This window comes from Streptomyces sp. Tue6028, from assembly GCF_002300165.1.
GTDB lineage: Bacteria > Actinomycetota > Actinomycetes > Streptomycetales > Streptomycetaceae > Streptomyces > Streptomyces siamensis.
This window is the reverse complement of record NZ_MLCE01000015.1, coordinates 173,015-256,582: the sequence shown is the minus strand read 5'-3', so window position 1 is coordinate 256,582 and position 83,568 is coordinate 173,015. Positions and strand designations below refer to the sequence as shown.

The following is an 83,568-nucleotide window of genomic DNA, read 5'->3' as shown; positions in this document are numbered from 1 at the left end:
AGCCCCAGCAGCCCCACTCTCAAGCCCCTGGCGCTCAGCCGGCGTCCCCCTACGCCCAGCCGGCGTCCCCGTACGCCCACCCCCAGGCCCCCGGCGCCCAGCCCCCGAACCCGTACGCCCAGCCCCAGACGCCCCAGACGCCCCAGACGCCCCAGACGCCCCAGACACCCCAGGTCCCCCAGCCCCCTGGCGCCCAGCCCCCGCAGGTCTGAGCCGGGCGGGGCCTCACCGCCAGCCCCGGGCGGGGCCTCACCGTCGGCCCCGGCCCCGAGTGAGAGCAAAGTTCCCTTCCGGTCACTCATGGCCACAGGCCGGAAACGCGTCCTCCCTACCTTCGGTTGTCATCCCCAGGACGACACGCGCACTGCACCGGAACCGTGGAGGCGTCATGACAGCCCCTAATACAGCCCCCGCACCAAGCAGGGGAGGCCGTTGGATCGAGGAATGGGATCCGGAGGACGAGGCCTTCTGGCAGGAGAAGGGCGAGAAGATCGCCCGGCGGAACCTCGTCTTCTCGGTGCTCTCCGAGCACATCGGCTTCTCGATCTGGACCATGTGGTCGGTGCTCGTCCTGTTCATGGGACCGGAGTACGGGCTCACCCCCGCGGACAAGTTCCTGCTCACGTCCGTGGTGACGCTGGTCGGAGCGGCCGTGCGCGTGCCGTACACCTTCGCGGTGGCGATCTTCGGCGGCCGGAACTGGACGATCGTCTCGGCGAGCCTGCTCCTCGTGCCGACCGTCGCCGCGTTCACGGTGATGAAGCCGGGGACGTCCTTCGACACCTTCCTGCTCGTGGGTCTGCTCGCCGGCATCGGCGGCGGCAACTTCGCCTCCAGCATGACCAACATCAACGCCTTCTTCCCGCTGCGGAAGAAGGGCTGGGCGCTCGGCCTCAACGCGGGCGGCGGCAACATCGGTGTGCCCGTCATCCAGCTGGTGGCGCTCGCCATCATCGGGGCGAGCGGCGGGCCGCGCATGCTCCTCGGGATCTACATCCCGCTCATCCTGGTGGCCGCGGTGCTCGCCGCCGTCTTCATGGACAACATCGCCTCCGTCAAGAACGACACCGGCGCGGCCAAGGACGCCGCACGCGACGGGCACACCTGGATCATGTCCTTCCTGTACGTCGGGACGTTCGGGTCGTTCATCGGCTACAGCTTCGCCTTCGGCCAGGTGCTGACCAACCAGTTCGGCCGCACGCCCCTCCAGGCGGCGTACCTCACCTTCATCGGCCCGCTGCTCGGCTCGCTGATCCGGCCCGTCGGCGGGTGGCTCGCCGACCGCTACGGCGGTGCCCGGATCACGCTGTGGAACTTCGTGGGCATGGCCGCGGCGACCGCCGTCCTCGTCGTCGCCAGCATGCAGAAGTCGCTCCCGCTGTTCGTCGCGGTGTTCGTCGTACTCTTCGTGCTCAGCGGGCTCGGCAACGGATCGACGTACAAGATGATCCCCGGCATCTTCCAGGCGAAGGCCCTCGCCCTGGGACTGAGCGCGGAGGAGGCCGCCGCGCACGGGCGGCGACTGTCCGGCGCGTCCATGGGACTCATCGGCGCGGTGGGCGCGCTCGGCGGCGTCGGCATCAACCTCGCCTTCCGGCAGTCCTTCCTCTCCTACGGCTCCGGCACCGGCGCCTTCGTCACCTTCCTCGCCTTCTACGCGGTGTGCTTCGCGGTCACCTGGGCCGTATACCTTCGCCGCCCGGCCGCCGCCGGGGCACCGACCACGGCCACCACGGAGGCGAAGCCCCAGCTCAGCTACGCCGAGGTCTGACGTAACACGCCCGACATCAAGCTGATCCGAGCCTGTCACGGCACGTTGACAGGCTCGGATCCGTCACACGCGGACGGCAGCGGGCCGCCGCGGACGAGAACGGGCCGCCGGGACGACGGCACCGGGCAGGACACCCCCCGCACGACGACTCGACGAGCGCGAGACGAGAGCCATGTACGACGAACAGCAGCGACCGGACAACGGTCCCCTCGCCGGATTCACCGTGGGCGTGACCGCCGCGCGCCGGGCCGACGAGCTCAGCGCGCTGCTCCAGCGCCGCGGTGCCTCGGTGGTGCACGCGCCCGCCCTGCGGATCGTGCCGCTCGCCGACGACAGCGAACTGCTCGCCGCCACCAAGGAACTGCTCGACCAGGCGCCCGACGTCGTCGTGGCCACCACGGCCATCGGCTTCCGGGGCTGGGTCGAGGCCGCCGACGGATGGGGTCTCGGCGAGGACCTGCTGGGCAGACTGCGCGGAGTGGAACTGCTCGCCCGCGGCCCCAAGGTGAAGGGCGCGATCAGGGCCCAGGGCCTGACCGAGGAGTGGTCCCCGTCGTCCGAGTCCATGGCCGAGGTGCTGGACCGGCTGCTGGAGGAGGGGGTCGAGGGACGGCGCATCGCCATCCAGCTGCACGGTGAGCCGCTGCCCGGATTCGTGGAGTCGCTGCGCGCCGCGGGCGCGGAGGTCGTCGGCGTCCCGGTCTACCGGTGGCTGCCGCCGGAGGATCTCGGACCGGTCGACCGGCTGCTGGACGCGGCCGTCACCCGCGGTCTGGACGCGCTCACGTTCACCAGCGCGCCGGCCGCCGCCTCCCTGCTGACGAGGGCGGAGGACCGGGGGCTGCTGCCCGAACTCCTCGACGCGCTGGGCCACGACGTGCTGCCCGCCTGCGTGGGGCCCGTCACCGCGCTGCCGCTGCAGGCCCGCGGCATCGACACCGTCCAGCCCGAGCGCTTCCGGCTCGGCCCCCTCGTCCAGCTGCTGTGCCAGGAACTCCCGGCGCGCGCACGGGCGTTGCCCATCGCCGGGCACCGGGTGGAGATCCGCGGGCACGCGGTGATGGTGGACGGCACGCTGCGGCCCGTGCCGCCCGCCGGGATGTCGCTGCTGCGGGCGCTGTCGCGGCGGCCCGGCTGGGTGGTGGCCCGGGCCGAGCTGCTGCGCGCGCTGCCGGGCGCCGGGCGGGACGAGCACGCCGTCGAGACGGCGATGGCCCGGCTGCGTACCGCGCTCGGCGCTCCCAAGCTCATCCAGACGGTGGTCAAGCGCGGCTACCGGCTCGCGCTCGACCCGGTCGCGGACTCCAAGTACGCGGACGTGTGAGACCTGCGGCACAGGAAGAGGGCGCGGGCGAGGAAGGCGAGCGCGAGCGTCGACAGCACCGCCCGTACGGTGTTCCACGCGACCCAGGTGTCCTCGAACTTCTCCCGGACGGCGGCCGGATCGCCGATCTTCGCCGGGTCGCCGGCGTTCGCCAGGTCGTCGTTGAGCGGGATGTTCACGGCGACGGTGACCAGGAAGGCCAGTCCGTAGGCGAGGAGGGCGGCGAGCACCCAGCGGCGCGCGCCGCCTTCCGTGCCGCGCAACTGCCACGCGGAGATCGCCGCGAGCACCGGCGCGCCCAGGAAGCTCACGAAGAACACCGGGTTCTGGATCACGTCGTTGATGTTCTGCATGACCTCGATGAAGACGCGGTCGTCGCTGCGCGCCAGCGACGGCATGATGTCGCAGGCGAAGATGTAGAAGACCCCGGCGATCAGGCCCATCGCGACCGTGGCCGCACCCAGTACACCCCCGGCGGAGCTGTGCCGCCCTGTGCTGTTGTCCGTCATGTCCCTCAGTCAACCGGCGCCGCGGAACAGGTGACATGGCCCAGGCGCGCGGCGGCATAAGCGGGCGTCCAGCCCGTGCCGGTGCCGGGTCCGGCGCGGGCCGGGGGAGCCGGCGCCGTGTGGACGCGGTAAGGGAGCGGTACTGAGTCTTCCGGCCGGGCGCGCGGGCATGCACTGTAGGGGGTACGACCCTCACCGGCCCCTCACGGCGGTAACCCCAAGGCGGTGACAGGCACATGGCATCGGGCATGGCCACGGCCTCGTACGAGCTGCGGTTCGACTCCGGGCGGATCTGCCTGGACCTGACGGCGACCACCCATCCCGAGGAACGGCTCGACTCGGCCGCCCGGCTGCGCGCCTGGATCGCCGCCTCCGAGCTGGTCCCCGCGGGAACCCCGCTGGGCTCGGCCGACGCGGCGTGGCTCCTCGCCTTCAGGGAACTGCGCGGACACGTCGCCCGGTTGGTGCGCGGAGAACTGGACGGCCGGCCGGCCGACGCGGCACTCGCCCGCGTCAACGCGGCCGCCCTCGCCGCTCCGCCCGCCCCCTGGGCGGTACGCGCGGACGACGGTTCGCTGCACCGCAGGCTGCACGCCCCGCCCGGCTGCGCCGAACTGCTCTCCGTCGTCGCCCGGGACGCCCTCGACCTGGTCACGGATCCGACGGCGCGGGCGAGTCTGCGGCAGTGCGAGGGCGACAACTGCCCGATCGTCTACCTCGACACCTCGCGGGGCCGGCGTCGGCGCTGGTGTTCCAGCGAGGTGTGCGGAAACCGCGAGCGGGTGGCCCGGCACCGGCGCCGGGCGGCGCTCGCCCGCGCCTGAGCGGAGGCCCGCGCCGGGTTTCGTCGCGCGGGGTGCCCGTGACCTCGCCGTACGCGACGACGGCCCCCGGCGTGCGGCAGTTCCGGACGTCCGGGCCGGTGTGATCCTGCCCACTCCGCCGCCGGGCGGCCCTTCCGGCCGCGGACCGGAGTGCGGCCGGCAGGTGACCCGTACGTGACCCCCCGACCGCAACCAGTTTTCAGAAAGCCCTTCAACTCCCTTTTCAAACCCCGATCAAGAAATATGTGCGGCCACTTTGAACACACGCACGCCAGTGCACGTACCCGGGGATGAGCGACCGACTGGGGGAACCCCCGGACACCGGAGGTAGGCGTGCGCAAGGATTCCGCCGTGGCTGATGAACGAAGGCCAAGGGCCCGACATCGCATGTCCCAGTCCTCGTCGACCGAACCCGACGAGGAGCTGATGCGTGCGCTGTACCGGGAACACGCGGGGCCCCTGCTGGCGTATGTCCTGCGGCTGGTCGCCGGAGACCGCCAGCGCGCCGAGGACGTCGTACAGGAAACGCTCATCCGTGCCTGGAAGAACGCCGGTCAGCTCAATCGAGCAACCGGTTCGGTACGCCCCTGGCTGGTGACGGTCGCCCGGCGCATCGTCATCGACGGCCACCGGAGCCGGCAGGCCCGGCCTCAGGAGGTCGACCCGTCGCCGCTGGAGGTCATCCCCGCGGAGGACGAGATCGACAAGGCGTTGTGGCTGATGACACTGTCGGACGCGTTGGACGACCTGACCCCTGCTCACAGGGAAGTTCTGGTCGAAACTTACTTCAAAGGGCGTACGGTCAATGAGGCGGCCGAAACCCTCGGCATCCCCAGTGGCACCGTGCGCTCCCGGGTCTTCTACGCCCTGCGCTCGATGAAGCTGGCGCTGGAGGAGCGGGGGGTGACGGCATGAACACATACGGGGGATACGGAACGGGTGGTCCAGGAGCCATGCAGGGTCCAAGGGGACAGCAAGGCCCCGGCGACATTCACGAGACCGTAGGCGCCTACGCCCTCGGCATCCTCGACGACGCCGAGGCGACCGCCTTCGAGGCGCACCTCGCCACCTGCGAGTGGTGCGCCCAGCAGCTCGACGAGCTGGCCGGGATGGAGCCGATGCTCGCCGCGCTCGCGGACCTGCCCGCCTCCCAGGGCAGCCCTGCCATCGCCGAGTCCCTGTCCGCGCGCCCGAGCCCACGGCTCGCTGAGCGGCTGGTCGACGAGGTGTCCGAGCGGCGCGCCAAGAAGCGCCGGCGCGGCATGTACCTGGTGGCGGCGGCCGCGGCGCTGATCATCGGCGGCCCGCTGACCGTCATGGCGGTCAACGGCGGCAGCGACACCGGGACGAACATGCCCCAGGCGCACGCCACCAGCCCCGCCAAGGCGGCCTTCGAGGTCATGACCGACAAGAAGGAGGCCACGGACCCGAAGACCCAGGTCAACGCCGTGGTCGCGGTCGAGAAGAAGGACTGGGGCACCCACGCCGTCCTCCAGCTCAAGAACGTCACGGGCCCGCTCAAGTGCTCCCTGATCGCCGTCGGCAAGAACGGCGAGCGCGAGACGGTCACCTCCTGGGCGGTCCCGAAGTGGGGCTACGGCATCACGAACGCGAAGACCGAAGAGGCGAAGAACCCGCTCTACGTGCACGGCGGTGCGGCCTTCTCGCCCAACCAGATCGATCACTTCGAGGTCATGACGTTCGACGGGAAGCGCCTCGTGGAGGTGGCCGCCTGAGCGAACCCCGGGCGCGCACGTAGCCTGCCGGGGTCCCCTTCGCGTACGGTTGACGGCTGCCCAGCACGTCAGAAGGGGGCCCGGTGGCCGCTCAGGCTCAGCAGGAAACCGCGCTCGGCTCGGTCCACGAACCCGTAGGGGACTCCACGCAGGAGGACCCCCTACGGGACGATTCCGTACGGGACCGGGAGATCAGCGTCGAACAGGAACATCTGGACCGGGTGTACCGGCGCCTCGAGGAGAAGATCGACGAGGCGGAGTTCCTGATGAACGACGCCGCCCAGCGCGGGCAGGTCGGTACGCCGGGCGCGCTCGCCGAGCGGGACGCCCAGGTGTTCCGGGCGGGTGTCCACCTCAACCGCCTGAACAACGAGTTCGAGGACTTCCTCTTCGGCCGGATCGACCTGTTGCTCGGCAAGGACGGCAAGAAGGGCCCGGACGGCGCGTACACCGCGGTCGAGCCTGCCGAGGGCGCGGTCCGCGAGGACGCGACCGGGCAGTACGCCGACATCGCGGAGACGCTGCACATCGGCCGGATCGGCGTCCTCGACGCGGAGTACGCGCCGCTGGTCATCGACTGGCGGGCGCCCGCCGCGGCCCCCTTCTACCGCTCCACCCCGGTCGACCCGGGCCGTGTCGTGCGCCGCCGGGTCATCCGCTCCAAGGGCCGCAAGGTCCTCGGGGTCGAGGACGACCTGATGCGCCCGGAGCTGAAGGCTTCTCTCGACGGCCGTGAGCTCCCGGTGATCGGCGACGGCGCGCTGATGGCCGCGCTCGGCCAGGCCCGCAGCCACACCATGCGGGACATCGTGGCGTCGATCCAGGCCGAGCAGGACCTGGTGATCAGGGCGCCCGCCGCCTCGGTGACGTACGTCGAGGGCGGTCCGGGCACCGGCAAGACGGCGGTGGCCCTGCACCGGGCCGCGTACCTCCTCTACCAGGACCGCCGCCGCTACGCGGGCGGCATCCTGATCGTCTCTCCGACCCCTTTGCTGGTCGCCTACACCGAGGGCGTCCTGCCCTCCCTCGGCGAGGAGGGCCAGGTCGCCATCCGCGCCATCGGCTCGCTGGTCGACGGCGCGGAGGCAACCCTGTACGACTCCCCGGCGGTGGCCCGGGCCAAGGGCTCGTACCGGATGCTGAAGGTGCTGCGGAAGGCGGCGCGGGGCGCGCTGGAGCCGGCGCCCGCCCAGGGCGGACGGTCCGGCCCGGCCGGCCGTTTCGCGCGAGGCGGCGCCGAGGACGCGGGCGGCACCGGGCAGCTCGCCTTCGGCGAGGAGCCCGGGACGCGGGACGACGCGGCGACGGCACCCACCCGCCTGCGGGTCGTCGCCTTCGGCCGTCGGCTGGAGCTGGAGGCCGCGGAACTGGACCGCATCCGGCGCAACGCGCTGGGCGGGACCGCGCCCGTCAACCTGCTGCGCCCGCGCGCCCGCAAGCTGCTGCTCGACGCGCTGTGGGCGCACTCGGGGGCCGGGTCCCGGCACACGGACCCGGAGCTGGCCGCCGAGCTGAGGTCGTCGTTCGACGAGGACATCATGTCCGAGGACTCCTTCGTCTCCTTCCTGGACGCCTGGTGGCCGGAGCTGACGCCCCGGGGCGTGCTGGCCGCCATGGCCGACGAGCGGCGGCTCGGGCGCTGGGCGCGGCGCATCCTGAACCCCGGCGAGGTGCGCCGGGTGGCCCGCTCGCTGAAGCGGGACGGGCTGTCCGTGCACGACGTGGCGATGCTGGACGAGCTGAACGCGATCCTCGGCACCCCGGCCCGGCCCAGGAAGCGGCGCGAGCTCGATCCGCTCGACCAGCTCACCGGTCTGGAGGAGCTGATGCCGGTGCGCGAGGAGTCGCAGCGCGAGCGCGCCGAGCGGCTCGCCCAGGAGCGGACCGAGTACGCGCACGTCATCGTCGACGAGGCGCAGGACCTCACGCCGATGCAGTGGCGGATGGTGGGCAGGCGGGGCCGGCACGCCACCTGGACCGTGGTCGGCGACCCGGCCCAGTCCTCCTGGTCCGACCCCGACGAGGCCGCCGAGGCGCGCGACGAGGCCCTCGGAACCCGCCCCAGGCGTCGTTTCACCCTCACCGTGAACTACCGCAACCCCGCCGAGATCGCCGAGCTCGCGGCCAAGGTCCTCACCCTGGCCATGCCCGGCTCGCAGTCCCCCTCGGCGGTCCGCTCCACCGGTGTGGAGCCGCGCTTCGCGGTCGTGGAGGAATCACTCGCCCGGACGGTGCGTGCCGAGGCCGCACGGCTGCTCGACCGCGTCGACGGCACCGTGGGAGTGGTCGTCGCGATGAACCGGCGCGAGGAGGCGGCCCGCTGGCTCGCCGGTCTAGGCGACCGCGTGGTCGCTCTCGGCAGCCTGGAGGCGAAGGGACTGGAGTACGACGCGACGGTCGTCGTCTCGCCCGCGGAGATCGCCGACGAGTCGCCGGCCGGCCTGCGTGTGCTGTATGTCGCGCTCACCCGTGCGACCCAGCAGCTGACGCTCGTGTCGGGCGAGCGGGACGAGCCGGACGCGGACGGGGTGCCGGACCTGCTGCGTGACTGAGCCCACGGGACCCCGTATGAACTTCCGGCGCGGGAATGGCCTTACGGGATCTGTTTGTTAGCCTTGGTGTGGCACCGGCCCGATCCAAGCCCCCGGGCCCAACCTTCGTCGCTACGAGCGACCACTTGCCGCGAGGCGAGCATGGCGGGTCGGTGTCACTGAACGGAGCACGACCGAAGAGGCCCACGTCATCCAGTGACGTGGGTCTCTTTGCTGTGCCCGTAACTTCTCGTATGGTGGAAACAAGTTTCCGAAAGCGTGCGGCAGGTCGCGAACAAAACGTTCGCAATCCGGGGCGGCTACCGCGTACTCGACGGTAGGTGCGACGATCGGACGGCATGACGCGACCCGGCAAGGCCGCGCAGTACACGCAGTACACGGTGAAAGCAGAGGAAGTCGGCCATGGCAACGGCGCCCAGCGTCTCCTACTCGATGACGGTCCGGCTGGAGGTGCCCGCGAGCGGAACCGCGGTCTCCCAGCTCACCACGGCCGTGGAGTCCTCCGGAGGCTCGGTGACCGGCCTCGACGTCACCGCCTCGGGGCACGAGAAGCTCCGGATCGACGTCACCATCGCGGCGACGTCCACCGGCCACGCCGACGAGATCGTCGAGAAGCTCCGCGGCATCGAGGGCGTCACCCTCGGCAAGGTCTCCGACCGTACGTTCCTCATGCACCTCGGCGGCAAGATCGAGATGCAGTCCAAGCACCCCATCCGCAACCGTGACGACCTCTCCATGGTCTACACGCCGGGTGTGGCCCGCGTCTGCATGGCGATCGCCGAGAACCCCGAGGACGCCCGCCGCCTCACCATCAAGCGCAATTCCGTTGCGGTCGTGACGGACGGCTCCGCCGTGCTCGGTCTCGGCAACATCGGTCCCAAGGCCGCGCTGCCCGTCATGGAGGGCAAGGCGGCCCTCTTCAAGCGGTTCGCCGGCATCGACGCCTGGCCGCTGTGCCTCGACACCCAGGACACCGACGCGATCGTCGAGATCGTGAAGGCGATCGCCCCCGGCTTCGCGGGCATCAACCTGGAGGACATCTCCGCGCCGCGCTGCTTCGAGATCGAGGCCCGGCTGCGCGAGGCCCTCGACATCCCGGTCTTCCACGACGACCAGCACGGCACCGCCATCGTCGTCCTCGCCGCCCTGACCAACGCACTTCGCGTGGCGGGCAAGGCGATCGGCGACATCCGCGTCGTCATGTCCGGCGCCGGCGCGGCCGGTACGGCCATCCTCAAACTGCTGCTCGCCGCCGGTGTGAAGAACGCCGTCGTCGCCGACATCCACGGCGTCGTGCACGCGGACCGCACCGACCTGGTGGACGCCGCCACGGACTCGCCGCTGCGCTGGATCGCCGACAACACCAACCCCGAAGGCCTCACCGGCACGTTGAAGGAAGCCGTCCGCGGCGCCGACGTCTTCATCGGCGTCTCGGCCCCGAACGTGCTCGACGGCGACGACGTGGCCGCCATGGCGGACAACGCCATCGTGTTCGCGCTCGCGAACCCCGACCCCGAGGTCGACCCGGCAATCGCCCGCCAGACGGCGGCAGTTGTCGCCACGGGACGCTCCGACTTCCCCAACCAGATCAACAACGTCCTGGTGTTCCCGGGCGTCTTCCGCGGACTCCTCGACGCCCAGTCGCGTACCGTCAACACGGAGATGATGCTGGCCGCCGCGACCGCCCTCGCGGACGTGGTGACCGAGGACGAGCTCAACCCGAACTACATCATCCCCAGCGTCTTCAACGACAAGGTCGCGGGAGCGGTCGCCGGAGCGGTGCGCAACGCCGCGAAGGCGGCGGGCACGGCGCCCGTCGCCGAGTAGACGCCCGGCACCCCGCGACCGGGTCCGCGCCCGGTGTTCCGGGGGCTGTGACGATAGCCACGGCCCGCCTCACACCGGCGCGTCGCGGGACGCCGGGCTTGTGGGCGCCCCCTAAGGTGGCGGCCAGGTTCAGGCCTCGCAGGCCTTTTCGTGTGACTCCCAAGGGTGTTCGTGTGACTCCCAGGGGTGCCGGATTGGCTTTCCCGCCGCAGGTGGGGGCAGGATGCGTCTTCGGGCGCGAGGGTCTGGCCACGGACCCGGGTGCGGGGACCGAACGAGGACCCTGGCAGCATCGGCTTAGACGTGCCCGACATGCGGCTCCGCCGCGTGGCACGCCTCAATGGCAAGAAGAACACGGGAGTAAGAACATGAACCGCAGTGAGCTGGTGGCCGCGCTGGCCGACCGCGCCGAGGTGACTCGCAAGGACGCCGACGCCGTTCTGGCCGCGTTCGCCGAGACCGTCGGCGAGATCGTCGCCAAGGGCGACGAGAAGGTCACCATCCCCGGCTTCCTGACCTTCGAGCGCACCCACCGTGCCGCTCGCACCGCGCGCAACCCGCAGACCGGCGACCCGATCCAGATCCCGGCCGGCTACAGCGTGAAGGTCTCCGCGGGCAGCAAGCTCAAGGAAGCCGCCAAGGGCAAGTAAGCCCGCTTGTACGTCCTGTACGCCACGGGACGCGTACGAGGCGCAGCAACGCCAATGGGGCGGCCCCCCTTTCACCGGGGGCCGCCCCATTGGCGTACGTACGACGGTGACTAGCCGAGCGCCTTGCCCGGCAGCTCCACCTTCGCGCCGAGCTCGACGAGCTTCTCCATGAAGTTCTCGTAGCCGCGGTTGATCAGGTCGATGCCGTGCACCCGGGAGGTGCCCTGCGCCGCCAGCGCCGCGATGAGGTACGAGAAGCCGCCGCGCAGGTCGGGGATGACCAGGTCGGCGCCCTGGAGCCGGGTCGGGCCCGAAACGACGGCCGAGTGCAGGAAGTTGCGCTGGCCGAAACGGCAGTTCGAGCCGCCGAGGCACTCGCGGTAGAGCTGGATGTGCGCGCCCATCTGGTTGAGCGCGGACGTGAATCCGAGACGGGACTCGTAGACCGTCTCGTGGATGATGGACAGGCCGGTCGCCTGCGTCAGGGCGACGACCAGCGGCTGCTGCCAGTCGGTCTGGAAGCCCGGGTGGACGTCCGTCTCCAGCGCGATCGACTTGAGCTGGCTGCCCGGGTGCCAGAAGCGGATGCCCTCGTCGTCGATCTCGAACGCGCCACCCACCTTGCGGTAGGTGTTCAGGAAGGTCATCATCGAGCGCTGCTGGGCGCCGCGGACGTAGATGTTGCCCTCGGTCGCCAGTGCCGCGGAGGCCCACGAGGCGGCCTCCAGGCGGTCCGGGAGGGCCGCGTGGGTGTAGCCGCCGAGGCTGTCGACACCGGTGATGCGGATGGTCCGGTCGGTGTCCATCGCGATGATCGCGCCCATCTTCTGCAGTACGCAGATGAGGTCCTCGATCTCCGGCTCCACGGCCGCGTTGGACAGCTCGGTGACGCCCTCCGCGAGCACCGCGGTCAGCAGCACCTGCTCGGTCGCGCCCACGGACGGATACGGCAGCTGGATCTTGGTGCCGCGCAGCCGCTGCGGAGCCTCCAGGTACTGGCCGTCCGCGCGCTTCTCGATCCGCGCGCCGAACTGCCGCAGCACCTCGAAGTGGAAGTCGATCGGACGGCCGCCGATGTCGCAGCCGCCGAGGCCCGGGATGAAGGCGTGACCCAGCCGGTGCAGCAGCGGGCCGCAGAACAGGATCGGGATGCGCGAGGAACCGGCGTGGGCATCGATGTCGGCGACGTTGGCGCTCTCGACGTGAGACGGGTCGAGCACCAGCTCGCCCGGCTCCTCTCCCGGACGGACCGTCACACCGTGCAGCTGGAGCAGCCCGCGTACGACTCGCACGTCGCGGATGTCGGGAACATTGCGCAGCCGGCTCGGCGCGCTGCCCAGGAGGGCGGCGACCATGGCCTTGGGTACGAGGTTCTTCGCACCGCGGACACGGATCTCGCCCTCGAGCGGGGTTCCGCCGTGGACAAGCAGGACATCGTCATTGACGGTCATGTATCTCGCGTTCCGATGAGTTGGGCAGGTGTGAGCGGTCGGCAGGCCCGTCGTGCAGGAGCCGAGAGGCTAGGGTAATCGCCGCCCACCCCCCCTCAGAAAGCCCAAGGACCACTCAGATCCGTCATAGCTTTGCCACAACACGAACCGTTCCGAATCGGGCACACGGGGTCACCGGAACCGGCGTGCGCGGGGGGCGCTCCTCTGCGCCCTGAGCTGCATTCACTCCCTTACGGGCATTGGCTCCCCATGTGGAGGGAAGATGCGGGATCATGTCTGGCATGACCGAGGTGTCCTCGCTCACAGGGCGGCTGCTCGTGGCCACGCCCGCCCTGGCGGACCCGAACTTCGACCGCGCGGTGGTGCTGCTCCTCGACCACGACGAGGAGGGCTCGCTCGGTGTCGTCCTCAACCGGCCCACCCCCGTGGACGTCGGCGACATCCTGGAGGCGTGGGCCGACCTGGCCGGCGAGCCCGGTGTCGTCTTCCAGGGCGGACCGGTGTCGCTGGACTCGGCCCTCGGCGTGGCGGTGATCCCGGGCGGCGCGGCCGGCGAGCGTGCCCCCCTGGGCTGGCGGCGCGTGCACGGCGCGATCGGTCTGGTGGACCTGGAGGCCCCGCCCGAGCTGCTCGCCTCGGCCCTCGGCTCGCTGCGCATCTTCGCGGGATACGCGGGCTGGGGTCCCGGCCAGTTGGAGGACGAACTCGTCGAGGGCGCCTGGTACGTGGTCGAGTCGGAGCCGGGCGACGTCTCCTCCCCGTCGCCGGAGCGCCTGTGGCGCGAGGTCCTGCGGCGCCAGCGCAACGAGCTCGCGATGGTCGCGACGTACCCGGACGACCCTTCGCTCAACTGATGCCCGTGCGCTTCAGTACCCTTGCACTCATGAGCACTCTTGAGCCTGAGACCCAGCCCCAGCGAGGCACGGGGACGGGGACCCTCGTGGAGCCGACGCCGCAGGTGTCGCACGGCGACGGGGACCACGAGCGCTTCGCCCACTACGTCCAGAAGGACAAGATCATGGCGAGCGCCCTCGACGGCACGCCCGTCGTGGCCCTCTGCGGCAAGGTGTGGGTCCCGGGCCGTGACCCGAAGAAGTACCCCGTGTGCCCCATGTGCAAGGAGATCTACGAGTCCATGGGCGCCGGCGGCGACAAGGGCAAGGACGGCGACAAGAAGTAGCACCGCCGCGCCCCCGGGCGCGGCAGGTCGCGGGCTGAGCAAGGCCGCGGCGCCCCGAGACGGGGTGTCGCGGCTTTGTCGTGCCCGGGATCGGGGCGCCGCGGCGCGGTGACGCCCGCCCCGGGGCCGGGAGGCGTCCACGGTCCGGTGGAGCCGAGGAGTCCGGTGTGCGACGGCCGGAGAAGGGGAGACCCCGCGGGCGACGGCCGGGAAGACGAGCCCCTGCGCGCGACGACTGGGGAGGGCGAGCCCCCTGCGCGCGCGACGGCCGCGGGGAAGGGCCCCGGCGCGTCGCGGCGGGGCGAGGTCGTGGCGCGTGGCGCGAGGGAGGAGCCCGGCATGCGCCGGCCCGGCGCGCGACAGCGGGGAGGGGCCCGGCGCGCGGTGTCCGCGCGCCCCGGTGGCGGGCCGGCGTTGCACGGAGTGCGTCCCGTGGTCACAGAGTGGTTGAGACCTCTTGTGGGCATGTTCATGTACTCCATAGCCTCCGTGTGTTGTGCAGAGCGAAACCGTCATTGCGCATGTTGCAACGCACCCCCATCGGAGGATGCTCGTGAAGCTCTCTGTCCGAACGGCCGCCGCTGTCGCGGCCCTTGCCGTCGCCACCGCCTGCGCCCCCCAGACCTCGGGCGGCTCCTCCTCCGGCAAGGACGAGAAGACGGGCACCCTGCGCGTCTGGCTCTTCCAGGAGGTCGACAACGCGCCGAAGCAGAAGGTCGTCGACGCGGCTGTCGCCGCCTTCAAGAAGACTCACAAGGGCACCGAGGTCACCGTCGAGTACATCCCCGTGGAGACCCGCGCCCAGCGCGTCAAGGCCGCCTTCAACGACCCGAAGAGCGCCCCCGACGTCATCGAGTACGGCAACACGGACACGGCCGGATACGTGAAGGACGGCGGACTCGCCGACATCACGAAGGAGTTCAACGGCTGGAGCGAGGCCAAGGACACCGACCCGACCGCCCGGCAGTCCGTGACGGTCGACGGGAAGATCTACGGCGCCCCGTACTTCGTCGGCGTCCGCGCCCTCTACTACCGCACCGACGTCCTCAAGGACCTCGACCTCGAAGTCCCGAAGACGCAGGACGAGTTGGCCGAGACCGCCCGGAAGATCCATGCGGCCAGGCCCGACCTGTACGGTCTCGCGGTCGGCGGCGCCTACACCTACGGCGCCATGCCGTTCATCTGGTCCCGCGGCGGTGAACTCGCCGAGGGCAAGGGCGGCTCGTACTCCTCCACCATCGACAGCGCACAGGCCCAGAAGGGCATCAAGGCCTACACCTCGCTGTTCGGCTCCGCGAACTGTCCCGCCGCCAAGTGCGCGGGCATGGGCGGCAACGACACGGTGACCGCCTTCGCCTCGGGCAAGGCGGGCATGGCCATCGGCGGCGACTTCAGCCATGCGGCGATCGAGGCCGGGAAGGTCAAGGGCAAGTACGCGGTCGTGCCGCTGCCCGGAGTGAAGCCCGGCTCGGTGGCGCCCGCCTTCGCCGGCGGCAACAACATCGGCGTACTGAAGAGCACCTCGCACCGCACGCTGGCGGTGGACCTGATGAAGCAGCTGGCGTCCAAGAAGACCCAGGGCGCACTCTTCGAGGCGATGGGCTTCCTGCCCACCTACACCGACGTGCGGCAGCAGGTCGCGACCGAGGAACCCTTCGTCGAGCCCTTCGTCAAGACGCTCGCCTCGGGCGCCAAGTTCGTGCCGGCCTCGCCCGCCTGGGCGCAGATCGATGCCTCGCTCGTCCTGCCGACGATGTTCCAGGAGGTCATCAGCGGCAAGAAGGACGTGGCCGCCGCCTCGAAGGACGCGGCCGAGAAGATGAACGACGCCTTCAGCTCCGTGGGCTGATCCGATGACGCACGACGCACTCGCCGAGCGGGCCGCGCGCGCCCCGGTCACCAAGGCGGCCCCGCGCCGTCCCGGGCGCCGGGGCGGCCCGCCCGCCCGGTCCCGGCGCACGGGCAGCCGTTGGACCCCCTGGCTCTACCTCGTCCCCGCCCTCGCCGTCCTCGGCGGCCTGCTGGTCTACCCGATCTACCAGCTCGGCCTGATCTCGTTCCTGGAGTACACCCAGGCGCAGGTCAGCGGCGGTGAGCCGACCACGTTCCAGGGGTTCGGCAACTACGCGACGCTCTTCGCCGACGACCAGTTCTGGCAGGTGCTCCTCGCGACCGTGCTGTTCGCGGCGGCCTGCGTGCTGGCGACGCTGGCCGCCGGCTGCGCGCTCGCGGTGCTGCTGACCCGGGTGCGGGCGGTGCCGCGGCTGGCGCTGATGCTGGCCGCGCTCGGCGCCTGGGCGACGCCGGCCGTCACGGGCTCCACGGTCTGGCTGTTCCTCTTCGACCCCGACTTCGGCCCCGTCAACCGGGTCCTCGGGTTCGGCGACCACTCGTGGACGTACGGACGGCTCAGCGCCTTCGCGCTCGTACTGCTCGAAGTGGTCTGGTGCTCCTTCCCGTTCGTGATGGTCACCGTGTACGCGGGCATCCGCGCGGTGCCGGGCGAGGTGCTGGAGGCCGCCGCCCTGGACGGCGCCTCGCAGTGGCGGATCTGGCGCTCGGTGCTGGCGCCGATGCTCCGGCCGATCCTCGTCGTCGTCACCATCCAGTCGGTCATCTGGGACTTCAAGGTCTTCACGCAGATCTACGTGATGACGAACGGCGGCGGCATCGCGGGCCAGAACCTGGTCCTGAACGTGTACGCCTACCAGAAGGCGTTCGCCGCCTCGCAGTACAGCCTCGGCTCCGCGATCGGCGTGGTCATGCTGGTGCTGCTGCTGGCGGTCACGCTGGTGTACCTGCGGCTGCTGCGCAGGCAGGGGGAGGAACTGTGAGCATTCTGCGCGGAGTCGTCCGCCGTCCCCGCCGACCGTGGAGGCTCGCCGCCGAGGCGTCCGCACTGCTGATCGCCGTCGTGGTCGCCTTCCCCCTCTACTGGATGGTGCTCAGCGCCTTCAAACCGGCCGGGGAGATCGAGTCCACCGAGCCGCGGCCCTGGACGCTTTCGCCTTCGCTGGATTCCTTCCGGCGCGTCCTCGGACAGCAGGAATTCGGCCGCTACTTCCTCAACAGTCTTGTCGTGGCGGGAACCGTCGTCATCGTCTCGGCGCTCGTGGCGTTTCTCGCGGCGACGGCCGTGACGCGATTCCGCTTCCGGTTCCGGACCACCCTGTTGATCATGTTCCTGGTCGCGCAGATGGTGCCCGTCGAGGCCCTGACGATCCCCCTCTTCTTCCTCATGCGGGACCTCGGCCAGCTGAACACGCTGGGCTCGCTGATCCTGCCGCACATCGCCTTCTCGCTGCCCTTCGCCATCTGGATGCTGCGCGGTTTCGTAAAGGCCGTGCCCGAGGCGCTGGAGGAGGCCGCCTACATCGACGGGGCGAGCCGCGCGCGATTCCTCTGGCGGATTCTGTTCCCCCTGGTCTTCCCGGGCCTGGTGGCCACGAGCGTCTTTTCCTTCATCTCGGCCTGGAACGACTTCCTGTTCGCCAAGTCCTTCATCATCAGCGACACCTCGCAGTCGACTCTGCCGATGGCGCTTCTCGTGTTCTACAAGCCGGACGAGCCGGACTGGGGCGGCGTCATGGCCGCTTCCACGGTGATGACGATTCCGGTACTGATCTTCTTCGTACTCGTACAACGACGACTCGTCTCCGGACTCGGCGGAGCGGTGAAGGACTGACTGACGTGAGTGATGTGATCCCGGCGCCCCGCGCCGTCGACGAATCCGTGCCCGGCGAGGTCCGCCTCGACGCCGACACCACGCTGTGGGCCGCGCCCGGCACGGGCACCGCCGAACGCTGGCTGCGCTCCACGCTCGGCGCGGCACTCGGCCTGGGCCTGCCACCAGGGCCGCAGGACGCCCGCAACGCCGTACGGCTGGTCCTCGACGACGCCCTGGAGCCGGAGGCCTACCGGCTCCGCGCCGTCGCCGGGGAGGGCGTGGAGATCCGTGGCGGCGACGCGGCCGGCGTCTTCTGGGGGGCCCAGACGCTGCGTCAGCTCCTCGGCCCCGACGCCTTCCGCCGCGCCCCCGTCCGGCCGGGCACGACGTACGCCCTCGCTCAGCAGGTGATCGAGGACGCGCCCCGATTCCCCTGGCGCGGCGTCATGCTCGACGTCTCCCGCCACTTCCTGCCCAAGGACGCGGTGCTGCGCCATCTCGATCTGATGGCCGCCCACAAACTCAACGTCTTCCACTTCCACCTCACCGACGACCAGGGGTGGCGTGTTCAGATCAAGAAGTACCCGAGGCTGACCGAGGTCGGGTCCTGGCGGGCGCGCACGAAATTCGGTCACCGCGCCTCACCGCTGTGGGACGAGAAGCCGCACGGAGGCTTCTACACGCAGGACGACATCCGCGAGATCGTGGCGTACGCGGCCGAGCGGCATATCGCCGTCGTCCCCGAAATCGACGTCCCGGGCCACTCGCAGGCGGCCATCGCCGCGTATCCGGAACTCGGCAACACCGACGTCGTCGACACGGCCTCCCTGAGCGTCTGGGACAACTGGGGTGTCTCCGAAAACGTACTCGCCCCCACCGACAACACCCTGCGCTTCTACGAGGGGGTGTTCGAGGAACTCCTCGACCTGTTCCCGGCGGACCCCGCGCGCTTCCCGCGGTTCTCCGAGTTCTTCCACATCGGCGGGGACGAGTGCCCCAAGGACCAGTGGCGGCAATCCCCGGCGGTCCAGGCCCGCATCAAGGAACTCGGGCTCGCGGACGAGGACGCGTTGCAGTCCTGGTTCGTCCGGCACTTCGACAACTGGCTCTCCGCGCGCGGGCGTCGGCTCATCGGCTGGGACGAGATCCTGGAGGGCGGCCTCGCCGACGGCGCCGCCGTCTCCTCGTGGCGCGGCTACGAGGGCGGCGTCACGGCCGCCCGCGCCGGCCACGACGTCGTCATGTGCCCCGAGCAGCACGTGTACCTGGACTACCGTCAGGACGGCGGCGAGGACGAGCCGGTGCCCATCGCCTACGTCCGCACCCTGGAGGACGTCTACCGCTTCGAACCGGTGCCGGCGGGGCTCACGCCCGAGCAGGAACGCCATGTGCTGGGCACTCAGGCGAACGTGTGGACCGAGGTGATGGAGGACCGGGCACGCGTCGACTACCAGACGTTCCCGCGGCTCGCGGCCTTCGCCGAGGTCGCCTGGAGCGCCCTGCCCGCCCCCGCCGCACGGGACTTCGCCGCCTTCGAGCGGCGGATGGCCGCCCACTACGGGCGGCTCGACGCCCTGGGAGTGGCCTACCGCCCGCCCACCGGACCGCTGCCGTGGCAGAAGCGACCGGGTGTGCTCGGACGTCCGATCGAGGGGGCGCCCCCAAACGTGTGAGGTGACTCCCCACCGGTGTGTCACACGACGTTCACCCCGGCACCGCCGTCTCACGAGGAAAAAGGCCCCCAAGGATCACCGAAGAGTGGCAATTCGCGCTCATTCGCGATGCCGTACGAAAACGGACCATCTCGCTGGTGAGGGGGGCGAATGCCTCCTAGCGGACCCCCGCGTCGAGGTCCGGGGAAGATGTGCCAGAGTTGCCACGTCCGCCCTGTCAGCACGTACCGTACGGCAGCACAGGTGGGACCAGGTGGGGCAGCGGGAAGGGGCAGCCGGTTTGACCACGCACGCACCGCAGGCGGCGCAGGCCGTGACGCTGCCCGCCTCGCTGGACGAGGCGGTCGCGGCTCTGGCCGCCATGCCCGCCGCCGTCCCCGTCGCCGGCGGCACCGACCTCATGGCCGCCGTCAACTCCGGACAGCTGCGGCCCGCCGCGCTCGTCGGTCTCGGCCGGATCAGCGAGATCCGCGGCTGGCAGTACCAGGACGGCCACGCGCTGCTCGGCGCCGGCCTCACCCACGCCCGCATGGGGCGCCCCGACTTCGCGGCGCTCATCCCGGCGCTGGCCGCCGCCGCGCGCGCGGCCGGACCGCCGCAGATCCGCAACGCCGGCACCCTCGGCGGCAACATCGCGAGCGCCGCCCCGACCGGCGACGCGCTGCCCGTGCTGGCCGCCCTGGAGGCCACGCTGATCGTCGCGGGCCAGGGCGGAGCCCGCCGCGAGATCCCCGTCTCGCACCTGCTGGCCGGCATGGAGATGCTCCGCGGCGGCGAGCTCATCGGCTACGTGCGCGTGCCGCTGCTGCACGCCCCGCAGGTCTTCCTCAAGGCCACCGGACGCACCGGGCCCGGCCGTGCCGTCGCCTCGGTGGCACTCGTCCTCGACCCGGCGCGACGCGGCGTGCGGTGCGCGGTCGGGGCCATAGCGCCGATGCCGCTGCGCCCCCTGGACGCCGAGGCGTGGGTCGCTCAGCTGATCGACTGGGACAACAGCCGCTCGATCGTGCCCGAGGCGCTTCACGCGTTCGGCGAGTACGTCGCCGCGGCCTGCATCCCGGATCCGGGGCCCGCCGAGGACGGCTCCCCGGGGCAGCTTCCGCCCGCCGTACTGCACCTGCGGCGCACCGTCGCCGCGCTGGCCCGACGAGCACTGGGGAGGGCGCTGTCGTGACCGACGACCAGCACGGAGAGGGCACCCCGCAGAGCGGGGGCCGCTGGGACCCGCTGCCCCAGGGCGACTACGACGACGGGGCCACCGCCTTCGTCAAGCTCCCCGAAGGGGGCATCGAAGCCCTCCTCGCCGAACGGGAGAGCCCGCTCGCGGCCCCCGGCCACGGCTACGTGCCCCCGCAGATCAGCGTGCAGCCCGCGACCCCGGACGCCACCGACCCGGCCGCCACCGGGACCTGGAACGTGCCGCCCGGGTCCACGGACTGGCCGGAGCCGGGCACCGGGGCCCAGGAGGCCCCGGACGACCGGTTCTCGTACCAGCCGCCCGCCACCGGACAGTGGGACTTCAGCGAGGCCGCCCAGGAGGGCGCCGCCCCCGGCCACGACGTGACCGGTCAGTGGTCCATCCCCGTCGCCGGAGGCGACCTCCCGGACGAATCGGGCGAGTTCACCACGTCGGCGCTCGTCGAGCAGTGGGGCGGGAACCCGCCCGCCACCCTCCCCGGCGGCGCCGCCGCACCCTGGGCGTCCGAAGCCATCGGCCAGGCGTGGACCGCCGAGCCGCCGCAGGGGCCCGCTGGGGGCCCCGGGGGCACCTCGACGCACCCGCACCCGCACGCGCCCGCCCCGGACGCCCAGGAGCCCGCCGGGCCCGCGCACGAGGCCCCTGAGGAGACCGGCACGGCCGACCCCGCCGGGCCGGTCGAGCACGCGCCGGACCGGGCGCACGAGGCCGCCGCGGCCCCCGACGCCACCCGGACCGGTACACCCGCCCCCGAGGCGGACACCGAGACCGGTTCGGCCCACGACGCGGAGGCCGCCGCCGCACCCTCGAACGACGAACACCCCCTCGCCTCGTACGTCCTGAGCGTCAACGGCGCGGACCGCCCCGTCACCGACGCCTGGATCGGCGAGTCGCTGCTCTACGTCCTGCGCGAACGCCTCGGCCTCGCCGGCGCCAAGGACGGCTGCTCGCAGGGCGAGTGCGGCGCCTGCAACGTCCAGGTCGACGGCCGGCTCGTCGCCTCCTGCCTGGTGCCCGCCGTCACCGCGGCGGGCAGCGAGGTGCGCACCGTCGAGGGCCTGGCCGCCGACGGACAGCCCTCCGACGTGCAGCGCGCGCTGGCCAGGTGCGGTGCCGTGCAGTGCGGCTTCTGCGTGCCGGGCATGGCGATGACCCTGCACGACCTGCTGGAGGGCAACCCCGCGCCGACCGAGCTGGAGACCCGTCAGGCACTGTGCGGCAACCTCTGCCGCTGTTCCGGCTACCGCGGTGTCCTGGACGCCGTCCGCGAGGTCGTCGCCGAACGCGAGACGCACTCCGCCACCGATGCCACGCCGGACGTCGACGAGGCGCGCATCCCGCACCAGGCGGGCCCCGGAGCGGGCGGTGTCAACCCGGCGGCCTACGAAGCGGGCTCCTTCGAGGACACTTCTCCGTACGACCCCCAGGCGCCGCATGAGCAGCCGTACGGCCAGGACGGAGGCCAGGCGTGAGCAACGAAACCGCCACCGAGACACCGGCGGTGCCCGACACGGGCCCCGAGCCCCTGCCGCACGGGATCGGCGTCTCGCTGCCCGCCGCGGACGCCCGCGCCAAGACCGAAGGCACCTTCCCGTACGCCGCGGACCTGTGGGCCGAGGGCCTGCTGTGGGCCGCCGTGCTCAGGTCGCCGCACCCCCACGCGCGCATCGTGTCCATCGACACCAGCCACGCGCGCGAGATGCCCGGCGTACGCGCGGTCGTCACCCACGAGGACGTGCCCGGCAACCCGCTGCACGGCCGCGGCAGAGCCGACCGCCCGGTGTTCGCCTCCGAGGTCGTCCGCCACCACGGCGAGCCCATCGCGGCCGTCGCCGCCGACCACCCCGACACCGCCCGCATGGCCGCCGCCGCCGTCATCGTCGAGTACGAGGTGCTCGACGCGGTGACCGACCCGGAGCTCGCCTTCGAGGCCGAACCCCTGCACCCCGACGGCAACCTGATCCGCCACATCCCGCTGCGCCACGGCGACCCGGACGCGGTCGGCGAGATCGTCGTCGAGGGCCAGTACCGCATCGGCCGCCAGGACCCGGCACCCATCGGCGCGGAAGCCGGCCTCGCCGTGCCCCGCCCCGACGGCGGCGTCGAGCTCTACCTCGCCTCCACCGACCCGCACACCGACCGCGACACCGCCGCCGCCTGCTACGGCCTGGAACCCGAACGCGTGAAGGTCGTCGTCACGGGCGTCCCCGGCGCCACCGCCGACCGGGAGGACCAGGGCTTCCAGCTGCCCCTCGGCCTGCTCGCGCTGAAGACCGGCTGCCCGGTCAAACTCACCGCTACGCGCGAGGAGTCCTTCCTCGGCCATGCCCACCGGCACCCCACGCTGCTGCGCTACCGGCACCACGCCGACGCCGAGGGCAAGCTGGTGAAGGTCGAGGCGCAGATCCTGCTCGACGCCGGCGCCTACTCCGACAGCTCCGCCGAGTCGCTGGCCGCCGCCGTAGCCTTCGCCTGCGGCCCCTACGTCGTCCCGAACGCCTTCATCGAGGGCTGGGCGGTACGCACCAACAACCCGCCCTCCGGCCATGTGCGCGGCGAGGGCGCCATGCAGGTGTGCGCCGCCTACGAGGCGCAGATGGACAAGCTGGCCAAGAAGCTCGGCGTCGACCCGGCCGAACTGCGCCTGCGCAACGCCATGGCCACGGGCGACGTGCTCCCGACCGGACAGACGGTGACGTGCCCGGCCCCGGTCGCCGAACTGCTCCAGGCCGTACGGGACCACCCGCTCCCCGCGCTCCCCAAGGACACACCCGAGGACGAGTGGCTGCTGCCCGGCGGGCCCGAGGGCGCGGGCGAGCCCGGCGCCGTGCGCCGCGGCGTCGGATACGGCCTCGGCATGGTCCACATGCTCGGCGCCGAGGGCGCCGACGAGGTCTCGACGGCCACCGTGAAGGTCCACGACGGCGTCGCCACGGTGCTGTGCGCGGCCGTGGAGACCGGCCAGGGCTTCACCACGCTGGCCCGGCAGATCGTCCAGGAGACGCTCGGCATCGACGAGGTGCACGTCGCGCCCGTCGACACCGACCAGCCGCCGGCCGGCGCGAGCTGCCGAGGCCGCCACACCTGGGTGTCCGGCGGAGCCGTGGAGCGCGCGGCCAAGATGGTCCGCACCCAGCTGCTCCAGCCCCTGGCGCACAAGTTCGGGATGTCGACCGAACTGCTCCAGATCACCGACGGCAAGATCACCTCGTACGACGGGGTGCTGTCCACCACGGTCACCGAGGCGATGGACGGCAAGGAGCTGTGGGCGACCGCGCAGTGCCGCCCGCACCCCACCGAGCCGCTCGACGAGGCCGGTCAGGGCGACGCCTTCGTGGGCCTGGCCTTCTGCGCGATCCGCGCGGTCGTGGACGTCGACATCGAGCTCGGCTCCGTACGGGTCGTGGAACTGGCGCTCGCCCAGGACGTCGGCCGGGTGCTCAACCCGGCGCAGCTCGCCGCCCGCATCGAGGCGGGCGTCACCCAGGGTGTCGGCGCCGCGCTGACGGAGAACCTGCGCACGGCCCGCGGCCTCGTCCGCCATCCCGACCTGACCGGCTACTCCCTTCCCACCGCCCTGGACGCCCCCGACATCCACATCGTCAAGCTCGTCGAGGAGCGCGACGTCGTCGCCCCCTTCGGCGCCAAGGCGGTCAGCGCGGTGCCGGTCGTGACGTCCCCGGCGGCGGTCGCCTCCGCCGTACGGGCGGCGACGGGCCGTCCCGTCAACCGCCTGCCGATCCGCCCGCAGGCGGCCGTGGTGACGGGCGCGTGAGCGCGCCCGGGCCGACGGCGGGCGAGCCCGCGCAGGCCCCCGGGAACGGGGAGCCGCGCTACGAACCCGCGCCCGGCGTCGGGAAACTGGCCCTCTGGGTGCTGGTGTTCGTCCTGGCCGCCGTGGTCGTCGTCGCGGGCGGCGTGTACTTCGGCTGAGCGGCGGACCGCCGGTCCGCTTGGGCCGTGGGCGGCTCGTTCCCGGGAGTTTCCGGCGTTGTCAGTGCCGCGGCGTATGGTTCTCGGACATGGGGAACCGCCGCGGGACGCGGAGCTGTTCCCCACAGGGGGAAGCACGATGCGTTCACATGCGCGGGGGAGCCATGAGCACGACTGACACCGGCGTCGGCGGTGCGATCACATTGACGGACGACGAGCTGGACCCGTACGTCACGCACACGGGGACGCGGCACCTGCTGACCGGCCCCGGACTGCCCCACGACGGCGCGCTGCTGGCGTTCGGCGCACTGCGCGAGCACGGCCTGCGGCGGCTGACGGATCTCGCGGGCGACGCCGACAGACTCGCCGGGGAGCTCCGGGACCAGGTCGTCGTGGGAGCCCTGCGCAGCCTGGACCGGGACCTTGAGTCCATCGTGCTCGACGGCACGACCGGGGAGATCTCCACGACGTACCTCGGCCGCCGCCCCGCCCCCATGGACCTGACCCCGCTGGCACCCTCCCTGGAGGCCCTGCTGCGCTTCGCCGCGGTCACGGAGGAACTGTCCTCGCCCCGCGGCCGGTCCGTCCCCAGGACCGCCTTCGACCTCGAGACGAGCCCGGCGGCACGTGCCCCGTCCCGTGGGCGGTTCGGCAAGGGAACCGCCGCGACCGAACTCGCGCCGCCGCGTGGCGGATCCGGAGCAGTCACGGCTGAACTCACGTCGTCCCGCGGCCAGTTCGACTTCGGAGCAGCAGCGACCGAACTCGCCTCGTCCCGCTGGCGGTTCGGCCCCAAGGCGGTCACGGAGGCCTCGGAGCGGCTCAGCGCCGTCTTCGCCGAGGCCGCGGGGGACCGGGTGCCGCCGTTCTGGCGGATGGCCGCGCTGATCCGCCCGCTCACCAGGATCGCGGGCCCCGGCGACGGACTCGTCCTCGACCTGCCGAAGCGGCTGCTGGACGAGGAGTTCGGCACCGGTGGGATCATGCGCTTCGAGGACGTCGACTTCCCGTCCGCGCTCACCCACGAGCCGACCCGCCGCTTCCTGCGCGAGACCGGGCTGCCCGAGGACGGCTTCCTCTTCCAGCTCGACACGGAGGTGCCGCTGCCGGCCCTCACCGAGTACTACGCCGACGAGCGCCCCGGCGAGTTCTCCGCCGACGAACTCCCCGCCACCGCCGACCGTCTGATACGCCTCGGCCACCTGGTGGAGGACATCAGCCTCGTGGTGGACGGCGGCACGGGCGCGGTCCTCGCCTGGAGCGAGCCGGACCTCACCCTCCGCCCGCTCAACGCCGACATCTCCACCCTCGCCTTCACGCTCTGGCTGCTGCACCGCGAGAAGGCCCTCGACGCGGCCCACGACCTCAGCGACACCTACGAGCAGCTCGCCGCCACGATGTCCCAGACCCTCGCCACGGTCGACCCCGTCGCCTGCGACCCGACCCCGACCCTGCCCGGCGACGACGGCCGCCGCTACTGGCCGGAGGCCTTCGACGACCAGGCCGGGGGCGTGCTGTACGCGTGAGGTCCGAGGACGTGGACCTTGACTACAGTCCTCGTCAGTCCTCGGTACCGAAGGAACATCCGTACGTGCCGTTGTCGTAGGTCATTCGTTCCGTCAGGAGTTCGTCGCACTTCGGGCAGACAGGGAGGTCGGGAGGATTGACACGCAGAATTGCGGCGTTCTTCAGCGCGAAAACCGATAGCACCGCGTCCTTGCCGTGTTCTTTGATGCCCTGCTGCAGGAACTCGAAAGCGCCGTAGACCTGACCGCACTCGCACTGGATGCGGTTGCACCGAAACGTGCCGATGTCCTTGACGCCGAGGTCCGAAGCAATCTTGTCCCTCTCCGCGCTCGATACCGTCCTGATGCCGGTCTTCTTGACCCGGTCGGGCGTCCAGTACCAGGCCCTGACAGCCGCCGCCTGCGACGGAGACAGGTAGAACGACGCCGACTTACCGCTGGTGATTGTTTCCCGGACGATGCTTGCGACGGTGCAGTCGTCCGCCGACATGACAGCTTTTCCGCTGTCTGTGAGTCTCTCGACGTTGTCCAACGCAGCCCTTTTCATGAAGGCCACTCTTCTTCTGCCGCGCCCTGATCACCAGGCGGCGCGCTGTCGCTCCCTCGATCGGCTCAGGGGCGCACTCCACATCACGAGGGCGGTACCCCTTCCGGAGTGCCGCCCTTTCGTTCTGCCTGGTCAGGAAAGAGAGGCCGTGGTGGGAATTGAACCCGCGCAACTCGCTTTGCGGGTTTGTCCGCGCATGCCTTCCTGAGCCTGCGCCGCCGTCGGCCCGGCCGGCTCCGGGCTGCCGGTCGCGCGTTGTGCCTCGCGGAACCACACTGGTCATTGAGGCTGCCGCTGGAGAAGCGTGCCCACGACGGAAGGACGGACCCATGTCCACGGACACGCATCCCGGCCCGCTCCGATTCCTGGTCTTCGGGGCCGCACTGCGGGCCGATTCGGCCAACGCCCGCCTCGCCTCCCTCGTGGCCCGACTCCTCTCCGACACCGGTGCCGCTGTCGACCTCGCCGCAATGCGCGACTTCGACATGCCCTTGTACGACGGTGACATGGAGGCAACCGAAGGGCTGCCGCACGGCGCCCTCGCCCTGCGCGACCGACTCGAGCGGAGCGACGCCTTCGTCATCTCCTCGCCGGAGTACAACGCCTCCGTGCCGGGAGTACTGAAGAACGCGATCGACTGGGTCTCCCGTGTCCGGCCGCAGCCGTTCAAGACCAAGCACGCGATGCTCGTTTCCGCGTCGCCGTCCCTGGTCGGAGGCAACCGCGGGCTGTGGGCCCTGAGGATTCCCCTGGAGCACCTGGGCACCCGTGTCTACCCGGACATGTTCAGCGTGGCCAACAGCTACCAGGCCTTCGCCGAGGACGGAACGCTGGCCGACCAGGGGCTGCAGCAACGCCTCACAGAGACCGTGTCGGGTTTCCTCAGCCTCGTCGAGGCGGACGTGCGCTACGTCTGCCTGGAACGCCGGTGGTACGAATTCCTGGGAGACCGCACCGAGGCAGCCATCACCCAACGGGCCGAAGCATGATGCCGGGACGCCATGAGGCACTGCGCCCGGAGCGTCGGTACGGGAGGCTGATCCTGGGCGTCCCCGAGCGGGCCACGGACGACTGAGGGGCGGCAGCCCTTCCGGAGTGCCGCCCTTCCGTTCTTCCTGATCAAGGCAATAGAGGCCGTGGCGGGAATTGAACCCGCGTAACTCGCTTTGCAGGCGAGTCCCTGAACCACTCGGGCACACGGCCAAAATCAGGTGCGGCACGGCTCACTCGTTCCGAACCCGATGAGTCGACCGTAGGGGCGGGTGGCGACGGGGCTCAAGGGCTGCGGGGGCGCTGCAACGCGACTGCCATACGCCGTTCATGAACGGGCGGGCGGCACGCGGGGAGACGTCCCGGCGGGCGCCTCGCGGCGCACCGAGCGGCGCGCGGTGCGACGGGTGGCGCGGCGGGCGGTGCCCCGGTGCGAGCCCGGTGGACGGAGCCGCGGTGCGGGCCCGGTGGACGGAGCCGCGGTGCGGGCCGGTGGGCGCGTGGAACGTGCTGGTCGTACGACCAAAGGCCCAGTGGATCACCGTCTTCCGACAGGGGCCGGGGCGGCCCCCGGGCTCCTACGCTGACGGCCATGACCGCCCTGGAAGCCCGCGATGACACGACCGCCCCGTCACCGGACGAGGGCGGCGTGCTGAGCCGGCCCCACCGGGCGCTCAGCATCGGCATCGTGTCCGTGGTGCTGGTGATCGCCTTCGAGGCGACGGCCGTCGGCACGGCGATGCCCGTGGCGGCGCGGGACCTGGACGGAGTGTCGCTGTACGCGTTCGGGTTCTCGGGGTACTTCACGACGAGCCTGTTCGGGATGGTCCTCGCCGGCCAGCTGTCCGACCGGGACGGCCCGCTGGCATCCCTCACCGCCGGGATCGCGTCCTTCGCGGCGGGGCTGCTCGTGTCCGGGACCGCCGGGAGCATGTGGGTCTTCGTCCTGGGCCGGGCCGTGCAGGGCTTCGGCGGCGGCCTGGTCGGCGTCGCCCTGTACGTGGTCGTCGGGCGGGCCTATCCGGAACGGCTGCGGCCGTCGATCATGGCGGCGTTCGCCGCGGCCTGGGTGGTCCCGTCGGTGGTCGGCCCGCTCGCCGCCGGCGCGGTCACCGAACATCTCGGCTGGCGCTGGGTGTTCGTCGGCATCCCGGCCCTGGTCGCCCTTCCGCTGGCGCTCGCCCTGCCGGAGATGCGGCGGCGAGCCTCGGGAGGGGAGCCGCCCCCGGGACGGGCCGGCCGCGCCCGCCTCGACCGGCGCCGCGTCCGGCTCGCGCTCGGCATCTCCCTGGGCGCGGGGCTCCTCCAGTACGCCGCCCAGGACCTGCGCCCGTTGTCCCTCGTCCCCGCCCTCGCCGGCGCCGCGCTGCTCGTCCCGGCCGTGCTCGCGCTGCTGCCCCGCGGCACCTGCCGGGCGGCCCGCGGCCTGCCGTCGGTGGTGCTGCTGCGCGGGGTCGCGGACGGCACGTTCATCGCCGCCGAGTCCTTCGTGCCGCTCATGCTCGTCACCCAGCGGGGCCTGTCCCCGACGCTCGCCGGGCTCTCGCTCGCCGCGGGCGGCGGCTCCTGGGCGCTGGGGTCCTATGTGCAGTCCCGGCCGCGGACGGAGCCGTACCGGGAGCGGCTGATGTTCGTCGGCATGGTGCTGGTCGTCGCGGCCATCGGCACCGCGCCCACGGTGCTGATCCACGCCGTGCCCGTGTGGGTCGTCGCCGTCGCCTGGGGGTTCGGCTGCTTCGGGATGGGGCTCGTGGTCGCCTCGACCAGTGTGCTGATGCTCCGGTTGTCGCCGCCCGCGGAGGCCGGCACCAACTCGGCCTCCCTCCAGATCTCCGACGCCCTGTCGAACGCCCTGCTGCTGGCCGCGGGCGGCGCGGCCTTCGCGGCGCTGGGCGGCGGCTCGATCACGGACGTCACGGCCTCGGCGGACGGCTCCCACCCGGCCGCCTTCGCCGCCGTGTTCCTGCCGATGGCGGCCCTCGCGCTGCTGGGGGCCTGGGTGACGACACGCCTGCGGGAGCGGTGACCGGAAGCGGTGATCGCCGGTCGCCGGCCGGGGAGAGCGGTCCCGCGTCGGTCGCGGCCGTGTGACCTCGGCCCTCTCCGCGGTGCCCGCACGAAGGTTTCCCCGGCACCGTCGGCGCGCGCTGTGACCTCAGTCCCATCCACGGGTGACCCGGCACCGTCCGCGCGTTGACACGAGGGGCGCGCCGGTAGGGTGGCCCGGTTGTCATACGTAGCCGAGCCGCCCGCCCGTCTCCCCCCGCCGATCCGTCCGACGTCCGGCGCGCGGCCTTTGATTCGACCACCCACGGAGACCGTGACTACCACCGCCGCCAGTGCCTCCTCGTCGCACCACCTCTCGCCCGCCTTCCCCGGCCGCGCCCCCTGGGGCACCGCCAACAAGCTGCGTGCCTGGCAGCAGGGGGCGATGGAGAAGTACATCCAGGAGCAGCCGCGCGACTTCCTCGCCGTCGCCACGCCCGGCGCCGGCAAGACGACCTTCGCGCTGACGCTCGCGTCCTGGCTGCTGCACCACCACGTCGTGCAACAGGTCACCGTGGTCGCGCCGACCGAGCACCTGAAGAAGCAGTGGGCCGAGGCCGCCGCGCGCATAGGGATCAAACTGGACCCCGAGTACAGCGCGGGCCCGCTCGGCAAGGAGTACCACGGCGTCGCCGTGACGTACGCCGGTGTCGGCGTGCGGCCGATGCTGCACCGCAACCGCAGCGAGCAGCGCAAGACCCTCGTCATCCTCGACGAGATCCACCACGCCGGTGACAGCAAGTCCTGGGGCGAGGCGTGCCTGGAGGCGTTCGAGCCGGCCACCCGCAGGCTCGCGCTCACCGGCACGCCCTTCCGGTCCGACACCAACCCCATCCCCTTCGTCGCCTACGAGGAGGGCAACGACGGGATCCGCCGGTCCGCCGCCGACTACACGTACGGATACGGCTCGGCCCTCGGCGACGGGGTCGTGCGGCCCGTCATCTTCCTCTCCTACAGCGGCAACATGCGGTGGCGTACGAAGGCGGGCGACGAGATCGCGGCGCGGCTCGGGGAGCCGATGACGAAGGACGCCGTCTCGCAGGCCTGGCGCACCGCGCTCGACCCGCGGGGTGAGTGGATGCCCAGTGTGCTGCGCGCCGCCGACCAGCGGCTGACCGAGGTCCGCAAGGCCATTCCGGACGCGGGTGCGCTCGTCATCGCCTCCGACCAGGACTCGGCCCGCGCCTACGCCAAGCTGATCCGTGAGATCACCGGGACGAAGGCGACGCTCGTGCTGTCCGACGACGCCGGCGCCTCGGACCGCATCGACGAGTTCAGCCACAACCAGGACCGGTGGATGGTCGCCGTCCGCATGGTGTCCGAGGGCGTCGACGTGCCCCGGCTCGCGGTCGGGGTGTACGCGACCACGATCTCCACGCCCCTCTTCTTCGCCCAGGCCGTGGGACGTTTCGTGCGGTCCCGCAGGCGCGGCGAGACCGCGTCGGTCTTCCTCCCGACCGTCCCCGACCTGCTGACCTTCGCCAACGAGATGGAGGTCGAGCGGGACCACGCGCTCGACAAGCCCAAGAAGGAGGGCGAGGAGGACCCGTACGCCGAGTCCGAGAAGGAGATGGAGGAGGCGAACCGGGAGCAGGACGAGGACACCGGCGAGCAGGAGCAGTTCTCCTTCGAGGCGCTGGAGTCCGAGGCCGTCTTCGACCGGGTGCTGTACGACGGCGCCGAGTTCGGGATGCAGGCCCACCCGGGGAGCGAGGAGGAGCAGGACTATCTGGGGATCCCGGGGCTCCTCGAACCCGAGCAGGTGCAACTCCTCCTCCAGAAGCGGCAGGCGCGGCAGATCGCGCACAGCCGCAAGAAGCCCGACGAGGAGGCCGACCTCTTGGAGCTCCCCGCCGAGCGGCGGCCCGTGGTCACCCACAAGGAACTCCTGGAGCTGCGCAAGCAGCTCAACACGATGGTCGGAGCGTACGTCCACCAGAGCGGCAAGCCGCACGGAGTGATCCACACCGAGCTGCGCCGCGTGTGCGGCGGCCCGCCGAGCGCGGAAGCGACGGCGGGTCAGCTGCGACAGCGGATCGCCAAGGTGCAGGAGTGGGCCACCCGCATGCGGTGACCCCGGATGCGGGGCGCCGGTCAGCGGGCGGGGTACCGCTGCCGGCGGGTGACGGGTACGGGTTCCCGCCGGTGTGCGGCGGGGCATGTGCGCCGGGCGTGTGCGCGCTCCGCTTCGGGCGCCGCACCCCCCATGATTCGGGGCAAACGGAATCAGTCCGTACCAGCCGATGCCCGGATTCTGGACGGAGACTTCCGCTGAGCGGACCGGCTCGCTACTGTCCCGCTACGCACACGCCCCGTGGCAGCGCCGCCGCGGAGCGCAGCCGTGAAGCGACTCCGCCCGGGATCACCCCGGGTCGCCAGCCGACCGGCGGCCTCTGAAGCGCGTCGCCGACGGGACTCGGTGACGCACAGCCGCGAGGGGGCCGTCGACCTCACCACTAAGGAGTGGGCGTCGTGACCGCGGAGACCTCTCAGACGCTCGACAGGGGACTGCGCGTCCTCAAGCTGCTCGCCGACACGGATCACGGGCTGACCGTCACCGAGCTCTCGAACAAACTGGGCGTCAACCGGACCGTTGTGTACCGCTTGCTGGCCACGTTGGAGCAGCACGCTCTCGTCCGCCGCGACCTGGGCGGTCGCGCCCGGGTCGGACTCGGGGTGCTGCGGCTGGGCCGTCAGGTGCACCCGCTGGTGCGGGAGGCCGCGCTGCCGGCGCTGCGCGCGCTGGCGGAGGACATAGGGGCGACCGCTCATCTCACGCTCGTCGACGGGACGGAGGCGCTGGCCGTCGCCGTCGTCGAACCGACGTGGACGGACTACCACGTCGCCTACCGCGCCGGGTTCCGGCATCCGCTCGACCGGGGGGCCGCGGGGCGGGCGATCCTCTCCGCCCGGCAGGCGTCGGCGGAGGAGCCCGGGTACACCCTCACGCACGGCGAGCTGGAGGCCGGGGCCAGCGGTGCCGCGGCACCGCTCCTCGGTGTGACCGGGGTCGAGGGGAGCGTGGGCGTCGTCATGCTCGCCGACTCCGTGCCCGAGAGGGTCGGGCCCCGGGTGGTCGACGCCGCGCGCGAGGTCGCCGACGCACTCCGCTGAACCCGGGCGCCACGGGGCGGGCTCAGCGCCGCGCCGAGCCCGGACGACGCAGGGTGCGTACGTCGCCGCGCCGAGCCTGGACGCTCCCGGGCGACCCCGTTCCCGCGCCGAGCCCGAGCGCGTACGTCGCCGCGCCGAGTCCGGATGCTCCCGGGCGACCCCGTTCCCGCGCCGAGCCCGGAGGCTCCCGGGCGACGCCGGGTGCGTGCGTCCCCGCGCCGCGCGCGGCCCTCGTCGCGTCCGTACCCCGCCGCGCACCCCGCGCCCCGCACGGAAACCGGAGTCCCCGGCCCCCGGCCGCGCAGGCCCGCCGCCCTCCCTCCGCTTTGGCCGGGACGACAAACCCTTTCGCGTATCTCTGGCCGATGCTCCCACCGGCCGGAGCTGTGGCGTCCGCATCATCAGGGCACTGAAGCGGACGGTGCGGTGGAGGGAGCAGCACGGTGGAGACAGTGCGTACACGGCCGAAGGGCGGTCCGGGGAGCGGGCGGGTCGGCCGGCTGACGCGGCGGCAGGACGTCGGGGCGCTGGTCGCCGACGCCGCCGGGAGCCCGCTGAAGCGGACCATGGGGGTCGGGCAGCTCACGCTGCTCAGCGTGGGAGCGACCCTCGGCACGGGCATCTTCGTGGTGCTGGGGGAGGCCGTCCCCGAGGCGGGCCCCGCCATCGTCGTGTCGTTCGTGCTGGCCGGGGTGACCGCGCTGTTCTCGGCGCTGTCGTACGCCGAGCTGGCCGGCATGATCCCCGGCTCCGGCTCCTCCTACAGCTACGCCTACGCCACCCTCGGCGAACTCGTCGCCTGGGTCTGCGGCTGGTGCCTGATCCTGGAGTACGGGGTGTCGGTGGCCGCCGTGGCCGTGGGCTGGGGCCAGTACGTCAACGAACTGCTGGACCTGACCGTCGGGGTCACCCTGCCCGAGTGGCTCAGCGCGCCACCGGGCGACGGCGGCGTCCTGAACGTCCCGGCTGCCGCGATCGTCGTCCTGTCCATGGTCGTGCTGCTGCGCGGGGCCCGGGAGAGCGCCGTCGCGAACACCGTGATGGTCGGTGTGAAGATCGCCGCGCTGGTCATGTTCTGCGCGGTGGCCTTCACGGCCTTCCACGCCGGGAACTTCACCCCGCTGTTCCCGCTCGGCACGGCCGGGATGAGCGCGGGCGCCGCGTCGCTGTTCTTCTCCTACATCGGCTTCGACGCCGCCTCCACGGCGGGCGAGGAGGCGCGGAACCCACAGCGCGACCTGCCGCGCGCGATCATCCTCTCCCTCGTCCTGGTCACCGCGCTGTACGTGCTCGTCGCGGTCGCCGCGCTCGGGGCGATGCCGTGGCAGCGGTTCGAGGGCACGGAGGCCACGCTCAGCCAGGTGCTCGTGCAGTCGGTGGGCGGCGGGAACCTGTGGCCGGTGCTGCTGTCGGTGGGCGCGGTCGTCGCGACCACCAGCGTCGTGCTGACCGTGCAGTACGGGCAGATCCGCATCCTGTTCGCGATGTCGCGGGACGGCCTGGTGCCGCCGCTGTTCTCCAAGGTGCACCCGAGGACCGGGGTGCCGCGGGCCAACACCGTCATCGTGTCGCTGTTCATCGCCGTGCTCGCCGCGCTCGTCCCGCTGGGCGCCCTCGCCGACGCCACCAGCATCGGCACGCTGTTCGCCTTCATGCTGGTGAACCTGGCGGTGGTGCTGCTGCGGCGGCGCAGCCCCGAGGCGCCACGGTCGTTCCGGGTGCCCTTCTCGCCGGTCACGCCGATCCTGGGCGTCGGCTTCTGCGCGTACATGCTGTTCAGCCTGGGCACCGACACCTGGGTCGCGTTCGGCGCGTGGATGGCGGCCGGGCTGGTGATCTACCGGCTGTACGGGATCAGGCACTCCAAGCTCGACCAGGCTCCGGAACGTGAGGAAGCGGCATGACCCGGCTCGATCTCTTCGCCGACGTCGTCGCCCTCACCCGCGCGCTCGTCGACATCCCCTCCGAGAGCGGCCACGAGGCCCCGCTCGCCGACGCCGTCGAGGCGGCGCTCGCCGGGCTGCCGCACCTCACCGTCGAGCGGATCGGCCACTCGGTGGTCGCCCGCACCGACCTCGGTCACCCCGAACGGGTCCTGATCGCGGGCCACTTGGACACCGTGCCCGCCGCGGACAACCTCCCCTCCCGACTCGAAGGCGGCCTCCTGCACGGCCTGGGCGCCTGCGACATGAAGGGCGGTGTCGCCGTCGCCCTGCGCCTCGCGGCCACCGTCCCCGCGCCGGCCGCCCGTGACGTCACGTACGTCTTCTACGAGTGTGAGGAGGTGGAGGGCGACCGCAACGGACTCGGGGTGATCGCCGCCGCGCGCCCGGAGTTGCTCGCCGCGGACCTCGCGATCCTCATGGAGCCGTCCGACGCCGGGGTCGAGGCCGGCTGTCAGGGCGTGCTGAGCGCCGACATCACGGTGCGCGGCGAGCGGGCGCACACCGCGCGGTCCTGGATGGGCGTGAACGCCGCCCATCGGGCCGCCGCCGTCCTCCAGCGGCTCGCCGACCACACGCCGCAGCGGGTCGTGATCGACGGGCTGGAGTACCGGGAGGGCCTGAACGCCGTCGCCGTACGCGCCGGGGTCGCCGGGAACGTCGTCCCCGACGAGTGTGTGATCACCGTCAACTCCCGGTTCGCGCCCAGCCGTTCGGCTCAGGAGGCCGAGGCGTACGTACGGGACCTGTTCCCCGGTCACGACGTCGAGGTCACCGAGGTCGTCCCCGGCGCGCTGCCCGGACTCGGCCAGGAGGCGGTGGCCTCGCTGGTCGCCGTCCTCGGCGTGGCACCGCGCCCGAAGCTGGGCTGGACCGACGTCGCCCGGTTCGCCGCGCTCGGCGTCCCCGCGCTCAACTACGGCCCCGGCGACCCGGTGCTGGCGCACACGGCGGGGGAGTACGTGCCGGTCGCGCAGCTGCACGCGTGCGAGGAGCGGCTCAGGAGCTGGCTGTCGGCGTCCCCCTGAGCCCCGCGAGTGCCCTCAACTGGAGCCACAGCACCAGCCGTTCGTCGGGATCGTCGAGGTCGATGCCGAGCTGCTGCCGGGCCTGTCGCAGGCGGTAGCGGCAGGTGTTGGGGTGCACGGCGAGCAGGCGCGCCGCGCCCGCCATGTCGCAGCCCGCGTCCAGCCAGCAGACGAGGGTGCGGGCGTAGTCGGTGCCGTGCTCGGCGTCGTACGCGAGGACCGTGCGCCATGCCCCGGCGCTCAGCTCCCGGCTCTCGCCCAGCACTTCGGTGAGCCGGAGCAGGGTGACCCGGGGCCTTACCTCCTCGACGGACGCCACGGGCAGCTCCGGTCCGAGGATGCGCAGCACCAGGTCCGCGTCGTCGCGGGAGGCCGTCACCTCGGCGAGGCCCGGCACGACCTCGCCGAGCCCCGCCCGCACGGGCACCCGCAGCGCCTGCCCGGCCCGCCGCACGACGTCCTCCACGAGTTGTCTGTGCCGCGCCCCGCCGCGCTCGCCGACCGCGGGCAGCAGCGCGTACACGACCCCGTCGGCGAGGACGCAGGCGTGCCGCCCGTAGCGCGCCTCGCACTGGAGGCGTACGAGGTCCAGGAGGCGCAGCGCGGTCTGTTCGACGTCGGCCGCCGAGACGGCCGGTCCGAGCACGAAGGCGGCCACCCGGACGGGTGCCGGGCCGCCGTCCGGGCCGATGCCCAGGCCGAGCCGGTGGGCCGCGGCGGCCGGGTCGGCGGTGCCGTCGAGGAGGCGGCGCAGCAGGTCGCCGTTCTGGTGGCGGGCCAGCTCCTGTGCGGCCCGGGCCCGCAGCAGCAGCATCGCCGCGGTGGACGCGCCCTGCGCGAGGGCGGCCTCGGCGTCCGGCGCGAGATTCCCGTCGTCGACCACCCAGAGCGAGCCGAGGGTCTCGCCGCCGGCGCGCACCGCGACGGCGAGTCGGGGCAGCAGGTCGGTGCCGGTGCCGGTGCCGAGCGCGGGCAGCCGTACCGGCCCGCCGGCCGCGAACAGCACCCGGTACTGCTCGGAGTTCTCCGGGCTCGTCGGCACCTGGAGACCGAGGATGCCCTGCCTGCGGTCCTCGTCGACCGACTGGCCCGGCACGGTCGAGTACGCGAGGATCCGCTGGCGCGGGTCCTCGACGGCGGTGGCGCCGCCGACGGCCGCCGCGACGGCGTCGGCGAGCGCGAACAGGTCGCCGAGGGCCGCGCCGCTCCCGAGGCCCGAGGGGACGGCCCCGATCGCCGATGCGAGCAGCAGGTGCACGTGGTGCCAGGCGGCGTCCTCGTCGACGGACAGCAGGGCCACGCCCGCCGCCTCGGCCTCCGCGAGCGGTCCGTCCGGGCCACGTACGACGAGCCCGCTCATCCCGGCCTGTGCCGCCGCCCGCGCGAGCGGTGCCGCCGCGGACGCGCGGACGCCGACGGCGAGCAGCAGCGCCCCCGGCGCGTTCGGCAGTGGCGTGTGGGCGTCGTGGAGCAGGGCCTCCGTCACGGGCACGGTGAGCCCGTGGGGCGCGGTGTGCAGCCGGACCGGGCCGCCCACGACGTCCAGCAGGTCGCCGAGGGTGCAGGCGTCCACGGGACCCCCTTCCAGGCAGTGGCTTGGCCGATCTCATCAGGAACGTACGCGCTCGTTGTCCTGATGCACAACGCGAGGGCGGCGGTGAGCTCGGAGACTCGACCCATGACAGGAGATTCCACGGCAGTCGCCCTCAGGGCGGCGGGTGCCACGGCAGGGGTTCCCGGGGTGGCGGAGAGCGCGGCACAGGCGGAGGCGCGGGAGGTCGCGCGGGCCGCGGCCCGCGCCGCCGGTGTCGAGGTCCGCACGGTGCACGACGTCGCCGGCATCGCCGCCGTGACCGACTTCTTCAGCGACGTCTGGCAGACCCCGCGCAGCACTCCGCCGTACCCGGCCGAGGTGCTGCACAGCCTCGTCCACGCGGGCGGCGCGGTGCACGCCGCCTTCGACGGCGGCCGGCCGGCCGGCGCCTCGGTCGCCGTCTTCGGCCCGCCCGCCGGAGCGGACGTGTACTCCTTCGTGGCCGCGGCCCGTGCCTCCGACCGGGGCGTCGGGTACGCCGTGAAGCAGGCCCAGCGCATCTGGGCCCTGGAGCGCGGCGCCCGGTCGATGCGCTGGACCTTCGACCCGCTGGTCGGCCGCAACGCCCGCTTCAACCTGGTCAAGCTGGGCGCGTCCGCCACGGAGTACCTCGTCGACTTCTACGGACCCATGGCGGACGGGGTCAACGACGGGGACGAGAGCGACCGGCTCACGGTGACCTGGGACCTGGTCCGTCCCTCCCCGTCGCGCCCGGCGCCGGACGCCGCGGACCGCGAGGCCGCGCCCGCCACGCGTCGCGCCCCCGACGGCGGTCCGCTCGCCCGTCGGGACCCGGGCGATCGCCACGTGTGGTGCCGTGTGCCGCACGACACCGTCGCGCTGCGGGCCGCGGACCCGGTCCGGGCACTGCGCTGGCGGCACGCAGTCCGGGAGGTCTTCACGGAGGCCTTCGCCGAGGGGTTCACCGCGACGGGGATGTCCCGCGACGGCTGGTACACCCTCACCCGCAGCCTCGAGGAGGGCACCGCATGAAGCTCGAACGCGTCGAGGTCGTCCACATCGCCCTCCCGCTGGTCACCCCCTTCCGGACGTCCTTCGGCACCATGACGACGAAGGACACCTTCCTGCTGCACGTCGTCACGGACATGGCCGAGGGCTGGTCGGAGTTCGCCGCCGACCCCGAGCCGCTGTACTGCTCGGAGTTCGTGGCGGGCGCGGAGATCGTGCTGCGGGACTTCCTGCTGCCGCGCGTGGCGGCCCTCCCGGACCTCACGGCCGCCGCCGTCGCGCCCGCCCTGGCGAAGGTCAAGGGACACGAGCTGGCCAAGGCGGCGCTGGAGACCGCCGTGCTCGACGCCGAACTGCGTGCGCACGGCATGTCGCTCGCCACCTACCTCGGCGCGGTGCGCGACCGGGTGCCCGCGGGCGTCTCGGTCGGCATCAAGGACTCCGTCCCGGCCCTCCTCGACGACGTCGAGCGCTACCTCTCCGAGGGGTACGTCCGCATCAAGCTGAAGATCGAACCCGGCTGGGACCTGCACCCCGTGCGCGCCGTGCGCGAACGCTTCGGGGACGAGCTGCCCCTCCAGGTGGACGCCAACACGGCGTACACCCTCGCCGACGCCGAGCATCTGCGCGGCCTCGACACGTACGGGCTGCTGCTGATCGAGGAGCCCCTGGAGGAGAACAACCTCCGCCAGCACGCGGTGCTCCAGAGCCGAATCGCCACCCCCGTCTGCCTGGACGAGTCGCTGCACGGCGCCCGCGACACCGCGTCCGCGATCGCCATGGACGCGTGCCGGGTCGTCAACGTCAAGCCCGCCCGCGTCGGCGGCTATCTGGAGGCCCGCCGCATCCACGACGTCGCGCACGCGCACGGCGTCCCCGCCTGGTGCGGCGGCATGCTGGAGACGGGCATCGGCCGCGCCCCCAACCTGGCGCTCGCCGCCCTGCCCGGCTTCACCCTCCCCGGCGACACGTCCGCGTCGAGCCGCTACTTCGCCGAGGACATCACCGAGCCCTTCGTCCTGCAGGACGGGCATCTGCCGGTGCCGCGCACCCCGGGGATCGGGACCGAACCGCTCCCTGAGGCGCTGCGCCGCTTCACGACCGCGCGGCGGGACCTGTACGGGGGGTACGCCGGGCGGTGACGTTAGATTGATCCCGTGCTCTCACGCCTCACACGTCCCAAGGCCGTCGCCGTCTGCGCCGTTCCCGTCGTGGCACTGCTCGCCACGGCGGTGTTCGCTCCGCTGCCGTTCTCCGTGGCGCAGCCCGGCCTGACGGCGAACGTCCTCGGCGAGAAAAAGGGCGTCCCCGTGATCACGATCAGCGGCGCGCCCGTCCGTGACACCAGCGGTCAGCTGCGGATGACCACGATCGAGGCGACGGGGCCCGACGCGAGCGTCTCGCTCGGCGACGTGCTCGGCGGATGGTTCGCCACGGACCGCGCCGTGATGCCGCGCGACTCGGTCTACCCGAGCGGGAACAGCGTGGAGGAGATCGAGCGGCACAACGCGGACGAGATGAAGAAGTCCCAGGACACGGCCACCGAGGCGGCGCTGTCGTACCTCCACGAGAAGGACGACGTGAAGGTGACGCTGAAGCTCGCCGACGTCGGCGGGCCCAGCGCCGGACTGCTCTTCTCGCTCGGCATCGTCGACAAGCTGGACGGCGACGGCAGCGGCGGCGACCTCACGGGCGGCCGGAACATCGCCGGTACGGGGACGATCGACGCCGACGGGAAGGTCGGCGCGGTCGGGGGTGTGTCGCTGAAGACCCAGGCGGCCCGGCGGGACGGCGCGACGGTCTTCCTGGTGCCGAAGGCGGAGTGCACGGAGGCGAAGGCGGAACTCCCGGACGGACTCCGCCTGATCCCGGTGACCAGCCTGGCGGGCGCGGTGGACGCCCTGGTGGCCCTGGACGCGGGCAAGGGCGGGGTCCCCAGCTGCTAGGGGGCGTCGCCCGCCAGGGGGCACCCCCTAGGGCCCGCCCGCCCCGAGAGACGGCCGGGTCAGTGCGCCACGGCCGTCCCGGGCGTGGCGGCGAGCCGCAGACCCACCTCCACGAGGGTCCAGCCGAGCCGGGTGCGCAGCTCGCGCGGGTGCCGGGCCGAGGCCGCGAGCCGGTGGGCGTCCGCCCGGGCGCGCAGGTCGGCGGCGCGGGCGTGGTGCAGTCGGAGAGCGTTGTCCGGGTGCATCGGGACGACCTTTCCGCGGCCTGATCGGGCCGGTCACCCGCCCTTCACCAGCCCCTCCGACTTCATCCAGTCCAGGGCCACCTGGTGCGGGTCCTCGCCGTCGACGTCGACCTTCGCGTTCAGGTCCTGGGCCACCGTGTTGTTGAGCTTCTTCGTCACGGGCTCGATGACCTGGGCGATCGCCGGGTACTTCTGCAGGGCCTTGGTGTTGATCACAGGTGCGGCGTTGTAGTTGGGGAAGAACTTCTTGTCGTCCTGCATCACCACCAGGTTCATCGACTTGATGCGCCCGTCGGTGGTGAACACCTCCCCGTAGGTGCAACTGCCCTTCGCGACCTGGGTGTAGATGATCCCGGTGTCCATCTGCGTGATGTTCTTCGCGGGCACGCTCATCCCGTAGGCCTTCTCCATGCCCGGCAGCCCGTCGGCCCGGTTGGCGAACTCGCTCTCCACGCACAGTGTCACCGCGCCCGGGTCCGACTTCGAGAGCGCGGCCACCTCGGAGAGCGTCCTGGTCCGGTACTTCTTGAAGTTGGCCTGGTTCATGGCGAGCGCGTACGTGTTGTTGAGGGCGGACGGCGGCAGCCAGGTCACCCCGTTCTTCAGGTCGGCCTCGTGCACCGCCTGCCACTGCTCCTGCGGGTCGGGGATCGGCTTGCTGTTGCCGAGGTAGGTGATCCAGGCCGTGCCCGTGTACTCGTACATCGCGTCCGCGTCGCCGTTCTTGAGGGCCTCGCGGGCGCCGATCGACCCCTGGATGCCGGTGCGGTCGAGGACGTCCGCGCCGGCCGCCTGGAAGGCGATGCCCATGATCGCTCCCAGGATCAGCTGCTCGGTGAACTCCTTGGACGTCACCGTCAGATGCGCCCCCTTGAGCGGTTCACCCTGTCCGATGGAGCCGGGCCCGACGTCGTCGGTCATGGGGGAGCCGCTGGTCAGCCCGCACCCGGCGGCCAGCGCGAGGACGCCGGCCAGCGCCGGGCAGGCACGCGCACGCCTCATCTCCCCACCTCCAGCCCGCGGGGCCGCAGGAACAGTTCGGCCAGCGAGGCGAGCCAGTCGACGAGCAGGGCGAGCGCCACGGTGAGGACCGAGCCGAGCACCAGGACCGGCATGCGCTGGTTGGTGATCCCGGTGGTGATGAGGACGCCGAGGCCGCCTCCGCCGCCGAAGGTGGCGAGGGTCGCCGTGCCCACGTTCAGGACGAGCGCCGTCCGCACGCCGGCGAGGATCAGCGGCACGGCCAGCGGGAGTTCGATGCGGGTCAGGACGCCCAGCGGCGACATGCCGATGCCGCGCGCGGCCTCCAGGACCGTCGGGTCGTTGGCCTTCAGCCCGGCGATCGTGTTGGACAGCACCGGCAGGACGGCGTAGACGATGATGCCGATCAGGGCCGCCTTCGTGCCCGTTCCGAGCCAGATGACCAGGAGCGCCAGCAGACCGATCGCCGGGGTGGCCTGCCCCATGTTGGCGATGGTCATCGCGAGCGGCGTCGCCTTGCGGAACGCCTTGCGGGTGAGCAGGATGCCCAGCGGGATGGCGATGATCAGCACGAAGAAGGTCGAGATCACGCTCAGTTCGATGTGCTGCCACAGCGCCTTCGACACCTGGCCGTTCGACAGGGCGTTCCGGGAGATCTCGTCGAGGTCCGCCTGCTGGAACCAGAGCCAGGTGGCGAGCAGCAGCGCCACCAGCGTGGCCGGCAGAAAGGTGAGTTTCTGCCAGGTGATCCGCCGCTTCGGCGCGGTGGGGGGCGGCGGCGGGGCCTCCCGCTCACCCTCGCCGGAGCCGTCGCTGTCGTCGCGGAAGGCGAGCCCCTTGACCTCGTGCTCGCCCTCCGGCCGCCGATCCGTGGGCGGTGTGCTCACGCCTTCGCCTCCCCGGTGTCGACACCTTCCTGTTCGAAGTGGGTCTGCTGCGCGCGGGTCTCCTCCAGCTCGTGCTGGTGCTCCATCGCGTCCAGCCGGTCGGCCTCCAGGAGCTCGTGCACGGAGTTCATCAGCGTCTCCATGTCGACGACGCCGATGTACTCGCCGCGCCGCCCGGTGACCGCGACCCGGCCCGCGTTGTCCGTGAGGACCGCCTCCAGGGCGTCCCGCAGCGTCGCGTCCAGGGTCACCGTGTCGTGCACCAGCGTGCCCGCCCGCGCCAGCGAGCCCCTGGCCCGCATCAGGTCGCCGCGCCGCAGCCACTTGTAGGGGCGGCCCCGCTTGTCGAGCAGCAGGATCTCGTTCGTCCCGCTGGAGCGCAGCCTGTTGAAGATCTCCTGCAGCGGGTCGTCGACGGTGACCGTCGGATACTCGGTGACCTCCACGTCCCGTACGCGGGTGAGGTTGAGCCGCTTCAGCGCCGCGCCCGCGCCCACGAACCCGGACACGAAGTCGTCGGCCGGGTTGGTGAGGATCGCCTCCGGGGTGTCGAACTGCGCGATGTGCGAGCGTTCCCGCAGCACCGCGATCCGGTCGCCGAGCTTGATCGCCTCGTCGAAGTCGTGGGTGACGAAGACGATCGTCTTGTGCAGCTCGTGCTGGAGCCGGATCAGCTCGTCCTGGAGGTGGTCCCGGGTGATCGGGTCCACGGCCCCGAACGGCTCGTCCATCAGCAGCACCGGCGGATCGGCCGCCAGCGCCCGCGCGACCCCGACGCGCTGCTGCTGGCCGCCGGAGAGCTGGCGCGGATAGCGGCCGTGGAACTCGCCGGGGTCGAGCCCGACGAGGTCGAGCATCTCCTCGACCCGCGCCTTGATCCGCCCCTTCGGCCAGCCGGTCATCCTCGGTACCAGCGCGATGTTCTGGGCGACCGTCATGTGCGGGAAGAGCCCGGACGACTGGATCGCGTAGCCGATCTTGCGGCGCAGCTTCACCGGGTCCATGTCGGTGACGTCCTCGCCGCCGATGCGGATGCGGCCACCGGTCGGCTCGATCAGCCGGTTGATCATCTTCAGGGTGGTGGACTTCCCGCATCCGGACGGGCCCACGAACACGACGATCTCGCCCGCCCTGATCTCCATGTTGACGTTGTCCACGGCGGCGTCGCGGCTGCCCGGGTACCGCTTGGTGAGGTGCTCCAGCTCGATGGTGGCGCCGGTCGTGGACGCGTGCCCGCTCCCGGCCGTCCGCTCCTCGGGGGCGTTCCCGGCGGGCGACTCGGCCGACGTGTCGGACGCGGGTTCAGGCACGGATCCCCCTCGGAATGGTCAGCCGTCCGATCAGCACGTACGCGGCGTCGAACAGCAGCGACAGGATGATGATCCCGAGCGTCCCCGCGAGCACCTGGTTGAGCGCGTTCTTGCTGCCCAGGGAGCCGATGCCGCGGAAGATCTCATTGCCGAGGCCGGGTCCGGAGGCGTACGCGGCGATGGCCGCGATGCCCATCATCATCTGGGTGGCGACCCGGATGCCGACGAGGATCGGCGGCCAGGCCAGCGGCAGTTCGACCCTGACGAGCCGGGCCGGCCGCGACATGCCGATGCCGTTCGCCGCGTCCACCAGCGACGCGTCGACGCCGCGCAGGCCGACGATCGAGTTGCGCACGACCGGCAGCAGTCCGTACAGCGTCAGCGCGATCACCGTGGGCGGCACGCCGAGCCCCACGACGGGGATCAGCAGACCGATCATGGCGAGCGACGGAATGGTCAGGAAGGTGGCCGTGGTGGTCGTCGCGACGTTGCCCGCCCACTGGCTGCGGTAGGTGGCGACGCCGATCAGCACGCCGATGGCCGTCGCCACGACCATGCACTGGAAGACGGCGCTCGCGTGCTGGTAGGCGTCCGTGAACAACTGCTGGTGGCGGCTGCTCAGGTACTCCCAGAAGTTCACGGCACCGGCCCTCACCTCGACGGCGCCCGGGGCCACGGGCGTCAGGTGTCTCCCGACGCCTGTTCCACGAGCGGGATGATCCGCAGCGGAACGGGGTTCTCCATGACGATCGCCGTGGAGGCCCGGACGATGCCATCAAAACCGACAACCCGGTCGATCACACGTTGGAGATCCGCGTTCGAGCGGGCCACGAGACGGCACAGCATGTCCCCGCTGCCGGTCGTCGTGTGCAGTTCGAGCATCTCCGGGACGGTCGCCAAGTGCGCTCGCACGTCGGGGCCTTGCCCCTGCCGGATCTGGAGCGTCGCGAACGCCGTCACGGGATAGCCGAGGGCGGCCGGATCGACCTGTGGCCCGAAGCCCCGGATGACGCCATTCGACTGAAGCCGGTCGAGCCGCGCCTGCACGGTGCCGCGCGCGGCCCCGAGCCGCCGGGACATCTCCAGCACCCCGATGCGCGGTTCCTCGGCCAGCAGCACGATGAGCCGGCCGTCCAGATGATCGATCGCCATGCGGACCTCCGAGATGGTCATCATGTACAGAAAGCCCGACGGGGCCGCCCTGCGATTGAGCATATTGTCCAGTGAATACGTGAACTATTGCGCACCTTGTGGAACAGGGGGAGTCTGCGCGCATGACGCAGACCACACACCACACTCCCGACACCGCCCGGCAGGCCGACCCCTTCCCGGTCAAGGGAATGGACGCGGTCGTCTTCGCCGTCGGCAACGCCAAGCAGGCCGCGCACTACTACTCCACCGCCTTCGGCATGCGGCTCGTGGCCTACTCCGGACCGGAGAACGGCAGCCGCGAGACGGCGTCGTACGTCCTCGAGAACGGCTCGGCGCGCTTCGTCTTCACCTCCGTCATCAAGGCCGCCACGGACTGGGGCCGCTTCCTCGGCGAGCACGTGGCCGAGCACGGCGACGGCGTCGTCGACCTGGCCATCGAGGTGCCGGACGCGCGCGCCGCGTACGCCTACGCCATCGAGCACGGCGCCCGCTCGGTCGCCGAGCCGTACGAGATCAAGGACGAGCACGGCACCGTCGTCCTCGCCGCGATCGCCACCTACGGCAAGACCCGCCACACGCTCGTCGACCGCTCCGGCTACGACGGCCCCTACCTCCCCGGCTTCGTCGCCGCCGAACCGATCGTCGAGCCGCCCGCCCACCGCACCTTCCAGGCCATCGACCACTGCGTCGGCAACGTCGAACTCGGCCGCATGAACGAGTGGGTGGGCTTCTACAACAAGGTCATGGGCTTCACGAACATGAAGGAGTTCGTGGGCGACGACATCGCGACCGAGTACAGCGCGCTGATGTCCAAGGTCGTCGCCGACGGCACGCTCAAGGTCAAGTTCCCGATCAACGAGCCCGCCATCGCGAAGAAGAAGTCCCAGATCGACGAGTACCTGGAGTTCTACGGCGGCGCCGGCGTCCAGCACATCGCGCTGAACACGAACGACATCGTGGAGACCGTACGCACCATGCGCGCGGCCGGCGTCCGGTTCCTCGACACCCCGGACTCCTACTACGACACCCTCGGCGAGTGGGTGGGCGACACCCGGGTGCCCGTCGACACGCTCCGCGAGCTGAAGATCCTCGCCGACCGCGACGAGGACGGCTACCTCCTGCAGATCTTCACCAAGCCGGTCCAGGACCGTCCGACCGTCTTCTTCGAGATCATCGAGCGGCACGGCTCGATGGGCTTCGGCAAGGGCAACTTCAAGGCCCTGTTCGAGGCGATCGAGCGCGAGCAGGAGAAGCGCGGCAACCTGTAGAACCCGCAACCGGCGGGGCCGGGAGGGGACTCTCAAGTCCTGTGGGCGCCACGGGGGCGCCCACAGGACGCGGGAGGGACGAGGCCGCATGGGTGATCCGCGGGCCGACAGGACCACCGTCGACGAACCGGTCGACCTGACCACACCGTCCGAGCGCTGGCTGTGGAAGAAGGACACGCTCCGGGAGCCGACGATCCTCCAGTCGTTCGCCTTCGACGAGGTGAACGGCCATCTCTACGCGCTCCAGGTCACCGAGGGCGGCGGCGAGGCCGGCGACCTGTGCCTGAGCCGCCTCGACCAGGACGGCGACCGGCTCGGCCACATGTACCTGCCGGGCTTCGGCCACGGCGTGTCCATGGGCGTCCAGAACGCCTCCGACGGCACCGTGTGGATCTGGACCGAGGCCGACGCGGTGGGCGGCTACGGGCAGGGCGTGACCCGCTTCCGCTTCGTCGACGGAGCCACCCGCACCCGCGCCCAGGTGCACGTCCGCCGACCGGTACCGGGTTCGACCAACAATCAGCCCGCCGTCTGCATGGCCACGCGCCGCATCGCCGTACGCCACCGCGTCGACGGCGTGCCGCGCTACCGCGTCTGGGGCCTCGACGCGTTCGTCGCCGGCGACTACACCACGCACCTCGCCGACTTCCCGCAGACCGGCGCCCACCCGGACCCCGCGGTCCCGTTCCAGGGGTACGCGCTGCACGGCGACCACCTCTACCAGCTCGCGGGCGCGGCGTACGACGAGGCCGCCAACCCGCCCTCCGGGCACGGCAACACGTACGTCTCCCGCCTCGACGTCCGCACCGGTGCGCTGGTGCAGCGGGCCCGCACGGAGGCCGGGTACTCGCTCGACCACCGTGAACCCGAGGGCCTCGCCGTCCGCCGCGCCGGCGGCCTGCGGCTGTGCATCGGGCTCGCCTCGGGCGAGCGCGGGGCCCGCAGGTTCTCCGTCTACTGCAAGCCGTTCACGCCCCTGAGCCGTAGTCCCCGGACGTAGTCTGACCGCATGGCCAGGATCAACGACGTGGGCGGCATGCAGGGGTTCGGCGCCGTCGACACCACCGACGACACCGAACCCTTCCACGCCGACTGGGAGGCCCGGGTCGTCGGCCTCTTCAACGCCCTGCGCGCGCAGGGGCTGTTCAACACGAACGAGTTCCGGGACGCCATCGAGTCCATCCCGCCCGCGCGGTACCTCACGACGTCGTACTACGAGCGGTGGTTCATCGCGATCTGCGCCCTGTTGGAACGCAAGGGCGTCCTCGCACCGGGTGAACTGGACGGCGCGGTCGGCGCGGTCGGGCCGGACGGCCTGGCGCGGCCCGGCGGGTCCGCCGGCCTCGGGCAGCCGGGCGGACCCGATGCCTGACCGCTTCGCGCCCGGCGACCTCGTGCGCACCTACCTCCACGACCCGCCGCACCACACCCGCCTGCCTCGCTACGCGCGCGGCAAGCGCGGCGTGGTCGTCGAGGCGGAGGGCGGCGCGCAGCTCGCCGACGTCAGCGCCCAGGGGCGCGACGACGCCCCCGTCGAGCAGGTCTACGCGGTCCGGTTCGCGGCCCGCGACCTGTGGGGCGAGGGCGACCACCACGTCGTACTGGACCTGTGGGAAAGCTATCTGGAAGAGGACCCCGAAGATGAGCGGTGACCATCACGACGACGCCCTGATCTCCCGGCGGGTGCGGCGCCTGGAGACCCTCCTGGAGGAGAAGGGGGTGCTCTCGGGCGGCGCGCTGGACGAGGTGATCGACGCCTTCCTGTCGGGCGCGTCCCCCGCCAACGGGGCCCGGGTGGTGGCCCGGGCCTGGACCGACCCGGCCTTCAGGTCCCGTCTGCTGGCCGACGGCACCGCCGCCGTCCGCGAACTCGGCTTCATGGACGGTTCGTACCAGCGGCTGCGGGTCGTCGAGAACACCGAGACCCTCCACAACGTCATCGTCTGCACGCTGTGCTCCTGCTACCCGCTCCGGCTCCTCGGCCCCTCCCCGAGCTGGTACAAGTCCGAGTCCTACCGCTCCCGCGTCGTCCGCGAACCCCGAGCGGTGCTCGCCGAGTTCGGGCTCGGCCTGCCGGCGGACACCGAGATCTCCGTCTGGGACTCCAGTGCCGAGACCCGCTACATGGTCCTGCCGCGCCGCCCGGCCGGCACGGAGTCCCTCGACGAGACGGAACTGGCCGCCCTGGTCACCCGCAACGCGCTGATCGGCACCGCCGCCGTCTGAACCGCCCGGGCCCGTCCGGCGGCGGGGGGCCGCTCAGTGCGTCGCCGGGTGACGGGCCGTCGATCCCGCCGTGGGCCCGGCCGAGGGCTGGGCCGGGGCGGCGGGGGAGGAGGCGGCCGGGGTGGGGGTGGCGCCCCCGGAGGGGGTACTGCCCGTGCCGGCGGTCGGCGCCGCGCCCGTGCCCGGGGCCGGAGCCGGCGCCGGGGCCGGAGCGCCCGCCGCACCCTCGGCCGGGGCCTCCTCCTCTTCCGCCTCCAGCTCCTCCGGCCCCACCGCCGGGGGCTCGCCCAGGTCCGCCAGGGCCTGCCGGGCCTGCGGCACGAGCAGCGGGGAGAAGTGTGGATTGAGGAGCAGCGCCTCGGAGAGATGGCGGCGGGCCGAGCCGGTGCGGTCCAGGGACAGTTCGATCTGGCCCAGGTGGTACATGTACAGCGCGCTGCGCACCCCGCCGCCGTGCTCCTTGTCCGTGATCCGGTTGGCGAACTTGATCGCCTCCTCGTCCTCCCCGGCCCGGTGCAGCGCCCAGCCCAGCGCGTCCGCGACGGGCATGCTCGGGTGCCGCTCCCACGCCTCGCGCAGCCGCCACACCGCCTCCAGCGGGTCGCCGTGGTCCGCCTCGAAGATCCCGAGGACCAGTTCGTCGTCCACGCCCTCCGCGCTCTCCTGCCGCACCCGCTGACGCAGCAGGTCGTACTGGGTGCGCGCGTCGGCGTCCATGCCGAGCTTCTCGTACAGCTCGCCCAGCTCCAGCGCGTACCGGGGCGTGGGCCGCTTGGCGATCGCCGCCCGGTAGGCGCGCACGGCCTCCGAGCTGCGCCCCAGCGCCGCCAGCGCGCGCCCCTGTCCGGCGAGCGCCCCGTGGTCGTCGGGATCGGCGCGCACCGCGGCCCGGTAGTAGCGCAGCGACTCGTCCGGTTCGCCGCGTTCCCACGCCAGCTCACCGGCCTGCTCCATGAGGACCGCCTGCTCGGCGGGGGTCCCCGCGCCCGCCGCCGCGTCCGTGATCACGGCCACCGCGTCCTCGCGCCAGCCGCGGTCCCAGTACACCCGTGAGGCCTGCGCCTGCACGGTCGGCCCGGTGTGCAGCGCCGTCAGCTTGTCGAGCGCCTTGCGGCCGGCCTTGAAGTCCCCGAGACCCCGGTACGCGTCGATGAGCAGCGGATACGTCGTCCACCGCTTCGGCGCCAGCTCCACCGCGGCCTCGCCCCACTTCTTCGCCTCGCGGAAGTCGCCGCGGGCGTTGGCGAGCGCGGCCAGACCGTCCAGCGCCTCCACGTTCCCCTGCGTCCTGACCCGCAGCGAGGTGCGCAGCGCCTGCTCGGCCTTCGGGTAGTACGCGGGCAGCGCGGTCCGCCGGGCCTGCTCCAGGTAGGCGCTGCCGAGCACCGCCCACGACTGGCCGTCCCGGGGATGGGTCCGCACATGGGCCTCGCGATCCCCGATGAGTGCCTTCAGGTCGGGCAGCGCGACCGGAACCCCGGCCCCCACCGCCGTCATCGCCCGCGCCACCGACCCCGGCGCGGGCCGCGGTGCCGTGGCGGGCCGCAGCACGGGCAGCAGCACCAGCACACCGGCGAGGACACCGCCGCCGGCGGTCACGCCGATCAGCACGCGCCTGACCGTGCGGGGGCGCCGCCGCGGAGCGGCCGGCCCGTGCGGCTGAAGCCCGGTGAGGACCGGCTGTCGCTCTTCGTTCTCCATGCGGCTCACTGTGCGTCAATACGAAGACCACATCGCGGTACGGCAAGCCTCGCGCGGATGGGGTTCACACCGATGGCCGCGGGTGCGAACCTGTGATCATGAGCCGTATCGAAGCCCCGTACGACGAAGCCACGGCGGCGACCGGCGACCTCGTGGACCGCCTGCGCGGCGGCCTGCCGGCCGAATCCGTCCTCGTCGACCCGGACGTCACCGCCTCGTACGCCAACGACATGGCGAGTTTCTGCGAGGCGGGCACGCCCGCCGTCGTCGTCCTCCCGCGCACCGTCGAGCAGGTCCAGCACGTCATGCGGACCGCCAGCGACCTGCGCGTCCCCGTCGTCCCGCAGGGCGCCCGCACCGGCCTGTCCGGCGCCGCCAACGCCTCCGAGGGCTGCATCGTGCTGTCCCTCACCAAGATGGACCGCATCCTGGAGATCAACCCGGTCGACCGGATCGCCGTCGTCGAACCCGGCGTCGTCAACGCCACGCTCTCCCGCGCGGTCAACGAACACGGGCTCTACTACCCGCCGGACCCCTCCAGCTGGGAGATGTGCACGATCGGCGGCAACATCGGCACGGCCTCCGGCGGCCTGTGCTGCGTCAAGTACGGGGTGACGGCCGAGTACGTCCTCGGCCTGGACGTCGTCCTCGCCGACGGACGGCTGATGAGCACCGGCCGCCGCACGGCGAAGGGCGTCGCCGGATACGACCTCACGCGCCTGTTCGTCGGCTCCGAGGGCTCCCTCGGCATCGTCGTCCGGGCCGTCCTCGCGCTCCGGCCGCAGCCGCCCGCGCAGCTGGTGCTGGCCGCCGAGTTCGGGTCGGCGCGCGCCGCCTGCGACGCCGTGTGCCGGATCATGGAGGGCGGGCACGTCCCGTCCCTGCTCGAGCTCATGGACCGTACGACGGTGAAGGCCGTCAACGACCTCGCGCACATGGGCCTCCCGGAGACCACCGAAGCACTGCTCCTCGCGGCCTTCGACACCCACGACCCGGCGGCCGACCTCGCCGCCGTGGGCGCGCTGTGCGAGGCCGCGGGCGCCACCCAGGTGGTGCCGGCGGAGGACGCGGCCGAGTCCGAACTCCTGCTCCAGGCCAGGCGGTTGTCCCTCACCGCGCTCGAAGCGGTCAAGGGCACCACGATGATCGACGACGTGTGCGTGCCGCGCTCCCGGCTCGGCGACATGCTCGAAGGCATCGAACGCGTCGCGGAGAAGTACGCCCTGACCATCGGGGTGTGCGCGCACGCGGGTGACGGCAACACCCATCCCACGGTCTGCTTCGACGCCGCCGACCCCGACGAGTCCCGGCGCGCCCGCGAGTCCTTCGACGAGATCATGGCCCTCGGTCTGGAGCTCGGCGGCACGATCACCGGCGAGCACGGCGTGGGCGTCCTGAAGAAGGAGTGGCTGGCACGCGAGATCGGCCCGGTGGGGGTGGAGATGCAGCGGGCGGTCAAGGAGGTCTTCGACCCGCTGGGCATCCTGAACCCGGGCAAGCTGTTCTGATCCGCCCGCGCGCCGCGCGTCACTCCCCGTCCCTGGACTCGTCCGAGGGCCATGGGTCGCCCATCCACAGGTCGTCGGCCGGGGTCGGCGCCAGCAACTCGGCGAGACCGTCGTCGATGTCGAGCTCCTTGGCCTCGGTGCCCGGCGGGACCGCCCGCAGGGTGCGCTCCAGCCAGGCCGACACCTGCGCGGCGGGCGCTTCGAGCAGGGCGTCCCCGTCCGGCGAGCTGAGCGCCATCAGGACGACGATGCGCCCGGCGACCTTCGTCGGCCACACCCGCACGTCGCCGTGACCGCAGGGCCGGAACACCCCCTCGACGAGCAGCTCGCGGGCGAAGGTCCAGTGGACCGGGTGGTCGGAGCCGATGTGGAAGGTGATGTGGACGGCGTACGGGTCGTCGGCGCGGTAGGTGAGCCGTGCCGGGACGGGGATGCTGCGTTCGGGCGACAGGACGAGCCTCAGCTCGAGTTCGCGTTCCACGACGGTGTTCATGCCGGTGCGCTTCCTTTCGTCGTACGGGGCCGTCGGGCGGTCCCGTACGAGTGGAGAGCGCGTCGCCGCGGAACCATTACGCGGGTTCCGCGGATTTTTTCCGGACCGGTTCCGGATCACGGCCGTACGTGGCGGATCCGCGCCCGAAAGGAGTGGGTACGGCGGGAGCGGCCGTGGCGGGAGCGCCGGTCTGATAGATGTGGAGCCCCCAACTGACCACCGAGCAGATACGGGACGACGGACATGAGCGCCCCAACCCCGGCCCCCGGCGACGACAGGCCCCGCGAAGGGTATTACCCGGACCCCTCCATCCCCGGATACGTCCGGTACTGGAACGGCGCTGCCTGGGTGCCGGGCACGAGCCGTCCGGCGCCGTCCGAGGGTGAACGGCTCGCGCCTCCGCCGGGTGCGGGCCCGGCCCATGTGCCCGCCCCGGCACCTTCCCCCGAGTACTCGGCCCCGCACGGGACGTCGCGCGAACCGGCGGGCACTCCCACGACGGAGGAGACGGGGCCGCACTTCTTCGACGAGGACCCGCAGCCCGCCGATCCGTCCCCGCGGGTGTCCCCGGCCGACGCGCAGCACGGCAGCCGGCCCGAACCCGCCAGCGCGTGGGGCGCCGACCGGTCCCGGCAGACCGGCTTCGGCGGTGAGCAGGACCGCCGGGTCTCCTGGGGCGCGCCGCACGGTGTCGACCCCCGCGTGCCGCGCGCCGCGCAGCCCGCCGAACCGGCCGTGCAGCCCGACGGCGTGTCCGCCCGCACGGACGGCACGGCGACGATCCCGCCCGCGGACTCCGCCGGCGGCGCCCAGCCTCCCGCGTCCGGCGGCACCGTCGTCTTCCGCCGGCCCACGGGGCCGGTGCGGCCCGCGGGCCAGGAGGGCGGCCAGGGTCCCGGCGGCGCGGAGGAAGCCGGGAACACCGGCCCCGCCGCACCCGGCTCCCAGGGCGCCCAGGACTCCCCTCCCGCCGAGGGCACCATGGCCTTCCGCGCGCTCTCCCCGCGCACGGACCGGCAGGGCGGGGCGCAGACGGGAAGCACGGCCCCGGCCCCGGGCGCGTCCGGCAGTCCCGCCGCGTCCGGTGCTCCCGCCACGTCCGGCGCGCCGGGCAGTCCCGCCGCGTCCGGACCGTCCGGCGCGGGTGCCCCGCCGGCGGGCGGCTTCGGCGCCGGGCAGGCCGCGCAGGCCGCCGCCGCGGCACGGAACGCCGCCGCACCGTCGGCTCCGGCCCCGGCTCCGGCCGTCCCCCAGCAGTCCGGCGGCTCCACTCCCGTGACCTCCGGGCCCGGTGGCGGACAGCCCTCCTGGGCACAGCAGGTGCACCGCCTCGCGGGTGCCCCGGCCGAGGAGGGCCAGCCGGTCACGCCGTGGAAGCCGCCGGTCGACGACGTGTTCCAGGCCGCGGCGCGACGGCAGGCGGCGGCGCGGCCCGCGGGCCTCGGCAAGCGGCTCGCCGCACGGCTCGTGGACACCGTCGTCCTCGCCGGTGTGACCGCCGTGGCCGCCGTACCGCTGGGTACCAGGGCGATCGACCACGTGAACGAGAAGATCGACGCGGCCAAGCTGTCCGGTGAGAAGGTGACGGTCTGGCTGCTCGACGGCACGACCGGCAGCTGTCTCGGCATCGTCCTCGCCGTCCTGCTCGTCTTCGGCGTCCTGTACGACGCGCTGCCCACCGCCAAGTGGGGCCGCACCCTGGGCAAGAAGCTGTTCGGCCTGGAGGTGCGCGACATCGAGGGCCACGAACCGCCGGGCTTCGGGCCGGCGTTGCGCCGCTGGCTCGTCTACAGCGTCCCGGGGATCCTGGTCGTCGGTGTGGTCGGGGTGCTGTGGTGCGTGTTCGACAAGCCGTGGCGCCAGTGCTGGCACGACAAGGCGGCCCACACCTTCGTGGCGTCCTCCTAGGCCCCGGTCCCCAGCCGGGGCGCCGGGGCCGGTGGTCCCCCGGACGGCCGCTCGCCGGATGCGGCGGGGGAGGGTTCGCGGTCGACTCGGGCCATGAGCAGCGAACCGCCGCCCCCCGGGTCCGGCCAGCCACCGGACGACGACCCGTTCAAGAAGCAGCCCCCGCCCGCCGAGGGCGGCGGTTCGCCGTACGACAGCCCGGCGTCCCCGAGCGGCGGCTCGCAGCCTCCCGGCTGGGGCACCCCGCCCCCGGGCGACGGCACTCCGCCCCCGGGCGGCACCCCGCCTCCCGGCGGCGGCTCACCGTACGACACCCCCTACGGCAGCCAGCCGCCCCCCTACGGCGGCGGAGAGCCGCCTCCGTACGGCGGCGGGGGCGGCGGCGATCCCTACGGCCCCGGAGGCCCCTACGGCGGCGACCCGCTGGCCGGCATGCCCCCGCTCGCCGACAGCGGCAAGCGGGTGCTGGCGAGGATCATCGACATGATCCTGGTGGGCATCGTGGTGTGGCTGGTGTCGCTGGCCTTCGGCTTCCGCCAGTACACCGTGGACACGGACAAGATGCAGTTCGCCGATTCCTTCGGGAAGGAGGTGATCGCCGCCGTCCTCTACGTCGCCTACGACACGATCATGATGAGCAGGACGGGCCAGACCCTCGGCAAGAAGCTGTTCAAGCTGCGGGTGGCCGACCTCGACAACGGCGCCACGCCCTCCGTGCAGACCATGCTGATCCGATCGCTGGTCCTGTGGCTGCCGTTCGCGTTCTGCTGCGCGTGCATCTGGACGGCGGTCGCCGGCGGCTGGAGCTTCTTCGACAAGCCCTACAAGCAGGGCCTGCACGACAAGGCGGCCAAGACGGTGGTGGTCAGCGCCGGCTGAGGCGGGGGAGGGACGATGGATCGGCGGGCCCGTGATCCACGGGCCCGCAGTCGTGTCGTCAGGAGGCCGTCGGCTCCCGCACCGGGTCGACCCCGGCGGAGACGGGCTCCCGCTGCACGGGCACGCGCCGGGGCTCGGGCCGGGCGGCCGGAGCCGCGGCCGGTGGCGCGGTCCTCGGCAACGGCACCGTCATGGCGACGAGCAGACCGAGAGCGAGTGCCGAGACGGTGATCAGTGCGATCCCCAGGCCCGAACTCGTCTGAGACAGCAACAGCATGGCGAGGGTGGAGAAGATCACGGTGCAGGAACCGTAGGCGAGCTGTGCGGCGGTCGGACGAGGCATGGCAATCGTGTCCTCGGATGGGGGTACTCCCCCCGTGCCTCTCGCGATGGGGGAGGGTGCGGATAAGAATCGGGGGTGAGACAACGGTGTCGACTTGGCTTTCCGCCGACGCCCGACGCTCCGCCAATCGACTCTATTCGCCTGCATGCCCGAGTGGAACGACCGGTAAGCGTGACCTTACCCACGGTGCCGGTGCACAGGGGGCGCACGGAGTCATTACGTCCATCAAGTGGACATGAGGACGCGCCTGTTGGGGTGCTTTACGGGCGTTCGGATACCGAACGCCAGCTCCGTATAGTGTACTTGCCAGGTTCAAGTCAAGGTCTGTTTTTTCTGTGTCAACTCCGGTCGAATGTCGTCACTTGAATCGCGTATACGCGCGCGGACACTCCTGAGACCGGGACCCCCCTCCGCGCGAGCGGACGCGGGGGAGGACATCAAGTGACCAGCAGACCATGGACGTTCAGAGCGACCGCGGTGGGCGTCGCCCTCGCGGCGGCCACCGCCACGTTCTCGACGTTCGCCGTGGCCCAGGCCGACGACGCGCCGTCGGCGCGTGCGGACCGCCACGACCCGATGCCGGCCAAGAACACGGTCGACCACGACCTCGACGGGCCGCTCAGCAAGACGCAGGACGCGCAGCGCCAGGAGGCCTTGAACCAGGTCATATCCGGCGACGCGAAGGTGCAGAACCGCAACGGTTCGCAGGTCGTCCAGCTGAAGAGCAAGAAGGGCGACAGCAAGTACGTCGAGCTGGGTCGCGAGAAGACCGACAAGATCTTCACGATCCTGGTCGAGTTCGGCGACAAGACGGACCCGAAGTACGGAGGCAGCGCCGGACCGCTGCACAACAAGATCGCCGCGCCGGACCGCAAGAAGGACAACAGCACGGCCTGGCAGGCGGACTACAACCAGAAGCACTTCCAGGACCTCTACTTCGGCACCGGCAAGAAGACCGAGTCGATGAAGAAGTTCTACGAGAAGCAGTCCTCGGGCCGCTACTCGGTCGACGGCGAGGTGGCGGACTGGGTCAAGGTCCCCTACAACGAGGCCCGTTACGGCAACAACGCCTGCGGCTCCACCAACTGCCCGAGCGTGTGGAACGTCGTCAGCGACGGCGTCACCGCCTGGGTCGCCCAGCAGAAGGCGGCCGGCAAGTCCGACGCTGCCGTCAAGGCGGACCTCGCGCGGTTCGACCAGTGGGACCGCTACGACTACGACGGCGACGGCAACTTCAACGAGCCCGACGGCTACATCGACCACTTCCAGATCGTGCACGCCGGTGAGGACGAGTCCGCGGGCGGCGGCGTCGAGGGCACCGACGCGATCTGGGCCCACCGCTGGTACGCCTTCGGCACCGACGCCGGCGCCACCGGCCCCACGGACAACAAGCTGGGCGGCGCGCAGATCGGCTCCACCGGCATCTGGGTCGGCGACTACACCATTCAGCCGGAGAACGGCGGACTCGGCGTCTTCGCCCACGAGTACGGCCACGACCTCGGTCTGCCGGACCACTACGACACCGCCGGCGGCGACAACTCCACCGGTTTCTGGACCCTGATGTCCTCCGGTTCGTGGCTCGGCACCGGCAAGGAGTCCATCGGCGACCTGCCGGGCGACTTCAACGCCTGGGACAAGCTCCAGCTGGGCTGGCTGAACTACGACACGGCCAAGGCCGGCAAGCAGTCCACGCACAAGCTGGGCGTCGCCGAGTACAACACCTGGAACAAGCAGGCGCTCGTCGTCTCGCTGCCCGACAAGGCGGTCACGACCACGGTCGTGAACCCCGCGCAGGGCTCGGCCCAGTGGTGGAGCGGCAGCGGCGACAACCTCAAGAACACGCTGACCCGTTCCGTGGACCTCACGGGCAAGTCGGCGGCGAAGCTGACCCTCGACGGCTGGTACGACATCGAGGCGAACTACGACTACCTCTACACCGAGGTCTCGACCGACGGCGGCGCCAACTGGACCGCCCTCGACGGCACGGTGGACGGCGCCGCCATCCCGCGCGACGGCAGTGACAAGCCCGCCCTGACCGGCACGGTCGACAGCTACAAGAAGCTGTCGTACTCGCTCGACGCCTACGCCGGCAAGAAGATCGACCTCCGCTTCCGCTACCAGACCGACGGCGGCGTGGCGCAGAAGGGCTTCGCGGCCGACGAGATCTCCGTGACCGCGGACGGTTCGCCGCTCTTCTCGGACAACGCCGAGTCGGCGGACGCCGCCTGGACCGCGGCGGGCTTCTCCCGCATCGGCGCCTCGTTCACCAAGGACTACGCGCAGTACTACCTCGCGGAGAACCGCCAGTACGTCTCGTACGACAAGACCCTCAAGGTCGGCCCGTACAACTTCGGCTTCTCGACGACCCGTCCGGACTGGGTGGAGCACTACCCGTACCAGAACGGCCTGTTGATCTGGAAGTGGGACACCTCGCAGGCGGACAACAACACCAGCCAGCACCCGGGTGTCGGCCTCGCGCTGCCCGTCGACTCGCACCCGAAGGCCCTGTGGTGGGACAACGGGACCCTGATGCGCAACCGCATCCAGGCCTACGACTCGACGTTCAGCCTGTACCGCACGGACGGCATCACGCTGCACAGCGCGGACGTCGCGACGAAGATCCCGTCGTCGAAGGGTGTGTCGGTCTTCAACGACCACACCAGCGACTACTACGACAACCGGAACCCCACCGGCGGTGTCAAGATCACTGACACCAACACCAAGATCACGATCGTCAAGGAGGCCAAGGACGGCTCGACGATCTCGCTCCGGGTGGACCCCGCGGTGAAGTAAACCGCGTTTACGCAGGTCAGAAGGCGATCGGCGGCAACCCCCTGGCGGGTTGCCGCCGATCGTGTTTAGGTGCGTGCTGTGGTTTTCTTATTGACACCGGTGCGCACGGGGGTGTGACTGCATGGCCGCAGGAGGTTTCTGCAAGCTGCCGAACGGCAGCGTGGTGGTGGCGCTGAACCTGCCCAGTCCGGCGGGCTCGGCGGGTGGCTGCGTGCGCTTCCTGGTGCTCGCCCAGAACCGGGCCCGCGCCCTGACCCGGCTGCGGAACCTGGGGCTGCGGGCGGTCTACCTCCGCGGCAACGCGGCCCCGCCCACTCCGGACGAGGTCACCGCGGTCCTGCACCATCCGGACGGCCTCATATGGCGGACCGCCCCCGACAACGGCGTCGAGCTCTCCCAGGAGCTGTGGCATCCCATCAAGGCCCTGCTCAGACGTCCGACGCCCCAGTTGTGACCATTCGTGATCGCGTGTGACCGTCCGTGAGCGACCGGCCGCGAGCCGGCGCCGCGGGCACGCGAGCGGCACGCCCGGACGACGTGGCCGGACGACGCGGCCACGCGCCTAGACGACGGGCTTGCCGGTGAGCTCCACGCCGGCCGCACGCAGCTCCTCCAGCGCCCGCTCGGTGGTCTCCTCGGCCACCCCGGCCGTGAGATCGAGCAGTACCTGTGTGCGGAAGCCCGCACGGGCGGCGTCCAGTGCGGTCGCCCGTACGCAGTGGTCGGTCGCGATGCCCACCACGTCGACCTCGTCGATCTCGCGGGCCCGCAGCCAGTCGGCCAGCGGGACGCCGTTCTCGTCGGCGCCCTCGAAGCCGCTGTAGGCCGCCGCGTACGCGCCCTTGTCGAAGACGGCGTCGATCGCGCCGGAGGCGACGGCGGGGGCGAAGTTCGGGTGGAATCCCACGCCCTCCGTGCCGGCCACGCAGTGCGCGGGCCAGGAGTGCACGTAGTCGGGGTTGTCGGCGAAGTGGCCGCCGGGGGCGACATGGAGGTCACGGGTGGCGACGACATGCCGGTAGCCGGCGGGCGCCTGCCCGATCAGCTCCGTGATGGCGGCGGCCACGTCGGCGCCCCCGGCCACCGCGAGGCTGCCTCCCTCGCAGAAGTCGTTCTGCACGTCTACGACGATCAAGGCGCGGCGCATGGGCGGTGTCCTTCGACGGTGGGATGCGACGGGAGGGTGCGGGCCCGGCCGTTGAACTACCGAGCCTAGAGACTTCGGGTGCGGTGCGGGAGGGGGCAAACGGTTTCCGCGAGGTGCGCAGGCACGCTGCCGTTGCATTCCCGCTCACCGGAGGTTCATGCGCCGGGCCCCTCCCGCCGCACCCGGCTCCCGGTGTCTCAGAGGTACTCCGTGGGGAGGACCGGCTCGCCGCGCGAGAGCTGGGTCGCCGACAGCGGGAGGTCGGCGCGGGCGGCGGAGTGCCGGTCGCGTACGACGTCCAGGGGTTCGCGGGCGAGGACCTGACCGCCCTTGACCAGCTCGACCAGGAGCAGCCGGTCGGCCAGCCCGTCGGGCACCGGCCCGGTGCCGATCACCTCGGCCTCCGCGGCCCCACGGTCGTCGAGGCGCCGCGCGGCCCACTTGCGGCCGCCGATGGACGTCTTCCCGCCCCTCGACCGCTTGGCGACCGGCTCCAGCGGGGCCCTCGCGTCCGTCGACGCGGCGCGGGCGACCAGCTTGTAGACCATCGAGCAGGTGGGGTGGCCGGACCCCGTGACCAGCTGGGTGCCGACGCCGTACGCGTCCACCGGCGCCGCCGCCAGCGAGGCGATCGCGTACTCGTCCAGGTCCGAGGTCACGACGATCTTCGTCCTGGTCGCACCCAGCTCGTCCAGCTGCTGCCGCACCCGGTGCGCGACGAGCAGCAGGTCGCCGGAGTCGATGCGCACGGCACCGAGGTCGGTCCCGGCGACCTCGACGGCCGTGCGGACCGCCTCGGCGACGTCGTAGGTGTCCACGAGCAGGGTGGTGCCCCGGCCGAGCGAGTCCACCTGTGCCTGGAAGGCGTCGCGCTCCCGGTCGTGCAGCAGGGTGAAGGCGTGCGCGGACGTGCCCACCGTGGGGATCCCGTAGCGGAACCCGGCGGCCAGGTCGGAGGTGGTCGCGAAGCCGCCGATGTACGCGGCCCGCGAGGCGGCCACGGCGGCGAGCTCGTGGGTGCGCCGGGCGCCCATCTCGATCAGCGGCCGGTCGCCGGCGGCGGAGGCCATCCGGGAGGCGGCCGCTGCGATCGCCGAGTCGTGGTTGAGGATCGAGAGGATCACCGTCTCCAGGAGCACGCACTCCGCGAAGGAGCCCTCGACGCGCAGGATCGGCGAGCCCGGGAAATACACCTCGCCCTCGGGGTAGCCCCAGATGTCGCCGCTGAAGCGGTAGGAGGCGAGCCACTCCAGGGTCGGCTCGTCGACGATCCCTCGCTCGCGCAGGAAGCCGAGGACGTCCACGTCGAAGCGGAAGTTCTCGACGGCGTCGAGGACGCGTCCGGTGCCCGCCACCACTCCGTACCGGCGCCCTTCGGGCAGCCGGCGCGTGAAGACCTCGAAGACCGAGCGGCGCTCGGCGGTCCCCGCGGCGAGCGCGGCCTGCAGCATCGTCAGCTCGTACTGGTCCGTGAAGAGCGCCGTCGAGGGGACTTCCACCGGCAGCCCGAGGTCCGCTGTGTTCATGAACGGGATCGTACCCCCATTTCGTCACTCTGACGATTTAGGGCCCCCGTTTAGAGGGGCCCGTTTGTGCGGGCCCCCCTCTCTGGTGGCAGCATGGGCGATGTGACGGCTCCCGCACCCCTAGAGATCGAAAAGACCGAATCGGCCGAGGAGGTCTTCGCCGTACCCGAGCCGGACGTCCCCTGGGTCACGATCGTCCACAACGACCCCGTCAACCTGATGAGCTATGTGACGTATGTCTTCCAGACGTACTTCGGCTACACCAAGGACAAGGCCACCAAGCTCATGCTCGACGTCCATCACAAGGGTCGCGCCGTCGTCTCCAGCGGCACGCGCGAGGAGATGGAACGCGACGTTCAGGCCATGCACGGCTACGGTCTGTGGGCCACCCTTCAGCAGGACCGGAAGTAGCGAACTCACTCCATGCCTGGACACTTCGAACCGCTCCCCGGCGGCGGCGCGGCCGTCGCGCTCGACGAGGTCGAGATCTCCATCATCCGCTCCCTCGCCGTGCAGCTCCTGGAGCTCATCGGTCCGGGCCCCGCGGAGAACGCCCCCGACGACCCGCTCGCCGAGCTGTTCGCGGAGGGCCCCAGCGAGCCGCCCAGCGACCCCGTGCTGCAGCGCCTGTTCCCCGACGCCTACAGCGGCCCCGGCGTCGAGGCGGCCACGCCCGAGGAGGCCGAGGAGCAGCGCGCCCACTCCGCGGAGTTCCGCCGCTTCACCGAGAACGACCTGCGCGCGGCCAAGCGGGAGAACGCCCTCACGGTGATCCGTTCCCTGGACGGGCTCACCCCCGGCGGCGACGGCGCCGCCGTCCTGGAGCTGTCCTCCGACGAGTCCCAGTCGTGGCTGCGCGCCCTGAACGACCTGCGCCTCGCGATCGGCTCCCGGCTCGATGTCACCGACGAGGAGGACACCGACCACCTCTACCGGCTCCCGGACGAGGACCCGCGCAAGCCGATGGTGATGGCCTACCTCTGGCTGGGTGGCCTCCAGGAGACCCTGGTGACCACCCTTATGCCCTGAACTGTCAGGACAAATTACCCTCTGATGTTCGCTCAACGGACGCTCAAATCCGAATAACGATCGCGTCACCGCTCCGGCCCGCAATGCGGGCCGGAGTTGTCATTTGTCCGGTTCTTCCTGTGGCGTGCCGCACACCGACCGCCGCCGATCACTGTTGCCGCCGTGATAAATCTTCACGACCGCCCGGCGGACACCACCCATGTCCCGCCGGGTGCGCCACCGAGCCGGCGGATCGCCGGCCAGGCACAAAGCTCCACCATCCGGGGGGATCGGGACCCGATCCGAAGCCAAGGGACTGGCTCGGGTCGGCATGGAGAAAGGCGCACCAACATGACCTCATCGCAGGTCGACAAGCAGTACGACGGCAGTGAGGCCGTGGGCGGCGACACCCCCGAAGAGGGGTACGAGCGCGGGCTCGGCAGCCGTCAGGTCCAGATGATCGCGATCGGCGGCGCCATCGGCGTCGGCCTGTTCCTGAACGCCGGGGCGAACATCGCCAAGGCGGGACCCAGCCTCATCCTGATGTACGCCCTCGCCGGCGTCATCATCTTCTTCATCATGCGGGCGCTCGGCGAGCTCCTGCTCTACCGCCCGGTGTCGGGCTCCTTCGCGGAGTACTCCCGCGAGTTCCTCGGCCCGTTCTTCGGCTATTTCACGGCCTGGACCTACTGGCTGATGTGGGTGGTCACCGGCATGGCGGAGCTGACCGCCGCCGCGATCTACATCCACTACTGGTTCCCCTCGATCCACCAGTGGGTCTCGGCGCTGGTCTTCCTGGTCGTCCTCTTCGTGGCCAACCTGATCTCGGTGAAGGTCTTCGGCGAGATCGAGTTCTGGGCCTCGATGATCAAGGTCACCGCGCTCATCGGCATGATCGTGATCGGCCTCGGCGTGCTCACCTTCGGCTTCAGCTCCGCCGGTGACACCGCTTCCGTCACCAACCTCTGGCAGTTCGACGGCTTCTTCCCCAAGGGCATCGGCTCCTCCCTGATGACCCTCCAGGGCGTCATGTTCGCCTACCTCGCCGTCGAGCTCGTCGGCGTCACCGCGGGCGAGTCCGAGAACCCCGAGAAGACGCTCCCGAAGGCCATCAACACCCTGCCCTGGCGCATCGCCCTCTTCTACGTCGGCGCCCTCACCGTCATCCTCTGCGTCGTGAAGTGGACCGAGTTCGCGGAGGGCGTCAGCCCCTTCGTGAAGGCGTTCGCGATGATCGGCATCCCGGCCGGCGCCGGCATCGTCAACTTCGTGGTGCTCACCGCGGCCCTGTCCTCCTGCAACTCGGGCATGTACTCCACGGGCCGCATGCTGCGCACCCTCGCGGACAACGGCGAGGCCCCGAAGGTCTTCAACAAGCTCTCCTCGACGAAGACCCCGGCGATCGGCATCACCGTCTCGGTGCTCTTCATGGGCATCGGCGTCGTCCTGAACTACGTCGTCCCGGAGAAGGCCTTCGGCTACGTCACCTCCGTCGCCACCGCGGCCGGCATCTGGACCTGGCTGATGATCTTGATCAGCCACATCCTGTACCGCCGCGCGGTCGACGCCGGACGCCTGCCCGCGTCCTCCTTCCCCGCCCCGGGCGGTGCGAAGTGCAGCTGGGTCGCGGTCGCGTTCCTGCTCTTCGTCACCGGACTGATCGCGTACGACGCCGACTCCCGCGTCTGCCTCTACGTGATGGCCGGCTGGGCCGTCGCCCTCGGCATCGGCTGGGCGGTCCTCAAGGCGCGCAACCCGCAGGTCGCCGAGCGCCGCGAGCCGGAGCTCGAGAAGGTCGGCTGAGCCGCGTTCCCCGGGCCCTGAGGGCCGCACAGGCGGACCCGGCAGGGCCGCGTGGCCAGGCCCTCCAGGCCTGAGCGCTCACCATGTGGGCCGTCCCGTACCACCCTTCGGTACGGGGCGGCCCTTCTGCTTATCCTGACCAGCATGCTGACCATCACCCAGGCCCTCGTCGACCAGATCGTCGCGCACGCGCGGCAGGACCACCCGGACGAGGCGTGCGGCGTCGTCGCCGGCCCGGCGGGCACCGGCCGCCCCGAGCGGTTCATCCCGATGCTCAACGCCGCCCGCTCGCCCACCTTCTACGAGTTCGACTCCGGCGACCTGCTGAAGCTCTACCGCGAGATGGACGACCGCGACGAGGAGCCGGTCGTCATCTACCACTCGCACACGGCCACCGAGGCCTACCCGTCCCGCACGGACATCTCGTACGCGAACGAGCCCGGAGCCCACTACGTGCTCGTCTCGACCGCCGACGCGGACGACGCCGGACCCTTCCAGTTCCGCTCCTACCGGATCGTGGAGGGCGAGGTGACGGAGGAGGAGGTCACCGTCGTGGAGTCCTACTGATCTCACCTGGCGGCCGAAAAGCGTCCGGAGTATGAGATCACATTCCGGGACCCGGACCGGGAATCGATACGATGAGCCCATGGTTTCCCCTGACGTGAGCGACAAGACGCCGGGCATGCTGCTCGTGGCGCGGCTGCACGTCGACCTGTGCAGGCTGCAGAGCGCCATCTGTACGCGCTGACCTGCCGCCGTACGGCCGTGAGCCGCGGCTCCGCACGCCACGTGCCCCTTGCTTCGCCCCCGTAGCGCGCCTTCCCCCGAGCTCCCGGCCTCGCCGGAGCAGGGGGCGCACCGACCCTGACTACTTCCGACAGGAGCCCGCAACCATGGCCATCGAGGTCCGCATCCCCACCATCCTCCGCACCTACACCGACGGCCAGAAGGCCGTCGAGGGGAGCGGGGACACCCTCGCCGAGCTGTTCGCCGACCTCGAGACCCGGCACACGGGCATCCAGGCCCGCATCGTCGACGAGGGCAAGCTGCGCCGCTTCGTCAACGTCTACCTGAACGACGAGGACGTCCGCTTCCTCGACAGCATCAACACCAAGCTGTCCGACGGCGACACCGTGACGATCCTGCCGGCCGTCGCCGGCGGCATGGCCTGATAGGCCGCTGATCCCTCATGCGCTACGACTCCCCGCTCGCCGCGGTGGGCAACACCCCTCTGGTGCGCCTGCCGCGGCTGTCGCCGTCCGCGGACGTCCGGATCTGGGCCAAGCTGGAGGACCGCAACCCGACCGGCTCGGTCAAGGACCGCCCCGCCCTGCACATGATCGAACAGGCGGAGAAGGACGGCCGGTTGACTCCCGGCTGCACGATCCTGGAGCCGACGAGCGGCAACACCGGCATCTCACTGGCCATGGCGGCCAAGCTCAAGGGCTACCGCATGGTGTGCGTGATGCCCGAGAACACCTCCCAGGAGCGCCGTGACCTGCTCGGCATGTGGGGCGCGGAGATCGTCTCCAGCCCGGCCGCCGGGGGTTCCAACACCGCCGTCCGTGTCGCCAAGGAGCTGTCGGCCGAGCACCCCGACTGGGTGATGCTCTACCAGTACGGCAACCCGGACAACGCGGGGGCGCACTACGCGACGACCGGTCCGGAGATCCTCGCGGACCTCCCCTCCATCACGCACTTCGTGGCGGGCCTCGGCACCACCGGCACCCTGATGGGCGTCGGGCGTTACCTGCGCGAGCACAAGCCCGACGTCAGGATCGTCGCCGCGGAACCCCGCTACGACGACCTGGTCTACGGCCTGCGCAACCTCGACGAGGGCTTCGTGCCCGAGCTCTACGACGCCTCGGTCCTGACGAGCCGCTTCTCCGTCGGCTCGGCGGACGCGGTCACCCGCACCCGGGAACTGCTCCAGCAGGAGGGCATCTTCGCGGGCGTTTCCACCGGCGCGGCACTGCACGCCGCGATCGGTGTCGGCAACAAGGCGCTGAAGGCGGGCGAGTCCGCCGACATCGCCTTCGTCGTGGCCGACGGCGGCTGGAAGTACCTGTCCACGGGCGTCTACACGGCGGCCACCACGGAGGAAGCGATCGAAACGCTCCAGGGCCAGCTCTGGGCGTGACGCGCCCAGCGGACGGGTCCACGGACCCGTCCGGTCCGCCCTCACGCGCGACCGTCGGCCCGCCCACGCGGGCGAGCGGCGGCCCCTCCGGTCCGCCGACACGGGCGAGGAGCGCCCGCCCCCGTCCCACGACAGCCACGTCGGGACGGCCGGCCCCGGCCCTGACGCGCCGGGCACCTCGCATCTCGGCCCGCTGCGTGCGGGAGCCATTGCCTCGACCCGCAGTGCGGGCGGCCATTGCCTCGGCCCGCGGTGTGCGGGCGGCCATTGCCTCGGCCCGCGGTGTGCGGGCGGCCATTGCCTCGGCCCGCGGTGTGCGGGCGGCCATTGCCTCGGCCCGCAGTGCGCGGGTGACCACAGCCTCGGCCCGTGGTGTGCGGGTGACCACAGCCTTGGCCCGTGGTGTGCGGGCGGCCATTGCCTTGGCCCGCGGTGTGCGGGCGACCATTGCCCCGGCCCGTGGTGTGCGGGTGACCACAGCCTTGGCCCGCGGTGTGCGGGCGGCCATTGCCTCGGCCCGCGGTGCGCGGGTGACCACAGCCTTGGCCCGCAGTGCGAGCGACCACAGCCTCGGCCCGCAGTGCGGGTGACCACAGCCCCGGCCCGCGGTGCCCGGGCGACCATTGCCCCGGCCCGCGGCGCGCGGGCCGTCACCGCCTCGGTTCGCCGCGCGTGGGCGACCACCGCCTCGGGGCGCCGTGCGCGGGCAGCGCCCGCGTGCCGGATACCCCGTGCCGGGTCCCGCCGCGTGCGGGCGGCCGTCGGGTCAGCCCGCCAGGTACCGCACCTGGTCCCACAGCACGGGATCCATGACGCCCACCTTCCGGCGGAAGTCCCACACCGGCACGTCCCGCAGCTCGTCCGTCTCCAGGAAGCTCGGCCGTCCATGGGCGTCGCCCACGGCTCCCGGCGGCAGCGGGATCACTCCGGCCCGCTCGTCGTGGTACTTGCTGGTGATCTTCGCGACGACGGCCCGGTCCCCGCGCACCACGAGCACCAGGCAGGGCCGGTCCTTCGCCCCCCGGGTGTCCTCGTAGGGGACGTTCGCCCACCAGATCTCCGCCGGCCGGGGCCGCGGCGCTCCGCGCCTGCGGCCCGAGGGGCGCCCGGGCGGGCGCGTACGCCCGGCCGGCCGGCGCCCGCGGCGCCCCCAGCCGTCCACCAGCGTCGCGACCAGCGCGAGCAGCACCACGGCCGCGAGCGCGAGCCACCAGGACGTGTCCATAGCAACGAAGGTACCGGCGCGCATCCCAGCGCGCTCCTCGCCGCGAACACTTGACGTCGCACGCTCGTCCCGACGTCCACCGAAACGGTGACACCACAGGTGAGTTCGCCCACAACGGCCCCTGGCGGAGGAGCGACCGGCCCTTTTGCGCCTTACGCTCGACGGACCGCACGACCCCCGTTCCCGTACCCGCTCCGAGTATCTGCATATCGCATCTACTCTCTGCACTTCCTGCCAGCGCGGAGGTTCCAGCTCTTATGAAGCTCACCGTCGTCGGCTGCTCGGGGTCGTTCCCGTCCGCGGAATCGGCCTGTTCGAGCTACCTCGTCGAGGCCGACGGCTTCAGGCTGCTTCTCGACATGGGCAATGGTGCCCTCGGCGAGCTGCAGCGCCACTGCGGTCTCTACGACCTCGACGCGATCTTCCTCAGCCATCTGCACGCCGACCACTGCATCGACATGTGCGCGTACTTCGTCGCACGCTACTACCGCCACGACGGCGGTCGCTGCGACCCCATCCCGGTCTACGGCCCCGAGGGCACGGAGCAGCGGCTCACCACGGCCTACGCCGACACGCCGTCCGCCTCCTCGATGAGCGAGGTCTTCGACTTCCACACGGTCAAGCCGGGCACGTTCGACGTCGGCCCGTTCACCGTGCACACCGAACGGGTCCGCCACCCCGTGGAGGCCTACGGCATCCGCGTGGAGCACGGCGGAAAGTCACTGACGTACTCCGGGGACACCGGGGTGACCGAGGCACTGGACGAACTGGCCCGCGACACGGACCTGTTCCTGTGCGAGGCCGCGTTCACCCATGGCAAGGAGGACATCCCCGACCTCCACCTCAATGGCCGCGAGGCGGGCGAGACCGCGACCCGCGCCGGCGTCCGCCGCCTGGTCCTCACGCACATCCCGCCGTGGACGGACCCGCGGACCAACCTCGCGGACGCCCGCGCCGCCTACGCGGGCCCGGTGGACCTGGCGGCGCCCCGGGTGTCGTACGAGATCTAGCGCCCGGACGCGGCCGCCCGCGGCCCCCACGCACCACAAGGCCCCCGGAACCGAACGGTTCCGGGGGCCTCCTCGTGCGTGGGCGGTGCCGTTACTTGGCCTCGGCCTTCTGGAGCTCCGCGAGCTCCTCGTCGGACTCGCGGCCCGGCGTCGGCAGGTTGAACTTGGTGATCGCGAAGCGGAAGACGACGTAGTAGACCGCGGCGAAGCACAGGCCCACCAGGACCAGGCCCCACGGGTTGGTCGCGATGCCGAGGTTCAGGCCGAAGTCGACCGCGCCGGCCGAGAAGCCGAAGCCGTCCTTCATGCCGAGCGCCCAGGTCAGCGCCATCGAGACACCGGTGAGGACCGCGTGGATCGCGTACAGGACCGGCGCGATGAACATGAACGTGAACTCGATGGGCTCGGTGACACCCGTGACGAAGGAGGTCAGGGCGAGCGAGAACATCATGCCGCCGACGACCTTGCGGCGCTCGGGACGGGCGCAGTGCACGATCGCGAGGCAGGCGGCCGGGAGCGCGAACATCATGATCGGGAAGAAGCCGGTCATGAACTGTCCGGCGGTCGGGTCACCGGCCAGGAAGCGCCCGATGTCACCGCTCTTGCCGTGGTAGTCGCCCGCCTGGAACCACGGGAACGAGTTCAGCAGGTGGTGCATGCCGATCGGGATGAGCGCGCGGTTGGCGACACCGAAGATGCCCGCGCCGACGGCGCCCGAACCGACCAGCCACTCACCGAAGTTGTGCAGCCCCGTGCCGAGGACCGGCCAGATGTAGCCGAAGACGATGCCGATGAGCAGGCCCGCGAAGGCGGACAGGATCGGCACCAGCCGGCGGCCGCCGAAGAAGCCCGCCCAGTCGGGCAGCTTCGTGCGGTAGAAGCGCTGGTAGAGCAGGGCGACGACGATGCCCATCACCACGCCGCCGAGGACCTTGGCGTCCACCGGTGCGTCGACCATGACCACCTTGCCGTCGACGGCCGTGGCCACCTTCGGCAGGTTCTTGTCGGAGAACGTCGCCAGCACGTTCTTGAAGACCAGGTAGCCGACCACGGCCGCGAGCGCCGTCGAGCCGTCCGACTTCTTCGCGAAGCCGATCGCGATGCCCACGGCGAACAGCAGCGCCATGTTGTCGAGGATCGCGTTGCCACCCGCCGTCATGAACCCGGCGATCTTGGTGAGGAACGTGGGGAACGACTCGCGTCCCAGCATGTCGGGGTTGCCGAGGCGCACCAGCAGCGCGGCGGCGGGCAGGGTGGCGACCGGCAGCATCAGGCTTCGGCCGATGCGCTGCAGAACAGCCATCGCGCCGGCGCCCTTCTTCTTCTCGGCCGCGGGAGCGGCGCTGGCCGTGGACACAGGTTCCTCCAGTGAACATGGCGCCGCCCGGGAACAAGGGGGTGGGGACGGCGTGGTCTACACCACTCAGTGGTGTAGACCTGTTGTAGCACGGTGAAGGCTGGATAAGGAACCCGCGGATTTTGTGGGCTGGGCCATAGTCGGAAGAAGTGGCCGCACGAGGTTGCAGACGTGACGAAGGGCCCCCGGACCACACGGTCCGAAGGCCCCTGACGGGTACGGGAAAGACCCTACTTATGGCTTGGTCGTGTCCACCACCTCGTCCTCCGGCTCCCGCCCCGGAGTCCTGAGGTCGAACTTGGTGATCGCGAAGCGGAAGATCGCGTAATACACGACCGCGAAGCACAGCCCGATCGGGATGATCAGCCACGGCTTGGTCGCCAGATGCCAGTTGAGGGCGTAGTCGATCAGACCCGCCGAGAAACTGAATCCGTCGTGCACCCCGAGCCCCCACGTCACCGCCATCGACACACCCGTCAGGATCGCGTGGATCACGTAGAGCAGCGGGGCGATGAACAAGAAGGAGTACTCGATCGGCTCGGTGATGCCCGTGACGAACGACGTCAGCGCGACCGAGAGCATCATCCCGCCGATCTCCTTGCGGCGATGCGGCTTCGCGCAGTGAGTCATGGCCAGCGCGGCGGCCGGCAGCGCGAACATCATGATCGGGAAGAACCCCGAGGTGAACTGGCCCGCGTCCGGGTCACCGTGCAGGAACATGTTGATGTCCCCGTGCACCACCTCCCCGCTCGGCGTGGTGAAGCTGCCGAACTGGAACCAGATGGGCACGTTCAGGAACTGGTGCAGACCGATGACGAGCAGCGCCCGGTTCGCCACGCCGAACACACCCGCGCCCCACGCACCCAGACTCACCAGCCAGTCGCTGAAGCTCTCCAGACCGTCGCCGATCGGCGGCCAGATCCACAGGCACAGCCCGGCGAACACGATGGCCACGAACGACATGACGATCGGCACCAGCCGACGCCCGTTGAAGAAGCCGAGCCAGTCCACCAGCTTGGTGCGGTGATACCGCTGCCAGAAGTACGCGGTCATCAGGCCCATGATGATCCCGCCGAAGACCCCGGGATTCTGGTAGGTGAACGCCGTCACGGAGAAGTCGGGCGCCTGGCAGCCGATGTCCTGGATGACCTTCGCCTGCTGAGCGCACTTCTCCGGGAACTGGTGCAGCACGCCCAGATACACGAGGAACCCCGCGACCGCGGCGAGCGCGGTGGAGCCGTCCGCCTTCTTCGCCATGCCGATGGCCACCCCGACGCAGAACAGCAGCGGCAGCCCCAGCTCACCGTCCAGCAGGGCGCCGCCCGCACCCTTCATCACCTTCGAGACGCCGTCCCAGCCGAGCCCGTCCGCCCCGAACACGTCCGGCTGTCCCAGCCGGGTCAGGATGCCCGCCGCCGGCAGCACCGCGATGGGGAGCTGAAGGCTCCGCCCCATCTTCTGCATCCCCTGGAACAGACCGTTCCAGCGGTCGCGCGCGGTGGGAGCGGTGCTGTCGGCAGTCATGGGCGTCCTCCGGACGGGGCCGGGTTTGGCGCCCGCCCGCCCACTGGTGTAGACCAGTTGATGACCGGTCGCTCTGTCGTGACCGCCATCATTCGGCACGAACGACATGACCGCTCGCAAAGATGGGCCAACTGTGGGTTACTGCGACAAAGCGGTTCGGATCAGGGAGTAGGACATGGCCAGCAAGGCTGAGAAGATCGTCGCCGGACTCGGCGGCATCGACAACATCGAAGAGGTCGAAGGCTGCATCACCCGCCTGCGCACCGAGGTCAACGACCCCTCGCTGGTCGACGAAGCCGCCCTGAAAGCCGCCGGCGCCCACGGCGTCGTCAAGATGGGTACCGCGATCCAGGTCGTCATCGGCACCGACGCCGACCCCATCGCCGGAGAGATCGAAGACATGATGTGAGCCACCCCGCTCACCCCCGAGGGGCTGCATCCATCACCGGACGCAGCCCCTCACCCGTATACGACTAGGCTCGTCGCCATGTCTCGAATCGACGGCCGCACCCCCGAACAGCTGCGCCCCATCACCATCCAGCGCGGCTGGAGCAAGCACGCGGAAGGCTCCGTACTCGTCTCCTTCGGCGACACCAAAGTCTTCTGCACCGCCTCCGTCACCGAAGGCGTCCCGCGCTGGCGCAAAGGCAGCGGCGAAGGCTGGGTCACCGCCGAGTACTCCATGCTCCCGCGCGCCACCAACACCCGCGGCGACCGGGAATCCGTACGCGGCAAGATCGGCGGCCGCACCCACGAGATCAGCCGCCTCATCGGCCGCTCCCTGCGCGCCGTCATCGACTACAAAGCCCTCGGCGAGAACACCATCGTCCTCGACTGCGACGTCCTCCAGGCCGACGGCGGCACCCGCACCGCCGCCATCACCGGCGCCTACGTCGCCCTCGCCGACGCCGTCTCCTGGGCCCAGGGCAAGAAACTCGTCAAGGCCGGCCGCAAACCCCTCACCGGCACCGTCAGCGCCGTCTCCGTCGGCATCGTCGACGGCATCCCCCTCCTCGACCTCTGCTACGAAGAGGACGTCAAGGCCGACACCGACATGAACGTCGTCTGCACCGGCGACGGCCGCTTCGTCGAAGTGCAGGGCACCGCCGAGGCCGAACCCTTCGACCGCAAGGAACTCAACGCCCTCCTCGACCTCGCCGTCGCCGGCTGCGACGAACTCGCCGCCATCCAGCGCGCCGCCCTCGAAACGACCCTCGAGGCAACCGGACGATAACCCTTCGCGTTCTAAGAGGTACGGGCGTACGGTCCAGCCGAGCGCCCACCGACCGCACCGCGGGCCGAGCCGAGCCACCACCGGCCGGACCGGCCCGCGACGGCCGGGGACCACATCACGCCCACGGGGAGGGACCGTTCCATGGCCGCGCGCCATCGCCGCCGCACCGCCACCATCGCCGTCGTCGCCGCACTCGTCGCCCTGCCGACGACCATCGGATGCGACGCGGTCGACAAGGCCCTGGACTGCGTCCAGACCGCCGACTCCATAGCCGACAGCGTCACCGACCTCCAACAGGCCGTCGAGAACGCGGCGAACGACCCCACACAGACCGACGCATCCCTCAACTCCATCGAGAACAACCTCGACAAGATCGGCGACAAGACCGACAACGCCGACGTCAACAAAGCCGTCGACGACCTCGAAAAAGCCGTCGGCAACGTCCGCACCGCCATCAAGAACGGCGACAACACCCCCGACGTCAGCCCCGTCACCGACGCCGCCGGCGAACTCACCAAGGTCTGCACGCCGTAACACCCGCCCGCCCCTCGCGCCGGGCCGCCCGCCACACCCTCACCACACACCGCCGGCCGGCCCGACGCGAAAAGGACCACGGGCTCCGGGCCGCCCACCGGCACCACACACCGCCGGCCGGCCCGACGCGAAGAGGACCACGGGCTCCGGGCCGCCCCCCGGCACCGGAGATACTGACACTCATGACCCGCCTGATCCTCGCCACCCGCAACGCCGGAAAGATCACCGAACTCCGGGCGATCCTCGCCGACGCAGGCCTGCCCCACGAACTCGTCGGCGCGGACGCCTACCCCGACATCCCCGACGTCAAGGAAACCGGCGTCACCTTCGCCGAGAACGCCCTGCTCAAGGCCCACGCCCTCGCCCGGGCCACCGGCCTGCCCGCCGTGGCCGACGACTCGGGCCTGTGCGTCGACGTCCTCAACGGCGCACCCGGCATCTTCTCCGCCCGCTGGGCGGGCCGCCACGGCGACGACCAGGCCAACCTCGACCTGCTGCTGGCCCAGCTCTCCGACATCGACGCACCCCACCGCGCCGCCCACTTCGCCTGCGCGGCGGCCCTCGCCCTGCCCGACGGCACCGAACGCGTGGTCGAGGGACAACTCCGCGGCACCCTCCGCCACACCCCCGCCGGCACCAACGGCTTCGGCTACGACCCGATCCTCCAGCCGGACGGCGAGACCCGCACCTGCGCCGAACTCTCCCCCGCCGAGAAGAACGCCATCAGCCACCGCGGCAAGGCGTTCCGGGCACTCGTACCGGCGGTGGGGGAATTGCTGGGCTGAGCATGCGAAAGGGCCGCCGGGTCCGGCGGCCCTCTCCTGCGTGCGGCCGATGGGATTCGAACCCACATGGGCAAACGCCCAGAGGCACCTAAAACCTCCGCTTATACCATTCAGCAACGGCCGCTCAAAACGGTCATCACGCCCGACCGGCGGCACTCAGTGTACGAGGGTCGCGGCTCACCTGGCGAGAGGGATCACTCTCGCCTTCTGCCGGCACCACGTCGCCGTCAACGAATGGCAGTTGGGGCACAAATACCGCAGGTTCTCCCGGCGATTGTCGCGCCAGTCCCCATTGATGTGGTCGATCTGCAAGGTGATCGGACGGCCTCGCCATGCACCGGTGTTGCCGCATTCAGCGCACCTGTACGGCTCCCCGACCTCGGCCAGCGCCCGATGGAGCTGGGCCCTTCTGGGGCGTCCCGCCTGTTCCGGCAGGACGACCAGCACCCGGCAGGCGGTCGGTGCGGGCGCCGGTCGCTCAGGTCGCGCCCAGGTCCGGCGCTTGAAGTGGCCGGTGTCGAGTCCGAGGCGCGAGGCGGCCCGACGCACCCGCCGGTGGTTGGTGTCGTTGACCTCCATGCCGAGAGCGCGCATGACGTCGGCGAAACTCGTGCAGCGCGGCACGAGGCTCCGTAGCGTGTCCTCGGGAATCGCCGCCCGTCGACGGGCGAAGTGACTGACGTCGATGCGGTGCTCGGTGAGCATACGGCCCAGCGCCGCCCGTGACCGGCCGTCGTCGGGGACCCCCAGAGCGCGCGCGACGCCACGCACGCTGGTGGCCCCGGCCGCGGCTGTCCGCAGCTCTTCGCGGGTGAGGGGCAGGTCGACATTCTGACGCCCGACACCGGGGAAGTGACTGATGTCGATCCCCATCGCGTCGATACGGCGCCGGAGATGGGAGAGCGTTCCCGTGGCCGGGACGGCTCCGAGCTTCAGGGCCACTTCCCGCAAAGAGGAGGCCGACGCGGCGGCTTCGGCGACAGCGGCGTCCGGATACGTGCGCCACGGACTGCGCTTGACGAAGTGGCCGGTATCGAGCCCGTACCGAGCCACTCTCTCCTGAAGCACCCGGCGACGGCCCCCACTCGGCTTCAGACCGAGGCGCCGCATGAGGTCCGCCCAACTGCGCGCTGCGGCCACCTCACGTTCCAGCGTCTCCTCGCGATAGAGGTCCGAGCGTTCGGACGTCCTTCGTGCCGTCATGCATCCCCCGTTCCCTGCGCCGCTCCCGTACGGCCTGTCGGGCACGGGACCGCTCGTCACGCCGTGGATCCAGTCCCACTTCGTTCGCTCGGACGTCGCACCCTCGTACGGAGTAACGAACCGACGCCCGCCCCGTCACGCGGGGAACGCGGAGCGGCTCGCGCCGAGGGGTCGGGGCGAGCCGCTGCGGGGAGGGGTGGGGGCTCAGATGCCGAGGTCCTTGATGATCTTCGCCACGTGGCCCGTCGCCTTCACGTTGTACAGGGCCCGCTCGACCTTGCCCTCCTCGTCGACGATCACGGTGGAGCGGATGACGCCGACGACCGTCTTGCCGTAGAGCTTTTTCTCGCCGAAGGCGCCGTAGGCCTCCAGGACGGTCTTGTCGGGGTCGCCGACCAGGGTGACCTTCAGGGACTCCTTCTCGCGGAACTTGGCGAGCTTCTCGGGCTTGTCGGGGGAGACGCCGATGACGTCGTACCCGGCGCCCGCCAGCAGTTCGAGGTTGTCCGTGAAGTCGCAGGCCTGCTTGGTGCAGCCGGGGGTCAGGGCCGCCGGGTAGAAGTACACGATGACCTTGCGGCCCTTGTGGGCGGAGAGGGAGACCTCGTTGCCGTCGGCGTCGGGCAGGCTGAAGTCGGGGGCGGTGTCGCCGGGCTGGAGTCGCTCGCTCATCGGTACCTCACGTGGCCGGGAGATGGTTTACGGACCTATGGGTGACGAGCGTAATGGGGGTGCCGAGGGGTGCGCGGCTGCCCGAGCTGACAGACTGTCGAAAGCAGGGAGTCAGAACACGACCACGGAGGCAGCGCGGTGTCGGATACGTCGAGAACGTCGGATACCAGGACTCCGGCGGAGATCGAGGCGGACATCAAGCGCCGCCGCGAAACGCTCGCCGAGACCCTCGACGAGATCGGCGTGCGCGTGCACCCGAAGACGATCGTGGGTGACGCGAAGGCCAAGGTCGCCTCGCACATCGACCACACGCTCGGCCGCGCCTACGTCGGCGTCAATCGCGTCGTCAGCGATGTGAAGGGCCAGCTGGTCACCGAGGAGGGCGCGCCCCGCCTGGAGCGCATCGTGCCGGTGGCCCTGGTCGTGGTCGGTGTCGTCGGGCTGCTCACCGTCGGTTCCCGGCGCCGCAGGCGCTGATCCGCCGGGGTCCGGGTGCGGGGCGGGTGTGGCTCGCCCCGGGTGCCGCCGATCGGTTTCCGCGGGGCGAGGATCGACCCACTCGCGTGCGGAAGCGGCCGGGGCAGGTAGGTTCGGGTCGTGAGCGCCAATCGGGATAAGCACAGCACCCATCACGACAAGTTGCCCATCCGCATGCTGCACGACCGTGTGCTGGTGCGGCAGGACGCCGCGGAGGGCGAGCGCCGGTCCGGCGGCGGCATCCTGATCCCCGCGACGGCGGCGGTCGGCCGCCGTCTGGCCTGGGCCGAGGTCGTCGCCGTCGGGCAGAACGTCCGGACGGTCGAGCCGGGCGACCGCGTTCTGTACGACCCGGAGGACCGTGCCGAGGTCGAGGTGCGCGGGATCGCCTACGTGCTGATGCGTGAGCGGGATCTGCACGCCGTCGCCGCGGACCGCTTCGAGGGCTCCGAGGACTCGACGGGCTTGTACTTGTAGGCGTACGTCTGCCGAAGGGGCTGGTGACCATGGTCACCAGCCCCTTTTGCCTGGGTTTTGCTACCGTGGAGGGACCCGACGAGACGCGCCGTACCGGGATCGCAAAGACGACGCACCCCCTGTCGTCCGATTCACGGAGGTGCCGTCATGGCCTGGGTTCTGCTCGTCGTCGCCGGTCTGCTGGAGGTGGGCTGGTCGATCGGCATGAAGTACACCGACGGGTTCACCCGGCTGTGGCCGAGCCTGGCCACGGGTGCCGGGATCGTCGCGAGCATGCTTCTTCTCTCGTACGCCGCCAGGTCTCTGCCCATCGGTACCGCCTACGGCGTCTGGGTCGGGATCGGCGCCGCAGGGGCGGCGGTGCTCGGCATGGTGGTGCTCGGCGAGCCGGTGACCGCGGCCCGGATCTTCTTCGTGTGTCTGCTGCTGGTCGCCGTGGTGGGTCTCAAGGCGACCTCGGGCCACTGACGGGCCCGGCCCCTGACGGACTTGGTCACCGGCCGGTCCGGTCATCGACCGGCCTGGTCACCGGCCGGGCCGAGGGCCTAGGAGCGGCGGTGTGGGGCCCGGCCGAAGGGGTTGGTGCCGGCGATCGTCCCGTTCGTGCCGCCGTCGGTCGTGCCGCCGTCCGTCGTCCCTCCGGTGCTGGTGCCGTCGGTGGTGCCCCCGTCGGTGGTCCCGCCGTCCGTGGTCCCGCCGTCCGACGTGCCTCCGTCGGTCGTGCCGCCGTCGGTGGTGCCGCCGTCCGTCTGGCCCTCGGTCTGCCCCTGGCTCTGGCCCTGGTCCTGGCCCTCCGTCTGCCCCTCGGTCTGGCCCTCGGTCTGTCCTTGGCTCTGGCCCTGGTCCTGGCCCTGGATGTCCTGGCCGTCCGACGTGCCGCCGTCGTCGTCCTGGCCGCCGATGGTGTCCGGCGTGCTGGGTTCGGTCGTCGGGGTCTGCGTCTGCTCGGCGCCGGGCTGGAGCTGGAGGTCGAAGTCCGACACCGGGGTCCCGCGGAGCGCGGTCCGGGTGAACTGCGCCCAGATCCGTGCCGGGTAGGCGCCGCCGTTGATGCGGTTCTCGCCGAGGGCGCCGTACAGCGGCTTGTGGGCGCCGGTGTCGGGGTCCTGGCCCATCACGGACACCACGGTGGCGAGGTCCGGGGTGTAGCCCGCGAACCAGGCGGCCTGGTCCTCCTCGGCGGTGCCGGTCTTGCCGGCCGCGGGGCGGCCCGCGGCCTGTGCGGCCGTGCCGGTGCCGCCCTGGACGACGCTGCGCAGGACGGAGGTGGTGGTGTCCGCGGCTTCGCGGCTCACCGCCTGGTGGGTGTCGTGGCTCGGCAGGTCCACGACCTCCGCGCCGTCCTTGGTGATCTTCTGGACGAGCGTGTACGTGCCGTGCCTGCCGTGGTTGGCGAGGGTGGCGTAGGCCTCCGCCATGTCGAGGACGCTGGCAGTGGCCGGGCCGAGCGCGATGGAGGGGGAGGCGGTCAGGTCAGGGGTGTTCGAGGGGATGCCGAGGGACACGGCCGTCTTCTCGACCTCGTCCGGGCCGACGTCGACGGCCATCTGCGCGTACACCGAGTTCACGGACCGGTCGGTGGCGGTGCGCACGGTGATGTCGCCGTACGAGTAGCCGTCCTCGTTCTCGGGGGCGTAGGCGCCGCCGCTCCAGCCCCGTACGGGGCGCTTGTTGGTGCCGTCGTAGACGGTGTTCGGGTTGATCATGCGGCCGTCGCCGGTCGTCGAGTGGTTCTCGACGGCGGCGGTGAACACGAACGGCTTGAAGGTGGAGCCGACCTGGTAGTCGCGGCGGGTCGCGTTGTTCACGTACTGCTTGGTGTAGTCGATGCCGCCGTACATGGCGACGACCTTGCCGTTGGAGGGGTCGATGGCGACGCCGCCCGCGCGGACGTAGGTGTCGGTCTTGCGGTTTTTCTTGTCGAGCTTGTCCATAACCTGGTCGTCGACGGCCTTCACGAAGGCGTCCTGCTTGGGCTTCTGCAGTGTGGTGGTGATGCGGTAGCCGCCGGCGGCGAGGGTGTCCTCATCGATGATCTTGTTGCTCGTGAGGTACTCCTTGACGGCCTGCACGAGATAGCCGCGCTGGCCGGACATGCCGGCCGATCCCTTGGCCTGCTTGGGCGCGGGGAACTTCACGCCGGTGCGTTCCGCGGGAGTGAGCCACTTCTTGGCGACCATGCCGTCGAGGACGTAGTTCCAGCGGGCGAGGGCGGCGGGCTTGTTCTCGGGGTGCGCGATCACGTCGTACTCGCTGGGCGCGTTGAGGAGGGCGGCGAGGTAGGCGCCCTGGCCGACCGTCAGTTCGTCGGCGTCGACGCCGTAGTACGCCTGGGCGGCGGCCTGGATCCCGTACGCGTTGCGGCCGTAGTAGCTGGTGTTGAGGTAGCCCTCCAGGATGTCGTCCTTGCTCTTCTCCCGGTCGAGCTTGATGGAGATGAAGAACTCCTTCGCCTTCCGCGTGACGGTCTGCTCCTGGCCCAGGTAGTAGTTCTTCACGTACTGCTGGGTGATCGTCGAGCCGGACTGCCTGCCCTTGCCGGTGGCGGTGTTCCAGGCGGCGCGGAGCATCGCCTGCGGGTCGACGGCCGACTCGCCGTAGAAGTCCCGGTCCTCGGCGGCGAGCGTGGCGTGCTGGGCGTCCTTGGAGATCTTCGAGAGTGAGACGTTCTCCCGGTTGACCTCGCCGTCGCGGGCGAGCTGGCTGCCGTCGGCGTACAGGTAGACGTTGCTCTGCTTGGTCGCCGCGGCGTTCGCGGGCGGGATCTTCACCAGGTAGTAGCCGAGCGCGAAGAATCCGATCAGAAGCAGCAGCGCGACGAGGAACGTGCCGAGCACCATCCGCCAGGTCGGGACGAGCCGGCGCCAGCCGGTGCGCCCCCGCTTCTGCTTCTTGCCGGGCTCGCCCGGTGCTCCTTCCTGCGGACCCGCTCCGTGCTGCGGCTGCGGCTCGTCACTCATCTGTTCGCCGGACTCCCGTTTCGCTTCGTACGTCGCCGTACGCCCTCGTACGCCTTGTGCGCCCCCACTTGAAGACTTTCGCACCCGCCATTCCGTTCCCGGTTCCCGGCACGCGTCCTGCCCGGAAAATGCATGGCGGGTGTCTCGGCCCCGCGGTTAGGCTCCGGACCTTTGGCCTCGGCGCGGCTGCCGGCGGGCTCGGGCACACCAGAGAGGATCTCCTCGTGGGCACAGGGCGGTTGTACGCCGCCGTCGCGGTCGGCGGGTTCCGGCGCTACGCCACGTACCGGATCGCCACGGCGGCGGGGGTGTTCACCAACACCGTCTTCGGGCTGATCCTGGCGTACATCTTCATCGCGTTGTGGGACGACAGACCGCACCTCGGCGGCTACGACCAGGCGCAGGCGCTCAGTTACGTGTGGCTGGGCCAGGCGCTGCTGATGGTCGTCGCGGTGATGGGCGGCGGCTTCGAGGACGAGCTGATCGAGAGAATCCGTACGGGTGACATCGCGATCGACCTGTACCGGCCCGCCGACCTCCAGTTGTGGTGGCTGGCCCAGGACGCGGGCCGTGCCCTGTTCCATCTGCTGGGGCGTGGTGTCGTCCCGCTCGCGTTCGGCGCGCTCTTCTTCGACCTGGCGCTGCCCGTCGACCCGCTGGCCTGGATCGCGTTCCTGGTGGCGGTGGCGCTCGGTGTGGTCGTCAGCTTCGCCCTGCGCTTCCTGGTGGCGCTCTGCGCCTTCTGGCTCCTCGACGGGGCCGGGGTGGCCCAACTCGCTTGGATCGCGGGCATCTTCTGTTCGGGGATGCTGCTGCCGCTGAACGTGTTCCCGGGTGTCCTCGGCGAGGTGGTGCGCGCCCTGCCGTGGTCGTCGCTGATCCAGGCGCCCGTGGACGTCCTGCTCGGCACGGCCGACCTGCCGCGCACCTACCTCTTCCAGGCGGCGTGGGCCGCCGCGCTGCTCGCGGCCGGGCGGCTCGTCCAGTCCGCGGCGACACGACGGGTGGTGGTGCAGGGTGGTTAGCCCCGCGCGCAACGGCACACGCCCCGTGGAGCGAGGCCCGGCGGACGCCGTGTGGGCCCCGCAGGGCAGGTACGAGCAGGTCCGCGAGGGGCTGCGTGCCTACCGGATGATCGCCGCCATGTGGATCCGCTCCACGATGGCCTACCGTGCCTCCTTCGCGATGACCGCCTTCGGCAACTTCGCGGCGACGGCTCTCGACTTCGCCGCGATCCTGCTGATGTTCTCGCAGGTCGACCGGCTCGGCGGCTACTCGCTGCCCGAGGTGGCCTTCCTGTACGGGGTGTCGGGCACCGCCTTCGGGTTCGCCGACCTGGCGTTCGGCTCGATGGACCGGCTCGGCCGGCGGGTGCGCGACGGCACCCTCGACACGCTGCTGGTGCGCCCCGCTCCCGTGCTCGCGCAGGTCGCCGCGGACCGTTTCGCGCTGCGCCGCCTCGGCCGCATCACCCAGGGACTGCTGGTCCTCGGGTACGCCGTCGCCGTGCTCGACGTGTCCTGGACACCGCTCAAGGTCCTCATGATCCCGCTGATGCTGCTCAGCGGCGGAGTGATCTTCGCTGCGGTGTTCGTGGGCGGCGCGGCGTTCCAGTTCGTCGCCCAGGACGCCTCCGAGGTGCAGAACTCCTTCACCTACGGCGGCAGCACGCTCCTTCAGTACCCGCCCACCGTCTTCGCCACGGAGCTGCTGCGCGGGGTGACCTTCGTGTTCCCGATCGCGTTCGTCAACTGGCTGCCCGCGCTGTACGTGCTGGGGCGGCCCTATCCGCTCGACCTGCCGACGTGGGTCGCCTTCGCACCGCCGCTGGTCGCGGCGGTCTGCTGCGTGCCGGCGGGTCTCGCCTGGCGCGCGGGCCTTCGGTCGTACCGCAGCACAGGGAGCTGACCCATGGACAACGAGGACGCCGACCTCATCCTTCTCGACCGTGTCGAGAAGGTCTTCGAGGTGCGCAGAAGGACCGGCTTCCTGCGTGCCGAGCGGCGGCAGGTGCGCGCCGTGGACTCGCTCTCGTTCTCCGTGCGGCGCGGTGAGATGGTCGGCTACATCGGGCCGAACGGGGCGGGGAAGTCGACCACCGTCAAGATGCTCACCGGCATCCTGACGCCGAGCGGCGGCCGGCTGCGTGTCGCGGGCATCGACCCGTCCCGCGAGCGCACCCGCCTCGCGCGGCGCATCGGGGTGGTGTTCGGGCAGCGTACGACCCTGTGGTGGGACCTCCCGCTGATCGACTCCTACCGGCTGATGCACCGCATGTACCGCATCCCGGACGGCCGTTACCGCGAGAACCTCGACCGCTGCGTCGAACTCCTCGACCTCGGTGACCTGTTGGACGTACCGGTACGGCAACTCTCCCTGGGGCAGCGGATGCGCGGTGACATCGCTGCCGCGCTGCTGCACGACCCCGAGGTGCTCTACCTCGACGAGCCGACCATCGGCCTGGACGTGATCAGCAAGGCGCGGGTGCGGGAGTTCCTGCGCGACCTGAACGCCGAACGCGGCACGACCGTGCTGCTGACCACCCACGACCTCACCGACATCGAGCAGTTGTGCCGGCGGGTGATGGTCATCGACCACGGCCGGCTGGTGTACGACGGCTCGCCGGCCGGGCTGCACGAGGTGGGGGAGAGCGAGCGGACGCTGGTCGTGGACCTGGAGCGGGAGCTTCCGCCGATCGAGGCGGAGCCGGCGCGGGTGGTGAAGGTGGAGGGGCCGCGCCAGTGGCTGGCCTTCCCCGCCTCCGAGTCGGCCGCTCCGCTCGTGGCGCGGATCGCGGCACGGTACCCGCTGGTCGACCTCTCGGTGCGGGAGCCGGACATCGAGGCGGTCATCAGCCGCATGTACGCGGGCAGGGCAGTCTCGTAGGCTGACCTCCATGACCGACGATGTGCCGGAACTGCGAGCCTCCGACGCCGACCGTGAACGAGTCGCCGAGCAGCTGAGGGACGCCCTCGCGGAAGGCCGTCTCGACATGGAGGAGTTCGAGGAGCGGCTGGAGGCGACCTACCAGGCCCGTACGTACGGGGAGCTGGCGCCGATCACCCGCGACCTTCCGGGCGCGGCGACCGCGGCCCCGGTCTCCATGGTCAAGGAGCCTGTGGGAGAGGGCAGTTGGGCGGGGCGGATCGTCGGCGGCGAGGGCTCGTCCTCGTGGGGCGTCGCGATCCTGTCGGGCTTCGAGCGCAGGGGCCGCTGGACGGTCCCCAAGCGTTTCAACTCCTTCGCTTTCATGGGCGGCGGCGAGATCGACCTGCGCGAGGCGAACTTCGCGGACCGTGACGTGGTCATCAACTGCGTGGCGGTCATGGGCGGTGTCAATGTCATCGTGCCGCCCGGCGTCGAGGTGGTGGTGCGCGGCATCGGCATCATGGGCGGTTTCGACCACCGCGAGGAGGGGCGGCCCGGGGAGCCCGGAGCGCTCCGGGTGATCGTCACGGGGTTCGCGTTCTGGGGCGGTGTCGGCGTCGAACGCAAGCTGACCCGCGCCGAGCGGCAGCGTCTGAAGGCGGAGCGCCGCCAGGAGAAGCTGGACCGCAAGGCGGCCCGCGCCGAGCTGGAGGGATCGGAGGCCGGAGGTTCCCGGCGGGAGGCTCTCGGCGACATGTTCGACGCGCTCGACGAGGCCCGCGATCTGGTCCGCGAGCGCCACGAGGAGCGCTGGGCGCGCCACGAGGAGCGCCGTGAGCGGCACTGGGCCCGGCAGGAGGAGCGCCGCGAGCGCCACCGGGAGCGGCGCGAGGACCGCGACCGGCACCGCGACGGGGACTACTGACCGCACCGGTCGCCGGCTGTCCGCTGGGGCCGTGCGGGCCCCGGACGGTCCGGGAGCCGGGCCGTTTCTGCGCGCTGTGGTGGCCGGCGCGCCCCGTGGAGCTGCCGGCGCCCTGGGTGCTGCCTGAGCGCCCTGCGGCGAGTCCGGCCCGTTCTCGCCCCGTCGGGCCTCTCCGGGCCTCTCCGGCCCTCTCCGGGCCCCTTCGGGCTCCCGGGGGGCCGGTGTCCGTCCGCCCTGCCCGTCCCTCCGGCCCCGGGGCGTGGTCCCCGGGGGAGTGCCGCGACGGCACGTGGGGAAGCGTTACAGCTCTGCCGGGGCCGAGCCCTTCAGGTCGTCCAGGTCGAAGACCTCGGCCATCTTCCGGTACCCCTTGTCGCTCGGGTGCAGGTGGTCGCCCGAGTCGTAGTCGGACCGCAGCCGCCGCGGGTTGTACGGGTCGCGCAGCGCGGCGTCGAAGTCGACGACGTCGTCGTACACCTTCCCCGACCGGATCTCCGCGTTGACGGCCTGCCGCACGGCCTCACGTGCGTCGGTGTAGCCGCGGTGACCCTGAAACGGCATCAGGGTGGCGCCGACGACCCGCAGTCCGCGGGCGTGCGCCTGACGCACCAGCTTCCGCAGGCCGTCGGTGACGGTGGCCGGGTCGACCTGGTTCGGGTTGCGCAGGATGTCGTTGACGCCGAGGTCGATCACGACGGCCCTGACATTGGTGCGGTCCAGGACGTCACGCCCGAACCGCGACAGCCCGCTCGGGTTGTCCGCCGGCCGGCCGAGGCCCGCCGCGAGCACCTGGTTGCCGCTGATGCCCTGGTTGACGACGCTGTAGCGGGGCGTGTCGCCCGACCCGGCCGCGGCGCGCAGCCGGTCCGAAAGCACGTCGGTCCAGCGGTGGTTGGCGCCCACCGTCGACGTGATGCCGTCGGTCAGCGAGTCGCCGAGGACGACGACGGTGCCCGCCGCCTCGTCGCTCAGCACGTCGAGCGCGGTCAAGTACCGCCAGT

General features: G+C 71.5%; 79 protein-coding genes, 2 tRNA genes and 1 riboswitch (1 of these 82 running past the window's edge). Of the genes, 57 read left to right on the top strand and 24 right to left on the bottom strand.

What is annotated here, in order from left to right:
• The first annotated feature begins 388 nt into the window (after positions 1 to 388).
• Positions 389 to 1,771, top strand: coding sequence for a nitrate/nitrite transporter (locus BKI49_RS14510; RefSeq protein WP_095934671.1), 1,383 nt, complete (start codon positions 389 to 391; stop codon positions 1,769 to 1,771).
• A 172-nt stretch (positions 1,772 to 1,943) separates the two neighbouring features.
• Positions 1,944 to 3,095 (top strand): uroporphyrinogen-III synthase, encoded by a 1,152-nt coding sequence (locus BKI49_RS14505; RefSeq protein ID WP_095934670.1) that lies wholly within the window; start codon positions 1,944 to 1,946, stop codon positions 3,093 to 3,095.
• Here the strand turns inward: BKI49_RS14505 and BKI49_RS14500 are convergent.
• Complete coding sequence (locus BKI49_RS14500) at positions 3,044 to 3,604, bottom strand: anthrone oxygenase family protein (protein ID WP_095934669.1); 561 nt, start codon at positions 3,602 to 3,604, stop codon at positions 3,044 to 3,046. The two genes, BKI49_RS14505 and BKI49_RS14500, sit on opposite strands and share 52 nt — an antisense overlap.
• A gap of 236 nt (positions 3,605 to 3,840) precedes the next feature.
• Here BKI49_RS14500 and BKI49_RS14495 point away from each other — a divergent pair, with 236 nt between their 5' ends.
• The 6 genes from BKI49_RS14495 to BKI49_RS14470 all read left to right on the top strand — a co-directional run bounded on the left by BKI49_RS14495 (position 3,841) and on the right by BKI49_RS14470 (position 11,193).
• Positions 3,841 to 4,428: a CGNR zinc finger domain-containing protein gene (locus BKI49_RS14495; RefSeq protein ID WP_095934668.1), complete on the top strand. Its 588-nt coding sequence runs from the start codon at positions 3,841 to 3,843 to the stop codon at positions 4,426 to 4,428.
• 333 nt (positions 4,429 to 4,761) lie between these two features.
• Positions 4,762 to 5,343, top strand: a complete 582-nt coding sequence (locus BKI49_RS14490; protein WP_028804709.1) for a sigma-70 family RNA polymerase sigma factor — start codon at positions 4,762 to 4,764, stop codon at positions 5,341 to 5,343.
• 38 nt (positions 5,344 to 5,381) lie between these two features.
• On the top strand, positions 5,382 to 6,164 hold the full coding sequence (locus tag BKI49_RS14485; RefSeq protein WP_028804710.1) for an anti-sigma factor family protein: 783 nt from the start codon (positions 5,382 to 5,384) through the stop codon (positions 6,162 to 6,164).
• 83 nt (positions 6,165 to 6,247) lie between these two features.
• Complete coding sequence (locus tag BKI49_RS14480) at positions 6,248 to 8,716, top strand: HelD family protein (protein WP_095934666.1); 2,469 nt, start codon at positions 6,248 to 6,250, stop codon at positions 8,714 to 8,716.
• 402 nt (positions 8,717 to 9,118) lie between these two features.
• The gene (locus BKI49_RS14475) at positions 9,119 to 10,543 is read left to right on the top strand and encodes an NAD-dependent malic enzyme (RefSeq protein WP_095934665.1); all 1,425 of its coding nucleotides are present in this window, start codon (positions 9,119 to 9,121) and stop codon (positions 10,541 to 10,543) included.
• A 368-nt stretch (positions 10,544 to 10,911) separates the two neighbouring features.
• Positions 10,912 to 11,193 (top strand): HU family DNA-binding protein, encoded by a 282-nt coding sequence (locus tag BKI49_RS14470; RefSeq protein WP_007382399.1) that lies wholly within the window; start codon positions 10,912 to 10,914, stop codon positions 11,191 to 11,193.
• A gap of 110 nt (positions 11,194 to 11,303) precedes the next feature.
• On the opposite strand, the gene murA is transcribed toward BKI49_RS14470, so the two are convergent.
• Complete coding sequence (gene murA, locus BKI49_RS14465; RefSeq protein ID WP_095934664.1) at positions 11,304 to 12,644, bottom strand: UDP-N-acetylglucosamine 1-carboxyvinyltransferase; 1,341 nt, start codon at positions 12,642 to 12,644, stop codon at positions 11,304 to 11,306.
• A gap of 281 nt (positions 12,645 to 12,925) precedes the next feature.
• On the opposite strand from murA, the gene BKI49_RS14460 reads away from it, so the two are divergent.
• From BKI49_RS14460 to BKI49_RS14415, 11 genes are all read left to right on the top strand, one after another.
• Entirely contained in the window at positions 12,926 to 13,498 is a 573-nt protein-coding gene (locus tag BKI49_RS14460; RefSeq protein WP_179332444.1) for a YqgE/AlgH family protein, read from the top strand.
• Between the two features lie 29 nt (positions 13,499 to 13,527).
• Positions 13,528 to 13,824 carry a DUF3039 domain-containing protein gene (locus BKI49_RS14455; RefSeq protein WP_028804715.1) on the top strand — a complete coding sequence of 99 codons (297 nt, stop codon included), beginning with the start codon at positions 13,528 to 13,530 and terminating at the stop codon, positions 13,822 to 13,824.
• A 553-nt stretch (positions 13,825 to 14,377) separates the two neighbouring features.
• Positions 14,378 to 15,673: an extracellular solute-binding protein gene (locus tag BKI49_RS14450; RefSeq protein WP_095934690.1), complete on the top strand. Its 1,296-nt coding sequence runs from the start codon at positions 14,378 to 14,380 to the stop codon at positions 15,671 to 15,673.
• Positions 15,674 to 15,677: 4 nt separating this feature from the next.
• Positions 15,678 to 16,658 carry a carbohydrate ABC transporter permease gene (locus BKI49_RS14445; RefSeq protein ID WP_095934661.1) on the top strand — a complete coding sequence of 327 codons (981 nt, stop codon included), beginning with the start codon at positions 15,678 to 15,680 and terminating at the stop codon, positions 16,656 to 16,658.
• A complete protein-coding gene (locus BKI49_RS14440; protein WP_095934660.1) occupies positions 16,655 to 17,509 on the top strand; it encodes a carbohydrate ABC transporter permease in 855 nt (284 codons plus the stop codon). Before BKI49_RS14445 ends, BKI49_RS14440 begins: the two co-directional genes overlap by 4 nt.
• A 5-nt stretch (positions 17,510 to 17,514) precedes the next feature.
• Positions 17,515 to 19,164, top strand: coding sequence for a beta-N-acetylhexosaminidase (locus BKI49_RS14435; RefSeq protein ID WP_373557547.1), 1,650 nt, complete (start codon positions 17,515 to 17,517; stop codon positions 19,162 to 19,164).
• 280 nt (positions 19,165 to 19,444) lie between these two features.
• On the top strand, positions 19,445 to 20,338 hold the full coding sequence (locus tag BKI49_RS14430) for an FAD binding domain-containing protein (protein ID WP_095934659.1): 894 nt from the start codon (positions 19,445 to 19,447) through the stop codon (positions 20,336 to 20,338).
• Positions 20,335 to 21,834, top strand: coding sequence for a 2Fe-2S iron-sulfur cluster-binding protein (locus BKI49_RS14425; RefSeq protein WP_095934658.1), 1,500 nt, complete (start codon positions 20,335 to 20,337; stop codon positions 21,832 to 21,834). The genes BKI49_RS14430 and BKI49_RS14425 overlap by 4 nt, the downstream gene beginning before the upstream one ends.
• A complete protein-coding gene (locus BKI49_RS14420) occupies positions 21,831 to 24,137 on the top strand; it encodes a xanthine dehydrogenase family protein molybdopterin-binding subunit (protein ID WP_095934657.1) in 2,307 nt (768 codons plus the stop codon). The genes BKI49_RS14425 and BKI49_RS14420 overlap by 4 nt, the downstream gene beginning before the upstream one ends.
• A complete protein-coding gene (locus BKI49_RS35305) occupies positions 24,134 to 24,295 on the top strand; it encodes a hypothetical protein (protein ID WP_179332443.1) in 162 nt (53 codons plus the stop codon). The genes BKI49_RS14420 and BKI49_RS35305 overlap by 4 nt, the downstream gene beginning before the upstream one ends.
• A gap of 164 nt (positions 24,296 to 24,459) precedes the next feature.
• Positions 24,460 to 25,821: an SUKH-4 family immunity protein gene (locus BKI49_RS14415; protein ID WP_257004787.1), complete on the top strand. Its 1,362-nt coding sequence runs from the start codon at positions 24,460 to 24,462 to the stop codon at positions 25,819 to 25,821.
• Between the two features lie 34 nt (positions 25,822 to 25,855).
• On the opposite strand, the gene BKI49_RS14410 is transcribed toward BKI49_RS14415, so the two are convergent.
• Positions 25,856 to 26,368: a hypothetical protein gene (locus BKI49_RS14410; protein WP_373557549.1), complete on the bottom strand. Its 513-nt coding sequence runs from the start codon at positions 26,366 to 26,368 to the stop codon at positions 25,856 to 25,858.
• 329 nt (positions 26,369 to 26,697) lie between these two features.
• Here BKI49_RS14410 and BKI49_RS14405 point away from each other — a divergent pair, with 329 nt between their 5' ends.
• Positions 26,698 to 27,357, top strand: coding sequence for an NADPH-dependent FMN reductase (locus BKI49_RS14405; protein WP_095934655.1), 660 nt, complete (start codon positions 26,698 to 26,700; stop codon positions 27,355 to 27,357).
• Between the two features lie 142 nt (positions 27,358 to 27,499).
• Here BKI49_RS14405 and BKI49_RS14400 read toward each other — a convergent pair.
• Positions 27,500 to 27,571, bottom strand: a tRNA-Cys gene (locus tag BKI49_RS14400).
• A gap of 379 nt (positions 27,572 to 27,950) precedes the next feature.
• Between BKI49_RS14400 and BKI49_RS14395 the strand changes: the two genes are divergently transcribed.
• From BKI49_RS14395 to dapE, 5 genes are all read left to right on the top strand, one after another.
• On the top strand, positions 27,951 to 29,384 hold the full coding sequence (locus BKI49_RS14395) for an MFS transporter (protein WP_095934654.1): 1,434 nt from the start codon (positions 27,951 to 27,953) through the stop codon (positions 29,382 to 29,384).
• Between the two features lie 294 nt (positions 29,385 to 29,678).
• Positions 29,679 to 31,478, top strand: coding sequence for a DEAD/DEAH box helicase (locus tag BKI49_RS14390; RefSeq protein WP_095934653.1), 1,800 nt, complete (start codon positions 29,679 to 29,681; stop codon positions 31,476 to 31,478).
• Positions 31,479 to 31,876: 398 nt separating this feature from the next.
• Complete coding sequence (locus tag BKI49_RS14385) at positions 31,877 to 32,518, top strand: IclR family transcriptional regulator (RefSeq protein WP_028804724.1); 642 nt, start codon at positions 31,877 to 31,879, stop codon at positions 32,516 to 32,518.
• A gap of 443 nt (positions 32,519 to 32,961) precedes the next feature.
• Positions 32,962 to 34,422 (top strand): amino acid permease, encoded by a 1,461-nt coding sequence (locus tag BKI49_RS14380; RefSeq protein WP_095934652.1) that lies wholly within the window; start codon positions 32,962 to 32,964, stop codon positions 34,420 to 34,422.
• Positions 34,419 to 35,489, top strand: coding sequence for a succinyl-diaminopimelate desuccinylase (dapE, locus tag BKI49_RS14375; protein WP_095934651.1), 1,071 nt, complete (start codon positions 34,419 to 34,421; stop codon positions 35,487 to 35,489). The genes BKI49_RS14380 and dapE overlap by 4 nt, the downstream gene beginning before the upstream one ends.
• Here the strand turns inward: dapE and BKI49_RS14370 are convergent.
• Entirely contained in the window at positions 35,461 to 37,062 is a 1,602-nt protein-coding gene (locus BKI49_RS14370) for a PucR family transcriptional regulator (protein WP_095934650.1), read from the bottom strand. The two genes, dapE and BKI49_RS14370, sit on opposite strands and share 29 nt — an antisense overlap.
• Positions 37,063 to 37,167: 105 nt before the next feature.
• Between BKI49_RS14370 and BKI49_RS14365 the strand changes: the two genes are divergently transcribed.
• The 3 genes from BKI49_RS14365 to BKI49_RS14355 are packed head-to-tail and all read left to right on the top strand — an operon-like array spanning position 37,168 to position 39,998.
• The gene (locus BKI49_RS14365; RefSeq protein ID WP_257004786.1) at positions 37,168 to 38,076 is read left to right on the top strand and encodes a GNAT family N-acetyltransferase; all 909 of its coding nucleotides are present in this window, start codon (positions 37,168 to 37,170) and stop codon (positions 38,074 to 38,076) included.
• Entirely contained in the window at positions 38,073 to 39,194 is a 1,122-nt protein-coding gene (gene menC, locus BKI49_RS14360) for an o-succinylbenzoate synthase (protein WP_095934649.1), read from the top strand. Before BKI49_RS14365 ends, menC begins: the two co-directional genes overlap by 4 nt.
• 15 nt (positions 39,195 to 39,209) lie before the next feature.
• Positions 39,210 to 39,998, top strand: a complete 789-nt coding sequence (locus BKI49_RS14355) for a S16 family serine protease (RefSeq protein WP_095934648.1) — start codon at positions 39,210 to 39,212, stop codon at positions 39,996 to 39,998.
• Positions 39,999 to 40,057: 59 nt separating this feature from the next.
• Here the strand turns inward: BKI49_RS14355 and BKI49_RS14350 are convergent, their stop codons facing one another.
• The 6 genes from BKI49_RS14350 to BKI49_RS14325 all read right to left on the bottom strand — a co-directional run bounded on the left by BKI49_RS14350 (position 40,058) and on the right by BKI49_RS14325 (position 44,573).
• The gene (locus tag BKI49_RS14350; protein WP_095934647.1) at positions 40,058 to 40,243 is read right to left on the bottom strand and encodes a hypothetical protein; all 186 of its coding nucleotides are present in this window, start codon (positions 40,241 to 40,243) and stop codon (positions 40,058 to 40,060) included.
• A 33-nt stretch (positions 40,244 to 40,276) separates the two neighbouring features.
• Positions 40,277 to 41,245, bottom strand: coding sequence for a glycine betaine ABC transporter substrate-binding protein (locus BKI49_RS14345; RefSeq protein ID WP_095934646.1), 969 nt, complete (start codon positions 41,243 to 41,245; stop codon positions 40,277 to 40,279).
• On the bottom strand, positions 41,242 to 42,111 hold the full coding sequence (locus tag BKI49_RS14340) for an ABC transporter permease (RefSeq protein WP_095934645.1): 870 nt from the start codon (positions 42,109 to 42,111) through the stop codon (positions 41,242 to 41,244). The genes BKI49_RS14345 and BKI49_RS14340 overlap by 4 nt, the downstream gene beginning before the upstream one ends.
• Positions 42,108 to 43,319, bottom strand: a complete 1,212-nt coding sequence (locus tag BKI49_RS14335) for a betaine/proline/choline family ABC transporter ATP-binding protein (RefSeq protein WP_373557548.1) — start codon at positions 43,317 to 43,319, stop codon at positions 42,108 to 42,110. Before BKI49_RS14335 ends, BKI49_RS14340 begins: the two co-directional genes overlap by 4 nt.
• Positions 43,320 to 43,413: 94 nt before the next feature.
• Positions 43,414 to 44,061 (bottom strand): ABC transporter permease, encoded by a 648-nt coding sequence (locus BKI49_RS14330; RefSeq protein ID WP_095934686.1) that lies wholly within the window; start codon positions 44,059 to 44,061, stop codon positions 43,414 to 43,416.
• Between the two features lie 41 nt (positions 44,062 to 44,102).
• Positions 44,103 to 44,573, bottom strand: coding sequence for an Lrp/AsnC family transcriptional regulator (locus BKI49_RS14325; RefSeq protein ID WP_095934685.1), 471 nt, complete (start codon positions 44,571 to 44,573; stop codon positions 44,103 to 44,105).
• Between the two features lie 122 nt (positions 44,574 to 44,695).
• Here BKI49_RS14325 and hppD point away from each other — a divergent pair, with 122 nt between their 5' ends.
• The 5 genes from hppD (at position 44,696) to nthA (ending at position 48,067) form a co-directional block, all read left to right on the top strand.
• Positions 44,696 to 45,841: a 4-hydroxyphenylpyruvate dioxygenase gene (hppD, locus tag BKI49_RS14320; protein ID WP_095934643.1), complete on the top strand. Its 1,146-nt coding sequence runs from the start codon at positions 44,696 to 44,698 to the stop codon at positions 45,839 to 45,841.
• Positions 45,842 to 45,929: 88 nt separating this feature from the next.
• Positions 45,930 to 46,841: a phage baseplate protein gene (locus tag BKI49_RS14315; protein ID WP_095934642.1), complete on the top strand. Its 912-nt coding sequence runs from the start codon at positions 45,930 to 45,932 to the stop codon at positions 46,839 to 46,841.
• A 9-nt stretch (positions 46,842 to 46,850) separates the two neighbouring features.
• Positions 46,851 to 47,213 (top strand): SH3-like domain-containing protein, encoded by a 363-nt coding sequence (locus BKI49_RS14310; protein ID WP_095934641.1) that lies wholly within the window; start codon positions 46,851 to 46,853, stop codon positions 47,211 to 47,213.
• Positions 47,206 to 47,493 (top strand): SH3-like domain-containing protein, encoded by a 288-nt coding sequence (locus tag BKI49_RS14305; protein WP_095934640.1) that lies wholly within the window; start codon positions 47,206 to 47,208, stop codon positions 47,491 to 47,493. Before BKI49_RS14310 ends, BKI49_RS14305 begins: the two co-directional genes overlap by 8 nt.
• Entirely contained in the window at positions 47,483 to 48,067 is a 585-nt protein-coding gene (gene nthA / locus BKI49_RS14300) for a nitrile hydratase subunit alpha (RefSeq protein WP_028804737.1), read from the top strand. Before BKI49_RS14305 ends, nthA begins: the two co-directional genes overlap by 11 nt.
• A gap of 33 nt (positions 48,068 to 48,100) precedes the next feature.
• Here nthA and BKI49_RS14295 read toward each other — a convergent pair whose 3' ends face one another.
• Complete coding sequence (locus tag BKI49_RS14295; RefSeq protein WP_095934639.1) at positions 48,101 to 49,768, bottom strand: tetratricopeptide repeat protein; 1,668 nt, start codon at positions 49,766 to 49,768, stop codon at positions 48,101 to 48,103.
• Between the two features lie 92 nt (positions 49,769 to 49,860).
• Here BKI49_RS14295 and BKI49_RS14290 point away from each other — a divergent pair, with 92 nt between their 5' ends.
• Complete coding sequence (locus tag BKI49_RS14290; protein ID WP_095934638.1) at positions 49,861 to 51,276, top strand: FAD-binding oxidoreductase; 1,416 nt, start codon at positions 49,861 to 49,863, stop codon at positions 51,274 to 51,276.
• Positions 51,277 to 51,295: 19 nt separating this feature from the next.
• Here BKI49_RS14290 and BKI49_RS14285 read toward each other — a convergent pair whose 3' ends face one another.
• Positions 51,296 to 51,769 carry an SsgA family sporulation/cell division regulator gene (locus BKI49_RS14285; RefSeq protein ID WP_095934637.1) on the bottom strand — a complete coding sequence of 158 codons (474 nt, stop codon included), beginning with the start codon at positions 51,767 to 51,769 and terminating at the stop codon, positions 51,296 to 51,298.
• Positions 51,770 to 52,012: 243 nt separating this feature from the next.
• Here BKI49_RS14285 and BKI49_RS14280 point away from each other — a divergent pair, with 243 nt between their 5' ends.
• Both BKI49_RS14280 and BKI49_RS14275 read left to right on the top strand, forming a co-directional pair.
• Complete coding sequence (locus BKI49_RS14280; protein ID WP_095934636.1) at positions 52,013 to 53,677, top strand: RDD family protein; 1,665 nt, start codon at positions 52,013 to 52,015, stop codon at positions 53,675 to 53,677.
• A gap of 93 nt (positions 53,678 to 53,770) precedes the next feature.
• Positions 53,771 to 54,556, top strand: a complete 786-nt coding sequence (locus BKI49_RS14275; protein WP_095934635.1) for an RDD family protein — start codon at positions 53,771 to 53,773, stop codon at positions 54,554 to 54,556.
• A gap of 58 nt (positions 54,557 to 54,614) precedes the next feature.
• Here the strand turns inward: BKI49_RS14275 and BKI49_RS14270 are convergent, their stop codons facing one another.
• The gene (locus BKI49_RS14270; protein ID WP_179332442.1) at positions 54,615 to 54,899 is read right to left on the bottom strand and encodes a hypothetical protein; all 285 of its coding nucleotides are present in this window, start codon (positions 54,897 to 54,899) and stop codon (positions 54,615 to 54,617) included.
• Positions 54,900 to 55,340: 441 nt separating this feature from the next.
• Here BKI49_RS14270 and BKI49_RS14265 point away from each other — a divergent pair, with 441 nt between their 5' ends.
• Positions 55,341 to 57,692, top strand: coding sequence for an immune inhibitor A domain-containing protein (locus tag BKI49_RS14265; RefSeq protein WP_095934634.1), 2,352 nt, complete (start codon positions 55,341 to 55,343; stop codon positions 57,690 to 57,692).
• Between the two features lie 121 nt (positions 57,693 to 57,813).
• Positions 57,814 to 58,146, top strand: coding sequence for a hypothetical protein (locus BKI49_RS14260; RefSeq protein WP_095934633.1), 333 nt, complete (start codon positions 57,814 to 57,816; stop codon positions 58,144 to 58,146).
• 108 nt (positions 58,147 to 58,254) lie between these two features.
• On the opposite strand, the gene BKI49_RS14255 is transcribed toward BKI49_RS14260, so the two are convergent.
• Positions 58,255 to 58,839, bottom strand: a complete 585-nt coding sequence (locus tag BKI49_RS14255) for an isochorismatase family protein (RefSeq protein WP_095934632.1) — start codon at positions 58,837 to 58,839, stop codon at positions 58,255 to 58,257.
• Between the two features lie 197 nt (positions 58,840 to 59,036).
• Positions 59,037 to 60,365 carry a nicotinate phosphoribosyltransferase gene (locus BKI49_RS14250; protein WP_095934631.1) on the bottom strand — a complete coding sequence of 443 codons (1,329 nt, stop codon included), beginning with the start codon at positions 60,363 to 60,365 and terminating at the stop codon, positions 59,037 to 59,039.
• Positions 60,366 to 60,458: 93 nt separating this feature from the next.
• Here BKI49_RS14250 and clpS point away from each other — a divergent pair, with 93 nt between their 5' ends.
• From clpS to BKI49_RS14215, 7 genes are all read left to right on the top strand, one after another.
• Positions 60,459 to 60,776, top strand: coding sequence for an ATP-dependent Clp protease adapter ClpS (gene clpS, locus BKI49_RS14245; RefSeq protein WP_028804747.1), 318 nt, complete (start codon positions 60,459 to 60,461; stop codon positions 60,774 to 60,776).
• A 12-nt stretch (positions 60,777 to 60,788) separates the two neighbouring features.
• Entirely contained in the window at positions 60,789 to 61,394 is a 606-nt protein-coding gene (locus BKI49_RS14240; protein WP_095934630.1) for a DUF2017 domain-containing protein, read from the top strand.
• Between the two features lie 330 nt (positions 61,395 to 61,724).
• Positions 61,725 to 63,176, top strand: coding sequence for an amino acid permease (locus tag BKI49_RS14235; RefSeq protein ID WP_095934629.1), 1,452 nt, complete (start codon positions 61,725 to 61,727; stop codon positions 63,174 to 63,176).
• Between the two features lie 144 nt (positions 63,177 to 63,320).
• Positions 63,321 to 63,743, top strand: a complete 423-nt coding sequence (locus tag BKI49_RS14230) for a M67 family metallopeptidase (protein ID WP_095934628.1) — start codon at positions 63,321 to 63,323, stop codon at positions 63,741 to 63,743.
• A gap of 79 nt (positions 63,744 to 63,822) precedes the next feature.
• The gene (locus BKI49_RS36325) at positions 63,823 to 63,924 is read left to right on the top strand and encodes a putative leader peptide (RefSeq protein ID WP_323186695.1); all 102 of its coding nucleotides are present in this window, start codon (positions 63,823 to 63,825) and stop codon (positions 63,922 to 63,924) included.
• A 145-nt stretch (positions 63,925 to 64,069) separates the two neighbouring features.
• Complete coding sequence (locus tag BKI49_RS14220) at positions 64,070 to 64,348, top strand: MoaD/ThiS family protein (RefSeq protein WP_095934626.1); 279 nt, start codon at positions 64,070 to 64,072, stop codon at positions 64,346 to 64,348.
• A gap of 17 nt (positions 64,349 to 64,365) precedes the next feature.
• Positions 64,366 to 65,316, top strand: a complete 951-nt coding sequence (locus BKI49_RS14215; protein WP_095934625.1) for a PLP-dependent cysteine synthase family protein — start codon at positions 64,366 to 64,368, stop codon at positions 65,314 to 65,316.
• A 766-nt stretch (positions 65,317 to 66,082) separates the two neighbouring features.
• Here BKI49_RS14215 and BKI49_RS14210 read toward each other — a convergent pair.
• Positions 66,083 to 66,541: a type II toxin-antitoxin system PemK/MazF family toxin gene (locus tag BKI49_RS14210; protein WP_095934624.1), complete on the bottom strand. Its 459-nt coding sequence runs from the start codon at positions 66,539 to 66,541 to the stop codon at positions 66,083 to 66,085.
• 257 nt (positions 66,542 to 66,798) lie between these two features.
• On the opposite strand from BKI49_RS14210, the gene BKI49_RS14205 reads away from it, so the two are divergent.
• Positions 66,799 to 67,551, top strand: coding sequence for an MBL fold metallo-hydrolase (locus tag BKI49_RS14205; RefSeq protein WP_095934623.1), 753 nt, complete (start codon positions 66,799 to 66,801; stop codon positions 67,549 to 67,551).
• 91 nt (positions 67,552 to 67,642) lie between these two features.
• Here BKI49_RS14205 and BKI49_RS14200 read toward each other — a convergent pair whose 3' ends face one another.
• On the bottom strand, positions 67,643 to 68,908 hold the full coding sequence (locus tag BKI49_RS14200) for a PTS transporter subunit EIIC (RefSeq protein WP_095934622.1): 1,266 nt from the start codon (positions 68,906 to 68,908) through the stop codon (positions 67,643 to 67,645).
• A gap of 234 nt (positions 68,909 to 69,142) precedes the next feature.
• The gene (locus BKI49_RS14195) at positions 69,143 to 70,432 is read right to left on the bottom strand and encodes a PTS transporter subunit EIIC (protein WP_095934621.1); all 1,290 of its coding nucleotides are present in this window, start codon (positions 70,430 to 70,432) and stop codon (positions 69,143 to 69,145) included.
• Positions 70,433 to 70,607: 175 nt separating this feature from the next.
• On the opposite strand from BKI49_RS14195, the gene BKI49_RS14190 reads away from it, so the two are divergent.
• The 4 genes from BKI49_RS14190 to rdgB all read left to right on the top strand — a co-directional run bounded on the left by BKI49_RS14190 (position 70,608) and on the right by rdgB (position 72,985).
• Complete coding sequence (locus BKI49_RS14190) at positions 70,608 to 70,841, top strand: PTS sugar transporter subunit IIB (RefSeq protein WP_095934620.1); 234 nt, start codon at positions 70,608 to 70,610, stop codon at positions 70,839 to 70,841.
• Positions 70,842 to 70,919: 78 nt separating this feature from the next.
• Positions 70,920 to 71,666 (top strand): ribonuclease PH, encoded by a 747-nt coding sequence (gene rph / locus BKI49_RS14185; RefSeq protein ID WP_095934619.1) that lies wholly within the window; start codon positions 70,920 to 70,922, stop codon positions 71,664 to 71,666.
• A gap of 141 nt (positions 71,667 to 71,807) precedes the next feature.
• On the top strand, positions 71,808 to 72,200 hold the full coding sequence (locus BKI49_RS14180; RefSeq protein WP_095934618.1) for a hypothetical protein: 393 nt from the start codon (positions 71,808 to 71,810) through the stop codon (positions 72,198 to 72,200).
• Between the two features lie 182 nt (positions 72,201 to 72,382).
• Positions 72,383 to 72,985 carry an RdgB/HAM1 family non-canonical purine NTP pyrophosphatase gene (gene rdgB / locus BKI49_RS14175; protein ID WP_095934617.1) on the top strand — a complete coding sequence of 201 codons (603 nt, stop codon included), beginning with the start codon at positions 72,383 to 72,385 and terminating at the stop codon, positions 72,983 to 72,985.
• Positions 72,986 to 73,026: 41 nt separating this feature from the next.
• Here rdgB and BKI49_RS14170 read toward each other — a convergent pair.
• The 3 genes from BKI49_RS14170 to bcp form a co-directional block, all read right to left on the bottom strand.
• Positions 73,027 to 73,109, bottom strand: a tRNA-Leu gene (locus tag BKI49_RS14170).
• Between the two features lie 53 nt (positions 73,110 to 73,162).
• Positions 73,163 to 74,188 carry an HNH endonuclease signature motif containing protein gene (locus BKI49_RS14165; protein ID WP_179332441.1) on the bottom strand — a complete coding sequence of 342 codons (1,026 nt, stop codon included), beginning with the start codon at positions 74,186 to 74,188 and terminating at the stop codon, positions 73,163 to 73,165.
• Positions 74,189 to 74,392: 204 nt separating this feature from the next.
• Positions 74,393 to 74,860 carry a thioredoxin-dependent thiol peroxidase gene (bcp, locus tag BKI49_RS14160; protein ID WP_095934616.1) on the bottom strand — a complete coding sequence of 156 codons (468 nt, stop codon included), beginning with the start codon at positions 74,858 to 74,860 and terminating at the stop codon, positions 74,393 to 74,395.
• 138 nt (positions 74,861 to 74,998) lie between these two features.
• Between bcp and BKI49_RS14155 the strand changes: the two genes are divergently transcribed.
• From BKI49_RS14155 to BKI49_RS14145, 3 genes are all read left to right on the top strand, one after another.
• On the top strand, positions 74,999 to 75,337 hold the full coding sequence (locus BKI49_RS14155; RefSeq protein WP_095934615.1) for a DUF3618 domain-containing protein: 339 nt from the start codon (positions 74,999 to 75,001) through the stop codon (positions 75,335 to 75,337).
• Between the two features lie 174 nt (positions 75,338 to 75,511).
• Positions 75,512 to 75,814: a GroES family chaperonin gene (locus BKI49_RS14150; RefSeq protein ID WP_187285621.1), complete on the top strand. Its 303-nt coding sequence runs from the start codon at positions 75,512 to 75,514 to the stop codon at positions 75,812 to 75,814.
• A 51-nt stretch (positions 75,815 to 75,865) separates the two neighbouring features.
• A riboswitch (guanidine-III (ykkC-III) riboswitch) is annotated at positions 75,866 to 75,931 on the top strand.
• 30 nt (positions 75,932 to 75,961) lie between these two features.
• Positions 75,962 to 76,282 (top strand): DMT family transporter, encoded by a 321-nt coding sequence (locus BKI49_RS14145; protein WP_095934614.1) that lies wholly within the window; start codon positions 75,962 to 75,964, stop codon positions 76,280 to 76,282.
• A gap of 77 nt (positions 76,283 to 76,359) precedes the next feature.
• On the opposite strand, the gene BKI49_RS14140 is transcribed toward BKI49_RS14145, so the two are convergent.
• Complete coding sequence (locus tag BKI49_RS14140; RefSeq protein ID WP_095934613.1) at positions 76,360 to 78,774, bottom strand: transglycosylase domain-containing protein; 2,415 nt, start codon at positions 78,772 to 78,774, stop codon at positions 76,360 to 76,362.
• A gap of 224 nt (positions 78,775 to 78,998) precedes the next feature.
• Here BKI49_RS14140 and BKI49_RS14135 point away from each other — a divergent pair, with 224 nt between their 5' ends.
• The 4 genes from BKI49_RS14135 to BKI49_RS14120 are packed head-to-tail and all read left to right on the top strand — an operon-like array spanning position 78,999 to position 82,567.
• The gene (locus BKI49_RS14135) at positions 78,999 to 79,799 is read left to right on the top strand and encodes an ABC transporter permease (RefSeq protein WP_257004785.1); all 801 of its coding nucleotides are present in this window, start codon (positions 78,999 to 79,001) and stop codon (positions 79,797 to 79,799) included.
• 25 nt (positions 79,800 to 79,824) lie between these two features.
• Positions 79,825 to 80,682 carry an ABC transporter permease gene (locus BKI49_RS14130; RefSeq protein WP_257004789.1) on the top strand — a complete coding sequence of 286 codons (858 nt, stop codon included), beginning with the start codon at positions 79,825 to 79,827 and terminating at the stop codon, positions 80,680 to 80,682.
• A 3-nt stretch (positions 80,683 to 80,685) separates the two neighbouring features.
• Positions 80,686 to 81,660, top strand: coding sequence for an ABC transporter ATP-binding protein (locus BKI49_RS14125; RefSeq protein ID WP_028804770.1), 975 nt, complete (start codon positions 80,686 to 80,688; stop codon positions 81,658 to 81,660).
• 10 nt (positions 81,661 to 81,670) lie between these two features.
• Positions 81,671 to 82,567 carry a DUF1707 SHOCT-like domain-containing protein gene (locus BKI49_RS14120; RefSeq protein ID WP_095934611.1) on the top strand — a complete coding sequence of 299 codons (897 nt, stop codon included), beginning with the start codon at positions 81,671 to 81,673 and terminating at the stop codon, positions 82,565 to 82,567.
• A gap of 300 nt (positions 82,568 to 82,867) precedes the next feature.
• On the opposite strand, the gene BKI49_RS14115 is transcribed toward BKI49_RS14120, so the two are convergent.
• A protein-coding gene (locus BKI49_RS14115) for an SGNH/GDSL hydrolase family protein (protein WP_257004784.1) crosses the window boundary here: on the bottom strand, positions 82,868 to 83,568 show its 3' portion. 685 nt of this gene lie beyond the right edge of the window; the window shows 701 of its 1,386 coding nt (coding positions 686-1,386); its start codon lies beyond the right edge, outside the window; the stop codon is at positions 82,868 to 82,870.

What these genes read in the sequence shown, in the direction of transcription:
- BKI49_RS14305 (WP_095934640.1), top strand. Translation starts at nt 47,206, where the DNA reads ATGCCTGACCGCTTCGCGCCCGGCGACCTCGTGCGCACCTACCTCCAC.
- menC (WP_095934649.1), top strand. Translation starts at nt 38,073, where the DNA reads ATGAAGCTCGAACGCGTCGAGGTCGTCCACATCGCCCTCCCGCTGGTC.
- BKI49_RS14180 (WP_095934618.1), top strand. Translation starts at nt 71,808, where the DNA reads ATGGCCGCGCGCCATCGCCGCCGCACCGCCACCATCGCCGTCGTCGCC.
- rph (WP_095934619.1), top strand. Translation starts at nt 70,920, where the DNA reads ATGTCTCGAATCGACGGCCGCACCCCCGAACAGCTGCGCCCCATCACC.
- BKI49_RS14125 (WP_028804770.1), top strand. Translation starts at nt 80,686, where the DNA reads ATGGACAACGAGGACGCCGACCTCATCCTTCTCGACCGTGTCGAGAAG.
- BKI49_RS14310 (WP_095934641.1), top strand. Translation starts at nt 46,851, where the DNA reads ATGGCCAGGATCAACGACGTGGGCGGCATGCAGGGGTTCGGCGCCGTC.
- BKI49_RS14345 (WP_095934646.1), bottom strand. Translation starts at nt 41,245, where the DNA reads ATGAGGCGTGCGCGTGCCTGCCCGGCGCTGGCCGGCGTCCTCGCGCTG.
- BKI49_RS14270 (WP_179332442.1), bottom strand. Translation starts at nt 54,899, where the DNA reads ATGCCTCGTCCGACCGCCGCACAGCTCGCCTACGGTTCCTGCACCGTG.
- BKI49_RS14295 (WP_095934639.1), bottom strand. Translation starts at nt 49,768, where the DNA reads ATGGAGAACGAAGAGCGACAGCCGGTCCTCACCGGGCTTCAGCCGCAC.
- BKI49_RS14485 (WP_028804710.1), top strand. Translation starts at nt 5,382, where the DNA reads ATGCAGGGTCCAAGGGGACAGCAAGGCCCCGGCGACATTCACGAGACC.
- BKI49_RS14195 (WP_095934621.1), bottom strand. Translation starts at nt 70,432, where the DNA reads ATGACTGCCGACAGCACCGCTCCCACCGCGCGCGACCGCTGGAACGGT.
- BKI49_RS14215 (WP_095934625.1), top strand. Translation starts at nt 64,366, where the DNA reads ATGCGCTACGACTCCCCGCTCGCCGCGGTGGGCAACACCCCTCTGGTG.
- BKI49_RS14475 (WP_095934665.1), top strand. Translation starts at nt 9,119, where the DNA reads ATGGCAACGGCGCCCAGCGTCTCCTACTCGATGACGGTCCGGCTGGAG.
- BKI49_RS14145 (WP_095934614.1), top strand. Translation starts at nt 75,962, where the DNA reads ATGGCCTGGGTTCTGCTCGTCGTCGCCGGTCTGCTGGAGGTGGGCTGG.
- BKI49_RS14260 (WP_095934633.1), top strand. Translation starts at nt 57,814, where the DNA reads ATGGCCGCAGGAGGTTTCTGCAAGCTGCCGAACGGCAGCGTGGTGGTG.
- BKI49_RS14140 (WP_095934613.1), bottom strand. Translation starts at nt 78,774, where the DNA reads ATGAGTGACGAGCCGCAGCCGCAGCACGGAGCGGGTCCGCAGGAAGGA.
- BKI49_RS14230 (WP_095934628.1), top strand. Translation starts at nt 63,321, where the DNA reads ATGCTGACCATCACCCAGGCCCTCGTCGACCAGATCGTCGCGCACGCG.
- BKI49_RS14255 (WP_095934632.1), bottom strand. Translation starts at nt 58,839, where the DNA reads ATGCGCCGCGCCTTGATCGTCGTAGACGTGCAGAACGACTTCTGCGAG.
- BKI49_RS14150 (WP_187285621.1), top strand. Translation starts at nt 75,512, where the DNA reads ATGCTGCACGACCGTGTGCTGGTGCGGCAGGACGCCGCGGAGGGCGAG.
- murA (WP_095934664.1), bottom strand. Translation starts at nt 12,644, where the DNA reads ATGACCGTCAATGACGATGTCCTGCTTGTCCACGGCGGAACCCCGCTC.
- dapE (WP_095934651.1), top strand. Translation starts at nt 34,419, where the DNA reads ATGACCCGGCTCGATCTCTTCGCCGACGTCGTCGCCCTCACCCGCGCG.
- BKI49_RS14165 (WP_179332441.1), bottom strand. Translation starts at nt 74,188, where the DNA reads ATGACGGCACGAAGGACGTCCGAACGCTCGGACCTCTATCGCGAGGAG.
- BKI49_RS14365 (WP_257004786.1), top strand. Translation starts at nt 37,168, where the DNA reads ATGACAGGAGATTCCACGGCAGTCGCCCTCAGGGCGGCGGGTGCCACG.
- BKI49_RS14210 (WP_095934624.1), bottom strand. Translation starts at nt 66,541, where the DNA reads ATGGACACGTCCTGGTGGCTCGCGCTCGCGGCCGTGGTGCTGCTCGCG.
- BKI49_RS14445 (WP_095934661.1), top strand. Translation starts at nt 15,678, where the DNA reads ATGACGCACGACGCACTCGCCGAGCGGGCCGCGCGCGCCCCGGTCACC.
- BKI49_RS14280 (WP_095934636.1), top strand. Translation starts at nt 52,013, where the DNA reads ATGAGCGCCCCAACCCCGGCCCCCGGCGACGACAGGCCCCGCGAAGGG.
- BKI49_RS14190 (WP_095934620.1), top strand. Translation starts at nt 70,608, where the DNA reads ATGGCCAGCAAGGCTGAGAAGATCGTCGCCGGACTCGGCGGCATCGAC.
- rdgB (WP_095934617.1), top strand. Translation starts at nt 72,383, where the DNA reads ATGACCCGCCTGATCCTCGCCACCCGCAACGCCGGAAAGATCACCGAA.
- BKI49_RS14455 (WP_028804715.1), top strand. Translation starts at nt 13,528, where the DNA reads ATGAGCACTCTTGAGCCTGAGACCCAGCCCCAGCGAGGCACGGGGACG.
- BKI49_RS14460 (WP_179332444.1), top strand. Translation starts at nt 12,926, where the DNA reads ATGACCGAGGTGTCCTCGCTCACAGGGCGGCTGCTCGTGGCCACGCCC.
- BKI49_RS14120 (WP_095934611.1), top strand. Translation starts at nt 81,671, where the DNA reads ATGACCGACGATGTGCCGGAACTGCGAGCCTCCGACGCCGACCGTGAA.
- BKI49_RS14285 (WP_095934637.1), bottom strand. Translation starts at nt 51,769, where the DNA reads ATGAACACCGTCGTGGAACGCGAACTCGAGCTGAGGCTCGTCCTGTCG.
- BKI49_RS14500 (WP_095934669.1), bottom strand. Translation starts at nt 3,604, where the DNA reads ATGACGGACAACAGCACAGGGCGGCACAGCTCCGCCGGGGGTGTACTG.
- BKI49_RS14325 (WP_095934685.1), bottom strand. Translation starts at nt 44,573, where the DNA reads ATGGCGATCGATCATCTGGACGGCCGGCTCATCGTGCTGCTGGCCGAG.
- clpS (WP_028804747.1), top strand. Translation starts at nt 60,459, where the DNA reads ATGGGCGATGTGACGGCTCCCGCACCCCTAGAGATCGAAAAGACCGAA.
- BKI49_RS14350 (WP_095934647.1), bottom strand. Translation starts at nt 40,243, where the DNA reads ATGCACCCGGACAACGCTCTCCGACTGCACCACGCCCGCGCCGCCGAC.
- nthA (WP_028804737.1), top strand. Translation starts at nt 47,483, where the DNA reads ATGAGCGGTGACCATCACGACGACGCCCTGATCTCCCGGCGGGTGCGG.
- BKI49_RS14275 (WP_095934635.1), top strand. Translation starts at nt 53,771, where the DNA reads ATGAGCAGCGAACCGCCGCCCCCCGGGTCCGGCCAGCCACCGGACGAC.
- BKI49_RS14410 (WP_373557549.1), bottom strand. Translation starts at nt 26,368, where the DNA reads ATGAAAAGGGCTGCGTTGGACAACGTCGAGAGACTCACAGACAGCGGA.
- BKI49_RS14235 (WP_095934629.1), top strand. Translation starts at nt 61,725, where the DNA reads ATGACCTCATCGCAGGTCGACAAGCAGTACGACGGCAGTGAGGCCGTG.
- BKI49_RS14510 (WP_095934671.1), top strand. Translation starts at nt 389, where the DNA reads ATGACAGCCCCTAATACAGCCCCCGCACCAAGCAGGGGAGGCCGTTGG.
- BKI49_RS14405 (WP_095934655.1), top strand. Translation starts at nt 26,698, where the DNA reads ATGTCCACGGACACGCATCCCGGCCCGCTCCGATTCCTGGTCTTCGGG.
- hppD (WP_095934643.1), top strand. Translation starts at nt 44,696, where the DNA reads ATGACGCAGACCACACACCACACTCCCGACACCGCCCGGCAGGCCGAC.
- BKI49_RS14315 (WP_095934642.1), top strand. Translation starts at nt 45,930, where the DNA reads ATGGGTGATCCGCGGGCCGACAGGACCACCGTCGACGAACCGGTCGAC.
- BKI49_RS14505 (WP_095934670.1), top strand. Translation starts at nt 1,944, where the DNA reads ATGTACGACGAACAGCAGCGACCGGACAACGGTCCCCTCGCCGGATTC.
- BKI49_RS14240 (WP_095934630.1), top strand. Translation starts at nt 60,789, where the DNA reads ATGCCTGGACACTTCGAACCGCTCCCCGGCGGCGGCGCGGCCGTCGCG.
- BKI49_RS14470 (WP_007382399.1), top strand. Translation starts at nt 10,912, where the DNA reads ATGAACCGCAGTGAGCTGGTGGCCGCGCTGGCCGACCGCGCCGAGGTG.
- BKI49_RS14220 (WP_095934626.1), top strand. Translation starts at nt 64,070, where the DNA reads ATGGCCATCGAGGTCCGCATCCCCACCATCCTCCGCACCTACACCGAC.
- bcp (WP_095934616.1), bottom strand. Translation starts at nt 74,860, where the DNA reads ATGAGCGAGCGACTCCAGCCCGGCGACACCGCCCCCGACTTCAGCCTG.
- BKI49_RS14205 (WP_095934623.1), top strand. Translation starts at nt 66,799, where the DNA reads ATGAAGCTCACCGTCGTCGGCTGCTCGGGGTCGTTCCCGTCCGCGGAA.
- BKI49_RS14395 (WP_095934654.1), top strand. Translation starts at nt 27,951, where the DNA reads ATGACCGCCCTGGAAGCCCGCGATGACACGACCGCCCCGTCACCGGAC.
- BKI49_RS36325 (WP_323186695.1), top strand. Translation starts at nt 63,823, where the DNA reads ATGGTTTCCCCTGACGTGAGCGACAAGACGCCGGGCATGCTGCTCGTG.
- BKI49_RS14250 (WP_095934631.1), bottom strand. Translation starts at nt 60,365, where the DNA reads ATGAACACAGCGGACCTCGGGCTGCCGGTGGAAGTCCCCTCGACGGCG.
- BKI49_RS14495 (WP_095934668.1), top strand. Translation starts at nt 3,841, where the DNA reads ATGGCATCGGGCATGGCCACGGCCTCGTACGAGCTGCGGTTCGACTCC.
- BKI49_RS14415 (WP_257004787.1), top strand. Translation starts at nt 24,460, where the DNA reads ATGAGCACGACTGACACCGGCGTCGGCGGTGCGATCACATTGACGGAC.